This window comes from Mesorhizobium sp. M0954, from assembly GCF_040319155.1.
GTDB lineage: Bacteria > Pseudomonadota > Alphaproteobacteria > Rhizobiales > Rhizobiaceae > Mesorhizobium.
This window is the reverse complement of the sequence record NZ_JAMYNR010000002.1, coordinates 338266-422885: the sequence shown is the minus strand read 5'-3', so window position 1 is coordinate 422885 and position 84620 is coordinate 338266. Positions and strand designations below refer to the sequence as shown.

General features: G+C 63.5%; 76 protein-coding genes and 3 pseudogenes (1 of these 79 running past the window's edge). 38 read left to right on the top strand and 41 right to left on the bottom strand.

Features of this window, described 5'->3' with window-relative positions; all coding sequences use genetic code 11:
- Positions 1 to 379: 379 nt before the first annotated feature.
- Complete coding sequence (locus tag NKH93_RS05165; RefSeq protein WP_352768906.1) at positions 380 to 1102, bottom strand: helix-turn-helix domain-containing protein; 723 nt, start codon at positions 1100 to 1102, stop codon at positions 380 to 382.
- 259 nt (positions 1103 to 1361) lie between these two features.
- On the opposite strand from NKH93_RS05165, the gene NKH93_RS05160 reads away from it, so the two are divergent.
- Positions 1362 to 2720, top strand: coding sequence for a trimethylamine monooxygenase (locus tag NKH93_RS05160; protein WP_352502036.1), 1359 nt, complete (start codon positions 1362 to 1364; stop codon positions 2718 to 2720).
- A gap of 25 nt (positions 2721 to 2745) precedes the next feature.
- Here NKH93_RS05160 and NKH93_RS05155 read toward each other — a convergent pair whose 3' ends face one another.
- The gene (locus tag NKH93_RS05155; RefSeq protein ID WP_352969436.1) at positions 2746 to 4083 is read right to left on the bottom strand and encodes an aminotransferase-like domain-containing protein; all 1338 of its coding nucleotides are present in this window, start codon (positions 4081 to 4083) and stop codon (positions 2746 to 2748) included.
- A 109-nt stretch (positions 4084 to 4192) separates the two neighbouring features.
- Between NKH93_RS05155 and NKH93_RS05150 the strand changes: the two genes are divergently transcribed.
- The 5 genes from NKH93_RS05150 (at position 4193) to NKH93_RS05130 (ending at position 8986) form a co-directional block, all read left to right on the top strand.
- The gene (locus NKH93_RS05150; protein WP_352969434.1) at positions 4193 to 5167 is read left to right on the top strand and encodes a substrate-binding domain-containing protein; all 975 of its coding nucleotides are present in this window, start codon (positions 4193 to 4195) and stop codon (positions 5165 to 5167) included.
- 72 nt (positions 5168 to 5239) lie between these two features.
- Positions 5240 to 6070 carry an ABC transporter substrate-binding protein gene (locus tag NKH93_RS05145; RefSeq protein WP_502896430.1) on the top strand — a complete coding sequence of 277 codons (831 nt, stop codon included), beginning with the start codon at positions 5240 to 5242 and terminating at the stop codon, positions 6068 to 6070.
- A gap of 8 nt (positions 6071 to 6078) precedes the next feature.
- A complete protein-coding gene (locus tag NKH93_RS05140; protein ID WP_352969432.1) occupies positions 6079 to 6999 on the top strand; it encodes an amino acid ABC transporter permease in 921 nt (306 codons plus the stop codon).
- Positions 6986 to 7759: an amino acid ABC transporter ATP-binding protein gene (locus NKH93_RS05135; protein WP_023674014.1), complete on the top strand. Its 774-nt coding sequence runs from the start codon at positions 6986 to 6988 to the stop codon at positions 7757 to 7759. The genes NKH93_RS05140 and NKH93_RS05135 overlap by 14 nt, the downstream gene beginning before the upstream one ends.
- 45 nt (positions 7760 to 7804) lie before the next feature.
- The gene (locus NKH93_RS05130; RefSeq protein ID WP_352821868.1) at positions 7805 to 8986 is read left to right on the top strand and encodes a M20 aminoacylase family protein; all 1182 of its coding nucleotides are present in this window, start codon (positions 7805 to 7807) and stop codon (positions 8984 to 8986) included.
- A gap of 123 nt (positions 8987 to 9109) precedes the next feature.
- Here NKH93_RS05130 and NKH93_RS05125 read toward each other — a convergent pair whose 3' ends face one another.
- The 4 genes from NKH93_RS05125 to NKH93_RS05110 all read right to left on the bottom strand — a co-directional run bounded on the left by NKH93_RS05125 (position 9110) and on the right by NKH93_RS05110 (position 14920).
- The gene (locus NKH93_RS05125; RefSeq protein WP_352969430.1) at positions 9110 to 10657 is read right to left on the bottom strand and encodes an autotransporter outer membrane beta-barrel domain-containing protein; all 1548 of its coding nucleotides are present in this window, start codon (positions 10655 to 10657) and stop codon (positions 9110 to 9112) included.
- Positions 10658 to 10815: 158 nt separating this feature from the next.
- Complete coding sequence (locus tag NKH93_RS05120; RefSeq protein ID WP_352969428.1) at positions 10816 to 12798, bottom strand: ABC transporter permease; 1983 nt, start codon at positions 12796 to 12798, stop codon at positions 10816 to 10818.
- Positions 12795 to 13874 carry a quaternary amine ABC transporter ATP-binding protein gene (locus NKH93_RS05115; RefSeq protein ID WP_352473409.1) on the bottom strand — a complete coding sequence of 360 codons (1080 nt, stop codon included), beginning with the start codon at positions 13872 to 13874 and terminating at the stop codon, positions 12795 to 12797. The genes NKH93_RS05120 and NKH93_RS05115 overlap by 4 nt, the downstream gene beginning before the upstream one ends.
- A 74-nt stretch (positions 13875 to 13948) precedes the next feature.
- Positions 13949 to 14920 (bottom strand): ABC transporter substrate-binding protein, encoded by a 972-nt coding sequence (locus NKH93_RS05110; protein WP_352768881.1) that lies wholly within the window; start codon positions 14918 to 14920, stop codon positions 13949 to 13951.
- 470 nt (positions 14921 to 15390) lie between these two features.
- Here NKH93_RS05110 and NKH93_RS05105 point away from each other — a divergent pair, with 470 nt between their 5' ends.
- The gene (locus NKH93_RS05105; RefSeq protein ID WP_502896426.1) at positions 15391 to 16473 is read left to right on the top strand and encodes a D-alanine--D-alanine ligase family protein; all 1083 of its coding nucleotides are present in this window, start codon (positions 15391 to 15393) and stop codon (positions 16471 to 16473) included.
- Positions 16474 to 16525: 52 nt separating this feature from the next.
- Here the strand turns inward: NKH93_RS05105 and NKH93_RS05100 are convergent, their stop codons facing one another.
- The 5 genes from NKH93_RS05100 to NKH93_RS05080 form a co-directional block, all read right to left on the bottom strand.
- On the bottom strand, positions 16526 to 17311 hold the full coding sequence (locus NKH93_RS05100) for an SDR family oxidoreductase (protein ID WP_352768875.1): 786 nt from the start codon (positions 17309 to 17311) through the stop codon (positions 16526 to 16528).
- A gap of 8 nt (positions 17312 to 17319) precedes the next feature.
- Positions 17320 to 18084 (bottom strand): SDR family oxidoreductase, encoded by a 765-nt coding sequence (locus NKH93_RS05095; RefSeq protein WP_352969424.1) that lies wholly within the window; start codon positions 18082 to 18084, stop codon positions 17320 to 17322.
- Positions 18085 to 18208: 124 nt separating this feature from the next.
- Positions 18209 to 19717 (bottom strand): sugar ABC transporter ATP-binding protein, encoded by a 1509-nt coding sequence (locus NKH93_RS05090; protein WP_352969422.1) that lies wholly within the window; start codon positions 19715 to 19717, stop codon positions 18209 to 18211.
- Positions 19718 to 19750: 33 nt separating this feature from the next.
- Entirely contained in the window at positions 19751 to 20689 is a 939-nt protein-coding gene (locus NKH93_RS05085) for a sugar ABC transporter substrate-binding protein (RefSeq protein WP_352768872.1), read from the bottom strand.
- Positions 20690 to 20839: 150 nt separating this feature from the next.
- The gene (locus NKH93_RS05080; RefSeq protein WP_502895673.1) at positions 20840 to 21823 is read right to left on the bottom strand and encodes an ABC transporter permease; all 984 of its coding nucleotides are present in this window, start codon (positions 21821 to 21823) and stop codon (positions 20840 to 20842) included.
- Positions 21824 to 22131: 308 nt separating this feature from the next.
- Here NKH93_RS05080 and NKH93_RS05075 point away from each other — a divergent pair, with 308 nt between their 5' ends.
- Positions 22132 to 23094, top strand: coding sequence for a sugar-binding transcriptional regulator (locus tag NKH93_RS05075; protein WP_352473400.1), 963 nt, complete (start codon positions 22132 to 22134; stop codon positions 23092 to 23094).
- Here the strand turns inward: NKH93_RS05075 and NKH93_RS05070 are convergent.
- The 7 genes from NKH93_RS05070 to NKH93_RS05040 form a co-directional block, all read right to left on the bottom strand.
- On the bottom strand, positions 23091 to 24584 hold the full coding sequence (locus NKH93_RS05070) for a xylulokinase (RefSeq protein ID WP_352969420.1): 1494 nt from the start codon (positions 24582 to 24584) through the stop codon (positions 23091 to 23093). The genes NKH93_RS05075 and NKH93_RS05070 overlap by 4 nt on opposite strands.
- Positions 24585 to 24604: 20 nt before the next feature.
- Positions 24605 to 25927 carry an NAD(P)H-dependent oxidoreductase gene (locus tag NKH93_RS05065; RefSeq protein WP_352969418.1) on the bottom strand — a complete coding sequence of 441 codons (1323 nt, stop codon included), beginning with the start codon at positions 25925 to 25927 and terminating at the stop codon, positions 24605 to 24607.
- 213 nt (positions 25928 to 26140) lie between these two features.
- Complete coding sequence (locus NKH93_RS05060; RefSeq protein WP_352821837.1) at positions 26141 to 27247, bottom strand: mandelate racemase/muconate lactonizing enzyme family protein; 1107 nt, start codon at positions 27245 to 27247, stop codon at positions 26141 to 26143.
- 50 nt (positions 27248 to 27297) lie between these two features.
- A complete protein-coding gene (locus NKH93_RS05055) occupies positions 27298 to 28023 on the bottom strand; it encodes a GntR family transcriptional regulator (protein WP_352969416.1) in 726 nt (241 codons plus the stop codon).
- Positions 28024 to 28317: 294 nt separating this feature from the next.
- Entirely contained in the window at positions 28318 to 29472 is a 1155-nt protein-coding gene (locus NKH93_RS05050; RefSeq protein WP_352466107.1) for an efflux RND transporter periplasmic adaptor subunit, read from the bottom strand.
- Between the two features lie 16 nt (positions 29473 to 29488).
- Positions 29489 to 32668 carry an efflux RND transporter permease subunit gene (locus tag NKH93_RS05045; RefSeq protein ID WP_352969414.1) on the bottom strand — a complete coding sequence of 1060 codons (3180 nt, stop codon included), beginning with the start codon at positions 32666 to 32668 and terminating at the stop codon, positions 29489 to 29491.
- Positions 32662 to 32934 (bottom strand): hypothetical protein, encoded by a 273-nt coding sequence (locus NKH93_RS05040; RefSeq protein WP_031211028.1) that lies wholly within the window; start codon positions 32932 to 32934, stop codon positions 32662 to 32664. Before NKH93_RS05040 ends, NKH93_RS05045 begins: the two co-directional genes overlap by 7 nt.
- Positions 32935 to 33187: 253 nt before the next feature.
- Here NKH93_RS05040 and NKH93_RS05035 point away from each other — a divergent pair, with 253 nt between their 5' ends.
- Positions 33188 to 33769 carry a TetR/AcrR family transcriptional regulator gene (locus NKH93_RS05035; RefSeq protein WP_031211029.1) on the top strand — a complete coding sequence of 194 codons (582 nt, stop codon included), beginning with the start codon at positions 33188 to 33190 and terminating at the stop codon, positions 33767 to 33769.
- 549 nt (positions 33770 to 34318) lie between these two features.
- Here NKH93_RS05035 and NKH93_RS05030 read toward each other — a convergent pair.
- From NKH93_RS05030 to NKH93_RS05005, 6 genes are all read right to left on the bottom strand, one after another.
- Positions 34319 to 35341 (bottom strand): LacI family DNA-binding transcriptional regulator, encoded by a 1023-nt coding sequence (locus NKH93_RS05030; protein WP_352473391.1) that lies wholly within the window; start codon positions 35339 to 35341, stop codon positions 34319 to 34321.
- A gap of 59 nt (positions 35342 to 35400) precedes the next feature.
- A complete protein-coding gene (locus tag NKH93_RS05025) occupies positions 35401 to 36195 on the bottom strand; it encodes an ATP-binding cassette domain-containing protein (RefSeq protein ID WP_023674040.1) in 795 nt (264 codons plus the stop codon).
- A 3-nt stretch (positions 36196 to 36198) separates the two neighbouring features.
- The gene (locus NKH93_RS05020; protein ID WP_352821826.1) at positions 36199 to 37185 is read right to left on the bottom strand and encodes an ABC transporter permease; all 987 of its coding nucleotides are present in this window, start codon (positions 37183 to 37185) and stop codon (positions 36199 to 36201) included.
- Between the two features lie 107 nt (positions 37186 to 37292).
- On the bottom strand, positions 37293 to 38225 hold the full coding sequence (locus tag NKH93_RS05015; RefSeq protein ID WP_352473388.1) for a substrate-binding domain-containing protein: 933 nt from the start codon (positions 38223 to 38225) through the stop codon (positions 37293 to 37295).
- Between the two features lie 250 nt (positions 38226 to 38475).
- Positions 38476 to 39270: an SDR family oxidoreductase gene (locus NKH93_RS05010; protein ID WP_352821824.1), complete on the bottom strand. Its 795-nt coding sequence runs from the start codon at positions 39268 to 39270 to the stop codon at positions 38476 to 38478.
- Positions 39271 to 39348: 78 nt separating this feature from the next.
- Positions 39349 to 40506, bottom strand: coding sequence for a fumarylacetoacetate hydrolase family protein (locus NKH93_RS05005; RefSeq protein ID WP_352452558.1), 1158 nt, complete (start codon positions 40504 to 40506; stop codon positions 39349 to 39351).
- Here NKH93_RS05005 and NKH93_RS05000 point away from each other — a divergent pair.
- The 9 genes from NKH93_RS05000 (at position 40505) to NKH93_RS04960 (ending at position 48892) form a co-directional block, all read left to right on the top strand.
- Positions 40505 to 40714 carry a hypothetical protein gene (locus tag NKH93_RS05000; protein WP_352969411.1) on the top strand — a complete coding sequence of 70 codons (210 nt, stop codon included), beginning with the start codon at positions 40505 to 40507 and terminating at the stop codon, positions 40712 to 40714. The two genes, NKH93_RS05005 and NKH93_RS05000, sit on opposite strands and share 2 nt — an antisense overlap.
- A 16-nt stretch (positions 40715 to 40730) precedes the next feature.
- On the top strand, positions 40731 to 42014 hold the full coding sequence (locus tag NKH93_RS04995; RefSeq protein WP_352969409.1) for an NAD(P)/FAD-dependent oxidoreductase: 1284 nt from the start codon (positions 40731 to 40733) through the stop codon (positions 42012 to 42014).
- A gap of 84 nt (positions 42015 to 42098) precedes the next feature.
- Positions 42099 to 42986 (top strand): ABC transporter permease, encoded by an 888-nt coding sequence (locus tag NKH93_RS04990; RefSeq protein WP_352473383.1) that lies wholly within the window; start codon positions 42099 to 42101, stop codon positions 42984 to 42986.
- Positions 42983 to 43861 (top strand): ABC transporter permease, encoded by an 879-nt coding sequence (locus tag NKH93_RS04985; protein ID WP_352969407.1) that lies wholly within the window; start codon positions 42983 to 42985, stop codon positions 43859 to 43861. Before NKH93_RS04990 ends, NKH93_RS04985 begins: the two co-directional genes overlap by 4 nt.
- Positions 43846 to 44916 carry an ABC transporter substrate-binding protein gene (locus NKH93_RS04980; RefSeq protein WP_352540137.1) on the top strand — a complete coding sequence of 357 codons (1071 nt, stop codon included), beginning with the start codon at positions 43846 to 43848 and terminating at the stop codon, positions 44914 to 44916. The genes NKH93_RS04985 and NKH93_RS04980 overlap by 16 nt, the downstream gene beginning before the upstream one ends.
- A gap of 179 nt (positions 44917 to 45095) precedes the next feature.
- Positions 45096 to 45704, top strand: coding sequence for a cupin domain-containing protein (locus NKH93_RS04975; RefSeq protein WP_352540136.1), 609 nt, complete (start codon positions 45096 to 45098; stop codon positions 45702 to 45704).
- Positions 45694 to 46779 (top strand): ABC transporter ATP-binding protein, encoded by a 1086-nt coding sequence (locus tag NKH93_RS04970; RefSeq protein WP_352969404.1) that lies wholly within the window; start codon positions 45694 to 45696, stop codon positions 46777 to 46779. Before NKH93_RS04975 ends, NKH93_RS04970 begins: the two co-directional genes overlap by 11 nt.
- Positions 46780 to 46813: 34 nt before the next feature.
- Positions 46814 to 48241 carry an aldehyde dehydrogenase family protein gene (locus NKH93_RS04965; RefSeq protein WP_352969402.1) on the top strand — a complete coding sequence of 476 codons (1428 nt, stop codon included), beginning with the start codon at positions 46814 to 46816 and terminating at the stop codon, positions 48239 to 48241.
- A gap of 297 nt (positions 48242 to 48538) precedes the next feature.
- Positions 48539 to 48892, top strand: coding sequence for an ArsC family reductase (locus NKH93_RS04960; protein ID WP_352821810.1), 354 nt, complete (start codon positions 48539 to 48541; stop codon positions 48890 to 48892).
- A 320-nt stretch (positions 48893 to 49212) separates the two neighbouring features.
- Here the strand turns inward: NKH93_RS04960 and NKH93_RS04955 are convergent, their stop codons facing one another.
- The 3 genes from NKH93_RS04955 to NKH93_RS04945 form a co-directional block, all read right to left on the bottom strand.
- On the bottom strand, positions 49213 to 49569 hold the full coding sequence (locus NKH93_RS04955) for a DUF488 domain-containing protein (RefSeq protein ID WP_352969400.1): 357 nt from the start codon (positions 49567 to 49569) through the stop codon (positions 49213 to 49215).
- A 57-nt stretch (positions 49570 to 49626) separates the two neighbouring features.
- Positions 49627 to 50883, bottom strand: a complete 1257-nt coding sequence (locus tag NKH93_RS04950) for an aminopeptidase (protein ID WP_352969398.1) — start codon at positions 50881 to 50883, stop codon at positions 49627 to 49629.
- A gap of 80 nt (positions 50884 to 50963) precedes the next feature.
- On the bottom strand, positions 50964 to 51878 hold the full coding sequence (locus tag NKH93_RS04945; RefSeq protein WP_352969396.1) for a LysR substrate-binding domain-containing protein: 915 nt from the start codon (positions 51876 to 51878) through the stop codon (positions 50964 to 50966).
- Positions 51879 to 51975: 97 nt separating this feature from the next.
- Here NKH93_RS04945 and NKH93_RS04940 point away from each other — a divergent pair, with 97 nt between their 5' ends.
- The 3 genes and pseudogenes from NKH93_RS04940 (at position 51976) to sbmA (ending at position 54849) form a co-directional block, all read left to right on the top strand.
- Positions 51976 to 52185 (top strand): hypothetical protein, encoded by a 210-nt coding sequence (locus tag NKH93_RS04940; protein ID WP_352969394.1) that lies wholly within the window; start codon positions 51976 to 51978, stop codon positions 52183 to 52185.
- Between the two features lie 152 nt (positions 52186 to 52337).
- Positions 52338 to 53454 (top strand): annotated as a pseudogene (locus NKH93_RS04935) (YbfB/YjiJ family MFS transporter).
- Between the two features lie 117 nt (positions 53455 to 53571).
- A complete protein-coding gene (gene sbmA, locus NKH93_RS04930; protein ID WP_352768620.1) occupies positions 53572 to 54849 on the top strand; it encodes a peptide antibiotic transporter SbmA in 1278 nt (425 codons plus the stop codon).
- Between the two features lie 16 nt (positions 54850 to 54865).
- Here sbmA and NKH93_RS04925 read toward each other — a convergent pair whose 3' ends face one another.
- Positions 54866 to 55867: a polysaccharide deacetylase family protein gene (locus NKH93_RS04925; protein ID WP_352969472.1), complete on the bottom strand. Its 1002-nt coding sequence runs from the start codon at positions 55865 to 55867 to the stop codon at positions 54866 to 54868.
- 204 nt (positions 55868 to 56071) lie between these two features.
- On the opposite strand from NKH93_RS04925, the gene NKH93_RS04920 reads away from it, so the two are divergent.
- The gene (locus tag NKH93_RS04920) at positions 56072 to 56737 is read left to right on the top strand and encodes a tetratricopeptide repeat protein (RefSeq protein WP_352969470.1); all 666 of its coding nucleotides are present in this window, start codon (positions 56072 to 56074) and stop codon (positions 56735 to 56737) included.
- Between the two features lie 6 nt (positions 56738 to 56743).
- Positions 56744 to 58177 carry a ribosome biogenesis GTPase Der gene (der, locus tag NKH93_RS04915; RefSeq protein WP_352969392.1) on the top strand — a complete coding sequence of 478 codons (1434 nt, stop codon included), beginning with the start codon at positions 56744 to 56746 and terminating at the stop codon, positions 58175 to 58177.
- A 10-nt stretch (positions 58178 to 58187) separates the two neighbouring features.
- On the opposite strand, the gene NKH93_RS04910 is transcribed toward der, so the two are convergent.
- A complete protein-coding gene (locus tag NKH93_RS04910) occupies positions 58188 to 59105 on the bottom strand; it encodes a LysR substrate-binding domain-containing protein (protein WP_352969390.1) in 918 nt (305 codons plus the stop codon).
- Positions 59106 to 59225: 120 nt separating this feature from the next.
- On the opposite strand from NKH93_RS04910, the gene NKH93_RS04905 reads away from it, so the two are divergent.
- The 7 genes from NKH93_RS04905 (at position 59226) to NKH93_RS04875 (ending at position 64753) form a co-directional block, all read left to right on the top strand.
- A complete protein-coding gene (locus NKH93_RS04905) occupies positions 59226 to 60545 on the top strand; it encodes an MFS transporter (RefSeq protein ID WP_352969388.1) in 1320 nt (439 codons plus the stop codon).
- 107 nt (positions 60546 to 60652) lie between these two features.
- A complete protein-coding gene (locus NKH93_RS04900; protein WP_352969386.1) occupies positions 60653 to 61837 on the top strand; it encodes a cell wall hydrolase in 1185 nt (394 codons plus the stop codon).
- Positions 61838 to 62092: 255 nt separating this feature from the next.
- Entirely contained in the window at positions 62093 to 62491 is a 399-nt protein-coding gene (locus tag NKH93_RS04895; RefSeq protein ID WP_352969468.1) for an AtpZ/AtpI family protein, read from the top strand.
- A gap of 69 nt (positions 62492 to 62560) precedes the next feature.
- Positions 62561 to 63319: a F0F1 ATP synthase subunit A gene (locus tag NKH93_RS04890; protein ID WP_352969384.1), complete on the top strand. Its 759-nt coding sequence runs from the start codon at positions 62561 to 62563 to the stop codon at positions 63317 to 63319.
- A 67-nt stretch (positions 63320 to 63386) separates the two neighbouring features.
- Complete coding sequence (locus NKH93_RS04885) at positions 63387 to 63611, top strand: F0F1 ATP synthase subunit C (protein ID WP_320232093.1); 225 nt, start codon at positions 63387 to 63389, stop codon at positions 63609 to 63611.
- Between the two features lie 64 nt (positions 63612 to 63675).
- Positions 63676 to 64251, top strand: a complete 576-nt coding sequence (locus NKH93_RS04880; protein ID WP_352969382.1) for a F0F1 ATP synthase subunit B — start codon at positions 63676 to 63678, stop codon at positions 64249 to 64251.
- A gap of 10 nt (positions 64252 to 64261) precedes the next feature.
- Positions 64262 to 64753, top strand: a complete 492-nt coding sequence (locus NKH93_RS04875; protein ID WP_023674071.1) for a F0F1 ATP synthase subunit B — start codon at positions 64262 to 64264, stop codon at positions 64751 to 64753.
- 249 nt (positions 64754 to 65002) lie between these two features.
- Here NKH93_RS04875 and rnhB read toward each other — a convergent pair whose 3' ends face one another.
- Together rnhB and NKH93_RS04865 are read right to left on the bottom strand one after the other, a co-directional pair.
- Positions 65003 to 65698 (bottom strand): ribonuclease HII, encoded by a 696-nt coding sequence (gene rnhB / locus NKH93_RS04870; protein ID WP_352969380.1) that lies wholly within the window; start codon positions 65696 to 65698, stop codon positions 65003 to 65005.
- Positions 65699 to 65865: 167 nt separating this feature from the next.
- Complete coding sequence (locus NKH93_RS04865; protein ID WP_352540123.1) at positions 65866 to 67020, bottom strand: PA0069 family radical SAM protein; 1155 nt, start codon at positions 67018 to 67020, stop codon at positions 65866 to 65868.
- Positions 67021 to 67171: 151 nt separating this feature from the next.
- On the opposite strand from NKH93_RS04865, the gene NKH93_RS04860 reads away from it, so the two are divergent.
- Positions 67172 to 67675 (top strand): glycosyltransferase, encoded by a 504-nt coding sequence (locus tag NKH93_RS04860; protein WP_292664385.1) that lies wholly within the window; start codon positions 67172 to 67174, stop codon positions 67673 to 67675.
- A 190-nt stretch (positions 67676 to 67865) separates the two neighbouring features.
- On the top strand, positions 67866 to 68840 hold the full coding sequence (locus NKH93_RS04855) for a phytanoyl-CoA dioxygenase family protein (RefSeq protein WP_352969378.1): 975 nt from the start codon (positions 67866 to 67868) through the stop codon (positions 68838 to 68840).
- 30 nt (positions 68841 to 68870) lie between these two features.
- Here the strand turns inward: NKH93_RS04855 and moaB are convergent, their stop codons facing one another.
- The 6 genes from moaB to NKH93_RS04825 form a co-directional block, all read right to left on the bottom strand.
- Positions 68871 to 69413, bottom strand: a complete 543-nt coding sequence (gene moaB, locus NKH93_RS04850; protein WP_352681118.1) for a molybdenum cofactor biosynthesis protein B — start codon at positions 69411 to 69413, stop codon at positions 68871 to 68873.
- A complete protein-coding gene (locus tag NKH93_RS04845) occupies positions 69400 to 70302 on the bottom strand; it encodes a 4-(cytidine 5'-diphospho)-2-C-methyl-D-erythritol kinase (RefSeq protein WP_352969466.1) in 903 nt (300 codons plus the stop codon). The genes moaB and NKH93_RS04845 overlap by 14 nt, the downstream gene beginning before the upstream one ends.
- 26 nt (positions 70303 to 70328) lie before the next feature.
- A complete protein-coding gene (locus NKH93_RS04840; protein WP_023674078.1) occupies positions 70329 to 70514 on the bottom strand; it encodes a membrane protein in 186 nt (61 codons plus the stop codon).
- An 81-nt stretch (positions 70515 to 70595) separates the two neighbouring features.
- Positions 70596 to 71453 carry a S49 family peptidase gene (locus NKH93_RS04835; RefSeq protein ID WP_352969376.1) on the bottom strand — a complete coding sequence of 286 codons (858 nt, stop codon included), beginning with the start codon at positions 71451 to 71453 and terminating at the stop codon, positions 70596 to 70598.
- A gap of 87 nt (positions 71454 to 71540) precedes the next feature.
- Positions 71541 to 72341, bottom strand: coding sequence for a tRNA1(Val) (adenine(37)-N6)-methyltransferase (locus NKH93_RS04830; RefSeq protein ID WP_352969374.1), 801 nt, complete (start codon positions 72339 to 72341; stop codon positions 71541 to 71543).
- A complete protein-coding gene (locus tag NKH93_RS04825; protein WP_023674082.1) occupies positions 72341 to 72565 on the bottom strand; it encodes a putative signal transducing protein in 225 nt (74 codons plus the stop codon). Before NKH93_RS04825 ends, NKH93_RS04830 begins: the two co-directional genes overlap by 1 nt.
- Before the next feature lie 426 nt (positions 72566 to 72991).
- Between NKH93_RS04825 and NKH93_RS04820 the strand changes: the two genes are divergently transcribed.
- Positions 72992 to 74008 carry a polyprenyl synthetase family protein gene (locus NKH93_RS04820; RefSeq protein WP_352969372.1) on the top strand — a complete coding sequence of 339 codons (1017 nt, stop codon included), beginning with the start codon at positions 72992 to 72994 and terminating at the stop codon, positions 74006 to 74008.
- A 37-nt stretch (positions 74009 to 74045) separates the two neighbouring features.
- On the opposite strand, the gene NKH93_RS04815 is transcribed toward NKH93_RS04820, so the two are convergent.
- Complete coding sequence (locus NKH93_RS04815) at positions 74046 to 75479, bottom strand: MFS transporter (protein ID WP_352969370.1); 1434 nt, start codon at positions 75477 to 75479, stop codon at positions 74046 to 74048.
- Positions 75480 to 75583: 104 nt separating this feature from the next.
- Here NKH93_RS04815 and NKH93_RS04810 point away from each other — a divergent pair, with 104 nt between their 5' ends.
- On the top strand, positions 75584 to 76189 hold the full coding sequence (locus tag NKH93_RS04810) for a TetR/AcrR family transcriptional regulator (protein ID WP_352969368.1): 606 nt from the start codon (positions 75584 to 75586) through the stop codon (positions 76187 to 76189).
- Positions 76190 to 76208: 19 nt separating this feature from the next.
- On the opposite strand, the gene NKH93_RS04805 is transcribed toward NKH93_RS04810, so the two are convergent.
- The 3 genes from NKH93_RS04805 to NKH93_RS04795 all read right to left on the bottom strand — a co-directional run bounded on the left by NKH93_RS04805 (position 76209) and on the right by NKH93_RS04795 (position 79419).
- Positions 76209 to 76841 carry a hypothetical protein gene (locus NKH93_RS04805; RefSeq protein ID WP_352969366.1) on the bottom strand — a complete coding sequence of 211 codons (633 nt, stop codon included), beginning with the start codon at positions 76839 to 76841 and terminating at the stop codon, positions 76209 to 76211.
- Positions 76842 to 76851: 10 nt separating this feature from the next.
- Positions 76852 to 77919: a YadA-like family protein gene (locus NKH93_RS04800; RefSeq protein WP_352969464.1), complete on the bottom strand. Its 1068-nt coding sequence runs from the start codon at positions 77917 to 77919 to the stop codon at positions 76852 to 76854.
- 405 nt (positions 77920 to 78324) lie between these two features.
- Positions 78325 to 79419 carry a helix-turn-helix transcriptional regulator gene (locus tag NKH93_RS04795; protein WP_352969364.1) on the bottom strand — a complete coding sequence of 365 codons (1095 nt, stop codon included), beginning with the start codon at positions 79417 to 79419 and terminating at the stop codon, positions 78325 to 78327.
- 324 nt (positions 79420 to 79743) lie between these two features.
- On the opposite strand from NKH93_RS04795, the gene NKH93_RS04790 reads away from it, so the two are divergent.
- The 4 genes and pseudogenes from NKH93_RS04790 to glyS form a co-directional block, all read left to right on the top strand.
- Positions 79744 to 81519 carry a tetratricopeptide repeat protein gene (locus NKH93_RS04790; RefSeq protein WP_352851690.1) on the top strand — a complete coding sequence of 592 codons (1776 nt, stop codon included), beginning with the start codon at positions 79744 to 79746 and terminating at the stop codon, positions 81517 to 81519.
- Positions 81520 to 81779: 260 nt separating this feature from the next.
- Positions 81780 to 82493 (top strand): annotated as a pseudogene (locus NKH93_RS04785) (glycine--tRNA ligase subunit alpha); the annotation flags it as partial.
- Positions 82494 to 82640: 147 nt separating this feature from the next.
- A pseudogene (locus tag NKH93_RS04780) lies at positions 82641 to 82823 on the top strand (glycine--tRNA ligase subunit alpha); the annotation flags it as partial.
- 432 nt (positions 82824 to 83255) lie between these two features.
- Positions 83256 to 84620: the 5' portion of a glycine--tRNA ligase subunit beta gene (glyS, locus tag NKH93_RS04775; RefSeq protein ID WP_352969362.1), read on the top strand. The gene runs 1239 nt beyond the window's last position; only the first 1365 of its 2604 coding nucleotides appear in the window; it begins with the start codon at positions 83256 to 83258; its stop codon lies off the right edge, out of view.

Below are 84620 nucleotides of genomic sequence, written 5' to 3'. Positions count from 1 at the left end.
CCCTGACCGCGGCTCAGCACGGCGCTGACATGCCCGGATAGGCCGCAACGGAGGAACACCGAACACAAGCTCTTGCAACGGAAGGAAGATGGCGTGATCGATCTCCGAGGGATCCATTGGCCAACGAAACCGCTGGCATGATTGGAACGGGCGTCGCGAACCCCACCTTGGCCAGCGGCCGCAAGGACCGTGCTCAAAGGCCGGACATATGGACGCAAGCGATCGAAAACGACGCAAAACAACCGTTGCAGGCAGGGCGCCGTCCACATATGGATCCCAGGGTCTCCGCTACGACGTAGCGGAGACCCTAGGATCCATGCCGTTACCGTGGCCGTGGAGTGCGGCGATCCAGGATTGCTTGCGCGCCCTCATCTCCGGCTCACCCCGCGCTGCTCTGCGGGTAGCAGATGATCGAAAGATAACGCATCGGCAGAACGCTCAGCACTTCCGGGCCATGCGGCGCGTCGGCGTCGAAGAATAGGCTGTCGCCGGGCTTCATCGGGTAGAGATTGCTGCCGTGCCGGTAAACCACCTCGCCTTCGAGCATATAGAGGAACTCCATGCCCTCGTGCTGGAAGGTCGGGAACACGTCGGAATCCTCGGTCAGCGTGATCAGATAGGGTTCGACGACGACACCGCTGGTGTTCGAGCCGATATGGCCGAGCAGATTGTACTGGTGGCCGGCGCGCGTGCCGCGGCGTTCGACGTCGAGGCCTTCGCCGGCCTTGACGAAGACGGCACTGCGCTCTTCCTCGAAGCGGCGGAAGAAGGCGGTGACGGGAACGCCGAGTGCCCGCGACAGCGCCTGCAACGTGGTCAGCGATGGCGAGGTGATGCCGTTCTCGATCTTCGACAGCATGCCAAGCGAAATGTCGGTGGCGGCAGCCAGATCGGCGACGGTGATGCCGAGCTTCTTGCGGAAGGCCCGCACCTCGCGGCCGATGGCGACCTCCAGGACCTTTTCGCGGGTGTCGCGAATGGCGTGCGGGTTCTGGGTGAGCGGCGCGCGTATCTTGCGCGGATCGATTGCAGCGACCGACGGCTTGGCTTTGGCGGCGACGACGGCCGCAGCGGGCTTTAGACTGGATGCTTTTTTCGCCATGTTGCCACCCCGGACCTTGCCGATTCATTTCACTCACGGTGAACATATTCGGTGCCGATACAGAAGCGCAACTGCCACGGCAAGCCACCCGTGTCGAATTGCGCAATGTCCGGATTTCGCCCGAGCTACCGCGTTGCTTGGAAATCCAGCTGGGCGAAACGCGGTTTCGCGACAAGCCCTGTTGACAGCATCGAAGGGGCAATTACTGTCCTGTCAGTGAAATTTGTTTCGTTAGGGAAATGAGATCGGGAGGCCCGCAATGAAAGATCGTGTTGCCGTCATCGGAGCCGGGCCGTCCGGCATGGCCCAGCTCAGGGCCTTCAAGTCGGCCGCCGACAAGGGCGCCGATATTCCCGAGATCGTCTGCTTCGAAAAGCAGTCCGACTGGGGCGGCCTGTGGAACTACACCTGGCGCACCGGCCTCGACGAGCACGGCGATCCGGTGCACGGCTCGATGTACCGCTATCTCTGGTCGAACGGCCCGAAGGAATGCCTCGAATTCGCCGACTACACCTTCGAGGAGCATTTCGGCCGGCCGATCGGCTCCTATCCGCCGCGCGCCGTGCTGTGGGACTACATCAAGGGCCGCGTCGAAAAATCCGGCGTGCGCCAATGGGTGCGCTTCAACAGTCCGGTGCGCATGGTCACCTTTTCCGAAACGACAAAAAAATTCACCGTCACCGCGCATGACCGCACCAGCGACGTCACCTACTCGGAAGAGTTCGACAATGTCGTCGTCGCCTCGGGTCATTTCTCCGTGCCCAACGTTCCCTATTTCGAGGGCTTTTCGACCTTCAACGGCCGTATCTTGCACAGCCACGATTTCCGCGACGCCATGGAATTCAAGGGCAAGGACATTTTGATAATCGGCCGCTCCTATTCAGCCGAGGACATCGGCTCGCAATGCTACAAATACGGCGCCAGATCGATCACCTCCAGCTACCGCTCGAAGCCGATGGGCTTCAAATGGCCGGAGAACTGGAAGGAAGTGCCGCTTCTGCAGAAGGTCGTCGGCAAGACGGCGCATTTCAAGGACGGCAGCACCAAAGACGTCGACGCCATCATCCTGTGCACCGGCTACCTCCATTCCTTCCCGTTCCTCACCGAGGATTTGAAGCTGAAGACCGCAAACCGTATGTGGCCGGACGGGCTCTACGAGGGCGTCGTCTGGGAGAAAAACCCGAAGCTGTCCTATATCGGCATGCAGGACCAGTTCTACACCTTCAACATGTTCGACGCGCAGGCCTGGCTCGCCCGCGACGTCATCATGGGCCGCATCAAGCTGCCGTCGGCCGAAGCGATGGCCGAGCACGGCCGGAAATGGCGGGCACGTGAAGAAACACTTGAAGACGCCGAGCAGATGATCTGGTTCCAGGGCGACTACACCAGGGAGCTGATGGAGCAGACCGACTATCCCGGCTTCGATGTCGAGGCTGTCAATCAGACCTTCATGGAGTGGGAGCACCACAAGGCGCAAGACATTATGGGCTTCCGCGACCATGCCTACCGCTCGCTGATGACCGGCACGATGGCGCCGCTGCATCATACGCCGTGGCTGCAGGCGATGGACGATTCGATGGAAAGCTATCTCGAGATGAAGGGCGTGGCGGCGGAGTAGCAGTCCGAACGGCGATTGACTTGCCTCAGACAACTTCCCGCGCCGGGTCGGCTGCCAGCGCCAGGGAATTTGCGACGTGCTCGAGGTGCTCCTCGTCCAGAATGCTGGTCGCGACGCGGACAGCGTTCGTTTTTCCGGTCGAAAACTTCGCTCCGGCATGGACCGCGATGCCGTGGGCGGCCAGCGTGACCATTGCGTAAGGTTCCGAAGCAACCGGAATGAGGACGCTGAGACCGTGTCCGGCGTCGATATCGACATTGCGTTTGGCCAGTTCGCCGGCGAGCCGTTCGCGACGGCCGCGGTATACCTCCTTCGCCTGCTCCACCAGGGCGGCCGTGGCCGGGTCTTGCAGCAGCCAGGCGGTGGCTGCCTGCAGGATGCGGCTGGTCCATCCCGAGCTGAAGCTGCGGTAGGACTGGATCTGCTCGACGATCGTCGCCGATCCGGACAGCACGGCGAGCCGCAAATCCGGGCCGTGGGTCTTGGAATAGGACAGGATATGGACGACGCGATCGGGAAAACGCCGGCCAAGCGAAATGCGCGGCGCCGAGGCAATATCGCCGACGCCGTCATCTTCGACAATCAGCACGTCGGTGCCGGCGAGCAGGTCGCCGATGACTTCCAGCCGCGCCGACGACATGCAGGCGCCGGTCACCGAATGGACGCGCGGCTGGAACAGGAACGCGACGGGCCGCTGCCGCAGAGCGTTGGCAAGTGCATCCGGCAAGGGACCGTCGCTGTCGCAGTCTACCGGGATGATCGGCACGTCGAGATCCTCGAGGATGTCGAGCAGGCGAAGCGCCGTCGGGTTCTCGATGGCCACCGGCGCTCCCGGCGGGACCAGCGCATGCAGCAAGGTGTAGATGGCGTTGTAACCGCCATTGGTGGCCAGGAACGCGCCGGGATCGTACGGCCATGACGGGCGCACTGCCGCCTCCAGCTCGGGCAGGATGCGCACCCGCTCGTAGCTGTTGAGCTTTTCGGCGCGCGCACCATGCGCCAGCGCGATGTCGAGCGGCGGCAAGAGCCTCACATCGGGCTCCGCGATCGCCAGGTTCAGAACGTCGTGTCCGTAATTGCCGCCGCTCATGTGGCGCTCGGGCCGGGCGGCAAAGCGGTTGCCCATGATCCAGGTGCCGTTGCGTCCGCGGCCGCCGATGATCTTGTAGCGCCGCAACTCGCTCCACGCCTGCGAGACCGTCGCCGGGCTGACGCCAAGCACATAGGCCAGATCGCGCACCGGCGGAAGCTTTGCGCCGACAGGCAGCGCGCCGCTTCTGATCAGCGCACTGGTCTCGCGTGCGATGCCGCGCATCGTGCGGTCGCCAAGGCGCTCGGCGAACCATCCTGCATCGAAATCCATCGGCACCCGCAACCGCTAAAGCTAATGTTCAATAACATAATAACATTTGATCGGCCAAAAATAAACATTTACCAATCGCCGGTCAAACATAGTCTTGAAGTTCATGCCGATGCCCGTCTCCATCACTATAGCCACCCGCGATTGGGACTATCTCACCCCTTTGGTGCTGGGTGACGTCACTTCGAGCCGCTTGTCGGTGAAGGTTGATCGCGTCGCCACGCTCATTCCGGACCTCGGCACCGATCCGAACTACGATGCGGCGGAGGTCTCGTTCAGCCGTTATGTGTCGGCCATGGCTTCGGGCAGGGATACGGTGGTTGGAATACCGTGCTTCATCATGCGCGGCTTTCGCCATCGCTGCATCATAACGGTCGAGGCCAGCCCGCTGGAACGGCTTTCCGACCTTGCCGGCAAACGCATCGGCGTGACCGGCTGGCGCGATTCCGGCAACACATGGACGCGCGCGGCACTTCGCCGGGCAAGCGTCGGCGTCGAGGATGCCTATTGGTTCGCCGGCAGGCTGACATCGGAGCACCCGATCGCCGACCGCCTCGACGGATTCGGCAGGCCGGGGCGCATCGAAGCAGCACCAGGCGAGCGCCCGATGATGGAGCTGCTGTCGCAAGGCGAGCTCGACGCCGTTTTCACGCCCTTCATGCCGGACGGCTTTTTCGGCCCGGCTTCCGGCTTCCGGCAAGTGCTGCGCGATTTTCGCGCGGCCGAACGCGCCTATTTCGCCGACGTCGGTTATGTCCCGGGCATGCATCTGGTCGCCGTCAAGGCGGCAGTGGCCAGGGAGCACCCCTGGCTGCCGCAGGAACTCGCCAGGCTGATCGACGAAAGCCAGCGCGTCTGGACGGCAAAGCGCCGAAAATATGCCGATACCTCGCCCTGGATCCTCGAGGAGCTGGTTCATGCGGGGCGCGACCTGCCTGCCTCCTGGAACGCCAGCGGCCTGCCGGCCAACCGGCGCATGATCGAGGATTTCGTCACCGAGCTCCATGCCCAGGGCATCCTGGCGGAACCGATTTCCGCCGAAGCCTTGTTTCCTTTCGAGGCCAGATCGCGGGCCACCGCAGCCTGACAACGCACAACGAAGAACACGAAGGAGAATGCCATGAGGACAATCAGCTTCATATTCGCCTCGCTCGTCACCATGCTGGCGCAGGCCAGCTTTGCCCAGGATATCCAGAAGCAATCGGTGAACGAGGATTTGCGGGCCCGGCTCCCGGAAGAGATCCGCACGGCGGGAAAGATCACAGCCGTCAACAACGGCTCGTTCCCGCCCTATGAGATCGTCACCGGCACCGAACTGTCGGGGGCGACCAGGGACATTTCCGATGCCATCGGCCAGCTGCTCGGCGTCAAGATCGATCATGCCTCGGTCGCCGGCCTGCCGGCTTTGCTGAGCGGCATCAATGCCGGCCGTTATCAGTTCGCGATGGGTCCTGTCGGCGACTATCCCGATCGCCAGAAGTCCAACGACTTCATCGATTGGGTGCGCGAATACGTCGTCTTCGCCGTCGAGAAGGGCAACCCGCAAGGCATCACCTCGCTCGACACCGCGTGCGGCAAGCGCATCGCCGTCATGTCGGGTGGCTCGGCCGAAAAGGTCATCAAGCAGCAGGCGCAGAAATGCACCGAGGGCGACAAGCCGGCCGTCGAGGTGCAATCCTTCACCGACCAGCCGAGCTCGATACTGGCCGTCCGGTCGAAACGCTCCGACGCATTCTTCTCCTCGCAGGCGCCGCTGACCTATTTCGTCGAGCAGGCGAAGGGCCAGCTGGAACTCGCCGGGGTCGGCCAGGCCAACGGCTTCAAGGACATCTATCAAGGCGCCGTCGTCAAGAAGGGCTCGCCGCTGGGCGGCGTGCTGCTCGACGCGTTCAAGATCCTGATGAAGAACGGCACCTACGCCGCGGTCATGAAGAAGTGGGGCCTCGAGAAGAACATGATCGACGCGCCAGGCATCAACCAGGGCCAGTAGAGGCTGCCATGACCGATGCCACCGCTGCCTACGCGGCCGGGCTGCCGCGACGTCCCGACGACGCGCTGCGCGACGTCAAACGAGCCCACCGGCCGTTTCCGCTCGTCCGGCTGGCGCTCTGGGCGTTCACCGTCGCCGTGGCGGCCGGCTTCGCCTATATCGTTGCAGTCAACCCGAATTTCGGCTGGCCGGTGGTCGCCCAGTATTTCTTCGATCCGACGGTCATGCAGGGGCTTTCGGTGACGCTCGGCCTGACGGTCGTGGCAATGATCCTGGGCATCGTGCTCGGCCTGCTGCTCGCCATCGCGCGCATGTCGAGCGACAGGCTGGCATCCCTTCTCTCCGGCCTGTTCATCTGGTTCTTCCGGGGAACGCCGCTGCTGGTGCAATTGATCCTGTGGTACAACCTTTCGACGCTGTTTCCGCGCATTTCCATCGGCTTCGCCAGCTGGAACACCAACGACCTGATCACGCCGTTGACCGCCGCCGTTCTTGGTCTGGCGCTGAACGAGGCCGCCTACATGGCCGAGATCATCCGTGGCGGGCTGCTGTCGGTGGACAAGGGACAGGCCGAAACGGCTGAAGCCTTCGGCATGACCCGCGCGCGGGCCTTGCGGCGCATCATCATCCCGCAGGCGATGCGGTCGATCGTGCCGCCGACCGGCAATCAGCTGATCAGCATGATCAAGGCAACGTCGCTTGTCAGCGTCATCGCCATGGCCGACCTGCTCTACTCGGTGCAGTCGATCTACAACCGCACCTTCGAAATCATTCCGCTGCTGATGGTTGCAGTGCTGTGGTACCTGCTGATCACCTCGGTCCTCAATGTCGCGCAAGGCGCGATCGAACGCCACTACAGCCGCGGCGATCGCGGTGCGCGCGAGAAGACGGCGACCGCCACCCTGGAGGCCGCCAATGAGCGCGCATGACACGCCCCTGGTCCGGGCGCGCAACGTTCACAAGGCCTTCGGCCCGCTCGAGGTGCTGAAGGGCATTGATCTGGACGTCGCGCCTGGCGAGGTGGTGGTCATTCTCGGACCGTCCGGCTCCGGAAAGTCGACCTTCCTGCGATGCATCAATCATCTCGAGGCGATCGACCAGGGGTCGATCGAGGTGGACGGCGAGCAGATCGGTTACCGGTTGCACGACGGCCGCCTCGACAAACTTTCCGACCGCGCGATCGCCGCGCAGCGGCGCAAGATCGGCATGGTGTTCCAGCAGTTCAATCTCTATCCGCACATGACGACCCTGCAGAACGTCATCGAGGCTCCGGTCGGCGTTCACCGGGAGAACCGCAAGGAGGCGATCGGCTACGCCCGCGAACTGCTGACCCGTGTCGGTCTTGCCGACAAGATCGACGCCTATCCGCGCCAGCTTTCAGGCGGCCAGCAGCAGCGCGTCGCCATCGCCCGTGCGCTCGCCATCCGCCCGAAATTGATGCTCTTCGACGAGCCGACCTCGGCGCTCGATCCGGAGCTGGTCGGCGAGGTGCTCGCCACCATGCGCGATCTCGCCAGGCAGGGCTTGACCATGATCGTGGTCACGCATGAGATCGGCTTCGCCCGCGAAGCGGCGGATCGGGTGGTGTTCATGGACGACGGTAATGTGATCGAGGCCGGGCCTCCGGACGAGGTTCTCGCCAAACCCAGGCACCCGCGCACGCGGGCTTTCTTGAGCCGTTTCATCTAAAAGCAAAGCCGGCGCGGCACCTGCTCGGCCGGCAAAGGACCTTCCATGCCAAAGACCTCCAACCAGTTCGCCGATATTTCCGACTTCGCCGACAAGGCCGCCGAGCTTGCAGCGGCCCGCCAGCACCTGCACGCGCATCCCGAGCTTTCATTCCAGGAGCACGAAACGGCTGCATACGTTGCCGAACGGCTCGAAAGCTGGGGCTATGAGGTGACGCGCAATGTCGGCGGGCTCGGTGTCGTCGGTCGCCTGCGCCAGGGCAGCGGCCGCAGCATCGCCATCCGTGCCGACATGGACGCCCTGCCGATCACCGAAGCTACCAATCTCCCTTATGGCAGCCAGGCCAGCGGCAAGATGCACGCCTGCGGTCATGACGGCCACACCACGATGCTGCTCGGCGCCGCCGAATACCTGGCGCGCACACGGCATTTCAACGGCACGGTGAACCTCATCTTCCAGCCGGCCGAGGAAGCCGGCAAGGGAAGCGGGGCGCAGGCGATGATCGCCGACGGCCTGTTCGAGCGCTTTCCCTGCGATGCGATATTCGGGCTGCACAACCACCCGGGCGCGCCGACGGGTTCGTTCCTGATGCGCGCCGGGCCGCTGATGGCGGCGAGCGATACCGTCACCATCAGGATCGCCGGGCGTGGCGGCCACGCCTCGCGTCCGCACCTGACGGTCGACCCGATCGTCGCTGCCGCCAACATCGTCATGACCCTGCAGACGGTTGTGTCGCGCAACGTCAACCCGATCGAGACCGCTGTCGTCACCGTCGGCACGATTCACGGAGGCACGGCCTCCAACGTCATTCCGGAACACGCCGAAATCACATTGAGCGTCCGCTCCTTCTCGGCCGAGATCCGCGACACGCTCGAGCAGCGTATTCGCAATATCGCAGCACTTGTGGCGCAGGCGCATGGCGCAACGGTCGAGATCGATTACGAGCGCGGCTACCCGGTGGTGGTCAATTCCGAGCGCGAGACGTCCTTTGCGACAGACATCGCTGTCGAACTCGTCGGTCAGGACAAGGTGTCCGTCTGCCCGTTGATCCCCGGCAGCGAAGACTTTTCTTATTTCCTCGAACACAAACCCGGTTGCTTTCTGCGCCTCGGAAACGGCGAGGATTCAGCCATCCTGCACAGCTCGAAATATGATTTCAACGACGGCAATCTGACCGTCGGCGCAGCGCTCTGGGCTCGTTTGACCGAGAGATTCCTGGCCGCCTGATCCATGACTGCGGCTTGGATTGTCGATCGGCCGGTCGAGCATTATTGGGGCGACCGGCCGCGCGACGATGCTCAACGAATTCTCACGCATTCCCCCACTTCGAATGCGATAAGAGCTTCGCTTTCAGACAAACAAAAAGTCACCCGTCGTCAGCGGGCTTGTAAAGTTTGCGAGAGTAACTTGATCGACTCCTGCGGTAATGATGGTGTCGGTTCCACTTTGCGCAATTGTGAGATCATCGAACGATTGCACGCCCTCCACGCCACTAAATACAACGGTGTCGTCTTGGGTCTGGCTGAAATCGTAGATGGTGTTTTGGGTTCCGACCGTCATTGAAACATCGTCCTTGAATATGAATTGATCTCTGCCGCCCTGAGCCAGTTCGCTCAGTTGCCCGTCACCCCACATGTCGTTGATGACGGTGCAGCCGGGTGCCGCGGTCCCGGCGTACAGGGTATCGTTTCCGCCCCTGGCCGAACCGGACATCTGCAGAGCGTCGCCGCACAGGAAATTACGGACCTGGCCGCTTCCGCTGTTGAGGCCACCGGTAAGAATATCGTTGCCGCCCGCGGCGGACCCGGACATAGCGAATGTGTCGCCATACAACTCGCTTTGAACATCAGGACCAGAGCTCTTATTGCCGCCGGTTAGGATATCATTGCCGCCCACAGCATTGCCGGCCATCGCGCCAGCGTCGCCATAGGCGAAATTATGGGTGCCTTGCAGCACGGCCACGTCATCGCCCCCGCTAGCAGAGTCGGACATGATGCCGGCCGCGTCACCATAGAAACTTATCACGAACCCACCCACGCTCGTGAAGGTGTCGTCGCCGCCCTTAGCAAAGTCGGACATATGTAGGCTCGCGTCGCCAAAGAAGGTTTTGGTCTGAATCGTGCCACCAAAGTCTGTGTAATGGTCGTCGCCACCCTGAGCATGGCCAGACATGCTGCGACCGGCATCACCGTAGAAAATAGTGTTGGCGTCACTAGCGCCATTGAAAGTGTCGTTGCCGCCCTTGCTGTAGTCCGACATATCGCCGCTGGTGTCCCCGTAGAAAGCGTTGCTGGAGTCGCTCCTGGCCGTGAAACGGTCGTCGCCACCTTGAGCATGGCCAGACATGTTGTTCCCGGCGTCGCCAAAGAAAATGTTGACGGCCACGCTGGTGCCCTCGAAGGTGTCATTGCCACCCTTGGTGTGGTCGGACATATCGACGCCGGCGTCACCGTAGAAAGTGTTGAAGGAGTTGGGAAAGGCCGTGAAACGGTCGTCGCCGCCCTGAGCATGGCCGATCATGTTGCCGCCGGCGTCGCCGAAGAAAATGTTGCTGGCTTGCGCGGCGCCCGTGAAAGTGTCGTTGCCGCCCTTGCTGTGGTCCGACATATCGTCGCCCGCGTCACCGTAAGCAGTGGTGGTGGAGGAGCTCGACACCGTGAAGGTGTCGTCACCGCCCCGAGCAAAATTGAACAAGCTCCGAGCCGCGTCGCCGTAGAAGGTGTAAGTCGACGGTGCGGTTTCCGTAAAGGTGTCGTTGCCGCCTCTTGAGAAATCGAGCAGGCTGCCGCCAGCGTCGCCGGTCAAGATATTCGTATTCGGATCGCCTGTGAGGGCGTCATCGATACCCCACTGATGATCTGCTAGATCACTGGTAGTAAAGGGAACGCGTGTAGACATTATCCGCTCTCCTGTTGAGCCTACCCGTCCCATAACAGCCGTACGATGTGAGGCAAAAACGAGCAATAATCCCGAATGGCTATGTCTTTAGACGTAGGGATCGGTGCCTCGTTAACGGCGCGCTTGGCGGCAGCTTCCTGAGGCCGTCCTATTCCGGACTATCCCAGCCTTGCCCGAGCCTTCGCCGTCCAGGCGTTGAACAGCCGGTCTGCGACGATGCCGATGAAGGCGATGGCTAGGCCGGCGACGATGCCGCGACCGGAATCGGCCTTGGACAGGGCGATGAACACCTCCTGGCCGAGATCGCGCGTGCCGACCATGGCGCAGATGATGATCATCGCCAGCGCCATCAGGATGGTCTGGTTGACGCCGAGCATGATCTCGGGCAACGCCAGCGGCAGCTGCACGCGAAAGAAGGTCTGGCGCCTGGTGCAGCCCGAAACCTTCGCCGCCTCGATCAGCGCCGGCGGCACCTGCCGGATCCCGTGATTGGTGTAGCGGATCGCCGGCACCACGGCGAAGGCGACGGTGGCGATCATCGCGGTGACGTCGCCGACCCTGAACAGCATCACCACCGGAATGATGAAGCAGAACGACGGCAGCACCTGCAGCGTGTCGATGACCGGCGTGACGGTCTTTTCGAAGCGGTCGCTGCGCGATGCCATCAGCCCAATCGGGATGCCGATCAGGCAGGCGATAAAGGCCGAGATTCCGCACAAATAGACGGTCGCCATGGTCTTTTCCCAAAGTCCGGTGACGGCGCAGAACGCTGTCAAAGCCGCGACCAGGGCGGCGAGGCGCAAGCCGCCGAGCTGGTAGCCGGCAAGGCCGAGGAGACACACCGCGCCCAGCCACGGAAAACCCTCGCAGAAGGCGCGCACCGGGTTCAGTACGTTGAGGATAAGCGCCACGCGGAACGCTTCGATAGTGTCGAAGAAGTTGATGGTGATCCAGTTCACCGCCGCCTTCCACAAAGGCGCGGTGGTGAAGGTGATCGCTTTCGGCACCGCGGCGAACGCCGGCACGAACAGGCCGAGCAGCGTGGCGACGGCGAGGATGGCAACAGCCAGCGCCAGATTGGGATAGCGCCGCCAGAAACTGGTGCTGGCCTGATGGCGGACATTGCGCTTGGCGTGATTGTGCGCGATCGCCTGGCTCAGCCGGTCGAGTGCAATTGCCAGCGCGACGATGGCGAGGCCAGCTTCCATCGCCTCGCCGACCTTGAGCGCGCGCAACGCCAAAAGCACGTCATAGCCGAGCCCACCGGCACCGATCATCGAGGCGATGATCACCATATTGAGCGCCAGCATGATGACCTGGTTGACGCCGACCATCAATGTCGGCCGCGCCGACGGCAACAGCACCCGCCACAGCTTCTGCCGTGCCGTGCAGCCGGCCATCTCGCTGAAATCGTCGATCTCCGACGGCACCCGCGACAGGCCGAGCATCGTCGCCCGCACCATTGGCGGCGTCGCGAAAATTGCCGTCGCGATCATTGCCGAGACCGGGCTGTTGCCGAACAGAAGCAGCATCGGGATCAGATAGGCGAAGGTCGGGATCGTCTGCATCAGATCGAGGGCAGGGGAGATCAACAACCTCTCCGCCCAAGGCTTGCGCCATGCCCAGATGCCGGCGAACAGCCCAGTAACAATGCAAAACGGCACGGCGATCGAGATCAAGCCCAGCGTCAGCATGGCGCTGGTCCACTGCCCGAACAGCGCGATGTAGAGAAAACAGCCGCCGGCCAGCGCACCCAGCTTCCAGCCGCCGGCGGCGCGTCCGGCAAGGTAGGCGGCAGCGCAGACGCCGACCCAGGACAGGCGCGGCAAGACGATCATATCCGCGCTATGGCCGATCTTGAAATTCTTGGCCAGAAGACCGAGCGCGAAATCGAGCGGCACGCCAAGCACCGCGGTGATCGAGCGGGTCAGCCAGGAGAAGTTCGACTTCACCCAGTTCATCAGCGCACCGACCCAGTCAGCGACAGGAACGATCGCGCCGGCCGGGTAATTGACCGCCCAGGGCAGGCTTTCCTGCAGCAGGAAGACAATAAGCACGGCGGCGAGCGCACAGGCCCAGATCGCCAGCCAGGTTTGAACCGGCCGGGGCCTCGCTGCGCTGGCGCTTGCCGTGACGGTCATCCGCCGGCCCCACGACGCTCGATGCCGGCGAGAAGATCGATCACCGCCTGCGGCGTGACTTCGCCGATCGGCTTGCCGGTGCCGTTGACCACCGCGAAGGGCTTGCCGGCAGAGACGATATCTGCCGAAAAACTTGATATCTTGGCATCCGGCGCGACCGTGCCGCCGTACTCGGCGCCGTCGCAGGCGCGCATCAGGCGGCGCGCCGAGATCACCTTGGCGCGATCGACATCGCGGGTGAATTCGGCGACATAGTCGGTCGCCGGGTTGACCACCAGCTCTTCCGGCGTGCCGATCTGGATGACCTCGCCGTCCTTCATGATGGCGATCCGGTCGGCCAGCCGGATGGCCTCGTCGAAATCATGGGTGATGAAGACGATGGTCTTGTGCAGCATGGTCTGCAGCCGCATCAGCTCGTCCTGCATCTCACGGCGGATCAGCGGATCGAGAGCCGAGAACGGCTCGTCGAGGAACCAGATTTCCGGCTTTGTGGCGAGGCTGCGGGCGATGCCGACACGCTGCTGCTGTCCGCCGGAAAGCTCGCGCGGATAGAAATGCTCGCGGCCGCGCAAGCCAACCAGCTCGATGACTTCACGGGCCCGCTTCTCGCGCGTCGGCCGATCCTGCCCCTGGATGCCCAAGGGAAAGGCGATGTTCTCCAGTACGTTGAGATGCGGCAGCAAGGCAAAATTCTGGAACACCATGCCCATGCGATGGCGTCGCAGCTCGATCAGCGCGGCATCGGAAATCTTGAGCAGGTCCTTGCCTTCAAACTCGACCTTGCCGTGGGTCGGCTCGATCAGCCGCGACATGCAGCGCACCAGCGTCGATTTGCCGGACCCCGAAAGTCCCATGATGATGAAGATCTCGCCCTGGCGGATTTCGAGATCGACGGCGCGCACCGCGCCAACCAGTCCGGCCGCGGCGATGTCCGCCAGGCTGGCCTTGCCGTCGCGCCGGCGGATGAAATTGGCCGCGTCCGCCCCGAACAGCTTCCAGACATTGCGACAGCCAAGCTTTATCGGGCGCGCATCCTTGCCCGTTGCTTTCACCGCCTGTTCAATCGTATCGCTCATGCAATCGTCCTTCTGGAATAGGGGATCGAGACCCGGCCCTGACTGGCCGGGTCGTCGCGTTTCCAGTCAGACGGTCACTCGGCCCAGGCTTTCCAGTCGGCTTCGTGGGCGGCGATCCAGGCGGCGGCGACGTCTTCCGGCGTCTTGCCTTCGAGATCGATCTCGCCGCTCATCTTGTTGAGCTCGTCGGTATCGACCGTGTAGTTTTTCGCGACCTTGTAGGCGACCGGCCATTTGTCCTTCATGCCGGCCCAGGAATATTTCCAGATCTCGCCATGCGGCTTGCCGCAGTCATATTTCGCGTCGGGGTTCACACCCCATTTCGGGTCGGTGTAGCACTCGGTCGTATAGTCGGGGAATTCGACCCATTCGCCCTTGTATTTGGCTGGCGCCCAATGCGGCGAATAGATCCACAGCATGATCGGCGCCTTGCGCTGATAGGCCGAGTCCAGTTCGGCGAACATCGCCGCATCGGTACCGGCATGGATGACGGTGAAGGGCAGTTTCAGCGCCTCGATGCGTTCATCGTCAAAACCTTCCCATGTCACGGGTCCGCCAAGATAACGCCCCTTCGGCGCGGTTTCGGCCGTCGAGAAGGCCTCGGCGCATTTCGGGTCTTTCAGCGCTTCCCAGTTCGGCAGGCCGGGGCATTTCTCTTTCATATATTCGGGAAACCACCATTCTTCCTTGGCCTTGGGTCCGAGCTTGCCGAGGCGTTCGGTCTGGCCCGTCGCGTCCGAGGCCTTCATCGCCTCGCCGGCCGTCGTGTCCCAGAATTCCAGGCCGACATCGATGTCGCCATTGGTCAGGCCGGTGGTCAGGCTGGAGAGATAGTCGGCGGTCGGATACTCGACGGTATAGCCGAGCTTTTCGAGGATGCCGCCGAGGATCTTGGCGTTCAGATTGACGCTGGTCCAATCGAACAGCGCGATCTTGATCGGGTCGTTGGATTCCGGCGCGGCCGCATAGGCCGAAGATGTCAGTGCGGCTGCGGCAAGTGTTAAGGCTCCCATTGAGAAATTCGAAATCATGCTCCGAAGTGACATGCTTGTTCTCCTGTCAAGCTCTGGTGGAAATTATCGTTAGTTCCCTTCTTGCGTCTTTTTTTGATTGTGTTGGAAAAGCTGGTCGTTGCGCAAGGCCGTAGGCGCCACAATGCTGCCGAAGCGGATGCCGGCGCAAAACGGGGGTGGTGCCCAAATTGGTGAAGATGTGGCGGGGACCGGCCGCGTCATGACTGCCGAAGGATTGCTGCCAAAGCAGTCATCCACGGATCGATCGCCGGTCTTGAGGGGCAAACCATCAAAGTCCCATGATCTCGGCTGTTGGCTCCGCAACTCGCCCAGAGCCACTTTCATGAGATGAAATTATATATACCAACGGTCATGTCGCGCAACGAATAACGCCGGTGCCAATTTCACGGCCCGTCTTTTTACATGGACCCGCAGATCGGTTCGAAAAAAGCCAAGGTTGCCGATCATCCCATATGCGAGCCGCAAGATAGGGTACCGATACAATGCAGCAGACCTCTTCCTTGAACAGACTGCGCATCGCCGTGCTCTTTGGCGGACGTTCAGCCGAGCATGACGTTTCGGCGCTTTCAGCAACCAATGTCATGCGTGCGCTGCTGCCCACCAAATACGATGCCGTCCCAATCTTCGTCACGCGCGAAGGACAGTGGCTGCTGAGCAGCTTCCAGGATGGTACGCTCGCAAAGCCTGCGGGCGGTTTGGAAGTTTGCCTGGTTCCGGGCGGGCACGGACGGATGATGGCGATCCCGGCCGACGGCACGCCCTATGACCTGCCGAAGATCGACATCCTGTTTCCCGTACTGCACGGCCCTCATGGCGAAGACGGCTCGGTACAGGGGGTGGCCGAGGTGGCTCGGGTGCCGCTCGCCGGCTGCGGCATCCTGGGTTCGGCAACCGCGCTGGACAAGGACATCGCCAAACGGCTCCTGGAAGCGGCGGGGCTGCCAATCGCGCGCTCAGTGACGATCCATGAAGGTGCGGCGCCCGCCCTCGCCACACTGGAAGGCGAGCTCGGCCTGCCGTTCTTCATCAAACCGGCGCGTCAGGGATCGTCTGTCGGCGTCGGAAAAGTCCATGCCAGCCAGGAATTCGATGGAGCGCTTGCTGAAGCCTTCCGGCACGATTGCAAGCTGTTGGCTGAGGAATTCATTCGTGGGCGCGAGATCGAATATAGCGTGTTGGAGGACCCGGCAGGCGACCTTTTCGTCTCGCGGCCAGGCGAGATCGTGCCGGCCGAAAGCCATGATTTCTATAGCTACGATGCCAAATACATCGACGAGAACGGCGCGGCGCTAAGAGTGCCGGCCGATCTGCCGCCGGAGGTCGAAGCAGGCATGCGGGACGTGGCCGCAAGGGCTTTCAGAGCCGTCGGCTGTGACGGGATGGCCCGCATCGACTTCTTTCTGACGCCGGACATGCAGTTCCTGGTCAATGAAATCAACACCATCCCCGGCTTCACCGACATCAGCATGTATTCCAAGGCAATGGCGGCAAGCGGCGTCAGCTATTCCGAAATCATCGACCGGCTCGTGGAACATGGATTGGCTCGGGCGGGCCGAGCAGCCTGAACGCAGCGAAGCGGCATTCATATCCGGTCGATGGTACGTCGGCCCGCGCCGCTCACGACATGATCAGGCCGCCATCGACATTGATGGTCTGGCCGGTGATGTAGGCCGCATCGTCGCTGGCGAGAAAGCTGACCAGGCCGGAGACGTCCTCGCCGCTGCCGGCGCGGCCCATCGGGATGTTCTTCACCCATTCGGCCATCAGCTCGCCGGGCTTGTAGTCGCCCATCAACTTGCCCCATGCGGCATCGTTATAGGCCCACATATCGGTGTCGATGATGCCGGGGCAGATCGCGTTGACGGTGATCTTCTCCTTGGCCACTTCCTTGGCCAGGCTCTGGGTGACGCCGACGACGCCGAATTTCGAGGCCGCATAATGCGGCGTGTAGATAAAGCCCTGCCGCGCCTGGCCGGATGCGGTGTTGATCAGCCGGCCGCCATCGCCATGCTTGCGGATGCGCGCGATCGCCTCCTGGCAGCACAGGAACACGCCCTTGGTGTTGACAGCCATCACCTTGTCCCATTCGGCCTCGGTCATCGCCTCGATCCTGGCGATGGTGATGACACCGGCATTCTGCACGGAGACATCGACGCGGCCGAACTCCTGCTCGGCTAGGTCATAGAGGGCGACGACTTCGTCTTTCTTCGTCACATCCATGCGCAGCGATGCGACCCTGGCGCCCGCAGCCTTGAGATCGGCGGCGACCTCTTCGACGCGCGCGTCGATGGCGCTGACGACGACCGCGGCACCTTCCGCCGCGAAGCGCCTGGCCATTGCCGCGCCGATGCCGCCGCTGGCGCCGGTGATGACCGCCGTTTTTCCCTGGAATCGCTTCTGCATCTTTTCTCCTACCAGCAGACGAAGCCGCCATCGACGATCAGGTCGATGCCGGTGACGAAACTCGAGGCGCGGCTGGCCAGGAACACGGTCGGGCCGACCATCTCTTCCGGCGCCGCCATGCGGCCCATCGGCGTGTCGCGCTCAAAGATCCTGACCTGGTCGGCGACCTCCGGCCGCTTGTTCATCGGCGTCAGCGTGTAGCCGGGGCTGACGACATTGACGCGCAGGCCGCGATCGGCCCATTCCATGGCGAGGCTCTTCGACATGTGGATGACCGCGGCCTTCGACGAATTGTAATGCGCCTGGGTCAGGCCGCGATTGACGATCGAGCCCGACATCGACGCGATGTTGATGATCGAGCCCTTGCGCCGCGTCAGCATGGCGCGGGCCTCGGCCTGGCAGGACAGAAACACGCCGCTGACATTGACGTCATAGAGCTTCTGCCATTTCTCCAGCGACAGCGTCTCTGCCGGCTCAGCTCCGGCGACGCCGGCATTGTTGACGGCGATGGTCAACGCGCCGAGTTCCATCTCCGTACGCTCGATCGCGGCCGCGAGATCGGTCTCTGAAGTCACTGTGCCGTTCAGCACCAGCGCCTTGCGGCCGAGTGCCGTGATCCGGTGCGCGGTCTCCTCCAGCCCGCCTTTCGAGGCGTGGCCGAAGCAGGCTATGTCGGCGCCGGCTTCGGCCAGCCCAATGGCGATTGCCTGCCCGATGCCGCTGCCGGCGCCTGTCACAAGTGCCACGTCACCATGAAGGTCGAATAATTTCATCGTCGGTCCCTCTGCTCCAACCGCCGTCCTCCGGAATAAAGGGGCGCCAACTCTGTTGCTGGCGCCCCGCGCGGTCTGGTGCCTGGGAGGATACCACCTGCTGCGCTTTGTTTCGATGGGCGTCCTAGCTCGTGGCGAGTTCCATCACGGCGATATTGCTTGCTTCGCTGCGGTCGAGAATGCCGCGTTGCCGGCCGCGGCTCAGCACCAGCACGCGATGTGACAGGCCGAGCACTTCCTCGAGGTCGGAGCTCACCACCACCACCGCCATGCCGGAGCGGGCAAGGTCGGCAATGACATCATAGATCGCGGCGCGTGCACCGACGTCGATGCCGCGCGTCGGCTCGTCCAGGATGAACACCTTGGGCGGGCGCGACACCCATTTGGCGATGATCACCTTCTGCTGGTTGCCGCCTGAAAGCTTGCTGACCGCCTGGTTCGGCCGGCCCTTGACGCCAAGCCGGCGAATGCCGGCCTCGGCGAATTTCTGCACTGCCTTCGGAAACACCCAGCCATTCGGCGCCACATGGTCGAAATTGCCGATCGCCAGGTTCTCGCCGATCGTCTGGTCGAGCACCACGCCCTGCGCCTTGCGGTCTTCCGGTACCAGGACGACGCCGGCCTTGATCGCCGCCGCCGGGCCATTGAGATGCACCGGCTTGCCGGCGACGCGCACCGATCCCGATGAGATCGGATCGGCACCGGCGATCGCCCGCACCAGCTCCGTGCGTCCGGCGCCGATCAGCCCGGCAATGCCGAGGATTTCGCCGGCCCGCACTGAAAAGCTGACATTTTGAAAGCTGCGTTCCGGCGAGGACAGGTTCTCGACCTCGAGCAGCGTGTCGTTGCCCGGCGCCGATATCGTAGGGAACATCCGCTCGACACTGCGGCCGACCATTTGCTCGACGACGGTGCGCACCGGAATGTCGGCGCGCTCGTGCCGGGCGACGATGCGCCCGTCGCGCATCACCACCACGCGATCGGCGATCTGGGCGATCTCGTCCAGCCGGTGGCTGATATAGATGAAGGACATGCCTTCCGCCTTGAGCTTGCGGATCTGCTGGAACAGGAGCTCCGTTTCCTCGCCGCCAAGGGCTGCCGTTGGTTCGTCGAAGATCAGCAGCTCGGCATTGAGCGTCAGCGCCTTGGCGATCTCGACCTGCTGCTGGGCGGCGATACGCAGCGTGCGCACCTTGCGCTCGGGCGAGACATCGAGGCCGAGGCGCTTCAACTGGGCCGATGCCCGTGCATTCATTGCCGCGCGGTCGATGCGGCCGCCACGCATCGGCAGGCGCCCGACATAGACATTTTCCGCGACCGACAGATCGGGCAAGAGCTTCAGCTCCTGGTGGATCATGCCGATGCCGGCGTCGATCGCCGCGGCAGGATTGGCGGGGGAATAAGGGTTCCCCCGCCAGGTGATGGTGCCACCATCGGGTTTGGTCGAGCCGGCGATGATGTTCGAGACGGTGGACTTGCCGGCGCCGTTTTCGCCAAGCAGCGCCACGACCTCGCCCGGCCGCACCTCGAAGCTCGCATCGGCCAGGACCTGCACCGGCCCGTAGCTTTTGCAGAGGCCGCTGACGACGAGCCCGTTATTGGCGCTGTGCGTGTGGCGAGGATCGGTGGACATCGTTGCGCTCGTCGACTGCCGGACTGGTCTCAATCAGGGATGCTTGGCGATGAACTGCTCGACATTGTCCTTGGTGGTCAGCGTCGCATCCTGCAGTTGTTCGGCGGGAATGGTCTCGCCGGCCACCAGCTTGATTGCTGCGTCGACGGCGAGCCGGCCCATGCCCTGGGTTTGCTGCGTCGCGGTCACGTCGAAGACGCCGTCCTTCAGTGCCTTGAGCGCCGCCACATCGCCGTCGAAGCCGGCAACCCAGACCTTATGGCCGGGATTGGCGACCTTGACCGCCTGCGCCGCACCGAGCGCCAGCGCATCGGCCTGGCCGATGACGATCGACACGTCGGGGTGCGACTGCAACAGATCCTGCGTCAGCTTGAAACCTTCGTCCTGGTGCCAGCCTTCGCTCCACAATTCTCCGACAACCTTGATGTCGGGATAGCCTTTCAGCGCTTCGCCGCAGCCCTTCGAGCGGTCGACTTCGGGCGTCGTGCCCTTCTGGCCGTGGATGATGATCAGCTCGCCCTTGCCGCCGGCCTGCTTGGCGATGTAGTCGCAAACCGCCTTGGCCGATGCCACGCTGTTGGTTGCGATGAAGGTATCGCCGGGCGCGCCGTTGGCGTTGCGGTCGACATTGACGACCGGGATGCCGGCAGCCTTGGCGGTCTTGGTCGGCACGGTGGCGGCGGTGGCGCCGGCCGGAATATAGATCAGCGCATCGATGTTCTGCGTGATCAGGTCCTGCACCTGGCTGACCTGAGTCGCCGAATCGCCCTTGGCGTCGACGGTAACGACCTCGATGCCCTTTTCCTTGCCGTAGGCTTCGACGGACTGCTTGATCTGGTTGAAGAAGTCGGCCTGCAGATTGGCGACGGCGAGCCCGAGCTTTTTGGCCTCCTTGGCCGAGGCCATGTCGGACAGGCCAAGCAGCGGGATGACGGCCGCGGCGGCAAGCAGCAATGAACGTTTGGTCAGCATGTTTATTCCTCCGTTGATGTTCAATCTGTCCTGCCCGCGCATCGCGGCGCCCCTTGGCCGAACAACTCCCAGTTTCGGATCACCGATCCGTTTTCGCCCGAATATCGGGGCGAATCTCATTGAGCCCAATTCTTCATTGTGCCCCATTCTTCATTGTGCTCGGCGCCGCCACGTGTCGGTGGCCACCGCCAGCGCGATCACCACGCCGATAACCACTTGCTGGATGAAGGGCGAGACACCGAGCAGGTTCAGCCCGTTGCGCAGCACGCCGATGATGAGGACGCCGATGGCTGTGCCGCCGATCGAACCGACGCCGCCCGACAGGCTGGCGCCGCCGATCACCACCGCCGCGATGGTGTCGAGTTCGTAGCCAAGGCCGGAGCTCGGCTGGACGGAATCGAGCCGGGCGGCAAGCACGATGCCGGCGAGACCGGCCAGCACGGCGCAGATCGCATAGACCCAGTTTGTCAGCGACTTGACCGGTATGCCGGACAGCCGGGCGACTTCGGCGCTGCCGCCGATTGCGTACAGGCTACGGCCGGTAGCGCGATAATTCAGGAAGATCGCGAAAATGACGGCAAGCACGATCATCAGCCCGACGGTGACCGAGAGGAAGCCGAAATGGCGGATTATCGACAGGCTGGTGAACCAGTCGGGAAAGCCGACGATCTGCGAGCCGTCGGTGATCATGTTGGCGAGGCCGCGCGCCACCGACATCATCGCCAACGTGGCGATGAAGGGCGGCAGCTTGGTGACCGTCACCAGCAGGCCCGAAACCAGGCCGCAAAGACCGGCGACGACGAGGGCCGCGGCGATGCCGGCGGGCAGGCCGAGATTGAGATAGTCCGGATGGGCGACGAAGCCCATCACCATGGAAGCCAGCGCCAGCACCGAGCCGACGGACAGGTCGATGCCGCCGATCAGGATGACCAGCGTCATGCCGATCGCCATGATGCCGAGCACGGTGACCTGGTCGAGCACGTTGAGGATGTTGCGGATGGTCAGGAACGTGTCGGTAGTCAGCGAGAGCGCCAGGCACAGCAGAGCCAGCCCGATCAGCGGACCCATGGTTCCGGCAAAGACAGCCGAAAACCTTGCGCCCGCCGTAGCCTGCGCGCCAGAGCCTGCCTTCAACTCGCCTGCCTTCAAATTGCTTGCGTCGTTGCTCACAGCCACTTTGTCTCCTCCACAGCAATCCGGCGCTGCATCACCGGGCCACTTTGTTCACCAGGCCCCTCCCTGTGAACAATTTATCTTTAACATGCAATTTTGTTCAGCTAAACTGTTCGTCGGAAAATTGTCAAGGCCTGCCGCTTCATTCGACGACGGGTTTGCGCTGTCCGCCGGTTTGCCTTACGCAAGGTCTCCGAAATCTTGGGCATTTCGAAGTCGCCGGATTGGAATATCATGAGCAGAGCCGGCGGCTGCGGCAAGGCAAACAGATGACGATCGTAGAGAACGAAAGAGCCCCGCGCTTCCCCGACGCCGAACTCAAGGCCCGCGCCGCCTGGCACTATTATGTCGAGGGTCTTACACAGGAGCGGATTTCCGAAATTCTCGGCGTCGGCCGCATCAAGGTGCATCGCATTCTCTCCGCCGCCCGCGAAGAGGGTGTCGTCCAGTTTCGCATCCGCGACAGCGTCGTCGAATGCGTGATTTTGGAGGAAAGCCTCAAGCAGCGGTTCGGGCTCAGCCAGGCTGTTGTGGTGCCGTCGGCGGCCGACCGAAGCAACGCGCCGCTGATGATCGGCCACGCCGCCGCCGCCTACCTGGCCGACCATGTGAATGCCGGCGATGTCATCGCACTGGGCTGGGGGCGGACACTGAAATTCGCCATCAATGAATTGCCGCGGCGGCCCATCGCCAGGACGACGGTGGTTTCGATGCTTGGCGGCCTCACCCATGCCCAGCCGCTCAACCCGACAGAAAGCGCCTGGGATTTCGCCGAAAAGATCGGTGCGGAGTGCTTCCTGCTGCCGGTGCCGGTCTATGCCGACAGGCCGGAGCAACGCGACGCTTTCATGAGCCAGCGCAGCGTTCAGGACGTCGTCTTCCGTGCACGCCGGGCAAACATCGCCGTGCTCAGCGTCGGCTCGTTTTCCAACGACAGCCCGATCGCCAATTACGGCTTCATCAAGCCAAGCGAACTCGAGGAATTGCAGGCGGCCGGTGCCGTCGGCGATATTCTGTGTCATTTCATCGACGCCGAGGGCCGCCCGGTCGACCACGAGGTCAACCGCCGCGTCTGCGCCTATCCGCTGCAGGATCTGTCGGATATCCCGAGCATCATCCTGGTGTCGGGAGGCAGCGAGAAGGTAGCGGTAATGCGGGCTGCGCTCGCCAACACCAAGGTATCGGTTCTGATCACCGACGAAGACGCGGCCAAGGGCCTGCTCAACCGCTAGATTTCGCCGAGAGCGCTGAGGCGGGTGTGGATGTCGCGCGTCGCCTGATAAAGGTCGCGGTAGATTTCCTTGCGGCTGCGATAGGCGGCGACAAGCCCGTCGACCGGATCGACATGCCTGGTGGGAGCGGCAGCCATTACCTCTGCTGCGGCTTCCGGCGAGGCAAACCAGCCGACAGCCGCTGCCGCCAGCATGGCAGCGCCGAGTGCGGCGGCTTCGTTGACCGGCGAAACCGAGAGCGGCCGCTCGAGCACGCTTGCCATGATCTGCATTAGCAGCGCGCAATTGGTGCCGCCGCCGGCGGCAATCATCGCCGCCGGTCCGCCGGCCTGGGCTTCCATGGCCTCGGTGGCGACGGCCTGCTCGAAGGCGATGCCTTCCAGGACAGCGCGGAAGAGATGCTCCGGCCGGTGATCGAGCGACAGGCCGACAATGGCGCCGCGCGCCGCACCGTCCCAATACGGGCTCATGACGCCGGCCCAATAGGGCATGATGAGCAGGCCCTCGCTGCCCGCGGCAACATTCAGCGCCACTTTCTCCAGCGCAGCGGCTGACGGCGAGCGGGTGGTGCGGACGATCCAGTCGACCAGCTGCATGCCCGAGCGCAGCACGGTCTCAAGCATGAAACCGGAGCCGGTCGGCGAAACCAGCGTTCGAAAGGCGTCCGAGGTTTTCACCTTGCCGGAATAGCAGCCGCTGACCACGCCGGAGCCGAGCGAGAGATAGCTCTTGCCCTCGCCGTAGACGCCCATGCCGAGGCCCATCGCCTGGCCGTCCCCAGCGCCGGCAACGACCGGCGTGCCGGCCCTCAGGCCGGTCAGCTGCGCTATGCTTGCGGAAAGACTGCCGCAGACCACGCCTGGCGCGACCAGCTCGGGCAATTGCTCCATCTGCAGTCCGGCGGCCGCAACGAGGCGGGGATGCCAGGTACCTTTCTCGACGTCGAGCAGCCCGAGCGGATCCGCACTTGCGGTGCTGGTGACCAATCGCCCGGTCAGCCGCTGGACGAAGAAACCGTGCACGTCGACCAGTGCCGCTGCCTGGCGAAGCACTTGCGGCTGGTGCTCGGCAAGCCAGGCAATGGCGTAGAGCGCCGGCGTCGGGTCCGGCGGCTTGCCGCTCCAGTCGCGGATCGCCTCGCGGCCGAGTTCGGTCGAAAGCCTGATAACCTGCGGCCGGGCGCGTTCGTCGAGCCACAGGATCGCCGGCATGAGTGCTTTGCCGGCGCTGTCCACCAGCGTGAAGGTCTCTCGCTGGTGAGCGATGCAGATCGCCGCCACCCGCGCAGCGCCGACCGCCTCGGTGACCTGCCTCAATGCGCCAAGCAGCGCCGTCCACCAATGTTCGGCGTCCTGCTCGAAATGGCCGGGCTTCGGATTTGAAAGCGGGTACGGCTCGCGCGCCTGGAACAGCTCCTCGCCGGCGCGCGTGAAGGCAATCGCCTTCACGGCCGTGGTCGAGGCGTCGATCCCGATTACGACATCGTCCATCAGGCGGAGATCCGGCGGGGTCAGGCTGCGTTTGTAACGAACCGTCCGTCCGACTGGTCGAGACGGCGGCGGATCTGGGTTATCACCATCGAATCGTCGGGTACACAATTTTCATAGGTCAGGAAGTCGCCGGTCTTGAGCGGCTTGACCACCTTGGCGCGTTCGGCAAGGCCGAGCGGCAGGGCGCCGCGGGCGCGCGCATCCCCCCAGGTCATGGCGAAGCCGCGATAGTCGTTCTCGCCGATCATGCCGAGAGATTGGCCCACACCAAGATCGCTCTTGGCAACCGCCACCGCCTCGGCGACCGGATGGTCGAGCGGCTCCATGTCCGCACGCTTGTAGACGACGGCACGCGCCGCCGACAGCGGCACTTCCAGGCTGGTCAGATGATAGGGCCGGAAGATCGTGAAATAGGGGCCCTTGCCGACCTTGAGGTCGATCATGCGCTCCAGCACACGCGGATGCCGGGTCTCGATGATGCAGAACACGCCGGGCGCCACACCCTTGCCGATCGAGTAATCGACAACGCCCTTGCGATGCAGCACGCCGCCATCCTCGCGCGGGCAAAGCACGGTGGCCAACTCCTCCAGCGTCGCGGTCGGGCCGTGCATGCCCGGCACATCGGGCACTAGGCCGGTCGCATTGGCGATCGCCACCATCTCGATCGCCGTCTTCGAGCCGTCGACGAATTCGACCAGCATGCGCGCATTCATGTTGCGCTCGGCCGCCTCCTTCTCGTAGTCGGCCGGCATGGCGTCGATCTTCAGCGGATTGTTCTTGCCCTTGCCGGCGGCGATGATGTTGAAGCCGAGGCTCTTGGCAAAGCCGATGATCTCCAGCGTGCAGGCCGGCTCGTCGCCGGCCGCACCGGTATATACGACGCCAGCCTTACGCGCTTCGTCCTTGAGGAAACGGCCGATGGTGATGTCGGCCTCGACATTGAGCATGACGATGTGCTTGCCGTTCTTCATCACTTCCAGCGCGAACAGCGTGCCGATATTGGGATTGCCCGTCGCGTCGATGATGACGTCGATCCGGCCGGCCGCCGCCAGCGCATGCAAATCTTCGGTCACCGCGATCTTGCCGGCCTCGATGGCGCGGTCGATCGCGGCCGCATTGCCGGCCTGGACGATGTCGGAACGGTCATGGCCAGCGAGCAGCGCCGCGTCGATCGCTGCCTGCGGCCTGACTTCGGAAATGGCGCCGATCCGCATGCCCGGCATCAGCGCGACCTGGACGACGATGTCGGTGCCCATCTGTCCGGCGCCGGCAAGCCCGATGGTGATCGGCCCCTGCTGTTCAGCGCGCTGCAGAAGTTCCGCTGCAAATTGCGGATGGGACATGTCGCTTCCTCCAGTTCCTGACGCGTCGCAGCGTCCAAATCACGTTTTGAACATTTCTATTTGCAAATGAAAAATATTTCAACCGGCAATTGGGCATTGTCGCTCTGCAATCGGCCGAAGACGATTGGATGAGCGGTCAATCCACACGGCCGTGCCTCCGCAGTCAGAAGGACGCGGCATATTCAGGTTGATTGGGTGCAGCCTTGTTGCAGCTCAGCTGCCGATTTCGAAGAAGGGCGCACCGAGCAGGCCGGGAACGACATCGATGCCGAGGCCCGGCCCATCCGGAATGCCCATACGGCTTCCCGAAACCGGCGGCATGTTGGATGCGGTGCGCACCGTCACCCATTCGTGAAAGGCGATGGCGTGCAGCCGGCGCTCCTCCGGCGTCGACAGCGACAGATGCGCCATGGCCGATGTGTCGATCTCGGCGCCGCCAGTGTCCTCGACCGTGATCATGAAGCCGAGGTCGACGGCAAGGTCGCGGATCTGGCGCGTTTTGGTGACGCCGCCGAGGCGTGAGATCTTCAGCGTCAGCCCGTCGGCCGCGCCCTTGCGATGGATATCGAGCATATCATCAAGCGAGGCGACGGATTCATCGAGCACCATCGGCTTGTCGAGCGAGCGGCGCACCGACAGGCATTCGTCGATCGTCGTGCAGGGCTGCTCGAACGTGTAGTCGATGGTGCGCGTTGCATCCACGAACTGGCGCGCCTGGTAAGGGGTCCAGCCGGCATTGGCGTCGCAGAAGATGACGGTGCCCTTCGGCACCGCGGCGGCAACGGCTGTGACGCGTTCGATGTCGTCATGGACGTTGCCGCCGACCTTGACCTGCAGCCGATGAAAGCCGTCCTTGACGATGCGCTTGGCGAGTGCGGCCATCGCGTCGACCGTGCCGTGGGTGACGACTTTGTAGAGTTCGGCCGTCACGCTTTCGCGCCCGCCAAGCAGGGTGACCAGCGGCACGTCGGCGGCGCGCGCCGCAAGATCCGAGCACGCCATGTCGAGCGTCGACTTGATGTAGGGATGGCCCTTGAACACCGTGTCCATCAGCCTGTTGATACTGGCAAGCCCGCGTGGGTCATGGCCAATAAGATGCGGCGCGATCTCGACGACACCGGCGCGAGTACCCGCAGCGAAGGCAGGCGAATAGAAATTGCCAAGCGGCGCCATCTCGCCCCAGCCGGTGAGGCCGCTGTCGGCGGTGACGGCGACGATCACCGCGTCGAACGCATCCGCGACACGCCCCTTGGACATACGGTAAGGCCCGTCAACGAAAGGCTGTACGACATGGTAGGCCTTGATGGTTTTGATCTGCACGTGTTCTGTCCGTTGTCTGTGTTCCGGGATGTCCGTCAAATTTGTCGGGCTCAGCCGCCTTTAGGTCGGCCGGCACGATCGGCGCCGGCGCCCTTTGAGCCGCGCTGTTCCAGCCCGCGCGCATAGGCGAGCAATGCCTCGAAATCCAAATCGATATGCTCCTTGGCATGGCGCTGGGCAGCGGGCATGTCGGTGCCCTTGAGCAGCCGCACATAGGTCTCGTGGACGTCTTCGGCAGGCACCGGCTCGTTGCGCGCCCGCTGGTGCAACGCAAAATACATCTGCAGCCGGCTGGTCAGCCGTTGCCACGTTTCAAGCAGCACCGAATTGTCGGCCCATTCGTGGATCAGGCCATGCAGTTGCAGCGCCGTTTCGATCTGCCGCGTCGTGTCCAGTTCGCGCGTCGCCTGCTTCACCGCCGCATGGCGCCGGTCAAGCTCGTCGAAGAAGCGCTGGTCGCGCAGCGGCCAGGTCCGCGCGATGGCGAACTCGTCGAGCACCTTGTTGAGCGAATAGGCGTCGTCGATGTCCTTGGCGGTGACGTCGATGACGAAGGTTCCGGCGTAGGGAATGCTGGTCAGGATGCCTTCCTGCACCAGCTCGCGCATCGCCTCGCGCAGCGGCGCGCGGCTCACCCGCATCTGCTCGGAAATCCTGAGTTCGTTGAGCTTCTGTCCCGGTTCCAGCTGGCCGGTCAAGATCGCCCGCCGGAGCAGCCCCACGATCTCGGCCCTGCGTGTCGTATCGCCGATCGGACTGAAATCCAGCTTTGCCATTCGGCTGCTCCAGGGAACCGAAAGCAAGACAAGCAGGTTGTCGACAATCTAACAAGAGGCGGGTTGTGGATTTCTTGATTTCCGCTTGGCCGGCTGGCTTGCGGCGCCGGCAAGGCCGTCAGGCCGCACGGCCGCAAAAACCGACCCGTTCTTCATCGCTGAACATCACACCGGCTTCTCGAAGCCGGCGTATGTAGCGCTTTCCCCAAGGAATTGCGTAGAACGAAACATAGCAAAACGGCGCCCTTGGCGTGGGAGCCGAGGGCGCCGCGGAACCGGACCTGATGGGGGTTATCAGGTGGCCGGTTTCTCGGGCAGCGGCGAGACCGGCATTCCCGGGCCGATCTTCTGCAGATTGCCGGTAATCACCCGGTCGCCTTCGGCCACACCGCTCAAGATGGCGACCTGATCGCCATTGGTCGGTCCGAGCGAAACGATACGCTGGTCGACCGTGTTGTCCTTGCCGACGACATAGAGGTATTTGCCGAGCTGGCCTGAGCCGAGTGCCGTCTGCGGTACCATCAGCGCATCGGGCTGCTCTTTGACGTGCAGCCGGACGCGGACATATTGGCCGGGCAGCAGCGTGAACTTGCCGTTGCCGATCGTCGCCCGTGCCGTGATCGTGCCGGTCGAGCGATCGATCGTGTTGTCTATGAAGGTAAGATCGCCCTTCTGGCGCGGTTCCGTTTCACCGGGAAGCAGGACGTCGACACTGATCGGTCCCGCGGCCCGGGCTTCCTCGATCTGTGTCAGGTCCGTTTCGCTCGGATTGAAGGTGACGTAGATCGGATCGAGCTGCACCAGCGAATTGAGCACGGTGCCGGCAACGCTGACCAGCGTTCCGACGGAAGCCTGGCTGCGTCCGATGCGTCCCGCGAACGGGGCACGGATTTCGGTATAGCTCAAATTGAGCTCGGCGGTCCGCAAGGCGGCCTGGTTCACGGCAAGCGAGGCCTGAGCCTCACGCAAGGTGCTGGTGCGCTGGTCGAACACGTCCTTGGCGAGATAGCCGCTCTTGGCGAGTTCGCTGCCGCGCCCGAGATTGGAGCGCGCATAGTCGAGTGTTGCCGTGTCGCGCTGGATAAGCGCCTTCGCCTGCTCGAGGGCAGCCTGAAAATCCTCCGGCGCGATCTTGTAGAGAAGGTCGCCCTTCGCCACGTCGCTGCCGTCGGTGGCGACCTGCTCCTGCAGATAACCCGGCACGCGCGCCTGCAGCGTGATGCTGCGGATCGGCTCCACCCGGGCGGCGTAGTCGAGATAGATCGGGATCGTCTTCTTGACGACGCTCACCACCGGCACCGGCATGACAAAGGCTTCCGGCTTGGGTGTCGCCGCCCCGGCTGTGCCCGCGTTGAGGCTGAGGCTGCCCATGTCGAGCAGGTGAACGCTCGCCACCGAAATCGCCCCAAGGGCGACGGCCGTTCCCAGCGCGATTTTCCATTTACGCATGATCAATTCTCCAGTCCTATTCGGCGGCTTCGGCCAATGGCTCGAAGGCGGGTTCGGCAGTTGGTTGTTCGGTCGCTTCGGAAACCGGTTCGCTCTCGCTGCGGCGCTCGCGCAGCTGCTCGATCACCGCATAGAAGACCGGCACGAACACCAGCGACAGGATCGTCGCCGCGACCATGCCGCCAAAGACGGTGGTGCCGATCGACTGCCGGCTTGCGGCACCTGCACCTGTAGCGAACATCAGCGGCAGCACGCCGAGGATGAAGGCGAAGGCGGTCATCAGGATCGGTCGCAGCCGAAGCCGCGCCGCTTCCATCGCGGCGTCGACGATGCTGAGGCCTTCTTCGCGCCGGCGCCGGGCAAACTCGACGATCAGAATCGCGTTCTTGGCCGCCAGTCCGATCAGCATGACGAAGCCGATCTGCGAATAGACGTCGATCTGCATGCCACGCAGCCAAAGCACGACGAACGCACCGAACAGTGCGAGCGGCACCGCCAGCAGCACCATGAACGGCATCGCCCAGCTCTCATATTGCGCGGCGAGGATCAGGAAGACGAAGACGATCGCGAGACCAAAGACGACGGATGCGATCGATCCCGCCTTGAGCTCCTGATAGGTGATGCCGGTCCATTCATAGCCGAAATCTCTCGGCAACGCCGTGGCAGCGGCACGTTCCATCGCCGCCACCGCCTGGCCGGACGAAAAGCCGGGCGCGGCGCCGCCATTGATCAGGGCCGACGCATTGTTGTTGTAATGCGGCACGGTCTCGGGGCCGACGATCGGCACAAGCTTGCCCAGCGTGCTCAGCGGCACCATCCCACCCGAGGCATTGCGGACATAGAGCCGCGATATGTCGGCCGGACCGGCACGAGAATCCTTGTCGGCCTGGATCGTCACCCGGAAGGTGCGGCCGAACAGGTTGAAATCGTTCACATAGAGCGAGCCGAGATAGATCTGCAGCGTATTGAACACGTCCGGCAGGTTGAGCCCGAGCAGCTTCGCCTTGGCGCGATCGAGATCGTAGTTGAACTGCGGCGTCGAGGTCGAGAACGACGAGAACAATTGCTGCGGGTTGAGCTCGGGCTGCTTGCGCGCCTCGGCAATCACGGCTTGCGTCGCATCGTTGAGCGCCACGCTGCCGCGGCCGGTCAGGTCCTCGACCTGGAACTCGAAGCCACCGGTGGTGCCGATGCCCGGGATCGACGGCGGGTCGAAACTCAGCGCAAAAGCCTCCGGAATTTGCAGCAGCTTGTTGCGCACGTCGGCGACGAGCTTAGAGGCGCTCTGGTCGGGGCCGCGTTCGTCCCATGGCTTCAGGATGGCGAATTCGACCGCCGAGTTCGACTGCGCGGCGCTGGTCAGGAAGTTCAAGCCGCTGATCGAGCCGACGATGTCGACGCCGGGCGTGTTCTGCAGGATGTCGCGTGCCTTTTGCGCCACCGCGTCGGTGCGTTCCAGCGAGGCCCCGTCGGGGAGCTGGATGACGACGAAGAAATAGCCCTGGTCCTCGACCGGAAGGAAGGTCGAGGGCAGGCGCTGCCAGACGAAATAGGTCGCGACAAGTCCGGCCGCGAACACGCCAAGCATGATCCAGCGCAGGCGGATGAGAATGCGCACACCATTCGCATAGGCATGCGCCAGCCGTTCGAAGCCCATGTTGAACCAGCGGAACAGCACGAACTGTGTTTCCGGCCGGTGGCGCAGGAAGGCAGCGCTGAGCGACGGGGTAAGCGTCAGCGAGACGAAGGCCGAGATGCCGAAGGAGATCGCCACAGTCAGGGCGAACTGGTTGTAGAGCCGGCCGGACACGCCGGGAATGAAGGCAACCGGCACGAACACAGCCATCAGCACGGCGGTCGTGGCGATGATCGGGCCGGTAACCTCTGCCATCGCGGTACGCGTGGCAGCCAGCGGTTTGAGGCCGGCCTCAAGTTGGCGTTCGACATTCTCGACGACGACGATGGCGTCGTCGACGACGAGGCCGATCGCCAGCACCATGCCGAGCAGGCTGAGCATGTTCAGTGAGAAGCCAAGCATATGCATGACGGCCAGCGTCGCCACCAGCGACACCGGAATTGCGATCGTCGGGATGATCGTGGTGCGCCAGCTTTGCAGGAAGATGAACACCACGGCGACGACCAGGACCAGCGCTTCGCCGAGCGTGATCAGCACGTCCTGCATTGAGGCCGAAACGAAACGTGTCGTATCGTAATGCATGGCGTAGCTGACGCCCTTCGGGAAACGGGCCGACAGCTCCTGCATCTTGTCCTTGACACGCTGCTGCAGATCGAGCGCGTTGGAGCCCGGCATCTGGTAGACCGCGAGCACCACCGTCGGGTCCTTGCCGAAGAACGCCGACGACGAATATTGCAGCGCACCGAGCTCGATGCGCGCAACGTCGCGCAGCCTGACCAGCGAGCCGTTGGCGGTGTTGGCCCGCACGACGATGTCGCCGAACTCCTTGGGATCGCTCAGCCTGCCGACGGCGTTGACCTGCATCTCGAAGGCGGTGCCGGCGGGAGCCGGTGATTGCCCGATCTTGCCGGCCGCCACCTGGACGTTCTGCTCGGCGACGGCGTTCTGCACGTCGACGGCAGTAATGCCGAGATTGGCGAGCTTGTCGGGGTCGAGCCAGATGCGCATCGAATAGCGCCGCTCGCCGAAGATCTGCACGTCGCCGACGCCGGGCAGGCGCTTCAGCGGATCGACCACCTGCAGATAGGCGAGATTGCTCAGCGCGACCGGGTTGACGGAACCGTCCGGCGAGGTGAGGTCGACGATCAGGACGAAGTTCGGGTTCTGCTTCTTGATCGTCACGCCGCCCTGGTTGACGATGGCCGGCAACGAGGAAGCCGCCTGCGAAACGCGGTTCTGGACGTCGACGGCCGCCGTGCTCAGATCGTAGCCGACGTCGAAGGTGATGGTGATCGTCGAGGAGCCGTCATTGGAGCTCGACGACGACATATAGGTCATCCCCTGGACGCCGTTGATCTGCTGTTCGAGCGGCGTCGTCACCGTGTCGGCGACGACCTGCGCGCTGGCGCCCGGGTAATGGGCGCTGACCACGACCTGGGGCGGCGTGATGTCGGGAAACTGCGAGACGGGCAGGAGGAAATAACAGATCGCTCCGGCGAGCACCATGATGATGGCGATCGCCGACGCAAAGATCGGACGATGAATGAAGAAGTTTACCATGAGATGCACGCCTCGCCCGATGCTCTGGCCCGGCCAAACGCCCTGGCTACCCTGGACAGCCGCCGGCTGCGTGTTGAGCCGGAATCTTCGAGAAAGCCGAAATCTTCAAGGCGGCGCGGCGCATTGCGGCGCTCGGCCTGCTCATCCGCCAGCGCACGCAGCATCGCCTCGAAAGACCGCGGGTCGACGCGGTCGGCCTTCATCAGCATGCGGATCATCGGATCCCTCACGACTTCATCGATCGTCAGATCATTGCGCTGCGACATCGAAGCGGCTCCTGGTTTTTGGTGATCCGCGGCAAGCCGCGGATCGGGTGTTTTCTTGCTCGCCGGCCGAGGCCGTAAGGTGCGGTTCGTCCCCTTGCCGATCGGGGAGCGGCTGGTGGCCGGCACTTGCGAGTTTGACATGATGCAATGCGGGTGTTACAGGTAAGTAACATCTCTAACGTTACAGACCGGTAACACCCTAGTCAAGAGGTGCACCGAGGGAATTTCGGGAAACGCAATCACGGAGGTTTTGATGACAGACGGTGTTGTGGAGCGTGTTCGCCCCCGGGACAGGATCCTGGAGACGGCACGGGACATGTTTCACAAGCATGGCATTCGCGGCGTCGGCATCGACGCCATCACCGAGGCCGCCGGCACCAACAAGATGACGCTCTACCGGCATTTCGAGTCCAAGGACGACCTGATCATCGAATGTCTGCGGGCGACCGCCTGCAGCGCCAACGCGATGTGGGAAAAGTTCGAGGCCGAAAATCCGGGCGACAAGCTGGCGCAGCTGCACGCCTGGGTCCGGATGGCGGCCGATTGCCTGATGTCGGATCGTCGCGGTTGCGACATGGCCAACGCCGCCATCGAGCTGAGCGAGGCCGATCATCCGGCAAGGCAAGTGATCAAGGAACTCAAGGAAGCGCAGCGCGAGCGGCTGGTCTCGCTGTGTCGCGATGCCGGCATCGGACAGGCCGAGCTTCTTGCGGACACGCTGTCGCTTCTGCTCGAGGGCGCCCGCGTCAGCCTGCAGAGCGTCGGCGCCGAGGGCCCGAGCGCGCAGTTCGTCCGCATGGCGGAAGGCCTGATCACGTCTTTCAGGGCCAGATAGTCTCGCAAGCGGCGAAACGATACGTGGCGTTTCGATTGCGGGCCGCGCCGCCGGGTGATGTTTCGTCCCATCGCGATGTGCCATCTCGCGTCTCCTGTGCCGATCCTCCGCACCATGGCCGGCGCGGCGTTGATTGCTGGTCGTGAGGCAGGATAGGGCCGCCGGCGGACCGGTGAGAGTGACAAGTGTGACAGGATTCTGCCCGACAAGCCGCGGCGGTCGCAGCGAAGCTCATCGATCCGCGGATCAGCAAACGTGTCCGGTGCTGTCCCGACCGCAAGCATTGGCCGCTATCCCGGAGCTGGAACAAAAAAAGCCCGCTGCCGGGAGGAGGTGGCAGCGGGCTCGATTTCGAATACGGCACGGGAGGAGGTGTACCGCACTCAGCGTCGGCATCGCATCTGGGAGGAGTAGATGGCCGACACCTGCGAAACTATCGATTGCCCAATGATTCGGCAACCACAAAAGTTGCATAGGTGATGTGCAGATTTGCGGTATCAACCGAATTTTAACCATCGAGGCCCGAGCGACCATCGCCCTCGCGTGGCATCACTGCACCGGGACATTTTCCTTGAAGATCAGGCGCGGCTCGATGAATTTCCGCGTCAGATAGGGCGCCGACGAGGCGATCGAGCCGAGCAGGCGAATGACCGACTGTTCGGCAATCAGCCGCGCATTCTGGTCGATGACGACGTCGAGCAGATCGTCGACCAGATAGCCGCGCGTCTCGCGCGTCAGATCATGGCAGATGAACACCGGCTTCGTCTGCGGCCTGACTTCGAGCAATGCTTTTGCCACGCCCGAGCGCCCGGCGCCGATACAGTAGATGCCAAGCAGCTCCGGCTCGCTGTGCAGCGCCTTCATGGTCGCGGTATAACTGGCCTCCGGCTCATCGTTGATCTCAACGGCGCTTGTGACCGTCAGATTGGGGAACTCCTCGCCGAGCACGGAACGAAAGCCCATCTCGCGTTCCTCATGGCCGCGGTAGGAGCGTGAGCCGACGACCATCGCCAGATGGCCCTGGCGGCCGCCGAGGAACCGTCCCATCAGCAGCGCCGCGGTGCGGCCGGCCACCCGGTTGTCGATGCCGACATAGGCTGAGCGGGGCGCACCCGGAACATCGGACACCAGCGTGACCAGGCGTATGCCGGCCTCGACGATCTCGCGCAAGATGTTGCGCGTTCTCGGATGATCGATGGCGATGACGCCGACGCCGTTCGCCTTGAGCGAGAGGTTTTCGACGGCCGCCTGCAAGGCGCTCGGCGAGATGCCGGCGAGCTTGTGGATGCGGCAGGAGGCGACCAGCGGCAGGCGCGCCGCATAATCCTCGATGTGCCTGGCCAGATCGGCCATGAAGGCATTGCTGCCGATCGGCAAGAAGAATTCGAGATGCGCCGGCCGCGATGGCAACGCGACCTGGTCGACGACCGGCAGATAGCCGAGCTGCTTGGCCGCCTCCATCACGCGCTGCCGGTTGGCGGCACTGGCCCCCGGCCGGTTGTTGAGCACGCGGTCGACCGTCGCGGTCGACAGGCCGCAGCTCCTGGCAATATCCGAAACGGTGGCTTTCATGTCGCAACCATGTGGCGATGCGATCCAGTGCCTCGACGATCAGGCGGACCCCCGGCTGCTCAGCCGGGCCGTTGCGTGCCCTCGACCAGCGCGTCATGGATCTCCTTGTCCGACATGCCGGTGATGACGCGTTCGACTTCGGCGACGCTGGTCTTCTTCGGGTCAATATCGTCGGCGACCACCTTACCGCGGCGCATGACGACGATGCGGTCGACCACCTGGAAGACATGATGGATGTTGTGGGCGATGAAGATGCACGAATGGCCGGAATCGCGGGCGCTGCGCACGAAGCTCAGCACGCCTTGCGTTTCGGCGACGCCGAGATTGTTGGTCGGCTCGTCGAGGATGATGAGGTCGCTGTCGAAATGCATGGCGCGCGCAATCGCCACCGCCTGCCGCTCGCCACCGGAGAGCGAGCCGATCGGCGTCGTCGGCGGGATGTTCTTCGAGATGCCGACCTGCTTGAGCAGGTCGCGGGCAACCACGTTCATTGCCTCCTGGTCCATCCGATTGAGGAAGCGCGGCGGCTTGATCGGCTCGCGCCCGAGAAACAGGTTGCGGGCGATCGACAGCTGCGTCACCAGCGCCGAATCCTGGTAGATCGTCTCGATGCCATGCGCGATGGCGTCGCTGGTACTGCGCAAATTCACCTTCTTGCCGCGGATGAAGATGTCGCCGCTGGTCAGCGGGACCGCGCCCGACAGCACCTTGATCAGCGTCGACTTGCCGGCGCCGTTGTCGCCGAGCAGGCCGACGATCTCCCTTTCGTTGACATGGAAATTGGCATCAACCAGCGCCTGCACGCGGCCATAGGACTTGCGGATATTTTCCATTCGGACAAGCGGTTCGGCCATGGTTCAAGTCCCTGCCTGATGCCGGCGTTCCAGCCATGAATGGAGCGCCATCATGCCGAGGATGATGGCGCCGATGAAAATATTATAGGCAAGGCCCGGCACACCGATCAGCACGATGCCGTTGCGCATCACGCGCAGGATCAGGATACCGAGCACCGTGCCGATGATTGTGCCGCGCCCGCCGGTCAGCGCCGTGCCGCCGATCACCACCATGGCGATGACTTCGAGCTCGTAGCCGGTGCCACTGTTGGGGTTGGCCGCCGAGGTGCGCAGCGAGGAGATGACGCCGGCAAGCGAGGCCAGGATCGACGACAGGATGAACAGGCCGATCTTGACACCGCTGACATTGACGCCGCGCGCCCTTGCAGCACTCGGGTTGCCGCCGGCTGCCTGGATCCAGTTGCCTGTCCGGCTCTGCGTCAGCACGTAACCGAGCGCGATTGCGGCGGCGATGAACCAGAACAGCGACATGTAGATACGGAACGGCCCGATGAAGAAATCGCCGACCAGCGCTTCCGCCAGCCAGCTGCCCTCGGCGCTCCAGGTCCGCTGCGGAAACCCGTTGGTGACGAACAAAGCGGTGCCGCGCACCACCAGCAGCATGCCCAGCGTCACCAGGAAGGACGGGATCTTGAGCTGCGTCACGAACCAGCCATTGACCAGTCCAATGAACGCAGCGATCACCAGCGCAATGACGAAGGCGGCTTCCAGCGAGGCGACGCCGCTGTTGAACAACGTCCACATCAGGACCGGCGAGAAACCGAACACCGAGCCGACCGAGAGATCGAATTCGCCTGATGTCATCAACAGCGTCATCGCCAGCGCGATCAGCCCGAGCTCGACCGTGAAGGCCAGCGTGTTCGAGATGTTTTGCGGCGACAGGAAGTCGTGGTTGATGCCCCAGAACACGGCGATCTCGACGACGAGCAGCACAAACGGCCCGAACTCGGGCCGCGCGATCGAGCGTTGGATAAGAGAACGATTTTCCACCTTGGACCCGCGATAGGATTGGATTTGGCCGCGACCGCAACCGGCTTCGGCGGAATGCTGAGACGGTCACGGCCGCAGAAGCGGCCGTGACCAACTCGATCGCGGATTTATTTGCCGGACAGGATCTTGTCGTAGACTGCCGCGGTGTCCTTCTCGTAGAGCGCGCCGGTGATCACGTCGAAGCCGGGCGGAATACCGCTCGCCGCCATGTTGGCGAGCGAGAGCGCGACGTAGCTGGTCGCCTGCGGATCCTGCCACTGCGCGGCATTGACGTAGCCGTTCAGCACTTCCTGGGTGGTGTCGAGCGAGTTACCCCAGCCGACGACCGGGATTTCGCCCGGCTTGACGCCGACCTGGTCGAACACCCGCTTGATCGAACCGGTGACAAGGTCGCCGAGGCCGATAACCGCCTTGACCTTGGCCCTGTTGGCAGTGAGGTAATCGACCATGCGGTTGATCACTTCGGCCTGGTCGAGCGTCGCTTCGGTGATTTCGTAGGTGATGCCGAGCGGCTCGAACACGCTCTTGATGCCTTCCTCTTCCTGGACGCCATAGGTGGCGCCGGGAATCTCGACCGGCATCCAGACGAAGTCGCCCTTCTTCACAAGGCCCTTGTCGACCAGATACTGCGCCCAATGTTTGCCGAAGGTGACGTTGTCGCCGCCGACATAGGCGTTGAAGTCCGCCTTCGGGTCGGGCGTGTTGAAGTTGATGATCGGGATGTTCGCCGCCCGCGCTTCCTTGGCGATCTCGACAAGGCTGCCCGGATCAGGGCTGGTCGTGGTGATGCCGTCGGCCTTGGCGGAAATCGCGGCGCGAACAGCCTCCTGCTGCGACGCCACGTCGCCATTGTGGAACGACGTATTGACGGTGTTGCCGGTGTCCGCCGCCCATTGCTTGGCGCCGGCAAGGAAGTAGGTCCAGACCGGATCGGCCGGGCCGCCATGCGAAATCCAGTAGAACGTCTTGGCCTGTGCCGCGGCCGGAATGGCCAGCGCCACCACCAAGCCAAGTACAAGCAGTCTTAGCCTCGTCAGCATTTGATTTCCTCCCATTTGAACCGAACTCCTCCTCCGACGACGATCGCGGCCAAAAACCGTGCGCGGCCAAAGCCGTGATCGCATTTACCAGCGTCGACCTGGGCGCATTAGAGCATTCCCTTTTTTGATCGATGGCAAGCCTCGATTGCCAATGGACGTTGGCGCAAGGCACCGCGCCATCAGCAATCCCATCAGATTGCATCAGTTTGGCTGGTATTTTCCAGGCGGCCGACGATCGGCCTTGCGACCGTCATGCAATCCCGCGCGGCGGCGCGCCGAGCACGTGTTGCTCTAGGTCGATAAGCGTCCCGGTCATCAGCCCGGAGGCGTCGCTGAGCAGGAACAGCGTTAGCTGGGCGACTTCGTCCATGGTCAGCAATCGACCAAGCGGCAGGCCGGCGGCGGCGATCTTTGCCCAGTTTTCGCCCTTGCCCAGCGTGCGCGCCTGCATCTCTTGTTCGGCCGGCGTCGCTACCCAGCCCATGTTGATGCCGTTGACGCGGATGCGATCGGAAAGATGCGCGTTGGCAATGTTTCTGGTCAGCGTCGAAAGCGCGCCCTTGGTTGCGGAATAGATGGCAAGGTCCGGCGCACCGCAATGCGCATTCACCGACAGTATGTTGACGATGGCCCCCGCCGCCCGCCGTGTCTTCATGTCGGCTACGGCCGCCTGCATGAGGAAGAACGGCGCGCGCGCATTGACGGAAAACAACCTGTCCCAGTCGTCGATTGTGCCAGTTTCCAGCGAGGCCCGGTCGGTGAGGGCCGCGGCGTTCACCAGACAATCGATGCGGCCAAGTCTTTTGATCGCTTCCGCCATGACAGCTGCAGGCGCGGCCGGATCTCCAAGGTCGGCCTGGATGAAGACGACGGGCCGGCTTGGTCGTGAAAGCTCTTCGGCGATGCGTCTGCCACGCTCGGCATTGCGGCCGACAATGGCGATCCCTTCGCCGCCGTCGGCTGAGGCCAGCCGGGCGATGGTCTCGCCAAGCCCTTGCGTTCCGCCGGTAACGACAAGGGTCTTGCCCTCAAGAGCGACGATCAATGGACTCTCCCGAATGCCGACGAGCAGGTAATTTCCAATCAGAGAATTCTAGAATCTATCGGATGTTAGGCTGGGGGACTAGATGAGGTCGGCCCTGGCGAGGTCGCGCATCAGGTGGCTGGCACCGTAAGTCCAGTGCGGACAGTCGGGCGACAGCCGCACGCGGTTGACCAAGGCGCCGAATTTCTCCGACGAGATGGTGACGATGTCGCCGACCTTGTGGGTAAAGCCCTTGCCTGTTTCGCCGCGATCCTTCGACGGCACGAACATGGTGCCGAGATAAAGCGCCAGCCCGTCGGGGTATTGATGATGCGGCCCCATGGCGGCGGCGACCAACTCTTCCGGCGAGCGGCTGATCTCGGCCATCGAACTGGCGCCCTCCAGCGAGAACCCATCCTCGCCCTCGACCTTCAGGCGTACGATCGCCTGCTTCACGTCGCCAATGGAAAACGTCTCATCGAACAGCCGGATAAAGGGGCCAAGTGCTGCCGAAGCGTTGTTGTCCTTGGCTTTGCCGAGCAGCAGCGCCGAGCGCCCCTCGACGTCGCGCAGATTGACGTCGTTGCCGATCGTCGCCCCGACAATCCTGCCGCTGCTGGCGGCAATCATGGCGATCTCCGGCTCCGGATTGTTCCATGTCGAAACCGGATGCAGGCCGACATCGGCGCCGAAGCCGACCGAGGCCATCGGCTGGCACTTGGTGAAGATCTCGGCGTCGGGGCCGATGCCGACTTCCAGATATTGCGACCAGGCGCCGCGCGCTATCAGCTTGGCCTTGATCTCCATCGCTTCCGGCGAGCCGGGCTTAAGCTTCGACAGATCGTGGCCGATCAGCCCGGCGATGTCGGCGCGAATGGCGTCGGCCTTTTCCGCCGAACCGCGCGCCTGCTCCTCGATCACCCGCTCGAGCAAGCTGACGACAAAGGTGACGCCAGACGCCTTGATCGCCTGCAGGTCGACGGGGGACAGCAGGTACGGTTTCCCCGGATCGCGCGCTGTCTCGAAACTGTTGGCGGCAATGGCATCGAGCGGGCCGATCGGCCGCCCCTTGGCCGAGCGGACGTGCCCCGCCGGATCCGGCAATTCGCAAACGTCGCGCACGGTCGGTGCCACATTTGACGTGATGTCGAAGACCGTGCCGTCACGCACCGTGACCACCAGCGGATGGGAAGCATCGCTCGCCCGGGCGCGGCCCACGAACAGGCCTTCGGCGGGCAAATGTGTGGCGTTCGTCATGGCTTACATTCCTGTTGTCTTGTCCTTCGGCTGCGGCACTTTCAACAAATTCCAGCCAAAGGTCTATCCCGCTTGCAGGGCGAGCTTTGTCAATTCTTTCAAGCGGTCTTCGCATCGCTGGACCTTGATCGAGCCTGATGTGCGCCAATGGCGACGGAAAACGCTCTTTCAAAATAATGAAACCGTCGCTAGGGTTTTCACCTACTGAAATCACCAGGTGACGCTTGCCCGTACGGTTTTCCGATCCAATCTGGCAGAAGCCGCGGACGGCCACCGCGTTCCAGTCGCTTTTTCCAGCCGGCCAATGCGTCGATGTCGTCATTGTTGGCGGCGGTATCATGGGGCTGTCGACAGCCTTGCACGCTGCCCGGTTCGGCCTTGCCGTCCAGGTGCTGGAGGCCGGCGAAATTGGCAATGGCGCATCCGGCCTGAACGGCGGTCAGGTCATTCCCGGCCTGAAATACGATCCGGACTGGCTGCTGGAGCATTTTGGTCTCGAACGCGGCGAAGCGCTCGTCAACTTTGCCGCCTCGACCGCTGACACCGTCTTCGAATTGATCCGCGACGAAAGACTGGCGGTGCCGTTCGTCCGCAATGGCTGGATCCAGGCCGCGCATACCGAGACCGCGCTGAAAGCGGCGGCGAACCGGGATCGGCAGTGGCGCGCCCGCGGCGCCGATGTCCGGCTGCTGAGCGGGACGGAGATCGCGACGATGACCGGCGCGCAAGGCTATCTCGGCGGCTGGCTCGATCGCCGCGCCGGTGCCATCGATCCGCTCGCCTACACGTCGGAACTGGCGCGCGTCGCTGCAGCGGCGGGCGTAAAGATCGCCGAGCGCCAGAACGTGATGCAGATCAGCAAGAATGCCGGCATTTGGCACGTTTCTACGGAAAGCGGCGCCGAACTCAAGGCCAAGGCGATTGTCCTGGCGACCAACGCCTATACCGGCGGCCTGCTTCCCGGCCTCGCCGAGACGATCGTCCCGCTGCATTCCTTCCAGATCGCGACAGCACCGCTATCGTCCAATCTCGCGGCGGCTATCCTGCCGGACGGGCAGGCAGTGTCGGATTCGCACCGCATCCTCGTCTATTATCGCAAGAGTGCCGACGGCCGGCTGGTGCTCGGGGGGCGCGGCCGCATGGCCTTGCCGAACGGCCCGGCCGACTGGGCGCATCTGGAGCGCGCGCTGCTGCGGCTCTACCCGGCGCTGTCCGATGTGGCCATTGAAAAGCGGTGGTTCGGCCGGGTGGCAATGACGCCGGACCATCTTCCGCATATCCACGAGCCAGAGAAGGGTCTGCTGGCGGTGGTTGGCTGCCAGGGCCGCGGCATCGGCCTGATGACCGCGCTTGGCGAGCGCATCGCCTCCTATTTGTCGAGCGGCGACACCAGGCAATTGCCGTTCCCGGTCTCGCGGATCCGGCCGATTCCGTTTCATGCGTTTCGGCAGGTCGGCGTCGCCGCGACCATCGCCTGGTACCGGATGCTGGACGCGTTCGAACGCTGACGTTCATGCCCAAGCATGAAACAGCTTGACAATTTCACAAATATGAAAAAAGCTTAATCGATTTCAAATTTCGATGGACAGCCGATGTCGACCATCGTCGTAACGCAGTCGTTGCCGGAAACCCGGTCTTCGCCGGCCTTCCGCTTCGCCATGCTGCTGCCCGGCGGGCTGGTCACCTTCTTGCTGATCCTTTTCGCCCTTGGCCTGGTGTTCTTTCTCGCCTTTCGCGGCAATGACGGCTCGCTGCTGGGGGCTGGTTTCACCCTTGCGAATTTCGTCACTGTGGCCACCGATCCGCTGTACTGGACGGTGACGCTGCGCTCGCTGGGTATCGCCGGCCTGGTGACGCTGGCAACCGTCGTCACCGCCTATCCCGTTGCCTACTATCTGGCTTTCCATGCCGGGCGGCGGCGCGGGCTGCTGTTGTTCCTGCTGACCCTGCCGTTCTGGACCAGCTATCTCCTGCGCGTCTTCGCCTGGAAGATCGTGCTTGCCTATAATGGCGTGCTGAACTCGGCGCTGATCGAAAGCGGCATCTGGTCGGAGCCGACATTGGCGTTCTTGAATACGCCGGCAGCGGTCGTCGTCACGCTCGCCCACGCTTATGCGCCGTTCGCCATCCTGCCCATCTATGTGGCGCTGGACACCATCCCGAAGTCGTTGCTCGAAGCTGCTTCCGATCTCGGCGCAAAACCGTTCACCAGCTTCCGTCGCATCGTGCTGCCCAATTCGATGCCGGGCGTGCTGGCGGCTGCTCTCGTCGTCTTCGTGCCGACCGTCGGCGATTATGTGACGCCGGCGCTGGTCGGCGGCCCTGCCAGTACAATGATCGGCACACTGATCCAGGCCGAGTTCGGCAAGGCCAATGACTGGCCGTTCGGCGCCGCACTCGCCGTCGCCGTCATGCTGGTCATTCTCGCCGTGGTGCTGGTGGTGCGCTTCGCCGACCGCCGATACGGCAGCCGTACATGAACACGGCGCGCCTGGACGCAAAGCAAGGCGGCGGCTGGCTCGGAGCGTACGTCCTTGCCTATCTGGTGTTCCTGTATCTGCCGATATTGCTGATCCCGCTGTTTTCATTCAACAATTCGATCCAGGCGGCATTTCCGCTGCAAGGCTTCACGCTGGAGTGGTACGGCACACTTTACGGCAATTCGGCGCTGTCCGGTGCGCTTGCCACCAGCCTCGTCATCGGCGCCATTGCCGCCACCGGCGCAACACTCTGCGGCATCACCGTGTCCTATATCGACCTCTACGGTCGCTCGCCGCTGGCCGCCACGATCAGTGCCATTGCGCGGCTGCCGATCCTGATCCCCGGCGTCATCGTCGGCATCTCGCTGTTGATCCTGGTCAATCTCGCCGGTTTCGGGCCGTCGCGCATTGCCATTGTGCTCGGCCACGTATTGGTGGCGCTGCCGACGACGGTGGTGGTCATGCGCAGCCGCTTCGCCGCCATCCCGAAGACCATCCGTGAGGCAGCGCTCGACCTCGGCGCCTCGGACTGGACGACCTTCAGACGGGTGATGCTGCCGCTCAGCCTGCCCGCCATTATTTCGGCGTTCATGCTGGCCTTCCTGACCTCGTTCGACGAGTTCATCGTCGCCTTCTTCCTTGCCGGCACCGAGCCGACGCTGCCGCTTTATATCTGGAGCCAGCTGCGCTTCCCGAAATCGCTGCCGACCGTCATGGCGCTCGGCACGGCGATCCTGGCCGTGTCGTTCGTCATCGCCGCACTCGCCGAAATCCTGCGCCATCGCGGGCTTGCCGCCACCCGGCGGCCAGCGCCCGCCAGCCTGTCAAAACCAGAAGAAACCGAAAGAGGAGAACTGCAATGGCATTCGACTTGAAATCGATAACGGCAAAGACAGCGAAAACCGGACTGGCTGCCTTCGCGCTGGCGCTTGCATCGACTGCCGCCTTTGCCGGCGACAAGCTGCAATATTTCACCTGGTCGGGCTATGAACTGCCCGACTTCAACAAGAGCTTCCTCGCCGCGCACCCCGATGGTGTCGAAGCCTCGATGTTCGGCGACGACGATGACGCCTTCACCAAGGTCAAGGCCGGCTTCCGCCCCGATGTCGCGCACCCTTGCTATGACAAGGTGGCGCGCTGGAACAAGGAAGGCCTGCTGCAGCCGATCGACACCAAGCGCATCAAGAACTGGGATTCGATCTTCCCGGTCTTCAAGAACCTGCCCGACCTGCAGGCCGGCGACGGCAAGGTCTGGATGGTGCCGTGGGACTGGGGCAATACCTCGATCCTCTACCGCACCGATCTGGTGAAGAACCCGGAAGCCAGCTGGAACCTGCTCTGGGACAAACAATATGCCGGGCGCATGGCGACCATCGATGCCGTCCACGACACACCGGTGGTGGCGGCCCTTCTGGCCGGCGTCAATCCATTCGACATGACACCGGAACAGATGGACAAGGTGGCGGAAAAACTGCGCGAGCAGCGCCCGCTGCTCTCGAACTACACCACCGACATGACCTCGGTCGAACAGGCACTGGCGAGCGGCCAGCTGGTCGCGGCCATGACCTGGAACGCCTCGGCCACCTCGCTGAAGAAGCAGGGCGTGCCTGTTGAGTTCATGAAGCCGAAGGAAGGCATGCTGACCTGGGCCTGCGGTTTCGTCATGCTCAAGGACGCCAAGAACGTCGACCTAGCCTATGACTTCATCAACAGCCGGCTGGAAACGGATTCCGGAAAGTATCTGATCCAGGCCTACGGCTATGGCAGCTCGACCAGCTCGGCTTTCGCCGCTGTGCCGAAGGAGGAGTTGGAGAAACTGCAGCTGCCTTCCGATCCCGAGGTGATGCTGAAGACCACGATCTTCACCGGGCCGATGAAGCAGAATGACGAACTCGCCAAGATGTTCGAGAAGGTCAAGGCAGGCGGCTGAGCCTGGTTCTTCCTTCTCCCCTTGCGGGAGGAGGTGTCGCCGAAGGCGACGGATGAGGGGTGTTCCAGATGGCACCGACAGCACTCCGGCCAACACCCTCATCTGTCTCGGCGCTTCGCGCCGATCCACCTTCTCCCACAAGGGGAGAAGGGAAAACCTAACCAAACAAGGACGAACGAATGGACATGCTGGACGAAGCGGCTGAGAAGCCGAAGGACGACGCCGACGTCAGGGTCGGCCGGCGCGTGCGGGCGCTCAGGCTGGAGCGCAATCTCTCGCTGGCCGAACTTGCCGCCAAAGCCGGCGTGTCGATCGGTGCACTGAGCCAGATAGAGCGCGGCATGTCGTCATTGCGGGTGCGAGTGATCTGGCCGCTCGCCGCCGCCCTCGATATAGAGCCGTCGGCGCTGATCGCTGACGGCAAGGATGTCGGCAACGATCTTTATTGTGTGCGCGCCAACAGCCGGCGGCAGATCCCGGTCAAGTCGGAAGGCATCGCCAAGGCGCTGCTGTCGCCGCCTGCCGCCACGCTGACCGGCATGCTGGTGACCGTTGACGCCGGTGGCGGCACCGCCGAAGCTTACGCCCATGCCGGCCATGAATTCGGCTTCGTCCTGTCGGGCGAGGTCGAGCTGGTGGTCGATTCGACCAGATACGGGCTGAAGGCCGGCGACAGCTTCGCCTTCAGGAGCACGTTGCTGCATGCCTTCCGCAATCCGGGCAGCGAGCGCTGCCAGATCCTGTGGGTCAACACCACCAAGCCGTCCGAGGTTCGCGATGGCGCCTGATCCGCTCGTCCGGCTGGACAAGGTCTCCAAGATTTTCCCCGGCGGCATCGTCGGGCTCGACGCCGTCGATCTTGACATTGCCCGCGGCGAGTTCCTGACCTTGCTCGGACCGTCCGGCTGCGGCAAGACCACCAGCCTGCGTGTCATCGCCGGCTTCGAGAGCCCGTCGAACGGCAAGGTCCTGCTCGAAGGCCGCGACATCACGGCGCTCAGGCCCTTCGCCCGTCCTGTCAATACCGTGTTCCAGGACTACGCGCTGTTCCCACACATGAACGTTGCCGAAAATGTCGGCTTCGGCCTGTCGCTGCGCAAGCTCTCCGGTGCCGAACAGGCAAAGCGCGTCGGCGCAGCGCTCGACATGGTCGGCCTTGCCGAGAAGCTCGGCGCCCGCGTGTCCGAATTGTCGGGTGGCCAGCGCCAGCGCGTCGCGCTTGCCCGCGCCATCGTCTGCGAGCCGCGTGTGCTGCTGCTCGACGAGCCGCTGTCGGCGCTCGACGCGCATCTGCGCGAGCAGATGCAGGTCGAACTGAAGCGGCTGCAGTCGCGGCTTGGCACCACTTTCGTCATGGTCACGCACGACCAGACCGAGGCGCTGTCGATCTCAGACCGCATCGTCGTCATGAACAAGGGCCGCATAGAGCAGATTGCGCCGCCGGCGACCCTTTACGACCGGCCCGCCACCAAATTCGTCGCCAGCTTCATCGGCACCATGAACCTTCTGCAGTCGCGCTTTGTCGGCCGCGATGGCGAGCGCTTGCGGTTCGCCGCCGGCGCCCTGCCGCTGGAAGCGGTTTCGGAGACGGGCGAACTGCCTGGCGAGGGCACGGTGCGCACCATCGGCGTGCGTCCGGAGGATCTTTTGGCGACGACCGAGGCGGCGGCCGGTACTGCACCGGTGCGGGTGAACAGCATCGTCTTTCACGGCCGCACCTTGCGCCTTCATGCAGAGTTGGGGCAGGGGACACAGGTGGTGATCGACGCGCCGCGCCGGACAGAGGGTTTTCAATTCAGCGTCGGCGACGTGGCGCATATCAGCCTGCGCCGTGGTGCCAACTGCCCTATGCTGCCTAGCTAGTCTCACTCATTTCCAGAAAACCGGAGCACGACCCATGAGCAATCATCTCAATTTTTTCATCGGCGGCAAATGGGTCGGCCCCGTGGTTCCGGCAACGCTGGATGTGATCGATCCATCCACTGAAGAGGCCTACACCAAAATCTCGGTCGGCTCGAAAGCCGATGTCGACAAGGCCGTGGCTGCAGCCAAGGCGGCATTCCCGGCCTTTTCGCAAACGACCAAGGCCGAGCGCCTGAAGCTGCTGAAGCGTATCCTCGACGTCTACAATGAGCGCTACGAGGACATCGCCCAGGCGGTCAGCCAGGAAATGGGCGCGCCGATCAGGTGGGCGCGCGCGGCGCAGGCCTGGGCGGGCAGGGCGCACATGGAAGCTACCATCAAGGCGCTGGAGGATTACGAATTCAGCGAGAAGCGCGGCACCACCATGGTGGTCAAGGAGCCGATCGGCGTCTGCGCGCTGATTACACCGTGGAACTGGCCGCTCAACCAGATAGTCTGCAAGGTGGCGCCGGCCATCGCCGCCGGCTGCACCGTCGTTTTAAAGCCTTCCGAAATCGCGCCGATCAGCGGCATCATCTTTTCCGAGGTGATGGACGCCGCCGGCACGCCGAAGGGCGTCTACAATATGGTGAATGGCACCGGTCCGGATGTCGGCCAGGTCATGGCTGGCCATCCCGATGTCGACATGGTCTCGTTCACCGGATCGACCCGGGCCGGCATCATCGTCGCCAAGACGGCGGCCGAGACGGTAAAGCGCGTCGCGCAGGAGCTCGGCGGCAAATCGGCCAACATCGTGCTGCCCGACGCTGACTTCGAGACGGCGGTGCGCAAGGGTGTCAACGCCTGCTTCGGCAATAGCGGCCAGTCTTGCGATGCGCCGACCCGCATGCTGGTACCGGCCGCCCGTCACGACGAGGCGCTGACGATCGCCAGGAAGGCCGCCGAACGGCACAAGGTCGGCGACCCGCGCTCTGAGGAGACCAAGCTCGGGCCGGTGGTCAGCAACATCCAGTTCGACAAGATCCAGCGGTTGATCGAGGCAGGTATCGCCGAGGGTGCGACGCTGGTCACCGGCGGCCCCGGCCGGCCGGAACACCTCAACCGTGGCTATTATGTGCGACCGACCATTTTCGGCCACGTCAGGCCTGGCATGACAATCGAGAAGGAGGAGATTTTCGGGCCGGTCCTGTCGGTCATCTCCTACGATGACGATGACGATGCGGTGAAGATCGCCAACGACACCGTCTATGGCCTGGCTGCCTATGTGCAGTCCGGGGATATCGACCACGCCCGCAAGATTGCCAGCCGGCTGCGCGCCGGGCAGGTCTCGATCAACTATCCGGAATGGGACACGTTCGCGCCCTTCGGCGGCTACAAGCAGTCCGGCAACGGCCGCGAATACGCCGACTGGGCCATCCACGACTTCCTCGAGATCAAGGGCATCATCGGCTACGGCGCCTGAGCGTTCAACATTGGCATTACGCCAACCGTCAAGTTTGTTGCGAGCGTTGGTGCCTCGGCACCGGCGTTCGGTTGAACGGCCACGACGGCTCCGTGGCCGCAATGTGAGTGCGAAGCAGGGTCGCCTCAGATCGTCTTGAGATAGCCGGCCAACTGATCCGCCACCGTGCCCCAGCCGTCGTGAAAGCCCATCTCCTCGTGGCAAGCGTGAAAATCGCCGACGGCCGGCGAGGCCGCTGGAAAAGTCAGAGGCGCGGTTTTACGGTGCCGCTAGAATCGACCGGTCCGAGGATCCGTTTTGACGATCACCATGTACGGCATTACCAATTGCGATACGGTCAAGAAGGCGCGTTCCTGGCTGGCGAGCCATGATGTTGCCTATCGCTTTCACGACTACAGGGCAGACGGGCTTGAAGCGGATCGGCTGAACGGCTGGTCAGGCAAGGTCGGCTGGGAAATCCTGCTCAACAAGGCGAGCACAACGTTCCGTGAACTGTCGGAGGAGGACAGACTGGGCTTGGACGAGAACAAGGCCAAGGCGCTTATGCTGGCCAAACCGACGATGATCAAGCGTCCGGTGCTGGAACTTGGCGACAGGGTTCTCGTTGGCTTCAAGCCTGATGTTTATCAGCAGGCGGTGAGTGGGAAATAGAACCGACCCGCCATGATCCGTCGCGCGCCCCTCTGTCCTGCCGGACATCTCCCCCACAAGAGTGGAGATTGGCAGCTTAGGCGCTCCGCTCGCCACTGCGACCTTGGAGATTGGCGAAAGCCGGCGACATCCGATCTCCCCCCTGTTTGGACCGGAGACATCGCGCTCGTGTCCTCGAATGGCATCCGGAACCTCCCGGCGCAAAGCGCGCCAAACTGTTCGCGATGTCCTCGCACACCTGTTCGCGATGTCTCCGGTCCAAACACTCCCAAGTGGGGGAGATGGCCGGCAGGCCAGAGGGGGCTGTCCCGCCGGCGTGACTAATTGATCCCACGTAAATAGCTCGCCAGTGCCACCGCATTGTTGTGCGCCTCGTCATGGGCGCCGTAGAGCAGCGTCACCTTGCCTTCACGGAGCAAGGCACGTAGTTCCGCCACCGCCTCGCCGTTCCGGTCGAGCTCATCGCGGTATCGCCGCTGGAACTCCGCAAAGCGCGCCGGCTCATGGCCGAACCATTTGCGCAACCCATTGCTTGGCGCGATGTCCTTTAGCCATAACGTCAGCGCCGCGTCCTCTTTGCGGACGCCGCGAGGCCATATGCGGTCGACGAGCACCCGCTGCCCGTCATCGGGCGCCGGCGGCTCATAGATGCGCTTTACCGCGAGCCCCATTGCCAACTCCGCATGGGCCAGCAGGCGCCGCTGCTTGCTGGCCTTCGTTTAGAGATCCCGGGCCTAAACCCACTCGCCCTTGCACATCACCGGCACGCGGCTGCCGTCCTTGTGGACGCCGTCTATGTCGATCTTGTCCGAGCCGATCATCCAGTCGATGTGGATGAAACTCTTGTTGCCGCCGCGCGCCGCGATCTCGTCCTGGCTGAGCGAGGCGCCGTCGACGAAGCACTTCGAATAGCACTGGCCGAGCGCGATGTGGCAGGCGGCGTTCTCGTCGAACAGCGTGTTGAAAAACAGCAGCCCGCTCTTGGCGATCGGCGAAGAATGCGGCACCAGCGCCACCTCGCCGAGACGGCGCGAGCCTTCGTCGGTGTCGAGCACCTTTTGCAGCACATCCTCGCCCTTCGTGGCCTTGGCCTCGACAATGCGGCCCGCCTCGAAACGCACCGCAATGCCGTCGATCAGGGTACCCTGATAGGACAGCGGCTTCGTGCTGGTGACATGGCCTTCGACTCGCCTTGCATGCGGCGTGGTGAAAACCTCTTCGGTCGGGATGTTGGGGTTGCAGGTGATGCCGTTCTTGGCGGTCGAGGCGCCGCCCATCCACTCGTGGCCGTCGGCCAGCCCGACGGTCAGGTCGGTGCCGGGGCCGGTGAAATGAAGCGCGTGGAAATTGTGGCCGTTCAGCCATTCGGTGCGGCTCTTCAACGCCGCATTGTGCGCCGTCCAGTTGCCGATCGGGTCTTCGACATCCACCCGCGAGGCGGCAAAGATGGCGTCGGCGAGCTTGGCCACCGCGACGTCGTCGGCGTCGTCCGGGAATACCTGCTTGGCCCAGGCCTGATCGGGATAGGCGACGATGTTCCAGTTGATGTCGAAGCCGGTGATCTTCTCCAGCGCCGGCTGGTAGGCCATCGAATTCGCCTTGTTGGCACGCGCTACCTTTGCCGGGTCCTGAGAAGAAAGCAGCGACGGATCCTCGCCGCGCACGGCGAGCCTCGCCGCATTGTTGGCGAAGGCTTTTGCCATGCCTTCGTAGAGCCAGCCGGCGGCGCGGTCGAAACCGGCGTCGGCGCCGTAGCGGAAGCGCGCGAGCGTGATCTCATCGTCGTTGAAGATCGGCGTCACCAGGCCGGCACCTGCCTTGTAGGCGTGCTCGACGATCCGCCGCGTCAAAGGCAGCGCGGCAATAGACGAGGTCAGCACCAGATCCTGACCCGGCTGCAATTGCAGCCCGACCTTGACGGCGACCTCCGCCAGCCTGTCGAGCTTCACCGGGTCGATGCTTGCGGAAACGCCGCGCGAATGTGTGGTCATGATCCTGCCTGCCGTGATTGGGGACTGCGTCTTACATAGACCGGCGCTGCCGACCTTTCCACTCTGACGACGCCGGCAGCCTAGCTGGCCTTCTCGAGCGATCTGAACTGCGCCATCGTCGCCTCGATCTCTTCGCGGATCCAGGTCTTGAAATCCCTGACTTTGCGGCTTTCGCCCTTGGTGGCCGAAGTTACCAGCCAATAGCCGAGGCCGCTCTGGGCGCGTATGCCGAACGGCGCGACGAGACGTCCGTCGGCCAGCGCGTCGGCGGCCAGCAACTGCCAGCCGAGCATGACGCCGTGACCGGCAATCGCCGATTCCAGGCACAGCATCGGATCTGTGAAGCGCGCGCCTTTCATGAAGGTGACCGGCTCCACCCCGGCGGCTTCGAACCAGCTCTCCCAACTGATCATCGACCTTTCGTCGGTGATCGCACAGGTCAAAGCAAGGTCTTCGATCGATTTCAGCTTGCTGGCGATCACCGGTGCACAGACCGGAAACACCTCCTGCGCCAGCAGCAATTCGGCCCGCCCGCCCGGCCATTTGCCGTCGCCGAGCCGAATGGCGACGTCGATGTCCGAACGATCGAGATCGGCAAGCCGCACCGAGGCATCGATGCGCAGGAGCACGTTCGGATGGCGGGCAAAATGCCGTGACAGCCGCGGCAGCAGCCATTTCGAGGCGAAAGCCGGCGCCACCGAAACCACCAGCGTGCACTCCGAGCTTTCATCGGCAAGCGCCACCGCCTGTGCGAGTTCGCGGAAGCCTGCGCTGAGCCGCGCGCTAAAGACGGTGCCGAATTCGGTCGCCACCAGGCCAGCTGGCGTTCGTTCGAACAGCGCCCGGCCGAGCTGCTTTTCTGTCCGGTTGATCTGCTGGCTGACGGCGCTGACCGAGACGTTGAGCTCGCCGGCCGCCGCCGCGAGCGAGCCCAGGCGGGCAACGGTTTCCACAGCGCGCAAGCCGTTGAGATGGACGCGGTTCAGAGTAGCCATACAGTTTTTCTAAACTGGAGCGGCGGAAATCTCAATTGCCAGACGCTAACGAACGGCGGATTCTAAGTGGGTTACGCGGAGTGAGGAGGCAAATCCGATGAAGATTTTATCATGGCTCGGCGCCTTTTCCCCGATCGGAGCGCAGCCACACCAGGATGACAGCGAGGCCACCAGCTGGGTGACTGATCCGCTGTCGCATCCGGTGCTCGACACCATGTCGGAGCGCGAACTCGCCGACATGCCGTTCAGGCTGACCGCGCATCGTACCCGCTTCGAGACGGCCCCGCCAAGGACCTGCTGCGGCTGAACAAGGACTTGCTGGCACTTCAGGTGAGCCGGCCGACGACGCGGCTGCGCAGCCCTTCTGGCCCAATAAAAGGCGGATTGTCTCGCCGGCAGGCGCACCTATGGTGCACCGCGATGAACATCGCTTCGCCCTTGCGCCTGGCAATCGCCGGCATGATTGCCCTGGCCGTCGCCATGGGCATCGGCCGTTTCGTCTATACGCCGATCCTGCCCGGCATGATGGAAGAGCTCGGCCTGTCGCCGGCCGATGCCGGCTGGATCGCATCGGCCAATTATCTCGGCTACCTCGTCGGCGCGCTTGCCGCCACCGGCGGCTGGGCGCAAGGCCGCGAGCGTCAGCTGATGCTGGCCGGCCTTGCCGCCACCGCGATCCTCGCCGGCCTGATGGGCCTGAGCGGCACGATGGCCGCCTTTCTCGTCATCCGCTTTCTTGCCGGCGTTGCAAGCGCCTTTGTCTTGGTCTTCATGACCAGCATCGTTTTCGGTCATCTCGCCGCGGCCGGTCGAAACGACCTGCAAGCACTGTATTTCGGCGGTGTCGGGCCTCGGCATCGCGGCGTCCTCGGCGCTATTGGCGCTCCTCGTCACCGAACATGCCGGCTGGGCGGCGGGCTGGCTGTGGTCGGCGGTGATTTCGACCTGCGGCTTTGCCGCCGTCGCCTTGCTGGCCGGCGGCACCTCGGCCGCGAACAGTACCACCGGGAGCGAGCCGGCACTGCCGAAAGACCGGTCGCTGGTGAAGATCATCGTCGCCTACGGCCTGTTCGGCTTCGGCTACATCGTCACGGCAACGTTCCTGGTCGCCATCGTCCGCCAGGGCGGCGGCGGCCGCGTCTTCGAGGCTGTGGTCTGGATGGTTACCGGCCTTGCCGGTTTCCCATCGGTCTGGCTGTGGCAGAAGCTTACGGCCAGGATCGGGCTCTATGCCACCTACGCGCTGGGGTGCCTGATCGAGGTGGTCGGCGTCAGCGCCAGCGTCGCCATGGGCGGGCGCACCGGGCCGCTGCTCGGCGGCCTTCTTGTCGGCGGCACCTTCATCGCCATCACCGCGCTTGGCCTGCAGGCCGGCAGGCAGCTTGCTCCGCAAGCACCACGCCGGATGCTGGCGGTGATGACGGCCGCCTTCGGCCTCGGCCAGATCATCGGCCCGATCGTCGCCGGGCTGCTTGCGCAGGCCTCGGGCAACTTTTTCCTTGCCTCGATCGTGGCCGCCGCCGTCCTGCTCGCTTCCGGCGCGATCGCCTGGTCGGCTGCGCCAAAATCGCCATGATTATGGTCTTGCTCGGTTGCGGCATCGGGCACGGGCATTTTCTTTCCCACTAATGTGTGACTTTATGCCCGCTGACCAACGCCGCTGATTTGCGCATCGATCGAGGATTTCCCAACAGTGTTTGTATCCTTCTTTCCACAGCCGAAATTGTTCTTCACGTCGCTGGTTCTGTGGACGCTGGCTGGAATCTTGTTCTGGTTTTTTGGCGGCGAGCAGCTAGGCGCTGTTTTTGGGCTGCCGCCGGCACCGGCCAATGTTCCTCCAGTCCTTGGAATGCCGATCTTCTGGACCAAGCCGTTCATCTGGTTCTACATCTATTTCGGATTTCTGATTGGAGCCTTCTACGCCTTCTGGCGCTTTTACTCTCCCCATCCCTGGCAGAGCTGGTCGATCCTGGGGTCGGCGCTGATCGTGTTTTCAACATATCTCAATGTGCAGATTTATGTGGCGCTGAATAATTGGCGCGGACCCTTCTTCGATCTGTTCCAGAAAGCGATTACGACTCCCGGCTCTGTGACTGCCGGCGATCTCTATTCGATGTTTTGGATTTACGCTTGGATCGGCGCGGCAGGGATGGGCTTGTACGTCGTGACGCGGTTTTTCGTCAGCCACTACATCTTTCGTTGGCGCACGGCGATGAACGACTATTACATGGCCTATTGGCAGAGGCTGAGATTCATCGAAGGTGCATCGCAGCGCGTGCAGGACGACACGATGCGGTTCTCCACGACCATGGAACTTCTCGGCGTGGCTCTGATCGACTCCGTAATGACACTGATAGCATTCTTACCTTTGCTCGCCCAACTCTCGACGCACGTGAGGGTTCTCCCTCTCGTCGGCGAAATTCCCTACTCGCTGGTGGTCGCCGCGGTAACCTGGTCGATCTTTGGAACGGTGCTGCTCATGTTCGCGGGCATTAAGTTGCCGGGGCTGGAGTTCAAGAACCAAAGGGTCGAGGCCGCCTACCGCAAGGAATTGGTCTATGGTGAAGACGATGCAGCGCGAGCCAGCCCTCCAACGGCTGCACAGCTCTTCTCTCACGTCCGGAGAAACTACTTCACCCTCTACTTTCACTATGCCTATTTCAATGTCGTACGATCTGGTTTTCAGCAAGCTGACGCCATCTTTTCAAGTCTCATACTCATTCCCACTATTGCCGCGGGAACAATCACGCTGGGCATATGGCAGCAGGTCTCGACTGCATTCAGCCAGGTCAGTTCGTCATTCCAGTATTTGGTAAATGCTTGGCCGACGATCGTCGAGTTGATCTCGATCTACAAGCGTCTGCGTGCTTTCGAGGCCACTCTGGAGGGAGCGCCGCTTCCGGAGATAGATAAAGAGTATCTGGAGCGCGAGCAGGCTGGAGTCCCGCCGGAGGATCAGCCAGCGACGTGATCGACGCGGTCGACGGTCAGCCGCCTACGTTTTGCACTGCGTCCTGAGGCTCGCGCGCATGCGAAACATAATCGTGAAAACTGATGCACTCGACGTCCGCTTTGATGCAGACCTCGCCGGCAAAGCGTTCCAGCGCGTTCCAGTAGGCGCCGTCATTCATCAGCGTGAAGTGGAAGCCGAGCTCAAGCGGAATGCGCTTGCCCTGGTATTGCGCATCGAAGGCGGCGCGGAACGCGTTATAGGTCCGGTCAGCGAACTCTTCCGCCATGCTCGGCCGCTCGAAGCCGCCGGAATGTCTGACATAGAGATTGTAATCCATGGCGATCACCCGCCTTGAGCTCGGCCCTTCCGGGATCTGCGGCAGCGAAAAGCGCGTGATGCCGTTGACGGTCGGTGGCTCAACCGGCCCACGCGAAACGCCGCTTGCGTCGAGCAGGAAACCGGCCGCGGGCAGCGCCTCGTAGAGCGCCTTGTTTGCCGACAGATAAGGCGCGCGAAACCCGACCACCGACTTGCGGGCAAAATCGCGCCAGCCCTTTGGTTCAGGAGCAATGCCGTTGATCGAATACGCGTTTTCGAGAATATGCTTGAATATGCCGAACTCGCTCAGCCAGTCGGCCTTGCTCCAGTCCTTGCCGTCGAAATGACCGCAGCCATGGCTGCCGATGTCGTGGCCTTCCCTGGCGGCGAGGTTGATCTGCTCGAGCCGCTCGGCGATTTCCTGTTTGGAGGCGGCAAAGCCGATGTTCGATTTGCCTTCTGTCTTGCCGGGCGCGGTGTATTCCTTGCGCGTCTCGGGCGACAGCAGAAACACGCAGGAGACAAAATAGGTGAAATGCGCACCCGTGCGTGCGGCCAGCGCCCGGCTGCGCTGCCACTGCGAAATGTCGCGGGCGCTGTCGAATGAGATAATGACGATCTGCTTCGGTTTTGCGGGCGGCGCCGGCGGGTCGGCAAAAGCCGCGCCGGCAGCAAACACGGCAATGGAAAACGCAATAACGCGGGACAAACGGGGCAAAGGCATCTGACTTGATTTAGGGAATGTAGAAGCGACGCCTACCGATGAAATATGGCACGGGTAGGATCGACCTGTACGGCCGCCGTTGACGGCGACTGCCTCGTGAATAGGCGATTTTCCTGCCGAACCCCTTCCATGCCGGCAAAATTTCGCTAAAACGCGGGCTCATCAACCGCCCCGCCCGGGGCATGAATGGTTTTGATCATGTCGGACGACAGTTTTATCCGCGAAGTCAACGAAGAGATTCGTCGCGACCAGGCGCATGCGCTGTGGGACCGTTTCGGTCCCGCCTTGCTCGTGCTGGCCGTGCTGGTGGTGCTCGGCACTGCCGCTGTCGTCGGCTACCGCTATTGGGACGAGACCCGCGCCAACCGCTCCGGCGATGCCTTCTCGCAGGCGCTGAAGCTTGCCAATGACGGCAAGAACGACGAGGCGCTTGCCGCTCTGGAGGCGTTGGAGAAGGACGGCTACGGCGCCTATCCGCTGCTCGCCCGCATGCGCGCGGCAACCGTCAAGGCGGACAAGGGCGACGTCGACGCCGCCGTCAAGGATTTCGACGAGGTCGCCGCCGACACCAAGATCCCCTCCGGCATTCGCGACATGGCGCGCCTCAGGGCAGCGCTGCTACTGGTCGACCACGGCACTTTCGCCGATGTCTCCAGCCGCGTCGAGGCGCTCACCGCCGACACCAACACGCTGCGCCATACGGCGCGCGAGGCGCTTGGCCTTGCCGCCTGGAAGGAAGGCAAGGCGGCGGATGCATTGAAGCTGTTCGACCAGATCGCCGCGGATGATGGCGCCCCGCGCAACACGCGCGAGCGGGCGACTTTGATGTCCGAGCTGATCCGCGGCTCGGGCGGCGTGTCGTGATAGTCCATGACCTTCAAAGTCGCCATCATCGGCCGGCCTAACGTCGGCAAATCGACCCTTTTCAATCGGCTGGTGGGAAGGAAGCTGGCGCTTGTCGATGATACCCCCGGCGTCACTCGCGATCGCCGCGTCCATGCCGCAAAACTCTACGATCTGCATTTCGACGTCATCGACACCGCCGGCTTCGAGGATGCGGCCGCCTCGACGCTGCCCGGCCGCATGCGCGCCCAGACCGAGATCGCCATCCGCGAGGCCGACCTGATCTTTTTTACGATCGATGCCAAGTCCGGGCTGATGCCCGACGACAAGACGTTCGCCGAGATCGTGCGCAAGTCCGGCAAGCCGGTTGTCGTCGTTGCCAACAAGGCTGAGGCGCGCGGCGCCCAGGGCGGCATGCTGGAGGCCTGGGAGCTCGGCCTTGGCGAACCGATCCCGGTCTCGGCCGAACACGGCCAGGGCCTGCCCGATTTGCGCGACGCGGTGATCGCGGCACTTGGCGAGGCGCGCGCCTTCGGCGAGGACGAAGAGGCCGGCGAGGATGAGGTCGCCGCCAGCGAGGTGCTGATCGGCGAGGACATCACCGACCCGGACGCCGAGCCGAGCTATGACGACACCAAGCCGATGCGCATCGCCGTCGTCGGCCGCCCCAACGCCGGCAAGTCGACGCTGATCAACGCACTAATCGGCGAGGAGCGGCTGTTGACCGGCCCTGAGGCCGGCATCACTCGCGATTCCATTTCGGTCGACTGGGACTGGCATGGCCGCCGTTTAAAATTGTTCGACACCGCCGGCATGCGCCGCAAGGCCAGGATCCACGAAAAGCTCGAAGTGATGTCGGTGCAGGACGGCTTGCGCGCCATCCGCTTTGCCGAAATCGTCATCATCGTGCTCGACGCCACCATTCCCTTCGAGAAGCAGGATCTGCAGATCGCCGACCTGATCATCCGCGAGGGCCGTGCCCCGGTGATCGCCTTCAACAAATGGGACCTTGTCGATCATCCCCAGGAGTTGCTGGCCGAGCTGCGCGAAAAAACCGAGCGGCTGCTGCCGCAGGCGCGCGGCATGCAGGCGGTGCCGGTGTCGTCCGAGACCGGGCGTGGCCTCGACAAGCTGATGGATGCCGTCATCCGGACGCATCGAGTTTGGAACAGCCGTGTGTCGACCGGCAAGCTCAACCGCTGGCTGGAAGGCATCCTGGCGCATCATCCGCCGCCCGCTGTCGCCGGGCGTCGGCTGAAGATCAAATATGTCACGCAGGCCAAGACGCGGCCGCCGGGCTTCGTCGTCTCCTGCTCACGGCCGGATGCGATGCCGCAATCCTACGTCCGCTATCTCTCGAACAGCCTGCGCGAGGCTTTCGACATGCCCGGCGTGCCGATCCGCATCGCCTTGCGCACCTCGGACAATCCTTTCGCCGGCAAGGCAAAGAAGCGCCACTGAGCCTCTGCCTTTACGCTACGCTGCGCAGAACGGGCGCCGGTTCCGTCTGCGGCAAGGCTTCCAGCGCTGCCTGCAGCAGGATGTCGCCAAGCCGCGCTGCCACGGGGTCGGGCTCGGCCTCCTTGCGATGCAGGAACAGCGCCATCTTGGGCAAGACGGGCAGCCCGGCGATCTCCGGCGTCATCGCCCTGACGCTGGCCGGCAGGCCGATATCGGTGCGGATCGTCAGTCCGAGCCCGGCGGCGACGGCTGCCCAGATGCCGCCAAGGCTCGGGCTGGAGAAGGCCATCCGCCATGCCAGTCCGGCGCGGTCGAGCGTTTCGGTCGCCACGCTGCGCAGCAGGCACGGCGCTTCGAGCGCCACCAGCGGCAACGCCTCGCCATCGCGCAGGCTGGTCTCGATCTGTTTTGCCGGGCCGATCCAGCGCATCTGGACGTCGGCGACATGCCGGCTGTAGGGCAGCGTCGCGCCATTATGCCAGGCAAGCGCGATATCGAGGCTGCCCGAAATGATCCGTTCGGCAAGCTCATGGCTGCGTGCGATCCTGGCCTCGATCTTGACCTTGGGATGGGCGCGGGCGAATCGCCCGAGCACCTCCGGCAGCACCGCCTCGCCGAAATCCTCCTGTAGCCCAAGCCGCACCCAACCCTCCAGCTCGACATCGTGGATGGCGGAGGCGGCCTCGTCATTGAGCTCGATCAGCCGCCGCGCGTAGCCGAGCATGGTCTCGCCCGCGTCCGTCAGCGCCAGACCACGTCCAGATTTGCGGAAGATCGGCGTCGCCGCCTGCTCCTCCAGCTTCTTCAATTGCGCACTGATTGCCGAGGTCGAGCGGCCGAGCCGGTCGGCGGCCTTGGCGAAGCTGCCCAGCTCCATGCCGGTAACGAAGCTGCGCAGAACGTCGAGATCGAATGTCACGCGTCGCATGCCAATAATCCTGATATTCGGGACATTACGTCAAAAACTTCCTGATATTCAGTACGAAGCTATGGCGGTAGAGAGAGCGCGTCAAGACCGAATACAGCCGACCCATGCAGGAGCTGAACCATGTCCGCTGTCGCCACACGAGCAGATTGCAAACCGCTTCGCCCGGCCGCCGTTGCCGCCCCGTCAGAAGCGGCGGCACTTCGAGCCAGTCATCGCTGGAAGGTGCTGGGCATCGGCGTCGCCGCCAATGCCTGCTTCTCCGCGACCTTCTCCGGCATTCCGGCCACGGCGGTGTTCCTGCGCTCGGGCTATCATCTCTCCAACGGCGAACTCGGCCTGGCGCTTGGCCTTCTCGGCCTGGGTGTGGCGCTGAGCGAATTGCCGTGGGGGCTGCTGACCGATCGCTGGGGCGACCGCCGCGTGCTGCTGACGGGGCTCGGCGCAACCGCGGTCTGGCTGCTTGTCATGGCCGCGCTGGTCGTGCCGTCACCGGCCCATATTCCCGGCATCGCGCTTCTCGCCGCTGCCCTGCTGTTCACCGGATTGCTCGGCGGCAGCGTCAACGGCTCCAGCGGCCGCGCCATCATGGCCTGGTTCGGCGAAGGCGAGCGCGGCTTTGCCATGAGCATCAGGCAGACGGCGGTGCCGCTTGGCGGCGGGCTTGGCGCGCTGGTGCTGCCGTCGCTCGCTTCGGCCCATGGCTTCACGGCGGTCTTCGGACTGCTGGCGGCTGCCTCCGCGGTCTCGACCTCGCTCGCCTGGCGCTGGCTGCATCAGCCGCCGGCGCACGACGATGCCAATTCGGGCAGCATCGCATTTTCGGCCGGCCCGGCGCCGCTGCGCAACCCGGCCGTCTGGCGCATCGCGACAGCCATTGGCCTGCTTTGCTTTCCCCAGGTGGCGGTGCTCACCTTTGCTTCCGTGTTCCTGCATGATTTCGCCGGCATGGGTACAGCCGTGGTCAGCGCCAGCCTGGCTGCCGTGCAGGTCGGCGCCATGGTCATGCGCATCTGGAGCGGCCGCTACACCGACCGTCACGGCAACCGCCGGTCGTTCCTGCGTCTGTGCAGCATGCTGAGCGTGGCCGCCTTCACCGTGCTTGCGGCGCTCGTCTTGTTTTCGGCCCAATTCTTGTCAGGCCAAGCGCCGATGCTGTCGCCGGCGATCGTCGCGGTGCTGGTCGTGGCCGGCATCTGCGTCTCCTCCTGGCACGGCGTTGCCTACACCGAGCTTACGACGCTGGCCGGCGCCAGCCAGGCCGGAACGGCGCTCGGCCTCGCCAACAGTCTGGTCTTCATTGCCTTCTTCCTGGTGCCGATCGCCATTCCCGGGCTTCTCGTGCTCTGCTCGTGGGCAGGCGTCTGGCTGGGTGCGGCTATTTGCGCGCTGATCGCCTGGCCGATCTTTCTTCCGTCAAGCGACGGCCGCAAAAGCGCCTGACTTCGACACGAGATGGGAAAACAACGTTCTAAGCTGTTAACGCCCCATCAAGGTTAATGCATCATTGTAGCTCTCCAGTGGGGTCCGTTGCGTTTCTGGAGAGTTCCGTGCATCGACGTGTTTTGACGCGGCTTGTCGCCGCCGCCGGTGAGAAAAAGCGTTCCTTCCTGTCTCCCCTCGTTATTGGCCTTGGCATCTGGATCGGCTTTCCGACGGTCGCGGCCTATCAGGACATGACAAGCCTGGTCTCCGGTCTTGAGGCGCCGAGCGTCCGCTGGAACGCCTATGTCGAGAAATCCGTCGCCGGCTCCGTTCACGCCGCCGAAATGCCCTTCCTCGATTCCAGCAGCACCGGCTCGCTCTCCGGCTCCGGTGTCCAACTACCCGGCATCGGCGCCGTTTCGTTTCGCGGCAAGGGCAGCATCGCCGGCACGACGCCGGACGAGAACCGCATCACGCGTGCCGACAAGAAGGGCCGCATCATCCAGGTCTCGCCCGTCTCGCCGCCGAAGAACTTCAATGCCGGCTCGATCTTCGAGCGCACCTCTTCGCTGCTCCGCCCAAGCATGGACAGCGGCCTGAGGATGGCTTTCGCCAAGCCCGAGATCAAAGGCAAGGAAATCCAGATCGCCGCCGCCTTCCATACGCGCATCGACAAGAAGCCGGATCCCGGCGTGCCGGCGATGCTTGCCGCGCTGGTCAACAATGATCATCCTGACGTGCTGGCGACCGCCTACGCCTCGTCCGCTCCCGATTATGCACAGGCGTCGCCCTTCGAGGCCTTGCTGCAGGACGAGGACCCGAACGACGGTCGCTTCATTCCGCCGCTGAGCAAGGGCGATCATTCCTGGATGCAGACGCCGCTGCCGGCGAGCGTCTTTTCCAAGCCGGAGCAGGCCTGTCTCGCCAACGGCATCTATTTCGAAGCGCGCGGGGAATCCGTGCGCGGCCAGGCCGCCGTCGCCCAGGTCATCCTCAACCGCGTCCGCAACCCCGCCTATCCGAACTCGATCTGCGGCGTCGTCTACCAGAACGACAACTGGTTCAACCGCTGCCAGTTTTCCTTCGCCTGCGACGGCAGGAAAAAGCGCATCGACAACCCCGCTGCCTACAAGACCGCCCAGGATGTCGCCATGGCCGTCACAGCCGGCAAGATCTTCATTCCGGAAGTCGGCTCGTCGACCCATTATTACGCCAACTACGTCCATCCGGGCTGGGCGCGGACGATGCAGAAAATGACCAGGATCGGCCTGCACATCTTCTACCGCACCTATGGTGGCGGCTGGAGCTGAGCGCTCGGGCAGCCCTTGCGTCTTTCGCGCGAGAGCGGCCGATCGAAGACGCATCGCCGCGGGGATTCGGCCGCAGCCCGCCAGAGACCGCGTCGGGCACGATGTCGCACCCGAGCAAGTGGCTGATTTATAACGAAAAAATACTTGAGCTTGAACGTCCGCCCGTGGCTTGACGGGCGCGGACCCTCTAACTATGTTGCCGGCGACTTTAAGAAGCGGACGGACGGTGACGGTCTGACCGGGCAGGGGGGTTGCGTGGCCGACAAGAATGGGCCAGACGGAACCGGCAAAACCGGCCGCGGCAAGCAGCATGAAGCCGACATCCGCGACGACGATCTTGAGCGCCGCCGGCGCGACCTTGAAGCATCGCTTGCGACAAGGCGGCCGGACCGGCTCGAGGGGAAAGACGACGCGAAAGCGGGCAGTGCGGCCGGGTACGGCCAGGCGCTCAAGCTGTCCAGCGAGTTCATCGCCGGGATAGTGGTTGGTGCCGGCATCGGCTGGATCATCGACCGTCTGGCGGGGACAACGCCATGGGGTCTGATCGTTTTTTTGCTGCTGGGTTTTGGCGCCGGCGTGCTCAATGTCATGCGCTCAGCAGGGCTTATGGCAGAATTCGGACAAAGCGATAAACCGCGCGATCCGAAAGAATGAATTAGCGCGCCACTCACCGGCGCAATGAACGCATAGTAGAGTCGCGTGCGACTTTGATGGGGATTAAAAGTGGCTGCTGACAAGGTCGATCCAATCCACCAGTTCCAGATACATCCGCTTGTTCCGATTCACATCGGCGGCTATGACCTGTCCTTCACCAATTCGGCGCTGTTCATGGTCGCGACGGTGGCTGTCGCGGCGGCGTTTCTCTACCTCAGCACATCGAGCCGCAGCCTCATTCCCGGCCGCCTGCAGTCAGTTTCCGAGATGGCATATGAATTCGTCGGCAACATGCTGCGCGATTCAGCCGGAACCCAAGGCATGAAGTTCTTCCCCTTGGTGTTTTCGCTGTTCATGTTCGTGCTCGTCGCCAATTTGCTCGGGCTTTTTCCTTATTTCTTCACCGTCACCAGCCACATCATCGTCACCTTCGGCCTGGCTGCGCTGGTGATCGGAACCGTCATCGTCTACGGCTTCATGAAGCACGGCTTCGGCTTTCTAAAGCTGTTCGTACCGCAGGGCGTGCCTTTAGTGATGATGTTCCTCGTCGTACCGATCGAGGTCATCTCGTTTTTGTCGCGACCAATCAGCCTTTCTGTCCGCTTGTTCGCGAACATGCTGGCTGGCCACATCACCCTCAAGGTCTTTTCCGGCTTCGTCGTTTCGCTGAGCGCGCTTGGCGCGGCTGGCGTGGCGGGTTCGATCCTGCCATTGGCTATGGCGGTAGCGCTGACGGCCTTGGAAGTGCTGGTGTCTTTCCTGCAAGCCTACGTCTTTGCGGTTCTGACCTGCATGTATCTCAACGACGCTTTGCATCCCAGTCACTAGGGAATTTCACCGGCGGATTTACCGTCATTACAAACTGCAACGACAATGGAACCACAAGGAGTTTGACATGGAAGTAAATGCAGCAGCTGCAATCGGCGCGGGCATCGCTTGCCTCGGCATGGGTGGCGCCGGCATCGGCCTCGGCAACATCTTCGGCAGCTATCTGGCGGGCGCGCTGCGCAATCCGTCGGCCGCCGATGGCCAGTTCGGCCGTCTGATCTTCGGCTTCGCCGTGACCGAAGCGCTGGGCATCTTCTCCCTTCTCATCGCCTTCCTGCTGGTGTTCAAGTAAGAAACACCGGGCCGACGAAGAGGGGGCGCAAGGTGCGCCCTGACTGTATGGACAGGGGAATGCGATGTTCGTGACATCTGCCTTTGCGCAAGAGTCCGCGCCCGCCGTCGAAGGTGGCAGCGCTGGCACCGGCGTGCCCGCCGAGGCGCACGGCACGTTTCCGCCATTCAATCCGGAGACATTCCCCTCGCAGCTTCTATGGCTGGCGATCACCTTCGGGCTGTTTTATCTCTTCTTGAAACGGGTGGTGATGCCGCGCGTTGGCGGCATCATCGACGTGCGCAACGACCGCATTACCCAGGATCTCGACCATGCTGCCCGGCTGAAAAGCGAGGCCGATGCCGCCGTTGCCGCCTATGAGCAGGAATTGGCGGAAGCCAAGGGCAAGGCCAATGCGATCGGCCAGCAGGCCAACGATGCGGCCAAGGCGGAAGCCGAGGCTGCCCGCAAGACGATCGAGGCAGCGCTTGACCAGAAGCTTGGCGAGGCCGAGGCGCGTATATCTTCCATCAAGGCCAATGCCATGAAGGAAGTCGGCACGATCGCCGAGGACACCGCATCGGCCATCGTCGAAGCGCTTGTCGGCGGCAAGGCCAGCAAGGCCGAAATCGCGGCCGCGGTCAAATCCGTGGCCGGGTGAGGAGCGCATCATGGACGCCACATCTCTCGCGACGCTTTGGGCAACTGTTGCCCTCGTAATCTTCCTCGGCATCGCCATCTACATCAAGGTGCCGGGCATGATCGCCAAGGCGCTCGATGCGCGTGCCGACAAGATCAGCTCCGAGCTCGAGGAAGCGCGCCGGTTGCGCGAAGAAGCCCAGCAGCTGCTTGGCCAATACCAGCGCAAGCGCAAGGAAGCCGAGCAGGAGGCCGCGGCCATCGTCGCCGCCGCCAAGCGCGAAGCCGACATGCTTGCCGCCGAGGCGCACAAGAAGACCGAGGACTATGTCGCTCGGCGCACCGCCTTGGCCGAGCAGAAGATCGGCCAGGCCGAGCGCGAAGCGATCGGCGAAGTGCGTGCCAGCGCTGTCGACATCGCGGTCGAAGCCGCGCGGGCGCTGCTGGCCGGCAAGATCGACGCCAAGGCCGGCGCCGACCTGTTCAACGCCTCGCTGCAGGATTTGAAGTCGAAGCTGAACTGAACGGCTGCATGAACAAGTCATCGAAGCCGCCCGGGAAACCTGGCGGCTTTTTTGTTGGCGAAAGCGACTGAGCGCGTAATCTCCCCCCTCGAGGGGGAGATGTCGCCAAAGGCGACAGAGGGGGTCGGTACGTCCTGGCGCGACGCCCTATGGAACGAAAGAGAACGTTGGCGCTTCACGCGAGGCGACCCCCTCTGGCCTGCCGGCCATCTCCCCCTCGAGGGGGGAGATCACACCTTGCCGAATCGCTCAATCCAAACCCGAAAAACCCTCTTCCTCCAGCACCTCGGTGCCGCCGAACCGGAACGGTGCGAAGGAGGCGCGGTGCAGCCGTGCCACTGGCCCGTGCAGATCGATCGCCGTGCGATGGCGCACAGTGGCGTAGCCCATATGCAGTTCGAAGCCGTAACGCGCATGATGGCTGCCGCAGCCGCACATCATGCGGTCGCGCATCACCTTGGCGACGATCGAGGCTGCGGCGATCGATTGCGAGCGCTGGTCGCCCTTGATCAGTGCTTTGCCCTCGCAGGGCAGGCCGGGCGGCACGTCGCGGCCGTCGGCCAGTGCCAGCTTCGGCCGGATTGACAGGCCGGCCACGGCACGGCGCATCGCCTCCAGGCTGGCCTTGAGGATGTTGGAGGCATCGATGCCTTCGGCGCTGACCGAGGCCATCGATACGGCGAGCGCGGAGCCGAGGATTTTCAGGAACAGCGCCTCACGCTGCAAATGCGTCAGCCGCTTGGAATCGTCGAGGCCGTCGGGGATGTTGGCGGGATCGAGCACCACCGCTGCCGCCACCACCGGCCCGGCGAGCGGGCCGCGGCCGGCCTCGTCCATCCCCGCCACCGGCCAAAGGCCTTCGGCCATCGCCCTCGTCTCGAACGAGAAGTCGGGTTTCTCGACGATTTCCAAGAGAAGCGGAGAATCGGAACGCGGGCGAGCCATGGTGCGGCGAGGTTCGCATCGGCTCCGATTCTCCGCAAGTCCCCTCCGGGTCGGGCGGGGCACCGGACCAGGAGGGGGCTACCGTCTGCAAGCCCGGGGACAGGACAGGCCGGACGGGATTTTTCGCCTGCTGCGGCCGCTTCAAGCGGCTGGCGCGAGACGCTTTGTCACAGCAGCATCAGCTGCTCGGTAGCCTTGGCGGCGGGGACGAACTGGTCGGTCCTCAGCGAGCGCCGCTCGGCGTTGAGGCCGAGCCGTTTGGCAGCTATCTCGAAGCGCCGGCCGATCTGCCAGGCATAGGGGCCGGAGCCCTTCATGCGCTTGCCCCATTCCGAATCGTAGTCCTTGCCGTCGCGCATCGAACGGATCAGCGACATGACGTGGCGATAGCGATCGGGATAATGGCGCAGCAGCCAGTCCTTGAAGATCGGCGCGACCTCCAGCGGCAGGCGCAGCAGCACATAGCCGGCCTCGCGTGCCCCCGCTGCCTGTGCCGAATCGAGGATGCGCTCCATTTCCGGGTCGGTCAGTCCGGGGATGATCGGCGCGACCATCACCGAGGCCGGAATGCCGGCATCCGAAAGCTGCCTGATCGCCTCCAGCCGCTTGGTCGGCGTCGACGCGCGCGGCTCCATCGTTCTGGCCAGCATCCTGTCCAATGTCGTCACCGACAATGCCACCTTGGCCAGCCCGCGTTCGGCCATGCGTGACAGAATGTCGATATCGCGGGTCACCAGCGCCGATTTGGTGACAATGCCGACCGGATGCCCGCGCGCCTCCAGCACTTCGAGGATCTCGCGCATGATCCGGTATTGCTTCTCGATCGGCTGATAAGGATCGGTATTGGTGCCGATGGCGATGGTGCGCGGCTGGTAATTATCCCTGGACAATTCCTTGTCGAGCAGCCGCGCCGCATCCGGCTTGGCAAACAGCTTCGATTCGAAATCCAGCCCCGGCGACAGGCCCATGAAGCTGTGCGTCGGCCGCGCGAAACAATAGACGCAGCCATGTTCGCAGCCGCGATAGGGATTGATCGAGCGGTCGAAGGAGATGTCGGGCGATTCGTTGCGCGTGATGATGGTGCGCGGCTTCTCGACCTGTACCTCGGTCCTGAACGGCGGCAGCTCCTCCAGCGAATTCCAGCCATCGTCAAACACGTGTCGGCTGACCGGCTCGAAACGGCCGGACGGATTGATGCCCGCCGACCTGCCGCGGTTGCGGTCCGGACGGACACGCATGCCGCTCTGCTCGATCATCGCATTCGCCATTTCGGCCCTGCCAGCGCCGAAGGCTGCAATATCGGCACGCACGATCTGTTCCATCTTGGCCCTTTCCCAGGGACTGTCCGCCCGCTGTCGAATCGCTCTGCTCATGAATGTATTCCTATCGTATCGATGAGAACAAAGCAAGAACTTTCTCGCAGTGCGCCGCAAAAACTGGCGCTGCCCACCGCTTTCCGCTATTCGGCTAAACATGCTCAGCGTCCTGATCGAAACCCTGAACGACGAGGAGGGCCTTGCCCGCACGCTCGCCTCGCTGATCGGCGGCGCGGTCGAAGGCGTGGTGCGCGACGTTCTCGTCTGCGACACCGGCTCGACCGATCAGACGCACCGCGTCGCCGAACATGCCGGCTGCCACTATGTCAGCGGCGGCATCGCCGCCGGCATCAGGCAGGCCAAGGGCGACTGGCTGCTTTTGCTGGAACCGGGCGCGCGGCTGGGAGAGGGCTGGATCGACGAGGTCGTCGCCCATACAGCCAGGCAAACCATGGCGGCGCGGTTCTCGCGGGCACGCGGCAGCCGCGCGCCGTTCCTGTCGCGCGTCTTTGCCGGAAATCGCGCTCTCGCTGAAGGCCTGGTGATCAGCAAGCGTCAGGCCGCGGCGCTGTCGAAGAACGCCCGCAGCGCCGAAGCGATCGCCCGCGGCCTGGCGACCAGGAGGCTCCACGCCGAGATCTGGGTCGCGCCGCGGAAGTGACGGCTTACCGTCCCGGTTACGGGAACTCCGCCCAGACAAATTTTCTGGCGGGTCGTCGTTTATTGTGCATTGCACAAAATCTGGCCGGGGGTTACCATTTCCAGCGATACGGGCGAATGGGTTTGGGGTGTGCCGGAGCGGTGACGACGACTGTCGTCGATGCTGTTCCCTCGATATTTTGAGGACCCCGATGACCCTTTCAAGCCCTGACAAGTCCGGCGCCGCAAGCCTCGAGGCGATCGCACGAAACGGCGGCATGCTGCGCCGCATCGCCGCCCGCATCCCGACCTATCTTTCCGACCTTCGCGAGAATCCGGCATGGCTGCCGATGTTCATGCTGGCCCGCACCATGCCGGCGCGGCGCCTGCACTGGCGCGGTGCAAAGCCCGTTCCGCCGGCGCGCAATGTCGGTGAAACGATGTTCGCCGGCGTTGACCGCGATGCCGTCGTCGGCGCGCTGCGCACCGAGGGGCTCTGTTCGGGCCTGATGCTGCCGGCCGCCATCCATGACGAGATCGCCCGCTTCGCCGAGCTCACGCCATGCTTCGGCAATTTCGACCGCCGGCTGGAATTCCTGCCCGAAAAACACGCCGATGCCGAAAAGCATTTCGGCCGACCGCTGCTCAGCGGTCACTATTTCGAACGGGTCCTCGACTGCAACGCTGCGGTCGCCGTGCAGCGCGATCCGCTGCTTCTCGATATCGCAGCGCACTATCTCGGCAGCCAGGCCAAGCTGATCACCACCCGCGTCTGGTGGAGCTTTCCGACCGGTGGCGTCTCGGACGCCGACAAGAACATGGCCTCGCTCGGCAAATACCATTTCGACCTCGACGACTGGCGCATGCTGAAATTCTTTTTCTACCTGGTGCCGGTCGACGCCGACACTGGGCCGCATGTCTATGTCCGCGGCTCCCACAACCGCCGCATCCTGAAGCATCAGCTGACGCTGCTGGTCGGCCATTCGGCGGAAGAGGTGCTGGGCGTCTACGGCGAGCAGAGCCCGGTCACGCTGACCGGGCCGGCCGGCCTCGGCTTTGTCGAGGATCCGTTCGGCTTCCATATGGGCACCGTGCCGACGCGCACGCCGCGGCTGATGATGGAGGTCGGCTTCGGCGTCTCGCCGCCGTCGCGCCGGCGTTTTCACGGCGAGCCGGTCATTCGCTAAACCGAGGTCGCTTGGCTGATACCTCGGTTCTCAGCCGCGCCGCAAATGCTCGTCCAGCCGCGGCATGATCTCGACGAAGTTGCAGGGCATGTGCCGGTAGTCGAGCTGCGGCTTCAAGATGCCGTCCCAGGCGTCCTTGCAGGCGCCGGGCGAGCCCGGCAGCACGAAGACGAAGGTGGCATTGACGACGCCGCCGGTTGCCCGGCTCTGGATCGTCGAAGTGCCGATCTTGTCGTAGGAGATGCGGTGGAACACTTCGGAAAAGCCGTCCATGCGCTTTTCGAAGATCGGCTCCAGCGCTTCCGGCGTCACGTCGCGGCCGGTGAAGCCGGTGCCGCCGGTGGTGATGACGACATCGATCGCATCGTCCTTCGACCAGCCCAGGACCCTGTCGCGGATCTTGTCGCGGTCGTCGGTAACGATGTCGCGGGCGGCCAGGACATGGCCGGCCTCGGCAATGCGGTCGGCCAGCGTTTGCCCGGATTTGTCGTCGGCGAGGCTGCGCGTATCGGAAACGGTCAGTACCGCGATGCGCACAGGAACGAAGGGGCGGCTCTCGTCAATCCTGGCCATGGGCGTCAGCCTCCGATGTCACGCTTCGCGTCGCCGCGACAAACCAGTCTGGATGGCGGCCGCGGATATCGACGGCCGCGCGCTTGGCCACATTGCCGGTCTCGAACAGCCCGAAGCAGGTGGCGCCGGAGCCGGACATCCTGGCAAAACCGGCTCCGGCCTTGTTGAGCACGGAAAGCGCCTTGCCGATGGCGGGCTGGATTGCGCGCGCCGCAGGCTCGAGATCATTGCGGGTGATCTCCAGCCAGTTCCGGATGCTGTGGAAGTCGAGGCTGCGCGGCAGCGGCGGCAGTCCCGCATTGTCGCGGCGGCCAAGCGCCTCGAACACGTCGGCCGTCGAGACGGCAGTGCCGGGATTGACGAGCACCAGACCCAGCGCCGGGAAACCCGGCACGAGCGTCAGCTCGTCGCCGATGCCGCGGGCTATCAGCGGTCTGGCTGCGAGGCACATCGGCACGTCGGCGCCGAGCGACAGGCCGATCCGCGCGAGTTCGGCATCGCCGATGTCGAGCCTCCAGGTCCGGACCAGGGCGCGCAGCACAGCCGCCGCATCGCTCGACCCGCCGCCGACACCGGACGCGACCGGCAGGTTCTTTTCGAGCCTGATGGCGACAGCCGGTGCGTGCTGGGGACCGGCCTCGCGTCGCAGTGCATCGCGCGCTCTCACCACCAGATTATTGTCGTCGACCGGCACCGCGGAGGCGTATTTGCCGGACACGAAAAACCCATCGCTGTCGGCAAGCTCCGTTTCGATGCGATCGCCGAAGCGCGTGAACACAGCCAGGCTTTCGATCGTGTGATAGCCGTCGGCGCGCTGGCCGGTGACGTGCAGCGCGAGATTTATCTTGCCGTGCGCATGCGACGCCCGGATGCTGGCCTCGGCGTTCACTGGCTCGGCCGCGAGGGGGACGACGGTCAATCCTTGGCCAGACGGTATTCGCCGGTCTTCGGGTCCTTGACCAATGTTCCCATTGTACCGTTGGCGGCTTGCTTTTCGGTACGCCGCACCTTGGCGGTCACACGCTCGGCTTCCCTGACGAAGGAGCGGTAGCCGAAATAGGCGGCAATGCCGACGACGGCGAAGAAAATGATCTGCGGCATGTCAAACTCCTCCCTCGCAAGGCCGGCAAGGCCGCCGGTCGGGTCGGTTGATGATTAATGCTAGACGCTTTCACCGGCTTTTCAAAGCCCGAAGCGCGCCCACAGCGCGCGCTCTTCCGCCGCATCGATGATGCCGCTTGCCGCGGCGGCGGCGACATCGGGCGCCGAAAAGCTCGAGCCGAACAGGCCGAAGCGGCCGAACAGGCCGCGCGGCGCGGTGATCAGCTTGAGCTGGGTTTTCGGCCCGAAACGGCTCTTCAGCACGCTGCGCATGTCGCCGAGCGCATCGACCAGCCCGAGTTCAAGCCCCTTCTTGGCCGTCCAGAACAGGCCGGTGAACAGGTCGGGATCGTCCTTGAGCTTGCTGCCGCGCCTGTCCTTGACGAGGTCGATGAAGGTCTCGTGGACCTCCAGTTGCAGCGCCTTCAGGCGCTCGACGTCCTCCTTCTTTTCCGGCTTGAACGGGTCGAGCACCGCCTTGTTCTGGCCGGCGGTGTGGACGCGGCGCTCGATACCGATCTTCTTCAACAGCTCCGGAAAGCCGAACGAGGCCGACACCACGCCGATCGAGCCGACGATGGAGGACGGGTCGGCAAAGATCTCGTCGCCGGCGACCGCAATCATGTAGCCGCCCGACGCCGCCACGTCCTCGACGAAAACCAGGACCTTCTTGTTCTTCTCGCTCGCCAGGTCGCGGATGCGCCTGAAGATCAGCCGCGACTGCACCGGCGAGCCGCCTGGCGAATTGATCGAGATGGCGACCGCCGGCGCGTCGAAGGAAAACAGCTTTTCGAGAAGGCCGGCGGTGGAAGCGAGCGACAGGCTCGGCCGGAACTGGCCGCCGCCGGGCATGATGGTGCCGTGCAGCCGGATGACCGGAATGGTGACGACGGCGGAGCGCCAGGATTTCGGCAGCAGGCGGTTGAAAAGGCGTTTCACGAGGGGGCGGTCTCCGGTCGATTTGCTTGAGGCATGTAGGAATTCGCCGGCCAACGGCAATGCCGTCACCCCGGCAATCAGAATGGATCAGTCTCCGAAAAGCGACGCCAGCCCGTTATTGATCAGCTCTGCCCGCTCCGAAGGGCCATTGCCTGAATAGGCATGCAGCATCAGCGGTGGCTGGATCGACAGTTTGCCGCGTGCGCCGAGTGCTGCCCGGACGACGATGCGGATCGCCGCCGCTTCGGGGCGAGGATGGACGGCCAGCATCTCGGCATCGCCGAAGCGGCCGGCGATGGCATCGAGGATGGCGCCGAGCTGTTCCGGCCGGGCGATGACGGCCAGCCCGCCGCCCGGCCTGACCACCGCGGCCGCGCTGCGGATCCAGCTGTCGAAAAGCCCGTCCTCCGAGACATGCGCGGCCTTTCTCAGCGGATCGGGCGTCGCGCGATCCTCGGCGGCATTGAACGGCGGGTTCATGATGACGAAATCGAAGCTGTTGTCCTCGAGGCCGGCGGCCGCTCGCGCCCGGCCCGACCGCGCGACATCGGCGACGAGCACCGAGGCGCGGTCGCTGAGATGTGCATTGCCGGGATGGGCAAGCGTGGTTGTGGCGAAGGCCGCCATTTCCGGGGAACGCTCGACGAGCACGGCCTCTGCAGCGGGGCAGCGCGACAGGACCGCCAGGCCGGCGGCACCGGCACCCGCGCCAAAGTCGGCAAGCCGCCCGGCGAACGAGGACGGCACGGCAGCCGCCAGCATCATCGCATCCATGCCGGCGCGGTGGCCCGCCTTTCTCGGCTGCACCAGCCAGAAGCGACCGCGATGGAAGGCATCGACCGTATGAGCCGGCATGTCCGGGACAAGGGCAGCGGGCGACGCGGACATTATTTTTGGCGGATCTCGTTAGCGATGCCGGCATCCGTCAGGATGCGCCGCGCCGCATCGGCCTTGTCGGCATCCACCATGACACGGCGGGGCAGGATGCCGATCGAGCCGTCGAGGACGCTCATATTCTGGTCGGCGACGAAACAGCCGATGCCGGCATCGCGCATCAGCGATTCGACAAACGAAATGATGACGGCGTCGTTGGTGCGGATGAGCTCTATCATCGGATTAGGGCCATGATCTATCGATATGGTCGAAATGGCGCCTGAAACGGCAAGAAGATGCGAGGAGAAGCGTGAACGTCGGGGTCTTTCCCCCGGCCGAGCGGTTCGACGACGCAGCTTGCAGCCGTTTCGGCGTCCGGAGGATGTGGTCCATCTGCCCGGCTACTTTGTCGCGAAGGACTTGAAAGCCGAATGGCTTCCTGCGCCTTCGCTCCGCGTATCCGGACAGATGGCCTCACACCATTTCGATCATATCGATAGATCATGGCCCTAAACTCGCAGTTTGCGGCGTTGATGTAAACGTAGGCGTGATCATGTACCAGAGCCGGCGCGCCAATTCGCCTCTTGCCGCGCCGGTGGGTGACACCCTAGAGTCTGTCCAGGGACCATGTTGCCGTCGTGCATATCGAGGTTGGGAGTTTTGCCGTGGGTGTCGTTCTCAACATTGAAAACGGGAAGCGCGAAGCCGCCTCGATAAAGGACCTCATCGACCTGACCGCGGCCGACATGGGGCGCGTCAACAAATTGATCCTGTCGAAGGCCGGCTCCGATGTCGAGATGATCCCGGAGATTGCCAACCATCTGATCTCGTCGGGCGGCAAACGGCTGCGGCCGATGCTGACGCTCGCCGCCGCTCAGATGTTCGGCTATTCCGGCGACGGCCATGTCAAGCTCGCCACATCGGTCGAATTCATGCATACCGCGACACTTCTCCACGACGACGTCGTCGACGAAAGCGGCATGCGGCGCGGCAAGAAGACGGCGCGTATGATCTGGGGCAACCAGGCCAGTGTTCTGGTCGGCGATTTCCTGCTCGGCCAGGCCTTTCGCATGATGGTCGATGTCGCCTCGCTGGAAGCGCTCGACATCCTGTCGAGCGCTGCTTCGATCATCGCCGAAGGCGAGGTGATGCAGCTTGCCGCCGCCAAAAACCTCGAGACCACCGAGGACGAGCATTTCGCGGTGATCAAGGCCAAGACCGCGGCGTTGTTCTCCGCTGCCGCCGAGGTCGGCCCGGTCATCGCCCAGGCGACGCGCAATGATCGCGCAGCACTTCGCTCCTACGGCATGAATCTCGGCCTTGCCTTCCAGCTGATCGATGACGCGCTGGATTACGGCGGCACCAGCAAGGATCTCGGCAAGAATGTCGGCGACGATTTCCGCGAGGGCAAGGTGACGCTGCCGGTGATCCTCGCCTATCGGCGCGGCACCAAGGCCGAGCGCAGCTTCTGGAAACGCGCCATCGAGGACAATGCCGCCGACGATGCCGGGCTGGAAAAGGCCATCGGCCTGATGCTCCGCCACGGGGCGATTGCCGACACCATCGGGCGCGCCCGCCATTTCGGCGAGATAGCCCGCGACGCGCTGGCGCCGCTCGAGGCGACGCCGCAGAAGTCTGCACTGATCGACGTCATCGATTTCTGCATCAGCCGGGTGAATTGACAGGCGTCGCGGCGCGAGGCCGGGACGCCGCCTGTTCTCATCGCGCCTTTGCCGGAAGCACCATTGCTGCCAGCAGGCTGACGACGATGCCGCCCGCCGCGAGCCGGAAGGCAACCTGGATGCCGTCGGCGACGGCAATTTTCAACGCATCGCCGGACAATTCGCCGATTTGGCTGTTCGCAATCGCAATCAGCACGGCCATGCCGATGGCGTTGCCGACATTGAGCGTCGTCGAAGCCATCCCCGAGGCGACGCCTTGCTGGTCATGGGCAACGCCGGAAGCGGCGGCAATCCACATTGCGGTCCAGACGATGCCTTGTCCGACGCCGGAGACGATCAGGCCGGGTACGAGGGGCAGATAGCTGCTGTCGGCAGTCGCGCCTGATACCATCAATGCTGTGCCGACCGCGCCGACGATCATGCCGCCGACCAGGGTGCTGCGCGTCGAAAAGCGCGTTGCCAGACGCTCGCCGAGTTGCGTGCCGGTGGCGATGGCGACCGACGGCACGAGAAAGGCGAGGCCCGTCTGCAAGGCAGTGAAGCCGTGCACGTTCTGCAGCAGCACGGTGAGGAAGTAGGGCAGCGCGCCGAAAGTGCCCATGTAGAGGAAGGTTATCGTCATGCCGGCGACGAGGCTGCGGTTGTGGAACAGGCGCAGCGGCATCAGCGGGTCGGCGCTGTTGGCCTCGATCACGGTGAAGGCGATCAGGAAGAATGCCGCCAGTGCTGCGCTGACGATGATTGCGCCAGAGCCCCAGCCATATTCGGGCCCCTGAACCAGGGTGAAGACAAGCAGCGTCGCGCCTGCGGTGACGGTCAGCGCGCCCGGCAGATCGAAGCTGCGCTGCTCGTGCCGCTTGCGATCGCGCGGGATGATGGCGAAAGCCGCGATGATGGCGATCCCGGCCAACAGCACGTTGACGTAGAAGACCGACGGCCAGCCGAAGGCGCTGGTCAGAAACCCGCCGGCAAGCGAACCGAGCGTCAGGCCGCTGGCGCCCGCGCCGCCCCAGACGGCGAGCGCCCGGTTGCGTTCCGGTCCCTCGGCGAACAGGCGGTTGATCAGCGACAACGTCGCAGGAAACAGGAACGCGGCGCCGATGCCTTGCACGGCGCGGGCCGCGATGATGATTTCCGGCGACCAGGCGAGGCCGCCGACCAGAGATGAGAGCGCGTAGAGCCAGAGCGCGAAGATGAAGACGCGGCGCTGGCCGATCAGGTCGGCGGCCCGGCCGCCGAACAGCAGGAAGCCGCCGGTGAAGACGGTGTAGGCGCTGACCACCCACTGCAGGGTCTGGCCTGAAAATCCGAGGCCGGCGCCGATCTCCGGCAACGCCACGAAGACTATGTTGAGGTCGAGCGAGATGATGAGCTGCGCGAAGGCGAGCAGCGCCAGCGTTGCGCCATGTTTCGCCCTGCTTGCTCCCTGCGTTATCGCCCCGAGCGGCGCGCCTTGATCCAGTGAACTCATGCCGGTCTCCTTGTCGACAATTATTTAATGATCGACAAAGAATTGAGATTTGCAATCCGAAGTCAAGCGGATTATTTGTTGATCGACAAAAATTGGAGACCGCCATGGCGGGAAGGCCAAGGGAGTTCGACCGCGACCAGGCGCTGGAGAAAGCCCGCGACGCTTTCTGGAGACGCGGCTACGAGGGCACCTCGATGGCCGATCTCGTATCGGCGCTTGGTCTCGCATCGGCGCGCATCTATGCCGCCTTCGGCTCGAAGGAGGATCTGTTTCGCGAAGCGGTGGCACTTTACGAGGCCAATGAGGGCGGCTTCGCCACACGCGCACTGCAGGAAGAACCAAATGTCCGGCGCGTCATCGAGCGCATGCTTCGCGACGCCGTCGAAATCTATACGCGGCCGGGGCAGCCGCAGGGCTGCATGGTGGTGACGGCCGCGACCAATTGCGCCGTCGAAAATGACGCCGTGCTGCAATGGCTGGCGGAGCATCGGATGGCGCGTACCGCATCGATCGTCGAGCGGTTGAAGCAGGCGGTGCGCGATGGCGAATTGAAGCCGGACACCGACGCCGAGACGTTGGGGGATTATTACGCCACGCTGCTGCACGGCCTTTCGGTGCAGGCACGCGACGGCGTGCCGAAAAAGCGGCTGCACGATCTTGTCACCGTCGCCATGCAGGCGCTCGACGCAAGCCTTTCGCAAACGTCCTGAGTTTCAGGGCCGTGATGCCTCACTTGCCGGCTTGTTCGGCGGCCCTTCTGGGATTGATCGCCGGCGTCGGCGGGTCGGGTATTTCGGTGGCGACAGGCTTTGGCGGTTGCGGCTCCGTCGCCGGCGCTTCGGGGCCGGCCTTGCTGAGCGCGACCGAGATGCCGAACACCTTCCATTGCCGTTCGACCGGCGCAAACAACAGCTCGAAATTGACCTGCATCGGCACCGAGGGAAAGAAACCGGCCATATGCAACATGCCGTTGGACTCGATCTGCGGCAGCAGCGTCAATTGCGGCTCCAGCACCGCGACGCCGCCGAGGTCGATGCCGTCATTGCGGTGGCTGGCGAAGATCTCGGCAAGCTTGGCCGCATTGTTGGTCTGGAAGCCCGGCGCGCCGAGATCGCGCAGCACCGTGTAATTCCCCGTCTTGTTGGCATGGTCGAGCGCCAGCAGCGAGCCGCGCACCAGGATCAGCACGCCGTTGCGGTCGATATTGGCCGGCTTCGGCGCCTGGGGCTTGGCCGATTTCTGGATTTTCGACGTTTGCGCCAGGGCAGGCTGGACAAGCTGCGGAACGGCTGCCGTCAGCACCAAGGCGGCCAGCAACATTCTGCCCGTCGGCCGCACCGATCCCGGCAAGATTGAGGTCATGCCCGCTGCATCAGTTGAGTGTCCACGATGCGCCGACGCTGACGCCGACATCGCCACGGTTGGTGGAGGCCGACACGGCGGCGTTGAGGCGGAAATCCAGGCTCGTGCTATAGCCAAGGCCGAGCGCCAGGCCCGACTGGCCCTTGAAATGGCCAAAGCCGCCGGCCAGCGACAATTTGCCGGGCCTGTCGTCGTAACGCAATCCCGCCGTCGCCAGCGCAAGCGCCGTTCCGGCGCGGGCTTCCGAGCGGTTTTCGCTGACCTGCTCGCCAAGGTTCTGCAACCCGCCCTCCAGCGCGCTGACGCGGCCGTCGAGCAGGGCGATGTTAGCCTCGTTGATCGTGGTGCGACTGTCGAGGCTGAAAATCTGCGCGGTGTGCAGGTTGAGCGTGTTGGTATTGTTGGTGATACGCGCCTCGTGATCGGCAAGCTGGATCGTATGATCGCCGACCGTCGTGTTGAGCGCGTTGATCTGGTTGGTGTTGTTGACAATGCGCGTCTCGTGATCGGCAAGCTGCATCGCGTGGCTGCTTACCGTGGTGTTGAGCGAGGCGATCTGGGTGGTATGGGCTGCAACGTCGTCGGCCAGTCCTTCGAGTTCGTCGATGTTCACGGAAGCGGTCGCCAGATTGCCCGCGGCGTCGGACGTCACCAGGTATTTCGGTCCGCTCTGGGCCTCCCTGCTGGCTGCGCTGTTGATGCCCGACAGAGTGTAGGTGGCACTGCTGTTGCCGATAGCCACCTGATTGGCGCGTGTCGTGGCCACACCTTGGCCTACGGCGACTGAATCGGCAAAATTGGCCGTCGCACCGGTGCCGAGGGCGGTGGCATTCACCGCATTCGCCTTGGCCGAGGCGCCAAGAGCGGTAGCGTTGGCCTGGTTAGGGCCTCCCGCACCAGCCTGAGCACGGGCGCCGATAGCCGTCGTGCTTGCATTGTTATGGTTGATGGGACCCGAGATTCCCCCGGCCCACGCATCATCGCCAAGAGCGGTACTAAGGTCTCCATCAGAAACGGCTCTACCGCCGACCGCCGTCGAGGATCCGCCCGCAGCTTGGGCGATAGTTCCGCATGCCATACCGGTGGGCGAAGCCCCGGCGCCATCTGCGCCATAATTTATATCTTCACACACAAACGCAGCCGCCGGAGTCGGCGCGAGGGCCACCAGGCCGGCTGCCGCGGCTATCACCCAAGCTCCGGCCCCGCGAACCGGCACGCGGGACGACATCAGGATGCCGGCAGCCCCCAATGCAGCCGACCACTCAAAGCCTTCTACAACACGGCTCTTCATCGAATTATCCCCTTCTTTCCAGAACGGCGCCGGCCGATCGCAAAGCTCCCGATGAGATGGACCATGCATGAAGCCGGCAACGGCCGGACAGTCGGCAAATGCCTACACTTCGCGGCATTCCCCCTGTTCTTGCAGCGTTTTCAGTCCTGGGTGTTGCAATCTTGCAACGTCGGGCCGGTTGACTGACCGAAATCACGAAAACGGCCGCGCGCTCGTCAGCAGCGCCACGAGCTGGCTTTGGCGACTGGTTCCGGTTTTCCGAAAAATTCGCTCGAGATAAGTACGGGCCGATTTGACGGCGATACCGATTTCGAGGGCGGCTTCCTGCACGGACCGGCCGGTGGCAAGCACAACCGCAAGCCGGGCTTCCGCCGGCGTCAAGTCGAACAGGCCCGAAAGGATATCGGGCGACGGCACCGTCGCGCTGACGCTGACGGCAGTTGCCGCGACAAGGATATCCGCGCCCGAAAAGATGTCATGTGCGGCACGGCGCAACGGCAAAAGGTGTACGATCAGCGCAGGCCGCCCCTCGACGGCTGGGACAGGGATGGACCGCACAACGCGATGGTCGGCGTTGTGCATGATGGCTTGCTGGAAAAGCGCGTTTGCAGACAGGTCCGCAAGCACCATGCCGCCGCCGGCCTGGGGGATGAAGACGTCCTTCATATCTTCCAGCAGGCGGTTGACCGTCAGCACGCGGCCCGATCCGCTCATGACTGCCGCCGGCAGCTCGATCTCGCTCAGAATGGACACGGCGGTCCTGGCCCGCTCCAGACCGAGCCGCCCGGCGACAAGGCCGGCCCGCGCCAGATGCGGACGCAGTCCGTTCAGCAGGTCGATCGCCGCTTGATCGTACTTGCCGTCCTTCAGCCAGCGCTGGAAAACGAACAGCACAAGCTCTCCGCTCGGCATGGGAATCGACGTGCAGACGGGCGATCCGACGCCGAAATCTCTTGCCCACGCATAGATCGGGTCCCGCTCGATCTCATCGCCGGTCATGAAGTCGTCGACCCGCACAAAGCTTGCCGGCTGGGTGCTGCACATGCGCTGCACGCTTTCGGAAAATGTCCAATCGGCCATGAAAGCGTCGATCAAGGGTTCGGCCCGCGCCTCGCCGATGGCGCGAAGCGGCGAATGATCGCTGATCATGAAGATCGCGCCGCTTGCCGAGCGCGAGACCGCGCTGGTCGCCTCCAAGGCATCCGGCCACAGCTCGGCTGCGAATGCGGCTTCGTAGATACGGTCGACGATGGCGAAGGCTTCTTCGTTTCGCGGCATTTCCAGCATCGGCACCCCCTGACGGCTGGCGAGGCAAGAACTGAGCGGGCATCTTGCCACGCAAGGTTGCATGGCGGAAGCTTTCAACCGCTGGCGCTTATGGATCGCTTACGGCGTCGGGAAATAGCGCCGCGCAGGCACCGCCAAAGCGGACGCCACGCGGTCAAGAGTCGCAGTTCAGGCCCTTTCGGCATGGTTTATTAATTGCTTGACCCGATTGTGAATTCGGGCCGGGTTGAAGCACGACCCCAAAAAGGCCATGCTTTACCTGTAAAGATCGAGTCTACGGCGATCCCGCTGACGCGGAGATGGCGTTTGGCTGAAAGGGATATGATGCGGCAAGGATATGCGCGCTGGCTGACGGGGCTGGCAATCGCGACGGGCATGGCGATCTCGGCTTTGCCGGCGCATGCCAAACAGACCGCCGAGCCGGTCAGGATCACATCCTTCTCGGGGGCCTATCTCGCCGCCAGGATTGCCGACGGCGACAACGACCTCGACAGCGCCATTTCCTATTACAAGCAGGCGCTTGCCTTCGATCCGAACGATACGGGACTGCAGCAGAGCCTGATGCTGTCGCTGATCGCGCAGGGGCGCTTCGATGAATCCCTGGTCTATGCCGACAAGCTCAAGGCGGTTCCCGATGTCGAGCGCTTCTCGCGCCTGGCGCTGGCCATCGATTCCTTCCACAAGAAGGATTTCTCCAAGGCCGAATACTGGCTCAAGCTGTCGCTCGAATCCGATCTCGACCGGCTGATCTCCGGCGTCATGACCGGCTGGGCCAAGCAGGGTGCGGGTGACGCCGGCGAGGCCATGGCTTCCATCGACAAGCTGCAAGGCCCCGACTGGTTCAGCCTGTTCAAGTCCTTCCACCGCGCCTTGATTGCCGACGCCTCCGGCCTGCCCGACAGGGCGGATGCGCTCTATACCGCCACCGTGCAGGACACGGCCGCCGGCGGTGCGGCCCCGGAAACATGGATGCGCAACGCGCAGGCCTACGCCTCTTTCCTCGCCCGCAAAGGCGACAAGGCCAAGGCGCTGTCGGTGCTCGACAAAGCCGAGGCGTTTGCGCCCGGCAAGGTCGAGATTGCAGCCCTTCGCGACAAGATCAACAAGGGCGAAAAGATCGAGCCCTTCGTTGCCGGTCCGTCGGACGGCGCCTCGGAAATCCTGCTCGATCTCGCCACCGCGCTCAACCGCGGCGGCGGCGAGCCGTTCGTGCGGCTTTATCTGCAATATGCCCTGGCGCTGCGGCCCGACAACGACGCGGCGCTCGTTCAGCTTGCCGCCGTTGCCGAGCAGTTGAAAGACGGCGAGGGCGCCATCGCGCTCTATCGCCGCATTCCCGCCGGCTCGCCGCTGAAGCAGCTTTCGGACCTGCAGCTTGGCCTCAACCTTGCCGATCTCGACCGCAACGACGAGGCGATCGCTCACCTCAAGGCCATCGTCGATGCGCATCCAGACGACATGCGCGCCTACCTGGCGCTCGGCGGCGTCTATTCCTCGAAGGAGGATTTCCGCTCCGCCGCCAATCTTTACGACAAGGCGGTCGAGGTGCTGAAGACGCCGACCGCCGCCAACTGGAACATTTTCTACCAGCGCGGCATCGCCTATGAGCGGCTGAAGGAATGGCCGAAGGCCGAGCCGAATTTCCGCAAGGCGCTGGAGCTCTACCCCGACCAGCCGCAGGTTCTGAACTATCTCGGCTATTCCTGGGTCGACAAGAACATGAACCTCAAGGAAGGCCTCGCGATGATCCAGAAGGCCGTCGACCTGAGGCCGAGCGACGGCTACATCGTCGATTCGCTGGGCTGGGCCTATTACCGCCTTGGCCAGTTCGACGATGCAGTGCGCGAAATGGAACGCGCCGTTTCGTTGAAGCCGGAGGATCCGGTGCTCAACGATCACCTCGGCGACGCTTACTGGCGCGTCGGCCGCAAGCTGGAAGCCACCTTCCAGTGGAACCAGGCCCGCGACCTGAAGCCGGACCCGGATGTGCTTGCCGCCTTGCAGCAAAAGCTGATGAAAGGCCTGCCGCCGATCGAATCCAACACGGCGCAGGAAACCCCGAACGTAAAGCCCTTGCCGGCGCCCGCCCCTAAGGGGTGACCCTTCTTCCTTCTCCCCTTGTGGGAGAAGGTGGATCGGCGCGCAGCGCCGAGACGGTTGAGGGGTGTCGGACGGATTGCCGTCGGGCTGGAACACCCCTCATCCGACCGAGCTTCGCTCGGCCACCTTCTCCCACAAGGGGAGAAGGGAACACCTTCAAAGGCCTGACCCCCTCTGCCTTGACGCTTGCTGGCCAGGCATCTAGGACGTGCCGGCATCCCGCCTTTCCCGCCGAGGCCGCCGTGACCATTCCTGCCCACATGCACCCCAGCCGCTCGTTCCAGGGGCTGATCCTGACGTTGCATAATTATTGGGCGGACTATGGCTGCGTCGTCCTTCAGCCTTACGACATGGAAGTCGGCGCCGGCACATTCCATCCGGCAACGACGTTGCGCGCGCTCGGTCCAAAACGCTGGAACGCGGCCTATGTCCAGCCCTCGCGCCGCCCCAAGGACGGCCGCTATGGCGAGAACCCGAACCGGCTGCAGCACTATTACCAATACCAGGTGATCCTGAAGCCCAATCCGCCCAATCTGCAGGAGCTTTATCTCGGCTCGCTGGCCGCGATCGGCATCGATCCGCTGCTGCATGACATCCGCTTCGTCGAGGACGACTGGGAAAGCCCGACGCTGGGCGCCTGGGGGCTGGGCTGGGAGTGCTGGTGCGACGGCATGGAGGTCTCGCAGTTCACCTATTTCCAGCAGGTCTGCGGCATCGAATGCTCCCCGGTGGCGGGCGAGCTCACTTACGGGCTGGAACGGCTGGCCATGTATGTGCAGGGCATCGACAATGTCTACGACCTCAACTTCAACGGCCGCGAAGGCGCCGACAAGGTGACCTATGGCGACGTCTTCCTGCAGGCCGAGCAGGAATATTCGCGCCATAATTTCGAATTTGCCAACACCGCAATGCTGCTCAGGCATTTCCAGGACGCCGAAGCCGAGTGCAAGGCGCTGCTCGAAGCCGGCGCGCCTGTCTCCCCCCTTGAGGGGGAGATGCCCGCGAAGCGGGCAGAGGGGGTCACCTCAGAAGGCACTGCAGGTCAGGCGTCGAGCACTGCACGGGCGACCCCTCCCGGCCAGACCTTGTCTGGCCACCTTCCGCTCAAGGGGGAGGGATACCACCGCATGGTCTTCCCCGCCTACGACCAGTGCATCAAGGCCAGCCACGTCTTCAATCTGCTCGACGCACGCGGCGTGATTTCGGTCACCGAGCGCCAGAGTTATATTTTGCGGGTGCGCAATCTGGCCAAAGCCTGCGGCGAGGCGTTTCTGCTGACGCAGGCGGGCGGGCTGGCGGCCTAGCTCAGGGCGAATTCGGCAGGAGTGCTGATTGGCAACGTGCCTAGGCCGCTTGCACCGGCTATTGTCCGCAGCGCTTGCCTGACGCCGGGCATCGAGAACGTGCCGTGCACCTGCGCTGTAAAACAGGCGCTGAGCGCGAGGATCTGCAGGAATGTCGATGCCGTTCTCATGGTCGGTCAGCCAATAGCTCTCTGCCTGAGCGTTGGTCGCTTCAGCGCTGCGTTCGGTTCAGGGAAATCTTTGATCCAAGGACGGGCGGACCGGCGCGTGTCCGACAGGCGGCTGAATTTTTTCGGAAATCGCCGTTAGACGTCCCGATCGAGCGGGGAAGGGTGACAGCGGCCAGCCGAGTTGCTATGCCCCCGCTTACCTCCCCCTCGATGGGGGAGGTCGCCGCGAAGCGGCGGCTATTTTTGTCCATGAGTTCCTTCGATGCCCGACCTGCTTTTAGAACTCCGTTCGGAAGAGATTCCCGCCCGCATGCAGCGCAAGGCTGCCGGCGATCTCAGGAAGCTTTTGACCGACGGGCTGGTCGAAGCCGGGCTGACCTATGAGGCGGCGCGCGAATATTGGACGCCGCGCCGGTTGACGCTCGACATTCGCGGCCTGACCGCGCGCTCGAAGGACATCAGCGAGGAGATCAAGGGTCCCTCGACCAAGGCGCCCGAGCCGGCGGTGCAGGGTTTTCTGCGCAAGGCCGGCCTTGCCTCGATTGCCGAGGCGCATGTGCATTCCGATCCGAAGAAGGGCGACTTCTACGTCGCCCATATTTCCAGGCCGGGCAGGCCGGCGGAGCAGATCATCGCCGAGCTGGTGCCGGGCATCATCCGCAACTTCCCCTGGCCGAAATCGATGCGCTGGGGGCCGGCTTCGGCCAAGCCCGGCTCGCTGCGCTGGGTGCGGCCGCTGCAATCGATCCTGTGCACCTTCGGCCCCGAAACCGAGGAGCCGGTGGTCGTCGATTTCGAGATCGACGGCATCCGCTCAGGCAATATCACTTACGGCCACCGTTTCCATGCGCCTGGCGCCATCACGGTGCGCCGCTTCGACGATTATGTCGCCAGGCTTGAGGCGGCCAAGGTCGTGCTCGATGCCGACAGGCGCAAAGAGATCATCCTTGCCGATGCCAGGAACCTCGCCTTCGCCAGCGGGCTCGACCTCGTCGAGGACGAGGGGCTGCTGGAGGAAGTGTCGGGCCTGGTCGAATGGCCTGTCGTGCTGATGGGCGAATTCGAGCAGGATTTTCTCGCCATTCCGGCCGAGGTAATCCGGCTCACCATCCGCGCCAACCAGAAGTGCTTCGTGACGCGGCCACATGGCGCGGGCGAAGAGCTTTCCAACCGCTTTATCCTGACCGCCAATATCGAGGCCAAGGATGGCGGCAAGGAGATCGCCCATGGCAATGGCAAGGTGGTGCGCGCGCGCCTGTCCGACGCGCTCTATTTCTGGAAGACCGACCAGGGCGACCTGCCGGATCTCGACCAGCTGCAGGCATCGGCGGAAAAGTTCGGGCTTGATCTAGAAAAACCGCTCGACCAGCGCATGGCCCGCCTCGACCACCTCAATGTAACGTTTCATGCCAAGCTCGGCACGCAAGGCGAGCGGGTGGAGCGGATTGCCAGGCTGGCGGAAGAACTGGCACCGCTCGTGGCGAGTTCAATCTCCCCCCTTGAGGGGGAGATGGCCGGCAGGCCAGAGGGGGTCGCCTCGGCTGGCGCGACGCGACCTGACGTTTCGAAGCAAGAGGAAGTTGGCGCTCCACGCGAGATGACCCCCTCTGTCGCCTTCGGTGACATC

What these genes read in the sequence shown, in the direction of transcription:
- NKH93_RS05165 (WP_352768906.1), bottom strand. Translation starts at nt 1,102, where the DNA reads ATGGCGAAAAAAGCATCCAGTCTAAAGCCCGCTGCGGCCGTCGTCGCC.
- NKH93_RS05160 (WP_352502036.1), top strand. Translation starts at nt 1,362, where the DNA reads ATGAAAGATCGTGTTGCCGTCATCGGAGCCGGGCCGTCCGGCATGGCC.
- NKH93_RS05155 (WP_352969436.1), bottom strand. Translation starts at nt 4,083, where the DNA reads ATGGATTTCGATGCAGGATGGTTCGCCGAGCGCCTTGGCGACCGCACG.
- NKH93_RS05150 (WP_352969434.1), top strand. Translation starts at nt 4,193, where the DNA reads ATGCCCGTCTCCATCACTATAGCCACCCGCGATTGGGACTATCTCACC.
- NKH93_RS05145 (WP_502896430.1), top strand. Translation starts at nt 5,240, where the DNA reads ATGCTGGCGCAGGCCAGCTTTGCCCAGGATATCCAGAAGCAATCGGTG.
- NKH93_RS05140 (WP_352969432.1), top strand. Translation starts at nt 6,079, where the DNA reads ATGACCGATGCCACCGCTGCCTACGCGGCCGGGCTGCCGCGACGTCCC.
- NKH93_RS05135 (WP_023674014.1), top strand. Translation starts at nt 6,986, where the DNA reads ATGAGCGCGCATGACACGCCCCTGGTCCGGGCGCGCAACGTTCACAAG.
- NKH93_RS05130 (WP_352821868.1), top strand. Translation starts at nt 7,805, where the DNA reads ATGCCAAAGACCTCCAACCAGTTCGCCGATATTTCCGACTTCGCCGAC.
- NKH93_RS05125 (WP_352969430.1), bottom strand. Translation starts at nt 10,657, where the DNA reads ATGTCTACACGCGTTCCCTTTACTACCAGTGATCTAGCAGATCATCAG.
- NKH93_RS05120 (WP_352969428.1), bottom strand. Translation starts at nt 12,798, where the DNA reads ATGACCGTCACGGCAAGCGCCAGCGCAGCGAGGCCCCGGCCGGTTCAA.
- NKH93_RS05115 (WP_352473409.1), bottom strand. Translation starts at nt 13,874, where the DNA reads ATGAGCGATACGATTGAACAGGCGGTGAAAGCAACGGGCAAGGATGCG.
- NKH93_RS05110 (WP_352768881.1), bottom strand. Translation starts at nt 14,920, where the DNA reads ATGTCACTTCGGAGCATGATTTCGAATTTCTCAATGGGAGCCTTAACA.
- NKH93_RS05105 (WP_502896426.1), top strand. Translation starts at nt 15,391, where the DNA reads ATGCAGCAGACCTCTTCCTTGAACAGACTGCGCATCGCCGTGCTCTTT.
- NKH93_RS05100 (WP_352768875.1), bottom strand. Translation starts at nt 17,311, where the DNA reads ATGCAGAAGCGATTCCAGGGAAAAACGGCGGTCATCACCGGCGCCAGC.
- NKH93_RS05095 (WP_352969424.1), bottom strand. Translation starts at nt 18,084, where the DNA reads ATGAAATTATTCGACCTTCATGGTGACGTGGCACTTGTGACAGGCGCC.
- NKH93_RS05090 (WP_352969422.1), bottom strand. Translation starts at nt 19,717, where the DNA reads ATGTCCACCGATCCTCGCCACACGCACAGCGCCAATAACGGGCTCGTC.
- NKH93_RS05085 (WP_352768872.1), bottom strand. Translation starts at nt 20,689, where the DNA reads ATGCTGACCAAACGTTCATTGCTGCTTGCCGCCGCGGCCGTCATCCCG.
- NKH93_RS05075 (WP_352473400.1), top strand. Translation starts at nt 22,132, where the DNA reads ATGACGATCGTAGAGAACGAAAGAGCCCCGCGCTTCCCCGACGCCGAA.
- NKH93_RS05070 (WP_352969420.1), bottom strand. Translation starts at nt 24,584, where the DNA reads ATGGACGATGTCGTAATCGGGATCGACGCCTCGACCACGGCCGTGAAG.
- NKH93_RS05065 (WP_352969418.1), bottom strand. Translation starts at nt 25,927, where the DNA reads ATGTCCCATCCGCAATTTGCAGCGGAACTTCTGCAGCGCGCTGAACAG.
- NKH93_RS05055 (WP_352969416.1), bottom strand. Translation starts at nt 28,023, where the DNA reads ATGGCAAAGCTGGATTTCAGTCCGATCGGCGATACGACACGCAGGGCC.
- NKH93_RS05050 (WP_352466107.1), bottom strand. Translation starts at nt 29,472, where the DNA reads ATGCGTAAATGGAAAATCGCGCTGGGAACGGCCGTCGCCCTTGGGGCG.
- NKH93_RS05045 (WP_352969414.1), bottom strand. Translation starts at nt 32,668, where the DNA reads ATGGTAAACTTCTTCATTCATCGTCCGATCTTTGCGTCGGCGATCGCC.
- NKH93_RS05040 (WP_031211028.1), bottom strand. Translation starts at nt 32,934, where the DNA reads ATGTCGCAGCGCAATGATCTGACGATCGATGAAGTCGTGAGGGATCCG.
- NKH93_RS05035 (WP_031211029.1), top strand. Translation starts at nt 33,188, where the DNA reads ATGACAGACGGTGTTGTGGAGCGTGTTCGCCCCCGGGACAGGATCCTG.
- NKH93_RS05030 (WP_352473391.1), bottom strand. Translation starts at nt 35,341, where the DNA reads ATGAAAGCCACCGTTTCGGATATTGCCAGGAGCTGCGGCCTGTCGACC.
- NKH93_RS05025 (WP_023674040.1), bottom strand. Translation starts at nt 36,195, where the DNA reads ATGGCCGAACCGCTTGTCCGAATGGAAAATATCCGCAAGTCCTATGGC.
- NKH93_RS05015 (WP_352473388.1), bottom strand. Translation starts at nt 38,225, where the DNA reads ATGCTGACGAGGCTAAGACTGCTTGTACTTGGCTTGGTGGTGGCGCTG.
- NKH93_RS05000 (WP_352969411.1), top strand. Translation starts at nt 40,505, where the DNA reads ATGGCTTACATTCCTGTTGTCTTGTCCTTCGGCTGCGGCACTTTCAAC.
- NKH93_RS05005 (WP_352452558.1), bottom strand. Translation starts at nt 40,506, where the DNA reads ATGACGAACGCCACACATTTGCCCGCCGAAGGCCTGTTCGTGGGCCGC.
- NKH93_RS04990 (WP_352473383.1), top strand. Translation starts at nt 42,099, where the DNA reads ATGTCGACCATCGTCGTAACGCAGTCGTTGCCGGAAACCCGGTCTTCG.
- NKH93_RS04985 (WP_352969407.1), top strand. Translation starts at nt 42,983, where the DNA reads ATGAACACGGCGCGCCTGGACGCAAAGCAAGGCGGCGGCTGGCTCGGA.
- NKH93_RS04980 (WP_352540137.1), top strand. Translation starts at nt 43,846, where the DNA reads ATGGCATTCGACTTGAAATCGATAACGGCAAAGACAGCGAAAACCGGA.
- NKH93_RS04975 (WP_352540136.1), top strand. Translation starts at nt 45,096, where the DNA reads ATGGACATGCTGGACGAAGCGGCTGAGAAGCCGAAGGACGACGCCGAC.
- NKH93_RS04970 (WP_352969404.1), top strand. Translation starts at nt 45,694, where the DNA reads ATGGCGCCTGATCCGCTCGTCCGGCTGGACAAGGTCTCCAAGATTTTC.
- NKH93_RS04965 (WP_352969402.1), top strand. Translation starts at nt 46,814, where the DNA reads ATGAGCAATCATCTCAATTTTTTCATCGGCGGCAAATGGGTCGGCCCC.
- NKH93_RS04950 (WP_352969398.1), bottom strand. Translation starts at nt 50,883, where the DNA reads ATGACCACACATTCGCGCGGCGTTTCCGCAAGCATCGACCCGGTGAAG.
- NKH93_RS04945 (WP_352969396.1), bottom strand. Translation starts at nt 51,878, where the DNA reads ATGGCTACTCTGAACCGCGTCCATCTCAACGGCTTGCGCGCTGTGGAA.
- NKH93_RS04940 (WP_352969394.1), top strand. Translation starts at nt 51,976, where the DNA reads ATGAAGATTTTATCATGGCTCGGCGCCTTTTCCCCGATCGGAGCGCAG.
- NKH93_RS04920 (WP_352969470.1), top strand. Translation starts at nt 56,072, where the DNA reads ATGTCGGACGACAGTTTTATCCGCGAAGTCAACGAAGAGATTCGTCGC.
- der (WP_352969392.1), top strand. Translation starts at nt 56,744, where the DNA reads ATGACCTTCAAAGTCGCCATCATCGGCCGGCCTAACGTCGGCAAATCG.
- NKH93_RS04910 (WP_352969390.1), bottom strand. Translation starts at nt 59,105, where the DNA reads ATGCGACGCGTGACATTCGATCTCGACGTTCTGCGCAGCTTCGTTACC.
- NKH93_RS04905 (WP_352969388.1), top strand. Translation starts at nt 59,226, where the DNA reads ATGTCCGCTGTCGCCACACGAGCAGATTGCAAACCGCTTCGCCCGGCC.
- NKH93_RS04885 (WP_320232093.1), top strand. Translation starts at nt 63,387, where the DNA reads ATGGAAGTAAATGCAGCAGCTGCAATCGGCGCGGGCATCGCTTGCCTC.
- NKH93_RS04880 (WP_352969382.1), top strand. Translation starts at nt 63,676, where the DNA reads ATGTTCGTGACATCTGCCTTTGCGCAAGAGTCCGCGCCCGCCGTCGAA.
- NKH93_RS04875 (WP_023674071.1), top strand. Translation starts at nt 64,262, where the DNA reads ATGGACGCCACATCTCTCGCGACGCTTTGGGCAACTGTTGCCCTCGTA.
- rnhB (WP_352969380.1), bottom strand. Translation starts at nt 65,698, where the DNA reads ATGGCTCGCCCGCGTTCCGATTCTCCGCTTCTCTTGGAAATCGTCGAG.
- NKH93_RS04865 (WP_352540123.1), bottom strand. Translation starts at nt 67,020, where the DNA reads ATGGAACAGATCGTGCGTGCCGATATTGCAGCCTTCGGCGCTGGCAGG.
- NKH93_RS04860 (WP_292664385.1), top strand. Translation starts at nt 67,172, where the DNA reads ATGCTCAGCGTCCTGATCGAAACCCTGAACGACGAGGAGGGCCTTGCC.
- NKH93_RS04855 (WP_352969378.1), top strand. Translation starts at nt 67,866, where the DNA reads ATGACCCTTTCAAGCCCTGACAAGTCCGGCGCCGCAAGCCTCGAGGCG.
- moaB (WP_352681118.1), bottom strand. Translation starts at nt 69,413, where the DNA reads ATGGCCAGGATTGACGAGAGCCGCCCCTTCGTTCCTGTGCGCATCGCG.
- NKH93_RS04840 (WP_023674078.1), bottom strand. Translation starts at nt 70,514, where the DNA reads ATGCCGCAGATCATTTTCTTCGCCGTCGTCGGCATTGCCGCCTATTTC.
- NKH93_RS04830 (WP_352969374.1), bottom strand. Translation starts at nt 72,341, where the DNA reads ATGTCCGCGTCGCCCGCTGCCCTTGTCCCGGACATGCCGGCTCATACG.
- NKH93_RS04825 (WP_023674082.1), bottom strand. Translation starts at nt 72,565, where the DNA reads ATGATAGAGCTCATCCGCACCAACGACGCCGTCATCATTTCGTTTGTC.
- NKH93_RS04815 (WP_352969370.1), bottom strand. Translation starts at nt 75,479, where the DNA reads ATGAGTTCACTGGATCAAGGCGCGCCGCTCGGGGCGATAACGCAGGGA.
- NKH93_RS04810 (WP_352969368.1), top strand. Translation starts at nt 75,584, where the DNA reads ATGGCGGGAAGGCCAAGGGAGTTCGACCGCGACCAGGCGCTGGAGAAA.
- NKH93_RS04805 (WP_352969366.1), bottom strand. Translation starts at nt 76,841, where the DNA reads ATGACCTCAATCTTGCCGGGATCGGTGCGGCCGACGGGCAGAATGTTG.
- NKH93_RS04800 (WP_352969464.1), bottom strand. Translation starts at nt 77,919, where the DNA reads ATGGCATGCGGAACTATCGCCCAAGCTGCGGGCGGATCCTCGACGGCG.
- NKH93_RS04795 (WP_352969364.1), bottom strand. Translation starts at nt 79,419, where the DNA reads ATGCTGGAAATGCCGCGAAACGAAGAAGCCTTCGCCATCGTCGACCGT.
- NKH93_RS04790 (WP_352851690.1), top strand. Translation starts at nt 79,744, where the DNA reads ATGCGGCAAGGATATGCGCGCTGGCTGACGGGGCTGGCAATCGCGACG.